106 protein-coding genes and 1 riboswitch (1 of these 107 cut by a window edge) are annotated in these 111,718 nt (G+C 73.0%); of the genes, 41 read left to right on the top strand and 65 right to left on the bottom strand.

Features of this window, described 5'->3' with window-relative positions; genetic code table 11:
• The 7 genes in view from ABD946_RS15120 to ABD946_RS15090 are tightly spaced (at most 55 nt apart) and all read right to left on the bottom strand, a layout consistent with a single transcriptional unit that may run on beyond the window.
• Positions 1-170: the 5' portion of a GMC family oxidoreductase gene (locus tag ABD946_RS15120; protein WP_345283792.1), read on the bottom strand. The gene continues 1,384 nt to the left of window position 1, outside the view; the window shows 170 of its 1,554 coding nt (coding positions 1-170); its start codon is at positions 168-170; its stop codon lies beyond the left edge, outside the window.
• The gene (locus ABD946_RS15115) at positions 167-571 is read right to left on the bottom strand and encodes a nuclear transport factor 2 family protein (RefSeq protein WP_345283790.1); all 405 of its coding nucleotides are present in this window, start codon (positions 569-571) and stop codon (positions 167-169) included. The genes ABD946_RS15120 and ABD946_RS15115 overlap by 4 nt, the downstream gene beginning before the upstream one ends.
• Positions 572-608: 37 nt before the next feature.
• Positions 609-1,061, bottom strand: a complete 453-nt coding sequence (locus ABD946_RS15110; protein ID WP_345283788.1) for a nuclear transport factor 2 family protein — start codon at positions 1,059-1,061, stop codon at positions 609-611.
• 3 nt (positions 1,062-1,064) lie between these two features.
• Entirely contained in the window at positions 1,065-1,487 is a 423-nt protein-coding gene (locus ABD946_RS15105) for a nuclear transport factor 2 family protein (RefSeq protein WP_345283786.1), read from the bottom strand.
• A 55-nt stretch (positions 1,488-1,542) separates the two neighbouring features.
• Positions 1,543-1,974 carry a nuclear transport factor 2 family protein gene (locus ABD946_RS15100; RefSeq protein ID WP_345283784.1) on the bottom strand — a complete coding sequence of 144 codons (432 nt, stop codon included), beginning with the start codon at positions 1,972-1,974 and terminating at the stop codon, positions 1,543-1,545.
• A gap of 42 nt (positions 1,975-2,016) precedes the next feature.
• Complete coding sequence (locus tag ABD946_RS15095; RefSeq protein ID WP_345283782.1) at positions 2,017-3,657, bottom strand: thiamine pyrophosphate-binding protein; 1,641 nt, start codon at positions 3,655-3,657, stop codon at positions 2,017-2,019.
• Positions 3,658-3,667: 10 nt separating this feature from the next.
• The gene (locus ABD946_RS15090; protein ID WP_345283780.1) at positions 3,668-4,495 is read right to left on the bottom strand and encodes a type 1 glutamine amidotransferase domain-containing protein; all 828 of its coding nucleotides are present in this window, start codon (positions 4,493-4,495) and stop codon (positions 3,668-3,670) included.
• Between the two features lie 231 nt (positions 4,496-4,726).
• On the opposite strand from ABD946_RS15090, the gene glgB reads away from it, so the two are divergent.
• Together glgB and ABD946_RS15080 are read left to right on the top strand one after the other, a co-directional pair.
• Complete coding sequence (glgB, locus tag ABD946_RS15085) at positions 4,727-6,619, top strand: 1,4-alpha-glucan branching protein GlgB (RefSeq protein WP_345283778.1); 1,893 nt, start codon at positions 4,727-4,729, stop codon at positions 6,617-6,619.
• A 261-nt stretch (positions 6,620-6,880) separates the two neighbouring features.
• A complete protein-coding gene (locus ABD946_RS15080; RefSeq protein WP_345283777.1) occupies positions 6,881-7,654 on the top strand; it encodes an SDR family NAD(P)-dependent oxidoreductase in 774 nt (257 codons plus the stop codon).
• 58 nt (positions 7,655-7,712) lie between these two features.
• On the opposite strand, the gene ABD946_RS15075 is transcribed toward ABD946_RS15080, so the two are convergent.
• From ABD946_RS15075 to ABD946_RS15045, 7 genes are all read right to left on the bottom strand, one after another.
• Positions 7,713-8,066 carry an STAS domain-containing protein gene (locus ABD946_RS15075; RefSeq protein ID WP_345283776.1) on the bottom strand — a complete coding sequence of 118 codons (354 nt, stop codon included), beginning with the start codon at positions 8,064-8,066 and terminating at the stop codon, positions 7,713-7,715.
• A 24-nt stretch (positions 8,067-8,090) separates the two neighbouring features.
• A complete protein-coding gene (glgX, locus tag ABD946_RS15070) occupies positions 8,091-10,223 on the bottom strand; it encodes a glycogen debranching protein GlgX (protein ID WP_345283775.1) in 2,133 nt (710 codons plus the stop codon).
• Positions 10,224-10,382: 159 nt separating this feature from the next.
• Complete coding sequence (locus ABD946_RS15065; RefSeq protein ID WP_345283774.1) at positions 10,383-12,200, bottom strand: AGE family epimerase/isomerase; 1,818 nt, start codon at positions 12,198-12,200, stop codon at positions 10,383-10,385.
• A 135-nt stretch (positions 12,201-12,335) separates the two neighbouring features.
• Complete coding sequence (locus tag ABD946_RS15060; RefSeq protein WP_345283772.1) at positions 12,336-13,703, bottom strand: peroxidase family protein; 1,368 nt, start codon at positions 13,701-13,703, stop codon at positions 12,336-12,338.
• Entirely contained in the window at positions 13,700-14,020 is a 321-nt protein-coding gene (locus ABD946_RS15055; protein WP_345283770.1) for a UBP-type zinc finger domain-containing protein, read from the bottom strand. Before ABD946_RS15055 ends, ABD946_RS15060 begins: the two co-directional genes overlap by 4 nt.
• 85 nt (positions 14,021-14,105) lie before the next feature.
• On the bottom strand, positions 14,106-15,035 hold the full coding sequence (locus tag ABD946_RS15050) for an NAD(P)/FAD-dependent oxidoreductase (protein WP_345283768.1): 930 nt from the start codon (positions 15,033-15,035) through the stop codon (positions 14,106-14,108).
• 129 nt (positions 15,036-15,164) lie between these two features.
• Positions 15,165-16,403, bottom strand: coding sequence for an IS701 family transposase (locus tag ABD946_RS15045; RefSeq protein WP_345283766.1), 1,239 nt, complete (start codon positions 16,401-16,403; stop codon positions 15,165-15,167).
• A 520-nt stretch (positions 16,404-16,923) separates the two neighbouring features.
• Between ABD946_RS15045 and galU the strand changes: the two genes are divergently transcribed.
• Together galU and ABD946_RS15035 are read left to right on the top strand one after the other, a co-directional pair.
• A complete protein-coding gene (galU, locus tag ABD946_RS15040; protein WP_345283764.1) occupies positions 16,924-17,856 on the top strand; it encodes a UTP--glucose-1-phosphate uridylyltransferase GalU in 933 nt (310 codons plus the stop codon).
• Between the two features lie 246 nt (positions 17,857-18,102).
• On the top strand, positions 18,103-19,041 hold the full coding sequence (locus ABD946_RS15035) for a helix-turn-helix transcriptional regulator (protein WP_345283762.1): 939 nt from the start codon (positions 18,103-18,105) through the stop codon (positions 19,039-19,041).
• A 50-nt stretch (positions 19,042-19,091) separates the two neighbouring features.
• On the opposite strand, the gene ABD946_RS15030 is transcribed toward ABD946_RS15035, so the two are convergent.
• Positions 19,092-20,549 carry an NCS2 family permease gene (locus ABD946_RS15030; RefSeq protein WP_345283760.1) on the bottom strand — a complete coding sequence of 486 codons (1,458 nt, stop codon included), beginning with the start codon at positions 20,547-20,549 and terminating at the stop codon, positions 19,092-19,094.
• Positions 20,550-20,727: 178 nt separating this feature from the next.
• Here ABD946_RS15030 and ABD946_RS15025 point away from each other — a divergent pair, with 178 nt between their 5' ends.
• Both ABD946_RS15025 and ABD946_RS15020 read left to right on the top strand, forming a co-directional pair.
• Complete coding sequence (locus ABD946_RS15025; protein ID WP_345283758.1) at positions 20,728-21,012, top strand: DUF2530 domain-containing protein; 285 nt, start codon at positions 20,728-20,730, stop codon at positions 21,010-21,012.
• Positions 21,013-21,088: 76 nt separating this feature from the next.
• A complete protein-coding gene (locus tag ABD946_RS15020) occupies positions 21,089-23,566 on the top strand; it encodes an HAD-IC family P-type ATPase (RefSeq protein ID WP_345283757.1) in 2,478 nt (825 codons plus the stop codon).
• Here ABD946_RS15020 and ABD946_RS15015 read toward each other — a convergent pair.
• From ABD946_RS15015 to ABD946_RS15005, 3 genes are all read right to left on the bottom strand, one after another.
• A complete protein-coding gene (locus ABD946_RS15015) occupies positions 23,563-24,201 on the bottom strand; it encodes a VOC family protein (RefSeq protein ID WP_345283756.1) in 639 nt (212 codons plus the stop codon). The genes ABD946_RS15020 and ABD946_RS15015 overlap by 4 nt on opposite strands.
• A 62-nt stretch (positions 24,202-24,263) precedes the next feature.
• Positions 24,264-27,554, bottom strand: a complete 3,291-nt coding sequence (locus tag ABD946_RS15010; RefSeq protein WP_345283754.1) for a sacsin N-terminal ATP-binding-like domain-containing protein — start codon at positions 27,552-27,554, stop codon at positions 24,264-24,266.
• A gap of 234 nt (positions 27,555-27,788) precedes the next feature.
• A complete protein-coding gene (locus ABD946_RS15005; protein WP_345283752.1) occupies positions 27,789-28,670 on the bottom strand; it encodes a DUF3027 domain-containing protein in 882 nt (293 codons plus the stop codon).
• Positions 28,671-29,001: 331 nt separating this feature from the next.
• On the opposite strand from ABD946_RS15005, the gene ABD946_RS15000 reads away from it, so the two are divergent.
• The 4 genes from ABD946_RS15000 to ABD946_RS14985 all read left to right on the top strand — a co-directional run bounded on the left by ABD946_RS15000 (position 29,002) and on the right by ABD946_RS14985 (position 32,694).
• Positions 29,002-30,432: an MFS transporter gene (locus ABD946_RS15000; RefSeq protein WP_380149446.1), complete on the top strand. Its 1,431-nt coding sequence runs from the start codon at positions 29,002-29,004 to the stop codon at positions 30,430-30,432.
• Positions 30,433-30,527: 95 nt separating this feature from the next.
• The gene (locus ABD946_RS14995) at positions 30,528-31,103 is read left to right on the top strand and encodes a hypothetical protein (RefSeq protein WP_345283750.1); all 576 of its coding nucleotides are present in this window, start codon (positions 30,528-30,530) and stop codon (positions 31,101-31,103) included.
• Positions 31,100-31,855, top strand: a complete 756-nt coding sequence (locus tag ABD946_RS14990) for a futalosine hydrolase (protein WP_345283748.1) — start codon at positions 31,100-31,102, stop codon at positions 31,853-31,855. Before ABD946_RS14995 ends, ABD946_RS14990 begins: the two co-directional genes overlap by 4 nt.
• Entirely contained in the window at positions 31,852-32,694 is an 843-nt protein-coding gene (locus tag ABD946_RS14985; RefSeq protein WP_345283746.1) for a 1,4-dihydroxy-6-naphtoate synthase, read from the top strand. Before ABD946_RS14990 ends, ABD946_RS14985 begins: the two co-directional genes overlap by 4 nt.
• A 22-nt stretch (positions 32,695-32,716) precedes the next feature.
• Here the strand turns inward: ABD946_RS14985 and ABD946_RS14980 are convergent, their stop codons facing one another.
• Entirely contained in the window at positions 32,717-33,100 is a 384-nt protein-coding gene (locus ABD946_RS14980; protein WP_345283744.1) for a cold-shock protein, read from the bottom strand.
• A gap of 433 nt (positions 33,101-33,533) precedes the next feature.
• Between ABD946_RS14980 and ABD946_RS14975 the strand changes: the two genes are divergently transcribed.
• A complete protein-coding gene (locus tag ABD946_RS14975) occupies positions 33,534-33,761 on the top strand; it encodes a hypothetical protein (RefSeq protein ID WP_345283742.1) in 228 nt (75 codons plus the stop codon).
• A 10-nt stretch (positions 33,762-33,771) separates the two neighbouring features.
• Here the strand turns inward: ABD946_RS14975 and ABD946_RS14970 are convergent, their stop codons facing one another.
• The gene (locus ABD946_RS14970; protein ID WP_345283740.1) at positions 33,772-34,377 is read right to left on the bottom strand and encodes an HAD family hydrolase; all 606 of its coding nucleotides are present in this window, start codon (positions 34,375-34,377) and stop codon (positions 33,772-33,774) included.
• A gap of 143 nt (positions 34,378-34,520) precedes the next feature.
• On the opposite strand from ABD946_RS14970, the gene ABD946_RS14965 reads away from it, so the two are divergent.
• Positions 34,521-35,495 (top strand): ABC transporter substrate-binding protein, encoded by a 975-nt coding sequence (locus ABD946_RS14965; protein ID WP_345283738.1) that lies wholly within the window; start codon positions 34,521-34,523, stop codon positions 35,493-35,495.
• A gap of 258 nt (positions 35,496-35,753) precedes the next feature.
• Here ABD946_RS14965 and ABD946_RS14960 read toward each other — a convergent pair whose 3' ends face one another.
• Entirely contained in the window at positions 35,754-36,353 is a 600-nt protein-coding gene (locus ABD946_RS14960) for a hypothetical protein (protein WP_345283736.1), read from the bottom strand.
• A 387-nt stretch (positions 36,354-36,740) separates the two neighbouring features.
• On the opposite strand from ABD946_RS14960, the gene ABD946_RS14955 reads away from it, so the two are divergent.
• Positions 36,741-39,248 carry a helicase-associated domain-containing protein gene (locus ABD946_RS14955; RefSeq protein ID WP_345283734.1) on the top strand — a complete coding sequence of 836 codons (2,508 nt, stop codon included), beginning with the start codon at positions 36,741-36,743 and terminating at the stop codon, positions 39,246-39,248.
• 28 nt (positions 39,249-39,276) lie between these two features.
• Positions 39,277-39,996 carry a peptidoglycan editing factor PgeF gene (pgeF, locus tag ABD946_RS14950; protein ID WP_345283732.1) on the top strand — a complete coding sequence of 240 codons (720 nt, stop codon included), beginning with the start codon at positions 39,277-39,279 and terminating at the stop codon, positions 39,994-39,996.
• A 1-nt stretch (position 39,997) separates the two neighbouring features.
• On the opposite strand, the gene ABD946_RS14945 is transcribed toward pgeF, so the two are convergent.
• A complete protein-coding gene (locus tag ABD946_RS14945; RefSeq protein WP_345283730.1) occupies positions 39,998-40,258 on the bottom strand; it encodes a hypothetical protein in 261 nt (86 codons plus the stop codon).
• A gap of 96 nt (positions 40,259-40,354) precedes the next feature.
• Between ABD946_RS14945 and ABD946_RS14940 the strand changes: the two genes are divergently transcribed.
• Entirely contained in the window at positions 40,355-41,992 is a 1,638-nt protein-coding gene (locus ABD946_RS14940; RefSeq protein WP_345283728.1) for a DNA repair helicase XPB, read from the top strand.
• A 15-nt stretch (positions 41,993-42,007) separates the two neighbouring features.
• Here the strand turns inward: ABD946_RS14940 and ABD946_RS14935 are convergent, their stop codons facing one another.
• Entirely contained in the window at positions 42,008-42,151 is a 144-nt protein-coding gene (locus tag ABD946_RS14935; RefSeq protein WP_345283726.1) for a hypothetical protein, read from the bottom strand.
• Positions 42,152-42,442: 291 nt separating this feature from the next.
• On the opposite strand from ABD946_RS14935, the gene ABD946_RS14930 reads away from it, so the two are divergent.
• Entirely contained in the window at positions 42,443-44,515 is a 2,073-nt protein-coding gene (locus ABD946_RS14930) for a HelD family protein (RefSeq protein WP_345283724.1), read from the top strand.
• A gap of 58 nt (positions 44,516-44,573) precedes the next feature.
• On the opposite strand, the gene ABD946_RS14925 is transcribed toward ABD946_RS14930, so the two are convergent.
• From ABD946_RS14925 to ABD946_RS14905, 5 genes are all read right to left on the bottom strand, one after another.
• Positions 44,574-45,248: a copper homeostasis protein CutC gene (locus ABD946_RS14925; protein ID WP_380149447.1), complete on the bottom strand. Its 675-nt coding sequence runs from the start codon at positions 45,246-45,248 to the stop codon at positions 44,574-44,576.
• Positions 45,249-45,562: 314 nt separating this feature from the next.
• Complete coding sequence (locus ABD946_RS14920) at positions 45,563-46,510, bottom strand: hypothetical protein (protein WP_345283720.1); 948 nt, start codon at positions 46,508-46,510, stop codon at positions 45,563-45,565.
• Positions 46,507-46,851 carry a PadR family transcriptional regulator gene (locus tag ABD946_RS14915; RefSeq protein WP_345283718.1) on the bottom strand — a complete coding sequence of 115 codons (345 nt, stop codon included), beginning with the start codon at positions 46,849-46,851 and terminating at the stop codon, positions 46,507-46,509. Before ABD946_RS14915 ends, ABD946_RS14920 begins: the two co-directional genes overlap by 4 nt.
• 215 nt (positions 46,852-47,066) lie before the next feature.
• Positions 47,067-49,751, bottom strand: a complete 2,685-nt coding sequence (locus ABD946_RS14910; RefSeq protein WP_345283716.1) for an FtsX-like permease family protein — start codon at positions 49,749-49,751, stop codon at positions 47,067-47,069.
• Positions 49,748-50,479, bottom strand: coding sequence for an ABC transporter ATP-binding protein (locus ABD946_RS14905; protein WP_345283714.1), 732 nt, complete (start codon positions 50,477-50,479; stop codon positions 49,748-49,750). The genes ABD946_RS14910 and ABD946_RS14905 overlap by 4 nt, the downstream gene beginning before the upstream one ends.
• A 132-nt stretch (positions 50,480-50,611) precedes the next feature.
• On the opposite strand from ABD946_RS14905, the gene ABD946_RS14900 reads away from it, so the two are divergent.
• Positions 50,612-51,250, top strand: a complete 639-nt coding sequence (locus tag ABD946_RS14900) for an HD domain-containing protein (protein ID WP_380149448.1) — start codon at positions 50,612-50,614, stop codon at positions 51,248-51,250.
• 180 nt (positions 51,251-51,430) lie between these two features.
• Here the strand turns inward: ABD946_RS14900 and ABD946_RS14895 are convergent, their stop codons facing one another.
• The 6 genes from ABD946_RS14895 to thrC form a co-directional block, all read right to left on the bottom strand.
• Complete coding sequence (locus ABD946_RS14895; RefSeq protein ID WP_345283712.1) at positions 51,431-51,709, bottom strand: DUF4031 domain-containing protein; 279 nt, start codon at positions 51,707-51,709, stop codon at positions 51,431-51,433.
• Positions 51,706-52,062 carry a hypothetical protein gene (locus tag ABD946_RS14890; RefSeq protein ID WP_345283710.1) on the bottom strand — a complete coding sequence of 119 codons (357 nt, stop codon included), beginning with the start codon at positions 52,060-52,062 and terminating at the stop codon, positions 51,706-51,708. Before ABD946_RS14890 ends, ABD946_RS14895 begins: the two co-directional genes overlap by 4 nt.
• A gap of 186 nt (positions 52,063-52,248) precedes the next feature.
• Positions 52,249-53,871, bottom strand: a complete 1,623-nt coding sequence (groL, locus tag ABD946_RS14885; protein ID WP_345283708.1) for a chaperonin GroEL — start codon at positions 53,869-53,871, stop codon at positions 52,249-52,251.
• A gap of 325 nt (positions 53,872-54,196) precedes the next feature.
• Positions 54,197-54,400, bottom strand: a complete 204-nt coding sequence (locus tag ABD946_RS14880) for a cold-shock protein (protein ID WP_030289665.1) — start codon at positions 54,398-54,400, stop codon at positions 54,197-54,199.
• Positions 54,401-54,935: 535 nt separating this feature from the next.
• Positions 54,936-55,214: a ubiquitin-like small modifier protein 1 gene (locus ABD946_RS14875; RefSeq protein ID WP_345283706.1), complete on the bottom strand. Its 279-nt coding sequence runs from the start codon at positions 55,212-55,214 to the stop codon at positions 54,936-54,938.
• A gap of 32 nt (positions 55,215-55,246) precedes the next feature.
• Positions 55,247-56,527: a threonine synthase gene (thrC, locus tag ABD946_RS14870; RefSeq protein WP_345283703.1), complete on the bottom strand. Its 1,281-nt coding sequence runs from the start codon at positions 56,525-56,527 to the stop codon at positions 55,247-55,249.
• 17 nt (positions 56,528-56,544) lie between these two features.
• A riboswitch (SAM riboswitch) is annotated at positions 56,545-56,682 on the bottom strand.
• A 177-nt stretch (positions 56,683-56,859) separates the two neighbouring features.
• Between thrC and ABD946_RS14865 the strand changes: the two genes are divergently transcribed.
• Positions 56,860-57,840 carry a glucosyl-3-phosphoglycerate synthase gene (locus tag ABD946_RS14865; RefSeq protein WP_345283964.1) on the top strand — a complete coding sequence of 327 codons (981 nt, stop codon included), beginning with the start codon at positions 56,860-56,862 and terminating at the stop codon, positions 57,838-57,840.
• Positions 57,841-57,893: 53 nt separating this feature from the next.
• Positions 57,894-59,369 (top strand): alpha,alpha-trehalose-phosphate synthase (UDP-forming), encoded by a 1,476-nt coding sequence (locus ABD946_RS14860; protein WP_345283701.1) that lies wholly within the window; start codon positions 57,894-57,896, stop codon positions 59,367-59,369.
• A gap of 52 nt (positions 59,370-59,421) precedes the next feature.
• Here ABD946_RS14860 and ABD946_RS14855 read toward each other — a convergent pair whose 3' ends face one another.
• Positions 59,422-61,374, bottom strand: coding sequence for a carbohydrate-binding protein (locus ABD946_RS14855; RefSeq protein WP_345283699.1), 1,953 nt, complete (start codon positions 61,372-61,374; stop codon positions 59,422-59,424).
• Between the two features lie 166 nt (positions 61,375-61,540).
• Here ABD946_RS14855 and ABD946_RS14850 point away from each other — a divergent pair, with 166 nt between their 5' ends.
• The 5 genes from ABD946_RS14850 to ABD946_RS14830 are packed head-to-tail and all read left to right on the top strand — an operon-like array spanning position 61,541 to position 67,344.
• On the top strand, positions 61,541-62,893 hold the full coding sequence (locus tag ABD946_RS14850) for an ABC transporter substrate-binding protein (protein WP_345283697.1): 1,353 nt from the start codon (positions 61,541-61,543) through the stop codon (positions 62,891-62,893).
• Positions 62,890-63,741, top strand: coding sequence for a carbohydrate ABC transporter permease (locus ABD946_RS14845; protein ID WP_345283695.1), 852 nt, complete (start codon positions 62,890-62,892; stop codon positions 63,739-63,741). The genes ABD946_RS14850 and ABD946_RS14845 overlap by 4 nt, the downstream gene beginning before the upstream one ends.
• Positions 63,738-64,574 (top strand): carbohydrate ABC transporter permease, encoded by an 837-nt coding sequence (locus ABD946_RS14840; protein ID WP_345283693.1) that lies wholly within the window; start codon positions 63,738-63,740, stop codon positions 64,572-64,574. Before ABD946_RS14845 ends, ABD946_RS14840 begins: the two co-directional genes overlap by 4 nt.
• Positions 64,571-66,352: a glycoside hydrolase family 36 protein gene (locus ABD946_RS14835; RefSeq protein WP_345283691.1), complete on the top strand. Its 1,782-nt coding sequence runs from the start codon at positions 64,571-64,573 to the stop codon at positions 66,350-66,352. Before ABD946_RS14840 ends, ABD946_RS14835 begins: the two co-directional genes overlap by 4 nt.
• Positions 66,349-67,344 carry a LacI family DNA-binding transcriptional regulator gene (locus ABD946_RS14830; RefSeq protein ID WP_345283689.1) on the top strand — a complete coding sequence of 332 codons (996 nt, stop codon included), beginning with the start codon at positions 66,349-66,351 and terminating at the stop codon, positions 67,342-67,344. Before ABD946_RS14835 ends, ABD946_RS14830 begins: the two co-directional genes overlap by 4 nt.
• A gap of 51 nt (positions 67,345-67,395) precedes the next feature.
• On the opposite strand, the gene otsB is transcribed toward ABD946_RS14830, so the two are convergent.
• The gene (otsB, locus tag ABD946_RS14825; RefSeq protein WP_345283687.1) at positions 67,396-68,208 is read right to left on the bottom strand and encodes a trehalose-phosphatase; all 813 of its coding nucleotides are present in this window, start codon (positions 68,206-68,208) and stop codon (positions 67,396-67,398) included.
• A gap of 197 nt (positions 68,209-68,405) precedes the next feature.
• Positions 68,406-68,633 (bottom strand): DUF3263 domain-containing protein, encoded by a 228-nt coding sequence (locus tag ABD946_RS14820; RefSeq protein ID WP_345283685.1) that lies wholly within the window; start codon positions 68,631-68,633, stop codon positions 68,406-68,408.
• A gap of 96 nt (positions 68,634-68,729) precedes the next feature.
• On the opposite strand from ABD946_RS14820, the gene ABD946_RS14815 reads away from it, so the two are divergent.
• Entirely contained in the window at positions 68,730-69,107 is a 378-nt protein-coding gene (locus ABD946_RS14815) for a cupin domain-containing protein (protein ID WP_345283683.1), read from the top strand.
• 7 nt (positions 69,108-69,114) lie between these two features.
• On the opposite strand, the gene ABD946_RS14810 is transcribed toward ABD946_RS14815, so the two are convergent.
• Positions 69,115-70,404 carry an extracellular solute-binding protein gene (locus ABD946_RS14810; RefSeq protein ID WP_345283680.1) on the bottom strand — a complete coding sequence of 430 codons (1,290 nt, stop codon included), beginning with the start codon at positions 70,402-70,404 and terminating at the stop codon, positions 69,115-69,117.
• A 143-nt stretch (positions 70,405-70,547) separates the two neighbouring features.
• Positions 70,548-71,330 carry a DeoR/GlpR family DNA-binding transcription regulator gene (locus ABD946_RS14805; RefSeq protein ID WP_345283678.1) on the bottom strand — a complete coding sequence of 261 codons (783 nt, stop codon included), beginning with the start codon at positions 71,328-71,330 and terminating at the stop codon, positions 70,548-70,550.
• Positions 71,331-71,501: 171 nt separating this feature from the next.
• Here ABD946_RS14805 and ABD946_RS14800 point away from each other — a divergent pair, with 171 nt between their 5' ends.
• The 3 genes from ABD946_RS14800 (at position 71,502) to nagA (ending at position 74,677) form a co-directional block, all read left to right on the top strand.
• Positions 71,502-72,407, top strand: a complete 906-nt coding sequence (locus ABD946_RS14800) for an SIS domain-containing protein (protein WP_345283676.1) — start codon at positions 71,502-71,504, stop codon at positions 72,405-72,407.
• A 168-nt stretch (positions 72,408-72,575) separates the two neighbouring features.
• Positions 72,576-73,508 carry an ROK family protein gene (locus tag ABD946_RS14795; protein WP_345283674.1) on the top strand — a complete coding sequence of 311 codons (933 nt, stop codon included), beginning with the start codon at positions 72,576-72,578 and terminating at the stop codon, positions 73,506-73,508.
• A complete protein-coding gene (gene nagA / locus ABD946_RS14790) occupies positions 73,505-74,677 on the top strand; it encodes an N-acetylglucosamine-6-phosphate deacetylase (protein WP_345283671.1) in 1,173 nt (390 codons plus the stop codon). Before ABD946_RS14795 ends, nagA begins: the two co-directional genes overlap by 4 nt.
• Before the next feature lie 91 nt (positions 74,678-74,768).
• Here nagA and ABD946_RS14785 read toward each other — a convergent pair whose 3' ends face one another.
• Together ABD946_RS14785 and ABD946_RS14780 are read right to left on the bottom strand one after the other, a co-directional pair.
• Positions 74,769-75,692 carry a carbohydrate-binding protein gene (locus tag ABD946_RS14785; protein WP_345283669.1) on the bottom strand — a complete coding sequence of 308 codons (924 nt, stop codon included), beginning with the start codon at positions 75,690-75,692 and terminating at the stop codon, positions 74,769-74,771.
• Positions 75,693-75,908: 216 nt separating this feature from the next.
• Positions 75,909-77,729: a diguanylate cyclase domain-containing protein gene (locus ABD946_RS14780; RefSeq protein WP_345283667.1), complete on the bottom strand. Its 1,821-nt coding sequence runs from the start codon at positions 77,727-77,729 to the stop codon at positions 75,909-75,911.
• A 380-nt stretch (positions 77,730-78,109) separates the two neighbouring features.
• Here ABD946_RS14780 and ABD946_RS14775 point away from each other — a divergent pair, with 380 nt between their 5' ends.
• Positions 78,110-78,637, top strand: coding sequence for a flavin reductase family protein (locus ABD946_RS14775; protein ID WP_345283665.1), 528 nt, complete (start codon positions 78,110-78,112; stop codon positions 78,635-78,637).
• A gap of 7 nt (positions 78,638-78,644) precedes the next feature.
• On the opposite strand, the gene arfB is transcribed toward ABD946_RS14775, so the two are convergent.
• The gene (arfB, locus tag ABD946_RS14770; protein ID WP_345283663.1) at positions 78,645-79,073 is read right to left on the bottom strand and encodes an alternative ribosome rescue aminoacyl-tRNA hydrolase ArfB; all 429 of its coding nucleotides are present in this window, start codon (positions 79,071-79,073) and stop codon (positions 78,645-78,647) included.
• Between the two features lie 238 nt (positions 79,074-79,311).
• Here arfB and ABD946_RS14765 point away from each other — a divergent pair, with 238 nt between their 5' ends.
• Both ABD946_RS14765 and ABD946_RS14760 read left to right on the top strand, forming a co-directional pair.
• Entirely contained in the window at positions 79,312-79,800 is a 489-nt protein-coding gene (locus tag ABD946_RS14765; RefSeq protein WP_345283661.1) for a hypothetical protein, read from the top strand.
• A 103-nt stretch (positions 79,801-79,903) separates the two neighbouring features.
• Positions 79,904-80,479 (top strand): TerD family protein, encoded by a 576-nt coding sequence (locus tag ABD946_RS14760; protein ID WP_345283659.1) that lies wholly within the window; start codon positions 79,904-79,906, stop codon positions 80,477-80,479.
• 77 nt (positions 80,480-80,556) lie between these two features.
• Here the strand turns inward: ABD946_RS14760 and ABD946_RS14755 are convergent, their stop codons facing one another.
• The 7 genes from ABD946_RS14755 to ABD946_RS14725 form a co-directional block, all read right to left on the bottom strand.
• On the bottom strand, positions 80,557-81,663 hold the full coding sequence (locus ABD946_RS14755; RefSeq protein WP_345283657.1) for a hypothetical protein: 1,107 nt from the start codon (positions 81,661-81,663) through the stop codon (positions 80,557-80,559).
• 125 nt (positions 81,664-81,788) lie between these two features.
• Positions 81,789-82,277 carry a DUF3180 domain-containing protein gene (locus ABD946_RS14750; protein ID WP_345283655.1) on the bottom strand — a complete coding sequence of 163 codons (489 nt, stop codon included), beginning with the start codon at positions 82,275-82,277 and terminating at the stop codon, positions 81,789-81,791.
• A gap of 119 nt (positions 82,278-82,396) precedes the next feature.
• On the bottom strand, positions 82,397-82,996 hold the full coding sequence (gene folK, locus ABD946_RS14745; RefSeq protein WP_345283653.1) for a 2-amino-4-hydroxy-6-hydroxymethyldihydropteridine diphosphokinase: 600 nt from the start codon (positions 82,994-82,996) through the stop codon (positions 82,397-82,399).
• A 52-nt stretch (positions 82,997-83,048) separates the two neighbouring features.
• Entirely contained in the window at positions 83,049-83,408 is a 360-nt protein-coding gene (gene folB / locus ABD946_RS14740; protein WP_345283962.1) for a dihydroneopterin aldolase, read from the bottom strand.
• 231 nt (positions 83,409-83,639) lie between these two features.
• Positions 83,640-84,137: a nuclear transport factor 2 family protein gene (locus ABD946_RS14735; protein WP_345283651.1), complete on the bottom strand. Its 498-nt coding sequence runs from the start codon at positions 84,135-84,137 to the stop codon at positions 83,640-83,642.
• A 41-nt stretch (positions 84,138-84,178) separates the two neighbouring features.
• The gene (gene folP, locus ABD946_RS14730; protein ID WP_345283650.1) at positions 84,179-85,039 is read right to left on the bottom strand and encodes a dihydropteroate synthase; all 861 of its coding nucleotides are present in this window, start codon (positions 85,037-85,039) and stop codon (positions 84,179-84,181) included.
• Between the two features lie 188 nt (positions 85,040-85,227).
• Entirely contained in the window at positions 85,228-87,000 is a 1,773-nt protein-coding gene (locus tag ABD946_RS14725) for a phosphatidylglycerol lysyltransferase domain-containing protein (protein ID WP_380149462.1), read from the bottom strand.
• Between the two features lie 441 nt (positions 87,001-87,441).
• Between ABD946_RS14725 and ABD946_RS14720 the strand changes: the two genes are divergently transcribed.
• On the top strand, positions 87,442-88,194 hold the full coding sequence (locus ABD946_RS14720; protein ID WP_345283648.1) for a ferritin-like domain-containing protein: 753 nt from the start codon (positions 87,442-87,444) through the stop codon (positions 88,192-88,194).
• Between the two features lie 67 nt (positions 88,195-88,261).
• On the opposite strand, the gene folE is transcribed toward ABD946_RS14720, so the two are convergent.
• From folE to dacB, 6 genes are all read right to left on the bottom strand, one after another.
• Positions 88,262-88,867: a GTP cyclohydrolase I FolE gene (folE, locus tag ABD946_RS14715; protein WP_345283646.1), complete on the bottom strand. Its 606-nt coding sequence runs from the start codon at positions 88,865-88,867 to the stop codon at positions 88,262-88,264.
• A 121-nt stretch (positions 88,868-88,988) separates the two neighbouring features.
• Complete coding sequence (gene ftsH / locus ABD946_RS14710) at positions 88,989-91,013, bottom strand: ATP-dependent zinc metalloprotease FtsH (protein WP_345283644.1); 2,025 nt, start codon at positions 91,011-91,013, stop codon at positions 88,989-88,991.
• Between the two features lie 240 nt (positions 91,014-91,253).
• Positions 91,254-91,793 (bottom strand): hypoxanthine phosphoribosyltransferase, encoded by a 540-nt coding sequence (hpt, locus tag ABD946_RS14705; RefSeq protein WP_380149463.1) that lies wholly within the window; start codon positions 91,791-91,793, stop codon positions 91,254-91,256.
• Positions 91,794-91,875: 82 nt separating this feature from the next.
• The gene (gene tilS, locus ABD946_RS14700; protein WP_345283640.1) at positions 91,876-93,018 is read right to left on the bottom strand and encodes a tRNA lysidine(34) synthetase TilS; all 1,143 of its coding nucleotides are present in this window, start codon (positions 93,016-93,018) and stop codon (positions 91,876-91,878) included.
• Between the two features lie 474 nt (positions 93,019-93,492).
• On the bottom strand, positions 93,493-94,653 hold the full coding sequence (locus ABD946_RS14695; RefSeq protein ID WP_345283638.1) for a zinc-dependent metalloprotease: 1,161 nt from the start codon (positions 94,651-94,653) through the stop codon (positions 93,493-93,495).
• A gap of 228 nt (positions 94,654-94,881) precedes the next feature.
• Positions 94,882-96,360 (bottom strand): D-alanyl-D-alanine carboxypeptidase/D-alanyl-D-alanine endopeptidase, encoded by a 1,479-nt coding sequence (dacB, locus tag ABD946_RS14690; RefSeq protein WP_345283636.1) that lies wholly within the window; start codon positions 96,358-96,360, stop codon positions 94,882-94,884.
• Positions 96,361-96,435: 75 nt separating this feature from the next.
• Between dacB and ABD946_RS14685 the strand changes: the two genes are divergently transcribed.
• Positions 96,436-96,927, top strand: a complete 492-nt coding sequence (locus ABD946_RS14685; RefSeq protein WP_345283634.1) for an inorganic diphosphatase — start codon at positions 96,436-96,438, stop codon at positions 96,925-96,927.
• A gap of 158 nt (positions 96,928-97,085) precedes the next feature.
• The gene (locus tag ABD946_RS14680) at positions 97,086-97,754 is read left to right on the top strand and encodes a biliverdin-producing heme oxygenase (RefSeq protein WP_345283632.1); all 669 of its coding nucleotides are present in this window, start codon (positions 97,086-97,088) and stop codon (positions 97,752-97,754) included.
• A 63-nt stretch (positions 97,755-97,817) separates the two neighbouring features.
• Here ABD946_RS14680 and ABD946_RS14675 read toward each other — a convergent pair whose 3' ends face one another.
• Together ABD946_RS14675 and ABD946_RS14670 are read right to left on the bottom strand one after the other, a co-directional pair.
• Positions 97,818-99,431, bottom strand: coding sequence for an HtaA domain-containing protein (locus ABD946_RS14675; RefSeq protein WP_345283630.1), 1,614 nt, complete (start codon positions 99,429-99,431; stop codon positions 97,818-97,820).
• A 41-nt stretch (positions 99,432-99,472) separates the two neighbouring features.
• The gene (locus ABD946_RS14670; protein WP_345283628.1) at positions 99,473-100,936 is read right to left on the bottom strand and encodes an HtaA domain-containing protein; all 1,464 of its coding nucleotides are present in this window, start codon (positions 100,934-100,936) and stop codon (positions 99,473-99,475) included.
• Between the two features lie 170 nt (positions 100,937-101,106).
• On the opposite strand from ABD946_RS14670, the gene ABD946_RS14665 reads away from it, so the two are divergent.
• The 3 genes from ABD946_RS14665 to ABD946_RS14655 are packed head-to-tail and all read left to right on the top strand — an operon-like array spanning position 101,107 to position 104,014.
• The gene (locus ABD946_RS14665; RefSeq protein WP_380149449.1) at positions 101,107-102,111 is read left to right on the top strand and encodes a heme/hemin ABC transporter substrate-binding protein; all 1,005 of its coding nucleotides are present in this window, start codon (positions 101,107-101,109) and stop codon (positions 102,109-102,111) included.
• Positions 102,108-103,193 (top strand): FecCD family ABC transporter permease, encoded by a 1,086-nt coding sequence (locus ABD946_RS14660; RefSeq protein ID WP_345283626.1) that lies wholly within the window; start codon positions 102,108-102,110, stop codon positions 103,191-103,193. Before ABD946_RS14665 ends, ABD946_RS14660 begins: the two co-directional genes overlap by 4 nt.
• Positions 103,190-104,014, top strand: a complete 825-nt coding sequence (locus ABD946_RS14655) for a heme ABC transporter ATP-binding protein (RefSeq protein WP_345283624.1) — start codon at positions 103,190-103,192, stop codon at positions 104,012-104,014. The genes ABD946_RS14660 and ABD946_RS14655 overlap by 4 nt, the downstream gene beginning before the upstream one ends.
• 14 nt (positions 104,015-104,028) lie before the next feature.
• Here the strand turns inward: ABD946_RS14655 and ABD946_RS14650 are convergent, their stop codons facing one another.
• Positions 104,029-104,244: a dodecin gene (locus ABD946_RS14650; RefSeq protein WP_345283622.1), complete on the bottom strand. Its 216-nt coding sequence runs from the start codon at positions 104,242-104,244 to the stop codon at positions 104,029-104,031.
• A gap of 144 nt (positions 104,245-104,388) precedes the next feature.
• The gene (locus ABD946_RS14645) at positions 104,389-104,919 is read right to left on the bottom strand and encodes an RsiG family protein (protein ID WP_345283621.1); all 531 of its coding nucleotides are present in this window, start codon (positions 104,917-104,919) and stop codon (positions 104,389-104,391) included.
• Positions 104,920-105,281: 362 nt separating this feature from the next.
• On the opposite strand from ABD946_RS14645, the gene dtd reads away from it, so the two are divergent.
• Positions 105,282-105,716, top strand: coding sequence for a D-aminoacyl-tRNA deacylase (dtd, locus tag ABD946_RS14640; RefSeq protein WP_345283619.1), 435 nt, complete (start codon positions 105,282-105,284; stop codon positions 105,714-105,716).
• Between the two features lie 7 nt (positions 105,717-105,723).
• On the opposite strand, the gene ygfZ is transcribed toward dtd, so the two are convergent.
• From ygfZ to ABD946_RS14625, 3 genes are all read right to left on the bottom strand, one after another.
• The gene (gene ygfZ / locus ABD946_RS14635; protein ID WP_345283617.1) at positions 105,724-106,680 is read right to left on the bottom strand and encodes a CAF17-like 4Fe-4S cluster assembly/insertion protein YgfZ; all 957 of its coding nucleotides are present in this window, start codon (positions 106,678-106,680) and stop codon (positions 105,724-105,726) included.
• Between the two features lie 10 nt (positions 106,681-106,690).
• Positions 106,691-107,140, bottom strand: coding sequence for a Fur family transcriptional regulator (locus tag ABD946_RS14630; RefSeq protein ID WP_345283615.1), 450 nt, complete (start codon positions 107,138-107,140; stop codon positions 106,691-106,693).
• Between the two features lie 95 nt (positions 107,141-107,235).
• Complete coding sequence (locus ABD946_RS14625; RefSeq protein ID WP_345283613.1) at positions 107,236-107,823, bottom strand: heme-binding beta-barrel domain-containing protein; 588 nt, start codon at positions 107,821-107,823, stop codon at positions 107,236-107,238.
• A gap of 278 nt (positions 107,824-108,101) precedes the next feature.
• On the opposite strand from ABD946_RS14625, the gene ABD946_RS14620 reads away from it, so the two are divergent.
• Positions 108,102-108,464: a DsrE family protein gene (locus ABD946_RS14620; protein ID WP_345283611.1), complete on the top strand. Its 363-nt coding sequence runs from the start codon at positions 108,102-108,104 to the stop codon at positions 108,462-108,464.
• 9 nt (positions 108,465-108,473) lie between these two features.
• On the opposite strand, the gene ABD946_RS14615 is transcribed toward ABD946_RS14620, so the two are convergent.
• Complete coding sequence (locus ABD946_RS14615; RefSeq protein ID WP_345283609.1) at positions 108,474-108,746, bottom strand: DUF3099 domain-containing protein; 273 nt, start codon at positions 108,744-108,746, stop codon at positions 108,474-108,476.
• 36 nt (positions 108,747-108,782) lie between these two features.
• Entirely contained in the window at positions 108,783-109,424 is a 642-nt protein-coding gene (locus ABD946_RS14610) for an LppU/SCO3897 family protein (protein WP_345283607.1), read from the bottom strand.
• A gap of 266 nt (positions 109,425-109,690) precedes the next feature.
• Here ABD946_RS14610 and ABD946_RS14605 point away from each other — a divergent pair, with 266 nt between their 5' ends.
• A complete protein-coding gene (locus ABD946_RS14605; RefSeq protein WP_380150121.1) occupies positions 109,691-110,386 on the top strand; it encodes a TetR/AcrR family transcriptional regulator in 696 nt (231 codons plus the stop codon).
• A 149-nt stretch (positions 110,387-110,535) separates the two neighbouring features.
• Complete coding sequence (locus tag ABD946_RS14600; protein ID WP_345283605.1) at positions 110,536-110,919, top strand: hypothetical protein; 384 nt, start codon at positions 110,536-110,538, stop codon at positions 110,917-110,919.
• An 86-nt stretch (positions 110,920-111,005) separates the two neighbouring features.
• Here ABD946_RS14600 and ABD946_RS14595 read toward each other — a convergent pair.
• Positions 111,006-111,718: GDP-mannose 4,6-dehydratase (locus ABD946_RS14595; protein ID WP_345283603.1), on the bottom strand; the 713-nt coding region annotated here is incomplete at its 5' end.

Raw genomic sequence — 111,718 nt, 5'->3', positions numbered from 1 at the left:
AGCAGTGTGTACCACAGTGGTGCGGCGTCCACGTTGGCCGGGACGAACGCGCCGCCGGCCTCCAGCACCAGGACCTTGACGTCCGGGTCCTCGGACAGCCGGTTGGCGACCACCGACCCGGCGGTGCCACCGCCGACGACGATGTAGTCGTACTCCACCGGAGCGCTCATGACGCACCGTCCGGGGAGCCGAGGACGGCGCGGAAGGGCACCGTGTCGTGGAAGTTGGCCATGTAGGTGATCAGGCCGTCCACCACCTGGAAGTAGTTGACGACGTTCGCCTCGACCCGGCCGCCGGCCGGCGTCTCGGCGGTGATCTTCGAGACCACGGCCGCCTGCTCGCCGTCCACCACGAAGTGGGCGGGAACGTTCTGGAACGAGGCGTACATCTCCGGGAAGCCCTTCATCATCTCCCGGAGCGTCTCCCGCCCCTCGACGTGCCCTGCGAGCTGCTCGTCCATCACCTGGTCCACCGCGAACAGGTCGCACCAGGCGTCCCAGTTCCCGGCGTTCGCAAGCTGGTAGTACGAGGTCACTACTTCCCTGGTGTCCACCACGGTGCCCTTCCGCATCTGTGTGAGCCCGAACCGGGCCTGTGCTACCCGGCGCTCAGACGCGCACGGCGTTGGTCGCGAGCTGCGACCAGAACTGGTTGAACTGGGTGGTGCCGTCGCCGAAGATGGCGCCGCGGCCCTCGACGACCTTGCCGTTCTCCCACTTGAGCAGGTGGATGACGTCGATCTCCAGGCGGTCGTACGGGGAGAGGCTCCCCTCCTCCGCGGTGACCCGGGTGCCCAGGTTGTAGGAGACGTCGGCCGACCAGCCGGGAGCGGTGCAGATGGCGCTCCGGGTCATGATGAAGCTGCCGCCGGAGAGCTCCCCGACGCGCGTCATGAAGTCGAAGAAGCCGTCCAGGCCCTCCCACCAGCCGGCCAGCTGGTGGTTGCCGGGGACCAGCCAGCGCATGGACTCGTCCCAGTACTTCTCGATCTGGCCGCGGTCGCCCGTGGCGAGCGCCTCGTAGGCCGCGTTGACCAGCTCGGGGGTGACGTCGTCGGCCATGGCTCAGCCCGCCAGACGGGCGGCGATGCCCTTGAGCTGGAAGCGGCTCCACATGTAGCGGTCCACGCCGTGCTGGTCGGCGGTGTGCACCTGGACCTCGCGGATCTTGCCGTCCTCGATGCCGTAGGTGGTGCAGGTCGGGAAGAGGTACTGGACGCCCTCGGACTCGCCGTGGCCGCTGTGCTTCTCGACGACGGTGCCGTTGTCCAGCTCGCCGAAGTGCACGTTGTCGACCGAGATGCCGGCCTGGAAGAGGTCCGCGAAGAAGGCGATGACCTCGTCGGCGCCCTTCATCGAACCGGACAGCGGGTGGTGGCCCGGCATGTTCCAGACGATCTCCTCGTGGAAGAGCTCGCTCTTGATCTTGTCCATGTCGCCGGTGCCGAAGTACTCGTACATCTTCAGGATGATGTCGGTGTTGGACATGTGACTGCCTCTCGGTTCGGTGGTGCGATAAGGGAGTTGGAGCGAGGAGGGACTCTCAGAGCGAGGCCGAGCCCGGCATCGGGTCGAGGGAGTCCACGATGTAGATCTTGATCTGCGGGGCGCCGTCCGGGCCGGCCGAGACCACCCAGGTCTGGTAGGCGTCGAAGCCCAGCCAGGCGCTCTTGGGGCCCGGGGCGTCCCAGATCTTGGCCTGCCAGTTGACGACCACCTTGACGTCGGCGGAGGTCTCGGTCAGGTTGCTCACCTCGGTCGAGGTGACGGTGTGCACCTCGTCGAAGAAGCGGTTGGTGACGGCCTTGTACCAGTCGGCGAAGCCGGCGTGGCCCCGGGAGGTGGTCTCCGGGAAGCGCATCTCCAGGCCCTCGTCGACCAGGTAGGTCAGCGCGGTCTCCAGCGGAACGTGCTGGTCCAGCGCGCGGTACCAGTCGGCGACCATGGTCTTGATCGCCGTCTCGGTCAGTGCCATTTCTTCTCCTGCTGCGAAGGACTGCCGGTCAGCGGGTGACGGTCAGCGGGTGTCGTCGGTGAGCAGCTCGACCAGCAGCGGCCGACGGGTCGTCAGCATCCGCTCCACCACGTCGTCGATCTGGTCCGGCTTGTCCAGCCGGACGGCGTCGGCGCCCAGCGAGCGGGCCAGGCCGACGAAGTCGATCTCCGGGTGGGAGAGGTCGAAGGAGTGCGGGAACTCGTGCTTCTCGATGTCCCGCTCGACCCAGTACTGGTCGATGTTCTTGTTCAGCAGCTCGTACCGGTGGTTGTTGCAGACCACGAAGACGGCTGGCACCTCGTGCCGGGCGGCGGTCCACAGCGCCTGGTAGGTGTACATCGAGCCGCCGTCGCCGGTGAAGCCGACCACGGTCTTCTCCGGGTGGGCGATCTTCATGCCCACCGCGCCCGGGATGCCGACGCCCAGCGAACCGCCACGGGTGGCGAAGTAGTGCCCGGGCAGGCGCGGGTTGAGGTACCGGGTGATGTACGGCGAGGCGGTCAGCGCCTCGTCGAAGACCATCAGGTCCTCCGGGGCCCGCTCGCCCAGCTTCGCCAGGAAGGCACCGATCAGGGTGTCGTCCGGCGCCGCCGCGCGCTCGGCCTGCTCGGCCCGCCGGCGCTCGATGAACTCACGTGCCGCCGCGTCCTGTTCGGGCGTGCGCAGCCCGTCCAGCGCGGTGGCCAGGGCGTCCAGGGTGAGCTTCGGGTCAGCGACCAGGCCCAGCGTGACGGGGTGGTTCTTGGCGATCTCGTAGTCGTCGAGGTCGACGTGCACGATGGCCGCGCCCTCGGCGAACGGGGTGACCAGGTCCGGGAAGACCTCCGGGAACACGTACGTCCCCACGATCAGCACCGCGTCCGCCTCGCGCACCGCCGCCCGGCTGACCATGCCGAACATGTGGCCGATGGCACCGCGGGCCAGCGGGTGGTCGGCCGGCAGGTGCGCCTCCGAGGAGTCCACGAACCACACGTCGGCGCCCAACTTCTCGGCGACGCGCAGCAGTTCGGGCTCGGCCCCGGAGACGGAGACGCCGTCGCCGACCAGCAGCAGCGGACGCTTCGCCGGCGCCAGCAGCGCCGCCGCCTCGGCCACCAGGGCCGGGGCCGGCAGCGTCCGACGGTCGGGGATGACCGTCGGGACGACCGGCTCGTCGTTCGGGGCGTCCAGGATGTCCATCGGCAGCGAGACGAAGACCGGGCCGCGCGGCTCGGTCATCGCGGTCTTGATCGCGCGACGGAGCACCCGCAGCAGGGACCGCGGATCGACCACCCTGGTCGCCCACTTGGTCACCGGCCTGGCCATCGCGACCAGGTCGGCGGCCATCTGGGCGTCCATCGAGTCGTACTCGATGCCCGACTCGCCGGCGATGACCACCAGCGGCGCGTGACCGCGCTTGGACTGGTACATCATCCCGATGCCGTTGCCGAGGCCGACCCCGCTGTGCAGCTGGAGCAGCGCCGGGCCACCGGTCGCCCGGGCGAACCCGTCGGCGATGCCGGCCGCCACCGTCTCCTGCAGCGTCAGGATGTACTGGAAGTCGGGGTACTCCTCCAGGGCGTCGAGGAAGCCCTGCTCCACCGTGCCCGGGTTGCCGAACATGTGGGTGATGCCGTCGGCGAGCAGCTGCTCGATGATGGCGTTCTTGCCGAGCCTGGTCACAGGAACTCCCTTACCAGCCGTAGCGGGTCAGGCCGTCTTCCAGGACCTCGACCATCTTCTCGCCGGTGCGGTAGGAGTCCGGGGTCGAACGGCCCGTGATGAACGGGTAGTCGACGATCACCGAGATCTCCTTGCCGAAGTTGCCGTGGTAGCGGCCCTCGGGGGCGGTGGCGTCGCGGAGGATGTACTCCAGCGGGTACGGCGGCGGGCCCATCACGAAGTCGGTGCCGAGGAAGCCGGTGCCGTCCTTGTAGTCGTACTCCTTGCAGTGCCCGGTGACGTGCTTGCCGGAGATGATGCTCTTCCGGTCCTCCCAGTCACGGGCGAACGCGAGGCAGGCCACGCCGTAGCACTCGGCGCCGATCGGCTTGTCCGCGCGCAGGAAGTTCAGGATCACGTCGTGCACCCGGCCGTTGTTGGCGAGGTCCACGATCGGGCCGCTGCCGCCGACGATGAGCAGCGCGTCGTACTCGGCCAGACGCTCCGTCAGCTCGTCGCCGACCGCGTTGTTGTAGGCCTCCAGCTTGCGGAGGTAGTCCTCGTCGCTGGTGTACGGGCGGGTCGGGATCCAGGAGGAGAGGTCCTCCGGGCTGTCCAGACGGTCCGAGGCCTCCAGGTCCACGACCACCTTGGCGACCTCGGCGGAGACCACGCTGCGGCCCAGCGGCGGGTCGACGAAACCCGGGTCCATGCTCGGCGGCAGGGCGTGCGCCCGCTTGCCGGTGGGGGTCGCGAAGGTCACCTCGTAACCCTGCTTGTCGAATGCGTACAGCGGGCCGACGAGTTCCTCGCCCCAATAGCCGTACTCCGAGAGGAGTACGAGAACTTTCTTCGTCATGGCTACTCCGTTTTCGAGGCTTGTCACTGCCTGCCCTCAGAGACTGGGGCAGGCCGGGGGCAGGGTCAACGGCCGTGCGGGCCGGTCGGCACTCCCCCCGGAATGGGCCCGCACATTACGTCAAGTCCCGTGCGCCGCATTGTCGGAGTGCACTTTTTCCACTCGGAAAACTCCCCAAGGAATGCCCTGGGCTGCGACAATTCCGAGGTGTCGCCGACCAAAGGAATTGCCGTGCTTCAGTCAATCGCCGCGTCCGCGGAGGCGCCCGCGGAGCTGCCGGCTTCCGGGCCCGGCCCGCTCGACCTGCACCTGCTCGCCGAGGGGAAGCACCAACGCCTCTGGGAGGTGCTCGGCGCCCACCCCGGCGCCGACGCGTCCGGCCGGCCCGGGGTCTCCTTCACCCTCTGGGCCCCGCGCGCGCACGAGGTCGCGGTGGCCGGCCAGGTGACCGGCGGCCGGGCCCCGGTCCCGCTGCGCCGGATCGGCACCACCGACTACTGGACGGTCTTCGTCCCCGGCGCCGAGGCCGGCCAGCGCTACCGCTTCGAGCTCCTCGGCGCCGACGGCGTCCGCCGCGCCAAGGCCGACCCGTGCGCCCGGTCCGCCCCGCTGCCCCCCGGCCCGGACAGCGTGGTGCACGCCTCCGACCACCGCTGGGGCGACCGCGAGTGGATGATCCGCCGGGCCGCGGCCGACCCGCGCCGCCGCCCGCTCAGCGTCTACGAGGTCCACCTCGGCTCCTGGCGACCCGGCCTGAGCTACCGTCAGCTCGCCGTCGAGCTCACCGCCTACGTCCGCGAGCAGGGCTTCACCCACGTCGAGCTGCTCCCCGTCATGGAGCACCCCTACGGCGGCTCCTGGGGCTACCAGGTCACCGGCTTCTACGCCCCCAGCTCCCGCTTCGGCTCCCCCGACGACTTCCGGTACCTGGTCGACTCGCTGCACCGGGCCGGGATCGGCGTCATCCTCGACTGGGTCCCCGCCCACTTCCCCCGCGACGACTTCGCGCTCGGCCGCTTCGACGGCCACCCGCTCTACGAGCACCCCGACCCGCGCCGCGGCGAACACCCCGACTGGGGCACCCTGGTCTTCGACTACGGCCGCCCCGAGGTCGCCAACTTCCTGATCGCCAACGCCCTCTACTGGTGCGAGGAGTTCCACGTCGACGGCCTGCGGGTGGACGCGGTCGCGTCCATGCTCTACCTCGACTACTCCCGCCCGCACGGCCAGTGGGAGCCCAACCAGGAGGGCGGCCGGGAGAACCTGGAGGCCGTCGCCTTCCTGCGCTCCCTCAACGAGGCGGTGCACGGCCGCTTCCCCGGCGTCCTCACCATCGCCGAGGAGTCCACCACCTGGCCCGGCGTCACCGCCCCGCTGCGCGACGGCGGCCTCGGTTTCGACTTCAAGTGGAACCTCGGCTGGATGCACGACACCCTCGACTACTTCCAGCAGGACCCGGTCTACCGCGAGCACCACCACCACGGCATCACCTTCTCCACCACCTACGCCTGGACGGAGAACTTCGTCCTGCCGCTCAGCCACGACGAGGTGGTGCACGGCAAGGGCTCGCTGCGCAGCCGGATGCCCGGCGACGAGGCCGCCCAACTCGCCAACGTGCGGGCCATGTTCGGGCTGATGTGGGCGCTGCCCGGGAAGAACCTGCTCTTCATGGGCGGCGAGAACGGCGACCAGGGCGAGTGGAGCGAGGCCTACGGCCTCCAGTGGCCCGGCCCCGAGGAGGCCGGCCGGCTCGGCGTCCGGCAGCTGGTCTCCTCGCTCAACCGCGCCTACCGCGACACCCCCGCCCTCTGGGCCCAGGACCCGGTGCCCGAGGGCTTCCAGTGGCTCGACGCCGACGACGCCGGCCACAACGTCTACGCCTTCCTCCGCCGCGCCCCCGACGGCACCCCGCTGGTCTGCGTCGCCAACCTCTCCGGCGCCACCTGGGACTCCCTCCGCATCGGCCTCCCCCGCCCCGGCCGCTGGCACGTCCTCCTCGACACCGACCCCACCACCGCCCGCCCCACCTCCCTCCGCGCCACGGCAACCCCTCACCACGGCCAACCCTGGTCCGCAGAGCTGTACTTGCCCGCCTTGAGCACCTGCTGGCTCGTACCCGCATAGCGCCCGGAAGGGCAGCGACCCAGGGGCGCGAGACTCTGCTGATCTGCGGCTCCGCCGCGCGGGCGCGCTGGGGGACGGCGGTACGACCGGGTAGCCGTCGAAGGTGGTCACCCCGGGGGCGCGAGGAACTGCGCGCCGGGGGACGGCAACTCCTGCAACTGGCTCACATGCCCCGATCTAACACTGGTCCGCCTTCCGAACTCGCGCAGTTCCCCGCGCCCCCAGAGGCGTAACCACTATCCACAAAGGAGTGACCGCAAGATGAAGCGCATCCTCGTCACCGGCTCCGCCGACGGCATCGGCCGTCAGACCGCCACCATGCTCGTCGCCCAGGGCCACGAAGTGGTCCTGCACGCCCGGAACGCCCAGCGCGCCGAGGACGCCCGCCGCGCCGTCCCCGGTGCCGCGGACGTGGTGGTCGGCGACCTCGCGTCCCTCTCCCAGACCGTCGAACTCGCCAAGCAGACAACCGCCGTGGGCCCCTTCGACGCCGTGATCCACAACGCCGGGATCTCCCGCACCGGCAGCCCCCGCCAGGCCTCCGAGGACGGCCTGGAGACCACCTTCCAGGTGAACGTCCTCGCCCCGTACGTGCTCACCGCGCTGATCCCGCTGCCGCAACGCCTGGTCTACCTCTCCTCCGGGATGTCCGACGGCGGCACCATCGACCTCTCCGACCTCCAGCGCACCCGCCGCCGCTGGGACGGCACCTCCGCCTACTGCGACTCCAAGCTGGCCGATCTGGCGCTGGCCTTCGCGGTGGCCCGCCGCCACCCCGAGGTGCACAGCAACGCCGTCTGCCCGGGCTGGGTGCGCTCCCGGATGGGCGGCAGCTCCGCCCCCACCGACCTGGCCACCGGCGCGGCCACCCAGGTCTGGCTGGCCGGCTCGGACGACCCGGCGGCCCAGGTCTCCGGCAGCTACCTTCGCCACATGCGCTTCCTCGACGAGGCCAAGCCGGAGACCGAGGACCCGGAGGTCCAGGAGGCCCTGCTCGCCGCCTGCGCCGAGCTGAGCGGCATCCGACTCCCCTGAGAGGCAACGGAGAAGGGCCCCGGTACCGAGGTACCGGGGCCCTTCTCGTGACGCCGCGTCAGGCCGCCGCCTCGCCGTCGTGGTCGGTGAGCTCCAGGCCGCGCTGGAAGCCGGCCAGCCGGAGCGTGCGCCCGACGGGCTCCTGCACGCCCGCGAGCGCGATCGACACCGGCTCCGGGAAGCGCTGGCGCAGGTAGAGCAGCGAGCGCAGCCCCGCCGAGGAGAGGTAGCGGACGGTGCTCAGGTCGAGCACCAGCCGTCCTATCTCGCGGCGTTGGGCCAGGGTGTCGAGCTGGCGGCGGAAGCCCGGCGTGCCGAGCGCGTCCAGTTCACCGCCGACCCGGATCTTCACCGTGCTGCCGCCGTGCCGTCTCGGACCGGCCGCATCACCGTTCATCGTGGTCATGGTCATCCCCCTTCTCCCCCCTCGCCGCGCTCAGCCGTCGTTCCGGCGTCCGACCAGGACCACCGCGGAGCGCGGGCCGATCGGGAAGCGCAGCTGGTCCTCCAGTGCGGGCTCGGCGCCCGGCGCGCTGATGTCCTCGGGCTCCTCGGCCGAGGTGTCGACCGCCCGGTGCCAGCGCATGTCGCCCGGCAGGTCCGGGAGTTCGAGCTCCAGGCCCTCCCAGTGGGCGTTGGCGGCGACGTAGACGAAGTCGGCCGAGCCGTCCTCGTGCTCGCCGCAGCGCATCACGGCCAGCACCCGGTCGCCCTCGGACCAGTCCGGCTGCCAGGCCCGGGTGCCGTGCCAGCTCACGTCCGGGTAGCCCGGGATGGCGTCGGCGCCGGTCGGGTGGGTGGCCCGGCGGAGCACCTCGTGCTCCTGCCGGAGGCGGATCAACTGGGTGGTGAAGCGCCGGAGTTCGTCGGCCTCGTCGGTCTTGGGCCAGGTAAGCCAGGAGATCTCGCTGTCCTGGCAGTAGGCGTTGTTGTTGCCGCCCTGGGTGTTCCCGAACTCGTCGCCGGCCAGGATCATCGGGATGCCCTGGCTGGTGAGCAGCAGCACCATCGCGTTCTTGGCCTGCCGCCGCCGCAGCGCCAGCACCTCCTGGTCGTCGGTCGGGCCCTCGGCCCCCGAGTTCCAGGAGTCGTTGTCGCTGTTGCCGTCCCGGTTGTACTCGCCGTTGGCCTCGTTGTGCCGCTCGTTGTACGAGAACAGGTCGTTGAGGGTGAAGCCGTCGTGGCAGGTGACGAAGTTGACCGAGGCGGTGGTGCCGCGGCTGCCGTAGAGGTCGGGCGAGCCGACCAGGCGGGTGGCCAGCTCGCCGACGGTGCCGGGCTCGCCCTTGAGGAAGCGGCGCAGCACGTCGCGGTACTTGCCGTTCCACTCGGCCCAGCGGCCGTAGTTGGGGAAGGCGCCGACCTGGTAGAGGCCGCCGGCGTCCCAGGCCTCGGCGATCAGCACGCAGTCCTTGAGCAGCGGGTCATAGGAGAGCGCCTCCAGCAGCGGCGGGTTCTCCAGCGGCGCGCCGTCCTCGCCGCGGTCCAGGATGGAGGCCAGGTCGAAGCGGAAGCCGTCGACGTGGTACTCGCTGGCCCAGTACCGCAGGCAGGACAGGATGTAGTCGCGGACCACCGGGTTGTTGCAGTTGAAGGTGTTCCCGGTGCCGCTGAAGTTCTGGTAGTAGCCCTCGGGGGTGAGCTGGTAGTAGGTGCTGTTGTCCAGCCCCCGGAAGTGGATCGTCGGGCCGTGCTCGTTGCCCTCGGCGGTGTGGTTGAAGACCACGTCCAGGATCACCTGGATGCCGTTGGCGTGCAGGTCCCGGACCAGCTCCTTGAACTCCTCGCGCTGGCGGCCGGCGGCGCCGCCGGCCGCGTAGCCGGCCTTGGGGGCGAAGAAGCCCACCGTGGAGTAGCCCCAGTAGTTGAGCAGCAGGTCGCCGGTGGTCGGGCTGGTCCGGCTGTTCTCGAACTCGTCGAACTCGAAGACCGGCATCAACTCGACGCAGTTGATGCCGAGTTCCTTGAGGTAGGGGATCTTCTCGCGCAGGCCGGCGAAGGTGCCGGGCTCGGCCACCCCGGCCGACTCGTGCTTGGTGAAGCCGCGCACGTGCAGCTCGTAGACCACCAGGTCCTTGGCGGGCAGCCGGAGCGGGTGGTCGCCCTGCCAGTCGAAGTGGTCGGCGGTCAGCCGGGCCCGGTACTGGTTGGGGTTGTTCCAGTCCGGCTCCTCGCCCCAGGTGTCCCGGCCGGTGACGGCCTTGGCGTAGGGGTCGAGCAGCACGGCAGCCGGGTCGAAGCGGTCGCCGGGGGCCGGCTGCGGCGGGCCGAAGACCCGGTAGCCGTAGTCCACGTCGCCCTCGCCGATGCCCAGCACCGTGATCGCCCAGACCCCGCCGACCCGGTACTCGTCCGGGATCGGGATCTCGGCGACCGGTACCGGGTCGCCCGGCTTGAAGAGCACCAGCGAGACGTCGTCCGCCCGGCTGGAGTAGACCGAGAAGTTCACCCCGCCCGGCACGTAGGTCGCGCCGAAGGGGTAGGGGGTGCCGGGGCGTACGTCGTACCCCGCGATCCGATCGGTGGCGAACTCCTCCGCCGCCACCGTGCCTCTGTCTTCCGTTGCCACGTCGGTCCCTCCCAGAGCCGTGTGTCGCGTCGCGTCCGCCGTGCGCGCCCGTCGTGCCTGTTGTCGTGTCGTGTCCCCGTCGAAAAGTCCCGGGGAAGCGTCAGGGGCTGTCGTTCCCGGGGCCCGCATGCCCCGGGAGCGACAGCCCCTGACGAGTACTCAGCCGACCGGGGTCAGCTCCACCTTCACCGTGAGCGAGTAGGCCGAGTCGGGCAGGTCGACGGTGAGGTTCTTGGCGTCGAACTTGTCCCACTCCTTGCCCTCGATCTCGACCCGGGTCAGCTCGACCCGGCCGGCCGGCAGCAGGTCCGGCGACACCCGCAGGGTGCGGTCGGCGTCGGGCCGCGGCTTGAACCAGAGGTTCAGCGGCTGACCGGTGTTGAGCAGGTTGGTGTACACCGCGGCGAGGTAGCAGAGCTCCGCCGAGTGGTACATGCTCATCGAGTGGCTGCCCTTGAGGCGCTCGGTGCCGAGCAGGTAGGGCAGGCCGTTGGCCAGCACGTTGAAGTAGACCGCGCCCTCGTCGTGGTCGAGGAAGTTGGTGTTGTAGAAGCCGGTCGCCTGGCGGGCCTCCTCGCGGTAGGCGTCACCGCCGACCGTGCCGCTCAGGATCAGGTAGGCCAGGATGGCCTGCTCCTGCTGCCACCAGGCCTTGCGGTCGTGCCACGCGAAGCGGTGGAACTCCTGGCCGTCGGCCAGCTTGCGCTCGACCACGTCGTACCAGCCGCCGCGCTGCTGGTCGCTGCCGACCGCCGGCATGATCTGGCCGATCTTCTCGGCGAGCTCCTTGTAGGAGTCCTTGTCCTTGTAGGAGTTCATCCGCATCAGGTTCCAGGCGATCTTCAGGTTGTGCCCGACGACCGCGCGGTCCTGCTGCCAGGTGTGGCCGAGGTCCTGGGACCAGTCGGTGTTGAACCGCTCGTTGACGAACGGGCTGGCCTGGTAGTCCGGGAAGTGCTCGACGATGGTGTCGAAGGTGCGCTCCAGCATTTCCGCGTGGCGCTCGTCGCCGGTCGCCAGCAGGAGGTTGATCAGGTACGCCGGGGCGTGGTCGCCGACCGAGTTCCAGTTCTTCCGCGACTTGTTGAACTTCAGCGAGTCGTGGTGGGGGGAGAGCAGGACCGGGTCGATGTGCGAGAAGTAGCCGCCGCCCTCGTAGTCGCGGTAGTACTGCTCGAACAGGCGCATGGTGGAGTCGATGTCCGAGGCGATCCGGCGGTCACCGGTGACGCGGAAGGTCTGGGTGGGGCCGGCCAGCGCGTAGATCTGCTCGTACATCGGGATCGCGTCGTAGTCGTCGTCGAACTCCGAGGTGAGCAGCTTCTTCTCGTAGTCGCCCTCGACCTTGATGCCGTGGTACCAGTACACGACGTTGGAGTCGCGGTCCACGAAGCGCATGTGGTCGCGCAGGTACTTGGTGCCGAGCTCGGCGACCTCGAGGTAGTCCTCGTTGCCGGTCAGCATGTAGGCCGAGGCCATGCCGTAGACCATCCGGGAGATCGTGTCGGTCTCCTGGACGTGGCTGGCGGCCTTGTCGCCGCCGAGGCGGATGTTGGTGCGGTAGTCCTTGTAGTCGATCTTGCCGTCGCCGAACTGCGCACGCCGGTAGAACCGGGCCAGCGAGTCGATCTGGTTGATCCACCAGTTGGACTTCTCGAAGTTGTAGTCCTCCGGGCCGCGGCCGACGAAGGTCAGCTTCTTGGCCTCGTAGTTGTACTCGCCGCCCTCGGGGTAGAAGACGCCGTAGACGAAGACCTGGGCACCGGGCTGGAGCAGGTCGTCGACGTGGCCGCCGGCGTCCGCGTAGGGCTCGTCCAGGTTGCGCAGGAGCTCCGCCGACATCCCGTCACTGAGCTTGACGTCGAAATCACGGCCGTCGATGGTCTTCAGCTTGAAGATCCGGTCCTCGGACCGGAATTCGACGACTCGTCCGGCGATGGCGTCCATGAACGTGAAACGCATGACCTCGGACTTCACGTGCAACCTCCATGTCGATGGCACCGGGATACCGGCGGACAGCTTGACCGAATTCATCATCCCCATCGGAATTCTGTTCGGTCAATCACGTTGCGAGCCCGGGGAATTCACCCCGGACTCGCACGTGAATGTCCGTCAAGTCGCCTTCGCTACTCCATTGGCTGCGGCGAAGTCGAGCAGGTCCACCAGCGTGAAGCCGTCCCCGGAGGAGGGCAGCGTGGGCTGCCAGCCCGGGTCCGCCGAGAGGTAGGACTCGGCGTCGGCGCGCAGCAGGCCGATCAGCACCTCGCCGACGATCCGGCCGCCCACCTCGCCGAGGCGGTCGCCCTCGTGGCGCACCTGCGCCTCCTTGAGGATGTAGAGCCACAGCGGCGTGCCGCCGGCCCACTCCGGCCCGACCTCCTCCGGCGTGAGCACCTGTGCGCCGAACTGCTCGGCCACCGACTCCCCGGAGGGCAGCGCGGTGGCCTGTCCGCGCAGCAGGTCGCGGACGGCCAGCGAGCGCAGCTCGGCCTGGTCCACCTCGCCGGTGATGTCCTCCGGCAGCGAGATCAGACTGGTCGGCAGCCCGCCGTCGATCCGCTTGGCCCGCTGGGCGGGCGGCTGGCCGGGGACGTCGAAGAGCATCGACCAGTCCACCACGTGCTCCGGCGGGATCGGCCCGTGGCCGAACAGGTGCGGGAACAGCGGGTACTGCAGCCCGTCCCTGGTCATCCGGTACCGGTGCCGGATCTGGCCGTGCCCGTAGCGGAACGCGGCGTCCGCGAACTCCAGCGGGATGAAGGCCTCGCCCGGCGCGGGCGCGAAGAACTTCGGCCCGGCGTCCAGGATCTGCGCCGTCAGCTCGGCGCCGATCAGCCGCGGCAGGTAGTCGTGGACGACGATCCACTGGTAGTGCCAGGTGAGCGCGCGGCGGGCCTCGTCGAACAGCTCGGCCTCCGGCGCGCCGTCCTCGCGGAGCCGGTCCACCAGCCCGTTGTGCGCGTTCAGGAACGCCAGGTGGAGCTGGGCGGCGAAGCGGTGCACGTCGTTGCGCGGGTCGCCGATCAGCGCGGTGCCCTGCCAGTTGCGCGGCACGTCGGTGCCGTCCTGGGAGGTGATCAGCTTCGCCGGGTCGGCCGCGTCGTACAGGTACGGGGAGCCCACCGGGCCGTCCGCGTGCACCAGTTCGAGGTTCAGCTTGGGCGAGCGGACGTTGCGCAGCGCCGCCACGTCCGCCTGCGCCGAGATCGGCGAGCGGTCGGCGGTGATGTCGTGCGCGATGAACTGCCCGAAGAACGGCCAGCCGGCCGCGCCGACCGCGTCGTCCACCCCGGCCCGCAGCGGGAAACGGGCGGCGTCGCAGACGCCGCCCGGGGAGCCGGCCCGGAAAAGCTCCTCCGGACGGGAGTTGAGCGCGGGGAGCTCCGGCAGCATCCTGCTGTACCGGGCGCCGCTCGGCGGCGCGTCCACCGGACGGCCCGGCGCGAGGCAGTGGTCCCTGACCACCTGGTGCTTGCTCATGCCAGCTCGGCGGGGAGCAGGAAGAGCGAGTCGGGGTAGCACCAGGCCCAGTCCTCGTCCGGCTGGAACGAACGGACCAGCGGGTGCTTGGTGGCGTGCCAGTGCGCGGTGGCGTGCCGGCGCGGCGACTGGTCGCAGCAGCCGACGTGGCCGCAGACCAGGCACTCCCGCAGGTGCAGCCAGCGGGTGCCCTCGCGCAGGCAGTCCTCACAGCCCTCCAGGGTCGAGGGCTTGACGTCGGCCGCCTCGCCCAGGTGCCCACAGGTGGCGGTGGTGGGGTAGCCGTTGGAGTCCCCCACCACGGTCCAGTCGGTCATCTCGGTTTCCTTCCGCATCACTTGAGCCGGCCACCCGGAATCGGGTGGCCGGTCGTACGTACGTCGTCCGGTGGCTGACGTGCCGTCAGTCCGCCTTGAGCTCCGGCGGGTACAGGAAGTAGTTGGCCGCCGAGGCCGCCTGGGCGCCCTCGTGGACGGCGGCGGTCACCTGGTGGGAGTGCAGCGCGGTGACGTCACCGGCCGCGTACACCCCGGCCACCGAGGTCTTCTGCTCGGTGTCCACGGCGATGTAGCCGCTGGGGGCGAAGTCGATGCCGAGCTGGTGGGCCAGCTTGGTCTCCGGGTTGGCGCCCTGGATGGAGAAGAGCGCGTCCAGCGGGAGGCGGCGGCCGCCCTTGGTGAAGACCGCGGTCATCTGGCCGTCCTCGCCCTCGACCTTGTCGATCCGGTCGTCGATCACCGGGATGCCGGCCGCGGCCAGCCGTGCGGCGAACTTCGGGCTGATGTCGTTGCTGTTGCTGTTCAGCAGCAGCTGGACCTGGTCGGTCAGGCCGTGCAGCTGCATCGCCTCGCCGGCCGCCGCGTCGGTGTGGCCGACCACCAGGATGCGCTTGCCGCGGTTCTCGTAGCCGTCGCAGGTGATGCACCAGAACATCGACCGGCCGACGTACTCCTCCCAGCCCTCGAAGTGCGGGAAGTGGTCGAGCACCCCGGTGGCCAGCACGATCACCTTGCCGTGCCAACTGCCGCCCTGCGCCTTGACGGTGAAGCCGATGTCGCCGTTGCCGGAGACCTCGTTGATGGTGTGGTGGACGATCCGCACCTGCTCGTACGGCTCCAGCTGGCGCCGCGCCAGCTCGCGCAGCTCGACGGTGGCGATGCCCTTCGGGAAGCCGAGGTAGTTGTGGTTGGTCTGGTGGTGGGTCGACCGGCCGTGACCGCTGTCGAAGACCAGCACCGAGCGGTTGTAGCGCGCCAGGTACAGCGCGGCCGAGAGCCCGGCGGGCCCGCCGCCGACCACGATGGCGTCGGCGGTGTGTGCGGGACCTGTCATTGAAAACCTCCCGTGTGGCACGGCTCCGCACGCCGTCCCAGTCGAAATGCGGCTAGTCCAGAGCGCAGGCTAGTCAGCGCTCCGCGCCCCTATACGGGGCCGAACATCCACCTGACGCACTGCGTCAGGTCAACGGACGAGTTCGGTGAGCTCGGGGCCCGGACTCTCCTCGAATTCGTCCCGGCCCAGGTGGGCACCGTTGAGAATGTCGTAATCCAGTGCGGCGCTCACCATCGTGGCGTGGTGGTGCCAGCCGTTGAACGTGCGGCCCTCGTAGTCGAACAGGCCGTAACCGGAAGCGAGTTCCGCCGCTTGCGGGGTCGCGGTGGACACTTGTTTGGCCAACCGGACCAATTCGCGCAGCGAGGCGCCCCGGATGTTGGTGAGCCAGTATCCCCGCGGACTCGGCTTGCCGAGCGGCCATTCCACGATGAGCAGCCGATTGGCCAGCAGGGCCTTGCTCCCGGCCGGGCGGCCGCTGCCGACCAGCACCTGGACCGGAATGACCAGGAATTGGGAGCGCAGCGTGTGACCGCCGGCGTCCCGCCAGTAGAGCGTCTCGGGCGTGACGTTGCCGACGCTCGCCGCGATGTCGGCCACCGTCCGGGCCCGGGCGCGGGCGCCCTGGCTGTTGACGATCCGTCCGCTGCCGCGGGCCCAGCTCGCGTCGGCCGGCTGCACCAGTTCGTTCGGGCTCACCTGGGCCAGGTAGGTCTGGGCGCGCATCTCCAGCGCGGCCAGGTACCACTCCAGCGGGCGGTGCCGGGCGTCCAGCAGGATGGGCGCCTCGGGAACGCCCCAGTCCAGGGCCATGTCGTCGAGGAGTTCGACGTGGTACTGCCAGTAGGGGCGGGGCAGCTCGCTGTCGGGCACCTTCGCCCGGGAGCGCCGCTCGTCGTCCTGCCCCCACTGCTCGGGGATGGTCAGGCTCCAGTTCACCGGGACGGTGACTCCGCCGACCTGCATGCCGACCATGATCGCCAGCTGGCAGTTGCGGACCCGTCCGTGCGAGTGGACGTACTGCCGCTCCACCGCCGCCGAGTACCGGCCGTGCTTCGGGAAGGCCAGCTCGCCGACCACCCAGGCCTCCGGCCGGAAATCGCGGACCATGCGTTCCGCCAGCCATTTCCGGACCGGCCCGTGCTCCCAGGGGCTCTGATTGATGAACTGCTGGAGCGACTGCTCGCTCCGGCCGGGCGATGCCACCGCGAGGCGCGGGATCGTCTTCCGTCCGTCGCAGTTCAGCAGGCCCCGGACGTAGGTCTCCGCCGCGTTCCTCTGGTCCGCCCGGCCGAGTGAGGCGAAGGCCTCCGAGCAGAATTCCGGCAGCCCCGTGCAGTCCACTTGGCCGACTCGTTCCTGTGCCATTCTTCCATCCCCCGTCCGGGTCCGTTTCAGGTCAGCAACAGCCGGGGTCACCCGGGTCCGCGAGATAAACCGGCGCCTTGACCTCGAGTCCGTCATAAGAAGCGGCCCACATGGCGCCAACGGCGATTATCAACATGCAAATGAGCGCACTGAACCGAAGGCCGAAGCGGGCCATTTTTATCCCCCAGGAAAGTGACGAATCTGCGTTCGTTCTCTGTCAGATTCAATGGTGCCTTCCCTGGTCACACGGAGGCAACGAAACCCGGGGACATGATCACGCCCTGTCGCAAAGACGACACGTTGGGCGGCGGGTCCTCGCCGGAGCACGGTCAAAGCCTAATCTGATCTATCGTCAGACGGGAGTCATTCCCAAGAATTCCCCATGGAATAGTAAAATGACCATGCACGGTCAATATCCCCCTGTCTACCTCACCGGGTCCATTCGCACAGGTGGATGAGTACGCGGGCCGGAGCACCGGCCCGTGGGCGGCGGCCCCACCGCCGGGCTACGGTCCCGGCCATGACCACACCCCGCAGAGGAATCAGCAAGGCGGTCATCCCCGCCGCCGGGCTGGGCACCCGCTTCCTGCCCGCCACCAAGGCCACCCCCAAGGAGATGCTGCCGGTCGTGGACCGGCCCGCGATCCAGTACGTGGTGGAGGAGGTGGTGGACGCCGGCATCCAGGACGTCCTGATGATCACGGGCCGGAACAAGCGCCCGCTGGAGGACCACTTCGACCGCAACTGGGAGCTGGAGGAGGCACTCCGGCAGAAGGGCGACCTCGGCCGGCTCGCCCAGGTCCAGCGCGCCACCTCCCCCGCCGCCATCCACTACGTCCGCCAGGGCGACCCGCGGGGCCTCGGCCACGCCGTCCTCTGCGCCCAGCCGCACGTGGGGAACGAGCCCTTCGCCGTCCTGCTCGGCGACGACCTGATCGACCCGAGGGACCCACTGCTCAGCAGGATGATCGACATCCAGGCCGAGCACGGCGGCAGCGTGGTGGCCCTGATGGAGGTGGACGCGAGCCAGATCGGCCTCTACGGCTGCGCCGCCGTCAGCTCCACCGGCCAGGCCGACGTGCTCCGGGTGGAGGGCCTGGTGGAGAAGCCGGCCCCCGGCGAGGCCCCCAGCAACTACGCGGTGATCGGCCGCTACGTGCTCGACCCGGCCGTCTTCGACGTGCTGGCCAGGACCGAGCCCGGCCGCGGCGGCGAGGTGCAGCTCACCGACGCCCTGCAGCAGCTGGCCACCGACCCCACGATCGGCGGCCCGGTGCACGGCGTCGTCTTCCGCGGCCGCCGCTACGACACCGGCGACCGGCTGGAGTACCTCCGGGCCGTCGTCCAACTCGCCTGCGAGCGGGACGACTTGGGCGACCCGTTCCGCCGCTGGCTGCAGGAGTACGTCACCGCCTCGATGCCCTTCTATGCGGACGACGCCGTGCCGGTTTAGCCCCAGAAGAGCGCATTCCGACGCCCTGGCGCTATTTGCGGCAGCTCACCCCGGGATAGGAACCCGTCAGATTTTCTCGTCACCTAGGCATATCCCTCGGACACTCTCCGTCGCGCTATCCTGACCGACGGGAGGACGATAGAGACTGGGGGAACGGTGAATACGGAGTCGATCAGGGAGAAGAGCGGCAGGGCCACGCGGAGCGGCAGAACCGACAAGGAAATCGCCGCGAGCATTTACGGCGCCATGGAGCAGCGCGGCTCCTGGCAGATCCAGCAGGCCGCCGAGGCGGTCGGCCTGGAGCCGGAGGACGCCCGCCGCGGGATCGACTACCTGGCCTCGCTCGGACTGGTGGAATTCCCGTCCGACGAGACCCCCGAGTTCGTGCTGCTCGGCTCGCAGGTCGCCGCGATGCGGCTGATCAACGACGCGGAACGCGAACTGGCCGCCAACCTCGAACAGATGGCAGCCGCCCGGGCCGGTCTGGCCGAGATCCTCAGCAGCTTCATGCCGCTGAACTTCTGGTCACCCGGCCCGGTCGCGGTCGAGATGCTGACCGACCTGCGCAGCGTCGCGGTCTACCTCAACAAGGCCACCGAACTGGCCCGCGAGCAGATCCTCACCATGCACCCCGCCCCGGCCATGGCCCCGGCCCAGTCCGCCGAGGCGGCCGCCCGGACGAAGAGCCTGGTCGACCGAGGGCTGGACCTGCGGACCATCTACCAGCAGAGCCTGGCCAGCGTGCCGAGGATCGCCAAGCACCTGACCGACATCCGGATGGCCGGCTACGAGGTGCGGCTCTCCCCCACCGTGCCGTTCCGGATGATCATCTTCGACCGGCGCCGGGTGATCATCCCGATCGACCCGAACAACGGCAAGGCCGGCGCGATGGCCATCGAGGGCGAGGCCCTGGTCCGCGCCCTGATCTCGGTCTTCGAGTACTGCTGGCAGCACTCCAGCTACGAGGAGTCCAGCACCCTGACCACCGAGCTCAACCTCGGCCCGCAGGAGCAGGCGGTGCTCCGGATGCTGGCCACCGGCGCCACCGACGAGACCATCGCGCGCAACCTCACCGTCTCGCTGCGCACGGTCAACCGGGTGGTCTGCCGGATCATGAAGGCCATCGGGGCCGACAGCCGCTTCCAGGCCGGAATGATCGCAGCCCGGCTCGGCCTCATCCACTGAGGCGGAGCCGGGCTGTGATCCGAGCGGCCCGAAGGGCCCCTGACGGGCCGTCAGCCGAGGCCGAGGGCGGGCATCAGGTAGTAGAAGGCGAAGACGCCGGCCACCGCGTAGAGCGCCACCGGCACCTCGCGGCCGCGGCCGGTCGCCGCGCGCAGCACGCAGAAGGCGATGAAGCCGAAGCCGATCCCGTTGGTGATGCTGTAGGTGAACGGCATCATGATCATGGTCAGGAAGGCCGGGATCGCGAGGGTGAAGTCCGACCAGTCGATGTCCCGGACCGAGTTGGCCAGGATCAGGAAGCCGACCGTGACCAGCGCGGGGGTGGCCGCCTGGGCCGGGACCATGGTGGCCAGCGGGGTCAGGAAGAGCGCCACCAGGAAGAGCGCGCCGGTGACGATCGAGGCGAAGCCGGTCCGGGCCCCCTCGCCGACGCCCGCGGTGGACTCGACGAAGCAGGTGTTGGCCGAGGAGGAGGTCGCACCGCCGGCCGCGGTGGCGATGCCGTCCACCATCAGGACCTTGTTGATGCCGGGCAGGTCGCCCTTCTCGTCCAGCAGGTGGGCCTCGTCGGCCACGCCGAGGATGGTGCCCATCGCGTCGAAGAAGCAGGACATCAGCACGGTGAAGACGAACAGACAGCCCGTCAGGACGCCGACCTTCGAGAAGCCGCCGAACAGGCTGACCTGACCGACCAGCCCGAAGTCGGGCGCCGCCACCGGGTTGCCCGGCCAGCTCGGCACCGTCAGGCCCCAGTTCATCGGGGCGATGGTGGCCGCCTCGTTGATGATCACGGCCAGGCCGGTCATCACCACGATGGAGATCAGGATGGCGCCCGGCACCTTGCGGACCACCAGCACCAGGGTGAGCAGCAGGCCGAGGACGAAGACCAGCACCGGCCAGCCGTTGAGGTGGCCGTTGCTCCCCAGCTGGAGCGGGACGGTGGTGTGCGCGGCGTCCGGGATCCGGCTGACGAAGCCGGCGTCCACCAGGCCGACCAGGCTGATGAAGAGGCCGATGCCGATCGCGATGGCCTTGCGCAGGCCGAGCGGCACCGCGTTCATCACCCGCTCGCGCAGGCCGGTGGCGACCAGGATCATGATCGCGAAGCCCGCCAGCACCACCATGCCCATGGCGTCCGGCCAGGTCATCCGGGGGGCCAGCTGGAGGGCCACGATGGTGTTCACCCCGAGGCCGGCCGCCAGGCCGATCGGCACGTTGCCGATCACGCCCATCAGCAGGGTGGTGAGACCCGCGGTCAGCGCGGTCGCGGTGACCAGCTGGGCGCTGTCGAGGTGCGTCCCGTTCATGTCCACGGCGCTGGCCAGGATGATCGGGTTGAGCACCAGGATGTAGGCCATCGTGAAGAAGGTGGCGACGCCGCCACGGACCTCGCGGGCGAGCGTGGAGCCGCGCTCGGAGATCTTGAAGAAACGGTCCAGCGGTCCGCCGGGCTGCGGCGACGTGGACGGCTCGGGCGACACGGAGGTCGGCTGGGCCTGCGGAGACATCGGGGGGCCTCGTCAGATGTGGGGGAGGTGAGGAGGGCACAAGTATGTGTTTCTCGGTCGTGCACGCGCCATCTCCGCGCGTAGAAAACGACCATTACGAGCAGCCTGCGACGGCTTCCGCTTGGAGCTTCCTCCAGGCGCGGACCCGGAGCGGGGCGCACCCCTTACCCTGGGCCGCATGCCGAAGACCGCTGTCCGCCCCTCTCCCCCGCCCCTGGAAGCCAACGACGTCGCGATCGTCGGCGGCGGCACGGCGCTCTGGTTCCTCGCCTTCCTGGTGCTCGTCCCCTTCCACTCGACGCTGGAGCAGAACGGGCACGGGCGCTGGCCGTGGATCTGCCTGGCCGGCGCCGGTCTCGGGCTGATCGGCCTCTGGTACTGCCGGGCCCGCCGCGACGCGATCCGCCGGGCCCGGGCCGCCGAGGCCGCCGGGGCCGACGGGGCGTCCGCGACCGAGGGCTGACACCCCGCCACTCGGACGGACCGAATAGCACCTCAGGAGGGCGCACCGGACAAATCGCCCACCTAGAGTCGGTCCCATGACCCATCCCGCGGAGAACACGGCGACCGACCCCGACGGGGACGCCCGGCCTGAAGGTGCGTCAGCGATCGGCGGCGGACCGGCCCGCCGGGGCGGGCTGAGCTCCGCCGAGGTCGCCGAACGGGTGGCCCGCGGTCAGGTCAACGACGTGCCGGTGCGCTCCAGCCGGTCCGTCAAGGAGATCGTCCGGGCCAACGTCTTCACCCGGTTCAACGCGATCATCGGGATCATGTTCGGCATCATCCTGGTGGTGGGGCCGATCCAGGACGGTCTGTTCGGCCTGGTCATCGTGGCCAACACGGCGATCGGCATCATCCAGGAGCTGCGCGCCAAGAAGACCCTCGACGGGCTGGCGCTGATCGGCGAGGCCAAGCCGCAGGTCCGCCGGGACGGCACCGCCCAGCAGGTCCCGGTGGCCGGGATCGTGCTGGACGACACCGTGCTGCTCGGCATCGGCGACAAGGTGATCGTCGACGGCGTGGTCACCGAGGCGGACGGCCTGGAGATCGACGAGTCGCTGCTCACCGGCGAGCCCGACCCGGTGCTCAAGCACCCCGGCGCCCAGGTGATGTCCGGCAGCTTCGTGGTCGCCGGGGCCGGCGCCTTCACCGCCACCAAGGTCGGCCGGGAGGCCTACGCGGCCCAGCTGGCCGAGGAGGCCAGCCGGTTCACCCTGGTCAAGTCGGAGCTGCGCAGCGGCATCGACTCCATCCTCAAGTTCATCACCTGGCTGCTGGTGCCGACCGCGATCGGCCTGATCGTCAGTCAGCTCGCGGTGGAGAAGAACGACTGGCGCGAGGCGGTCCGCCGGATGGTGGCCGGCATCGTGCCGATGGTCCCCGAGGGGCTGGTGCTGCTCACCTCGGTGGCCTTCGCCATCGGCGTGATCCGGCTCGGCCGCAAGCAGTGCCTGGTGCAGGAGCTGCCCGCGATCGAGGGGCTGGCCCGGGTGGACACCGTCTGCCTGGACAAGACCGGCACCCTCACCGAGGGCGGCATGGACGTGGTCGAGCTGCGCACCCTGGACGGTGCCGACCCGCACCTGAGCCCCGAGGCCCCGCTCGCCAACCACCTGCTGAACGACCCGGACGTGCTCCGGCAGGCGCTCGGCGCGATGGGCGGCGCGGACGCCCGGCCCAACCCCAGCATGCAGGCGGTCATCGACGCCTACGGCAACGGCGCGGGCGAGCGCTGGCGGGTGCTGGAGGCCGTTCCGTTCTCCTCCGCCCGCAAGTGGAGCGGGGTGCGGATGCTGGAGCCGGCCGGCACCGAGGCCAGCTGGCTGCTCGGCGCCCCGGACGTGCTGCTGCCCGCCGGGCACCCGGCGCTCACCGAGGTGGACGAGCTGGGATCGCGCGGACTGCGGGTGCTGCTGCTCGGCCGCAGCGAGAGCGCGCTGGACGAGGACCCGGCCGCCGCCCTGCAGCCGCTCGGCCTGGTGGTGCTCCAGCAGCGGCTGCGCGGCGACGCCGCCGACACCCTGCGGTACTTCGAGAGCCAGAAGGTCGAGGCCAAGGTCATCTCCGGCGACAGCGCCGTCTCGGTCGGCGCGGTCGCCGCCCACCTCGGACTCCCGGGCGCGGAGCGGCCGTTGGACGCCCGGACGCTGCCGACCGACCCGGAGGAACTGGCCGAGGTCGCCGAGAACACCACCGTCTACGGCCGGGTGACGCCCCAGCAGAAGCGCGAGCTGGTCGGCGCGATGCAGTCCCGCGGCCGCACCGTGGCGATGACCGGCGACGGCGTCAACGACGTCCTGGCGCTCAAGGACGCCGACATCGGCGTGGCGATGGGCTCCGGCAGCGAGGCCACCCGGGCGGTGGCCCAGATCGTGCTGCTGAACGACTCCTTCGCCACCCTGCCCTCGGTGGTGGCCGAGGGCCGCCGGGTGATCGGCAACATCGAGCGGGTGGCCAACCTCTTCCTGGTGAAGACGGTCTACTCGGTGCTGCTCGCCCTGCTGGTGGTCTTCACCCACGTGCCGTACCCGTTCCTGCCGCGGCACTCCACCGTGCTCTCCTCGCTGACCATCGGCATCCCGGCCTTCTTCCTGGCGCTGGCCCCCAACAACGAGCGGGCCAGGACCGGCTTCGTCCGCCGGGTGCTGCGGCTCGCCGTCCCGGGCGGGGCGATCGCCGGGACGGCCACCTTCACCGCCTACATGCTGGCCCGGGCCAACCACGCCACCGACCTCAAGGCCGACACCAGCGTGGCCACCCTGACCCTCTTCCTGGTCGCCATCTGGGTGCTGGCCATCGTGGCCCGCCCCTACACCTGGTGGCGGCTGGCCCTGATCGGCACCATGGGCGGCGCCTTCGCCCTCGTCCTGTGGGTGCCGTGGCTCTCCGACTTCTTCCAGCTCTCGCTGGCCGGCACCCGCGACCCGTGGATCGGCGTCGCCATCGCGGTGGCGGCCGGGCTGCTGCTGGAGGTGGTCTGGCGGGTGATCGTCAAGCGCACCGGCGAGGCGGGCTAGCCGCCGGCCAGTACGGAGGCGAGCTTCTCCTGTTCTCCCAACCGGCCTGCCAGGTCGGTGAGTTCGGCCACCGCGGCGGCCCGCGTCTCCGGCTCGGCCGCCGCCGCGTGCCGCCGGTAGGCCGAGCAGAGCGCCCGGAAGGCCGCCCGGTCGTCGTTCTTGAACTCGACCAGGATCCGGGCGTTGTCCAAGGCCTTTGCCAGGCCGGTGAGTTCGGACGATCCGCCGTACTCCAGCTCCATCGGCTCGTCCCGCTGGATGAAGATCAGCGAGTTGCCGGACGGGTCCACCAGGGTGAACCGGCTGGCGCCCTCCCGGTAGCGGGTGATCCGGGGCCGGCCGGCGGAGGGCACCCGGCCGTAGTGCGCCTTCAGCCCGGCCTTGAACTCCGCGTGGTACGGGGCCACCCGGTCGACGAACACCAGGCAGGCGCCGCCGTCCTCGGCGGCGGGGTCGTGGCCCACCGGCGGCTTGGCGTAGTGCAGGTGGACTCCGCCGCGCTCGAAGGCCAGGTAGAGGTAGGGGCGGGTCTGGCGGTACGTCACCTCGAAGCCGAGGGCTTCCAGGAACTCCACCGTCTCGTCGACGGCGGCACAGGGGAGGACGGGGACGGTCGTCTCGTTCGCGCTCGTCATGCCCGCGAAGCTAGCCGAACCGTCCCCCTCCGCGCACATGAAGGTTCGTGTGCGCACCCCTCTCATTCGTAGTCGCGCGCCGCCAGCAGCTCATACGCGCGCTCCGGCTCGGTGAGCGCGGCCAGCACCTCGAAGCGGCGGTGCCACTGGCCGACCGACCAGGCCAGGCCGGCCGCCAGCCCCTCGGGGGTGGCGGCGTGCAGCAGACCGGGCACCGGCGGGACCTCGAACTCGTCGTCCTCGTCGCCGGCTTCGGCCTCCTCCGGGTCGTAGGGCAGCTCGGGCGCCTGGCCCGCGCCGTCCCAGCGCCAGGCCACCGCCGCCTCGCCGCCGTCCGGGCCGACCACCAAGAGCTCCTCGTGCTCCTCGTAGACGGCCGGGCAGCCGGGCAGCAACTCCCGCACCACCGGCGGGGTCCGGTGCAGGGTGCCCTCGGAGAGCACCCGGCCGCCGGCCACCTCGCTGGCCAGCGAGACGTGCAGCCGCTCGGCCAACTCCGGTGCCAGCGAAGGGTCCACCGGCAGCAGCGGGTGGTCGTGCAGCAGCTCCACCAAGTCCGGGGCGTCCGCCACCACCGCCTCGGTGGCGTCCACCAGCACGGTCTCGTCCGGGCGGCGGCCGGTCTCCGGATCCATCGGCGGCACGGCCCGCACGGTGTCCAGCGGCTCGATCCGCTCGGCCGCCACCGACGCCAACGCCGTGTGGATGCCGTGCAGCTGACGGTGGCTCACGAAGGAGGCCGGATCGGTCAGCCGGTCCAGCAGCTCCTCCGGACCGTGCGGCTCGGCCAGCAGCGCGGCCAGCGTGGTGCGCACCCCGAGCGCGTGCAGGAAGGTCTCGTCCAGCGTGGTGCGGGCCTCGTCGTACAGGCCCCGCAGCAGCGGGTCGGCCCCGGCCGCGCGCAGCCCGGCGGGCTCCCGGCCGTCCAGCACCGGGTGGTCGCGCAGCCACCAGGCAGTGTACGGCGGGAGGTCCACGTACCGGCCGTCCGGCAGCAGGGTCCGTACGGGGGTGACCACCGCGTCCCGGTACGGCGGGCGGGCCAGCAGGGCCAGCGCCTCGGGCCAGGCGGCGTCGTCCACCAGGTCCAGGTCGCGCACCGCGAGCAGCTCGGCGGCCACCGGCGGCACGCCCAACTCCCCGCTGTCGTCGGCATGCAGGGACTCCAGAGCGTCCTCGCACCACTCGGCCAGACCGTCCGGGGCCTCGTCCAGCAGGCCGGTCGGACGGCCACCCGCCGCGCGGTCGGCGGGGGCGGTCGGGTCGAGGCGCTCCAGGTCGTCCGGGTCGAGCACCACGTCCTCGGCCCGCACCAGCACGAAGGCGCTCAACGCGCCCGCCGCGGCCAGGACTTCGGGGCCCCAGCGCTCCAGCAGGTCCTCGTCCACGTACCCGGCGTCCTCCTCCCGGGCCAGCGCGGCGAGCGGGGAGTCGGGCAGGATCAGCTCACCGGCACGGGACAGCTCGCCCTCGTCGTCCGGCAGCGCCAGCCGGGCCAGCCACGGGTGCTCGCCCGCGGTGGCCCCGGCCGCCTTCACCAGGGCCAGCACCGCGTCGGCCAGGTCCACCGCGGCCTCGAAGTCGTCCTCGCCGAGCTCCAGCGAACGGGCCACCGCGGCCCGCACCTCGGGGGTGTCCAGCACCCCGGCCGGGGTGGCCGTGCCCGCGCCGAGCTTGGCCAGCAGCGGGTGCGCGGCCTCCGGGTGGGCCAGTCGCAGGTCCAGCAGCCCGAGCGCCTCGGCCAGGCTCTCGGGGTAGCCCTCGTAGCCCTCCCAGTCGGACGGCTCCGAGGGCAGCAGCACCCGGCGCGGCCCGGTCACCGTCCGGCCGTCCGCCAGCGGCACCGGCAGCGCGCCCAGCGCCTCGGGATCGGCCCCGCCGAGCGCCGCGTAGAGGTTGCGCCACCAGGCCGGCTCGCGCTCCAGGCCGCCGAGCTGGTCGACCACCTCGGCCAGCGGCACCCGGCGCACCTCCAGCACCCGCAGCTCGGTCCGCCGCTCCAGGCCGGCCGGCAGCAGGCCCGGGAAGATCGGCGCCAGCGCCTCCACCACACTGCGGTCGGCACCCTCCAGCACCGTCGCGTCACGCGGGCGCAGCGCCGGGGTGCCCTCCTCCACCGGGGCCGGGTGCGGCAGGAACGGGGTGGCCGGCAGCCGCCGCAGGATCGCGGCGCGCAGCCCGTTGTCCAGCGCGCCCCCGCCCAGCGGGCCCGGCACCAGGCCGAGCGACCCGAGGTCCGCGCCGCGGGCCCGGAGCAGGTCCGCGTAGGCGTCGGCGGCCCGCTCGGTCAGGAAGTCGGTGAGCGGGCCGGGCGCGACGTGCCGGCGGGTGGAGTCCAACGGGTACCCGGCGATCAGCAGCGCCGGCACGCCGAGCGGCTCGTCGCTGGGCGTCGGCGCGTGCACCACCGGCGCGGTGGTCAGCGGCTGCGGGACGCCCGCCGCGTCCACCGGCACCGCCCAGGTCACCGACCAGAACGGGCGGGCCCGCTCCTCGGTCGGACGGTCCGTCAGCAGCTCGGCGGCCGTGGCGCCCGACAGGGTGACGGTCTGCCAGGTGGTGGTCCGGTCGCCGTCGGTCAGGGTGACGGTGCCGATCCCCTCCGGCTGCTGCCCGTCGGCCTCCCTGGTCAGGCTGCGGACGCCCTCCGGCGTCTCCACGGTGACCTCGCCCAGACCGGGCAGGGTGAGCAGCAGCGCGTCGTCGATCCCGGCCAGCAGGCGGCGGGTCAGGTCCTCGGCGGCGGCGTCCCGCAGCGGCAGCACCACCACCGTGTCGTACCCGGACGGCGCAGCCCCCTCGGCCGGGAACGGCAGCCGCAGCAACGGGACGTGGCCCTCCCGGCGGCGCAGCTCCTCCGCCAGCTCGGGCCGGGCCTCGGTGAGCGCCTGCGCCTCCGCGAGGTCCCAGCGGACGCCGCCGTGCGAACCCAGCACCGCCGGCTCGTCGGTGACGGCCAGCACCGCCGAGAACCCGACGCCGAACCGGCCGACGGTCGGCGCCCCGTCCGAGCGCTTGGAGGAGGCCCGCAGGGTGGAGAGCGACTCCACCGCGGCGGCGTCCAGCGGGGCGCCGGTGTTGGCCGCGGCGAGCACGCCGTCCCGCAGCGTCAGCCGCAGCCGGCCGGGGCCGGTGCCGGCCCGGGCCGCCGCGTCGGCGGCGTTCTGCGCCAACTCCACGATCAGCCGGTCCCGGTAGCCGCCGAGCGCCAGCTCCTCCTCGGCGTTGGCGTCCTCCCGGAACCGGGCCGGGGCGTCCGTCCAGGCGTCCAGCACCCGGCGCCGCAGGGTGGCCGTGTCGAAGGGATCGGCCGCCTGACCGTCACTACCGCTGCCGATGATCCGAGGCTCCACTGCACTGCCGCCTTCCCCTGGACTGCTGAGGGAGGCATTCTCCCCCGCCGGGGAGGCGCGGCCGCACACGGAGCTGGCTACGCGCGGGAGAACGTGATGCCGGGGGCACGGGGAACTGCGCGCTTCGGGAGGCGGCTCACCTGCAACTGAACCATCGTCAGCCAGTTGCAGGTGCTGCCGTTCCCCCGCGCGCAGTTCCCCGCGCCCCTGCGGGGCGCAACCCGGTGCGGCCGGTCAGGAGTGGCCGAGCTCCTCGGTGGGGGCGTCGGGTTCGACGGAGCCGCTGGTGCGGTCGGGGTGGAGGTGGAGGGGTTCGACCTGGAGCTCGTCGAGGATGAGCTCGGCCGGGGCGGGCGGGGCCGGGATGACGGCCGCCTCGGAGTGGCCGCCGCAGCCGTAGGCGAGGGAGACGACCTGGCCGTCGGCGGGGCCGAACTCGTTGCCGCAGATGCCGAAGGCCTGCCCGAGCGAGCCGCCGATCGGGATCAGGAAGCCGCAGCTGGTGCAGTTCGCGGGGGCGGCCTGCGCCATCGGGGTCTGCGGGCCGTGGGCGGTCTCCCAGCGGTCGGCCGCCTGGTGCAGGCCGATCCGGGAGAGCACCCGGGAGCGGCCGAGGCCGAGCTCCTCGGCGAGCGCGCCGATGCTGCCGCGGGCGGGGGTGACCGCGCTGTCGGCGGCGGCGACCACCAGGTCCTCGGCGGCGTCGAGGGCGGCCACCGAGTTGGGGGCCGGCTCGTCCTCGCCCGTCCAGCCCGGCTCCAGCCGGAGGTCGTCCGCGTCGGTGGGCAGCAGGTCACCCGGCCCCATGTCGCCGGGCCGCAGCCGCTCGCTCCACGGCACCCACTGCGGGGCGAGCACCGCGTCGGGGCCGGGCAGCAGCACGGTCTCGTCCAGGGTGACGTTCTTGGCGCGCGGGGCGCGGGCCACCGTCACGGCCCAGTGCCAGCCGCGGTAGGCCGCGTCCAGGCACTCGAAGGTGTGGGTGACGACCCGCTCGCCGTCGGCGCGGGCACCCAGGTGGGCCCCGACGCTCTCCTGGCCGACCGTCTCGACGGCGGACTGACGGGCGAGTTCGACGGCCTCGGCACAGAGCCGGTCGGGGGTACGGCTTCGCATCGCAGCACTCACGGCGTCGATTCTCTCCCAAGTTCGGTGGCCTGCGGCCCATTTGCCCACGGTCTGTCGGCGCCGCCCCGTACGGGTCGGCCTGCCGGGAGACCCGGCCGCACGGGCACCGTCACCCCTATTCTGCGCGACCCGCTTCCTTCCGGTGACCGGCCGCGCCGCCCACCGGGCAGTGCACGCGCGTAGTGCAGGCTACCCGCCGGTCGGCCACCCGGGACAGTCCGGCTCCGCGACCGGACCCGACGGAGCTCCGCGTCCGGACCCGACGGAGCCCCGTGGATCTCCGCGCCGTCCCGCGTCACCGGGCCCTTTCTCGGGCAGGATGGGCTGTGTGGCGGACGAGACCCCACCGATACCCGTCCCGCCGACCGGCGACGACGGGTCGCCGTCGGAGGGCGGCAGGACGCCGCCCCGACGCGGTCTGCTGCTGCGCGGCGCCTCCGCCGCCGGGTCCAGGACCGGCAAGGTGGTGCACGGCACCGGGCGGCGGATCCGCCGGGCCACCTCCGCCGAGGGCGCGGGCGAGTCGGGCCTGGCCAAGCTGATCGAGCTGCACGCGCTGAACTCCTTCGGTGACATGCTGATCGCCATCGCGCTGGCCTCCACCGTCTTCTTCTCGGTGCCGACCGGCGAGGCCCGCGGCCGGGTGGCCCTCTACCTGCTGGTCACCATGGCCCCGTTCGCGCTGCTGGCCCCGGTGATCGGGCCGCTGCTGGACCGGATGCCGCACGGCCGGCGGTCCGCGGTGGCGATGTCGATGCTGGCCCGGGCGGTGCTCTCGTGGACCATGGCCGGGCCGGTGATCAGCGGGAGCCTCACCCTCTACCCCGCCGCGCTCGGGGTGCTGGTCGCCTCCAAGGCGTACGGGGTGGTGCGCAGCGTGGTGGTGCCCCGGCTGCAGCCACCGGGCCTGTCCCTGGTGAAGGCCAACTCCCGGGTGACCCTGGCCGGGCTGATGGCCGGGATGCTGGGCGCCGGGGTGGGCGGGCTGCTCCACCTGATCGGACCGGCCTGGCCGCTGCGCGGGGCCTTCCTGGTCTTCGTGGCGGGCACCCTGATGGCCTTTCACCTCCCGCACCAGGTGGACTCGGCCAAGGGCGAGCAGCGGGCCGTGCTGCACACCCCCGAGCACGCCCCGGGCCGGGCCCGGCTGCGCACGGTCGGCCCCTCGGTGATCCTGGCGCTGCGCGCGGTCTCCTCGCTGCGGGCGCTGGTCGGATTCCTGGTGATGTTCCTGGCCTTCCTGCTGCGCAGCGATCCGGTGGCCGGGCTGCGGCCGACGGTGGCGATCGGCGTGGTGGCGGCCTGCGCCGGGCTGGGGAACGCGCTCGGTTCGGCGCTCGGGTCCTGGCTGCGCACCCGGCGCTCGGAGGCGATCGTCACCGTCGCGCTGCTGCTGGCCACCGCGGCGGCCTTCGCGGCGGCCCTCTGGTACGGACTGCTGACGGTGGCCCTGGTCGCGGCCACCGCCGGGGCGGCCGCCTCGCTGGGCAAGCTGGCGCTGGACGCGCTGATCCAGCGGGACGTCCCAGAGGCGGTCCGGACCTCGGCGTTCGCCCGGTCGGAGACGCTGCTCCAGCTCAGCTGGGTGGCGGGCGGCGCACTGGGCATCACCCTTCCGCTGGACGGCTCGCTCGGGCTGGGGGTGGCGGCCGCGCTGCTGACGGTCGCACTGCTCTGGACGCTCTGGTCGCTGCTGCGCCTGAAGGGGTCCTCGCCGCGCCCGTCGGCACGGCCGCGCTCGGTGGGCTGACGGTCCGGCAGACGGCGGCGCGTTCCTGATGTTGTGCTCGCCGTTCGGGCGACCCGGACGTTCGCGCGGAGGGTGTGGCCGGTAGTCTTCGGGCCATGAGCCTCAGCACCCGTGTCATCGCCGCCCTCGGCGCCGTGGTCGTGATCGGCGCCGGCACGGTCGGCGGTTCCATCGCCTACGCCTCCGGGAAGGACGAGCCGTCCGCCCCCAAGGCCACCCTGGTGGTCGGCCGCTCCTCGATCGAGGCCGCGCCGCTCTGCTACAACGACGGCAAGCCGCTGGACGAGGCCGCGCAGACCAAGTGCCAGGCCGCCGCCCTGAAGGCCAAGGCCAAGGGCGAGCTGCCGGTCTCGGACGTCACCGTCGCCGACAAGATCGGCGTCGGCGTCGACCCGGAGGTGGCCGAGAAGGGCTGGTTCGCCTTCACCGACGGCGGCCAGCAGCAGCGCGCCACCCTGTCGGCGACCCGCACCGGCTCCACCTACTCCGGCTCGCTGCCGGCCATCGGCCTGCTCGCCTCCGGCGAGAAGACCCTGGTCACCGTCGTCGAGGCGAACGAGAAGACCGGCGACATCCTGGGCGTCTGGTACTTCCAGCTCAAGAACAAGGACGCCGCGGGCGCCCCGGCCGGCGGCGGCGCCGAGCAGCCGGGCGCCGGCACCGAGCAGTGACGAGTCCTCAGGAAGACGGCGGCCAGCGGCCGGGAACCCCCCGGCTGCTGGTCGCCGTCGCCGTTGCGGCGGAGGCCGAGGCGGTGCTGCGCGGCCTGCGCGACGGCGCCCGGCCGATCCCCCTGGAGGGCCCCGCGGCCGCCGGGGAGCTGCGCCGCAGCGAACACGCGAGCGGCACCGAGGTGGACGTGCTGGTGGCCGGGGTCGGCCCGGTCGCGGCCGCCGTCTCGGTGGCCGCCGTGCTGGCCGCGCACCCGTACGACCTGGTGGTCTCGGCCGGGATCGCCGGCGGCTTCGCGCCCCGGGCCCCGATCGGCTCGACCGTGCTGGCCGAGGAGATCGTGGCCGGCGACCTGGGCGCCGAGACCCCGGAGGGCTTCCGCAGCGTCGCCGAGCTGGGCTTCGGCGCCGTCCGGCACGTGCCCCCGGCGGGCGCCGTCCGGCTGGCCGCCGACGCGCTGGACGCCGCCACCGGCACCGTGCTGACCGTCTCCACCGTGACCGGCACCGCCGAGCGGGCCGCCGCACTGACCGCCCGTCACCCGCACGCGGTGGCCGAGGCGATGGAGGGCCACGGGGTGGCCGAGGCCGCCGCCCGCTACGGGGTGCCGGTGCTGGAGCTGCGCACCGTCTCCAACGCGGTCGGCCCCCGGGACCGCGACGCCTGGCGGATCGGCGAGGCGCTCGGCGCCCTGGAGCGCGCCTTCCTGCACCTGCCGTACCGCGCCCTGATCGAGGAGGCCTCCCGGTGACCCTGCGCGTCGCGTACTCGCCCTGCCCGAACGACACCTTCGTCTTCCACGCCTGGGCCCACGGCCTGGTGCCGGGCGCCGAGGCGCCCGAGGTGACCTTCGCGGACATCGACGTGACCAACGGGATGGCCGAGCGCGGGGAGCTGGACCTGCTGAAGATCAGCTACGGCCAGCTGCCCTGGGTGCTGGACGAGTACGCCCTGCTGCCCTGCGGCGGGGCGCTGGGCCGGGGCTGCGGCCCGCTGGTGCTCACCTCCGGGGAGCTGACGCCGGAGCAGCTGACGGGCCGTACGGTGGCGGTGCCGAGCGAGCGCTCGACCGCCTACCTGCTGTTCCGCCTCTGGGCCGCGCAGGCGGTGCCCGGCGGCTTCGGCGAGATCGTGGTGCTGCCCTTCCACGAGATCATGCCCGCCGTCCGGGACGGCAAGGTGGACGCCGGCCTGGTGATCCACGAGGCCCGCTTCACGTACCGGAACTACGGGCTGCACAAGCTGGCCGACATGGGCGAGGCCTGGGAGCTGGCCACCGGCCTGCCGATCCCGCTGGGCGCCATCGTGGCCCACCGCTCGCTCGGCGCGGAGCGGCTGGCGGAGCTGGCGGAACAGATCCGCACCTCGGTCCGGATGGCCTGGGAGGACCCGGAGGCCTCCCGGGAGTACGTGCTGGCGCACGCGCAGGAGATGGACCCGGCGGTGGCGGACCAGCACATCGGGCTCTACGTCAACGAGTTCACCGCCGACCTGGGCGAGGCCGGCTACGCGGCGGTGCGCGGCCTGCTCACCCGGGCCGCCGCCGAGGGGCTGGTGCCCGCCATCGGCCCGGGTGCGCTGGACTTCTGACCGCTGCTCGCGGGTCGGACGCCTACACGTCGAACTGGTCGGCCACCGCGCGCAGCAGCACGGCCAGCTTCTGGCCGGTCGGCTTGGCCGGGTAGCGGCCGTGCTGGAGGCCGGGCAGCACCGCGTCGAGGGTGGTGATCAGGTCCTGCACGATCGGGGCCATGTCGTCCGCGCTCTTGCGCTGGGCCGCGGCCACCGAGGGCAGCGCCTCCAGCAGCTGGACGGCCATGGCCTGGTCACCCCGGTGACCGGCCACCACACCGAACTCGACCCGCTGCCCCGGCCGGAGCGCGGTCACCCCGGCGGGGAGCGCCTTGGTGTGGACGAACACGTCCCCGCCGTCGTCGCGCGACAGGAAGCCGAAGCCCTTCGTCTCGTTGAACCACTTCACCTGGCCGGTGGGCATCTCGAAAAGTCCTCATGTGGGTACGGGGAGGCCCCGGCGAACGCCGGGGTCCCTGGGTGGATGGCGGGCCGACCGCGCCGAACGCGTCAGGCGTGCCCGGTCAGCATGCTAATGATCCGTCAGCTGCTCAGCGGCGCGCAGCCGGTTTCCGGTACACGGCTCTGACGGTGACCACGCCGGGCCTGGCACGGCCAGGGCGCGACTCGGCGCTCTCCACTGGCGGACACCCCCGGTCGGGACGGCGGGGCGCCGGACCGGCCCCGTGCGAGTCCTGCATACCCGGCCCACCAGCGGCCCGAAACACTCCGTCCCCGAGGAACTCCGCTGGGTGACGGGCCGTCAGGTCGCGGACGACCCTCCCCCGCCCGGGGCCGAGCTCCGGCGGCTGCCACACTGGGGAGGTCCGCCGGCCGCACCCGTCGAGGAGTCCCCCGTGAACAGCAGCACCACCGAGCGCGGAGACGTGCTGGTCAAGACCGGCGCCGTCGTCTTCCTGATCGGCGCGGCGGCCACCCTGGCGACCTTCGTACCGCTCTTCCTCCACCTCACCCCGCTGCCGACGGCCGCCTACTGGATCTCGATGCTGATGCCGCTCGGCCTGGGCCTCGCCCTGACCGGCATGTTCCGCCAGGCCCGGGCGAAGCGGCCCGCGAAGTCCTAGCGGACGGCCCCTAGCCGAGGTGGGCGGCCAGCCACTCCGGGAAGGCCGTCAGGTCCTCCAGGACCACGTCCGCCCCGGCCGCGCCCAGCTCGGCCGCCGTGTACGGGCCGGTGGCGACGGCCACCGCCACCGCGCCGGCCGCCCGGGCGCCCCGGATGTCGCCGTAGTGGTCGCCGACGTAGACGCTCGCTCCGTGCTCGCGCAGCGCGTCGCCCTTGGTCTCGGCCCAGGTGTCGCCGACCAGCACGTCGACGGTCAGGCCGACGTGGTCCAGCTGGAGCCGGGCGTTGGGCTCGTACTTCCCGGTGACCACCGCCACCCGGCCGCCCGCCGCCCGGACCGCCGCCAGCGACTCGTTCGCGCCCGGCAGGACCAGGGTGCCGGGCAGCGCGTGCTCCCGGTACAGGCGGCGGTAGAGCGTGGCCGTCTCGGCGACCGCCTCGGCGGGGAACCAGTTGGCGATCTCCCGCTCCAGCGGCGGGCCGAGCCTGCTGACCACCAGGTCGCTGTCGATCGCCACGCCGGTCATCGCCGACAGGACGTCGTAGGTGGCCTTGATGCCCGGCCGCGTGTCCAGCAGCGTCATGTCGAGGTCGAACCCCACGGTGAGTGCCATGCCTCCACCCTAGGCACTGCCGTCGACCGCCCCGTGAACCGCCCGGCACGCTTGCGGACTGACGGCCTTTCACCGCCATCAATACCGGCAATTCGGACATAATCGGCTGCGACCCCCGCCGCCGCCCCGCCCGAGGTGCCCCGATGCCACGTCAGCTCACCCGCCGCGCCGCCCTCGCCGGGCTCGGCGCGGTCCTGCTGACCGGCTGCACCGACCAGCGGCCGGACACCCGCGCCACCGACCCCGTGATCGAGATCTCCCCCTCCCCCACCCCGCCCGTCACCGTGGACACCCCGAACGGCCCGGTCCAGGTGCCCGGCGGGCCGACCCGGCTGGTGGTCCTGGACACCGCGGAGCTCGACTCCGCCTTCACCCTCGGCATCCCCCCGCTCGCCGCCTCCCGCCCCGCGGCCGACCCCGGCCTTCCCGACTACTTCCCGGCCGCCTGGCTGGCACCCGTCCGCTCCGCCGGGACGGTCGGCAGCCCCGACTACGCGGCGATCCGGGCCGAACGCCCCGAGCTGTTGCTCGGCAACCAGACCCGGGACGCCGCCCACTACGAGGACCTGCGGGCCATCGGCCCCACCGTCCTCACCGCCACCACCGGGTACCCGTGGAAGGACAACTTCCGGGTGCACGCCCGCGCCCTCGGCCGCGAACAGCAGGCCGACGCCGTCACCGCCGAGTACGGGCGGCACATCGGCCGGGCCGCCCAGGCGATCGGCGCGGCGGGGAACGGCGGCGCCCGGATCAGCCTGGTCCGCTTCGTCGAGGGCTCGCCGACCGTCCGGCTCTACGGGCGGCAGAACTTCCCCGGCACCCTGCTCGCCGACCTCCGGCTCGGGCGGCCCCCGGAGCAGGACGTGGACGCCTTCGACGTGGAGGTGACGCCCGACCAGATCGGCCGGGCCGACGGCGACTTCCTGCTCTACGCCACCTACGGCGACCCCGCCCGGGCCGGCACCGACGCCGTCCTGGCCTCCCCCGCCTGGCAGTCCCTCGGCGCCGTCCGGGCCCACCGCGCCTTCCCCGTCGACGACCGCCTCTGGTACCAGGGCATCGGCTACACCGGTGCCAACCTGATCGTCGCCGAACTCCAACGCCTCCTCACCGGCTGACGCCGGATCCGTGTGGCAGGGGGCGCACCGCACCAGGTGGTGATCCCGGGGGCGCGAGGCTCTGCTGATCTGCGGCTCCGCCGCGCGGGCGCGCACGGGCAGCAAGACCCGAGGGCTGGGCACGTGGTCACACCGGGGGCGCGAGGAACTGCGCGCGGGGGAACGGCAGCACCTGCAACTGGCTGACGTGCCCTCAGTTGCAGGTGAGCCGCCTTCCGACTCGCGCAGTTCCTCGCGCCCCCGGGGTGGCCTCCGGCGTCACGCCTCTGCCGCGGGCTTGCGGCGGCGCAGGGTGACCACCAGCAGGAAGACCGCCGTGAGGGCACCGGCCAGGCGCAGGACTCCCGGGGCGCCGTCCCAGACGGCACGGCCCAGCTCCTCGGTCGGCGCCGGTTCGCCCCAGCGGCCCTGGGTGCGGCCCCACTGCCAGACCGAGGAGGCCGTCATGGTGCCCAGCGGGATCACCAGGGCGGCGAACTTGCGGGTGAGCGGGCCCAGGCGCGGGGCGATGTAGGCCAGCCCCCAGCCCGCGAGCAGGGCCAGCAGCTGCCCGGTGACGACTCCGGCGACCAGCACCGCGGCGGCCAGCAGCACCAGCGGCGAGGGCCGACGCCCCGTCAGGAACGAGCGTCGGGGGGCCGGAGAAGCCCCGGCACCGTCCGCATCGGCCGCCGCCGAGGGCTCCGGCTCCGCCGTCCGCTGCTCCGGGACCACCGGGGCGGGCGCGGCGGCCCGCTCGTCCGGGAAGTCGAAGACCACGCTGTCCCAGCCGGGGAAGTCCGCCGCGGACAGCGGCGGGCCACCGCGCTCGGCCCGGGCGATCAGGAAGGCGCTCTGCCCCGGCGGCACGGACGGCACGGACGGCACGGGGGACGCGGACGGCGCGGGCGGTTCCGAGGGACGCGGCGGCACCGCCGGAGGCGTCACCGGCGCGGCCGGCGCCGGCACCTCGGGCGCGTACACCGAATCGGACACCCCGTCAGGACCCGCCGCCCCGGCCGGCTCCCCGGTCGGCTCCCCCGAGCGCTGTCCACCGAGCACCCGCCAGGGCCCGTCCACCCGCCACCACTCACCATCCGCCACACGGCAGACCGTACCCCCGGCACCACCGATCAGTCAGCGGGTCGGCCACCCGGTCGGGATTGTCCCCAGCCTGTGGACGGAGCCCGCCGCCGCACGGCCCCGCACCGGCCGTGCGACCGCCGTTTCTGTCCTCTTAACCCTGCGGCGACTAGTCTGGGTCGGATGACCGGTCAGCAGAGCAAGGCGCCCCGCACCCTCGCCGAAGAGCTGCGCGCCCGCAGCGACGAGGCGCTGGCCACGCTGCTGCACGCCCGCCCCGACCTGCTCAACCCGGTGCCCACCGACCTCACCCAGCTGTCCGCCCGGCTCTCCTCCCGGGCCTCCGCGCTGCGCGCGCTGGAGCGGCTGGACCGCTTCACCCTGCAGACGGCCGAGGCGCTGGCCGCCGCGCCCGACGGCTGCCCGGAGGCGACGCTCCGTCAGCTGCTGGCCGGCCCGGCCCGGGTGAAGCCGCATCCGGGCGCCGCCCCGGCCGACCGCGCCGCGATCACCGCCGCGCTGCCCGCGGCCCTGGAGACGCTGCGCTCCCAGGCCCTGCTCTGGGGCCCGGACTCGGCGCTGCGCCTGGTGATCGCGGTCCGCGAGGCCCTCGCCCCGTCCGCCGCCAACCCCGGCCGCACGGGCCTGGGCCCGACCCTGGCCGACGCCACCGCCGGGATGTCCCCGGCCCGGCTGCAGCAGCTGCTGCACGGCGCCGGGCTGCCGGCCACCCCCGATCCGGTCACCGCCGTGGCCGCGCTCACCGCGCTGCTCCAGGACCGCAAGCGCTGCACCGCCCTGCTGGAGCAGGCACCGGCCGGTGCGCTCGCCCTGCTGGAGAAGCTGGTCTGGGGGCCGCCCTCCGGCACCGTGCCGGACGCGGCCCGGCAGGTCACCGCCGAGGAGGCCCGCAGCCCGGTGGAGTGGCTGCTGGCCCGCGGCCTGCTGCTGCCGAGCAGCCCCGGATCGGTGGTGCTGCCACGGGAGTTGGCGCTGCACCTGCGCGGTGGCCGCAGCCACCGCGAGGTCGAGCCCGCCCCGCCGGTGCTCACCCCCACCGCCGAGCGCGATCCGCTGGCCGTGGACTCCACCGCCGCCGGGCAGGCCTACACCGCCGTGCGCACGGTCGAGGAGCTGCTGGAGGCCTGGGGCCTGCAGCCGCCGCCCACCCTGCGCGCCGGAGGCCTCGGCGTCCGGGACCTCAAGCGGGCCGCGCTGCTACTGGACTGCCCCGAGCCCACCGCCGCCTTCTGGCTCGAACTCGCCTACGCCTCCGGCCTGTTGGCCCCCGACGGGGAGGCGGACGAGCGCTGGGCACCGACCCCCGCCTACGACCTCTGGCTCCAGCAGCCGACGCCCGAGCGCTGGGCCCTGCTGGCCCGCAGCTGGCTGGCCGCCACCCGGGTGGCCGGGCTGACCGGCACCCCCGACGGCAAGGGCAAGGCCCGGGCCGCGCTCGGCCCCGAGCTGGACCGCACCCTGGCCCCCTCGGTGCGCCGGGCCGCCCTCACCGCGCTGGCCTCGCTGCCGCCCGGCTCGGCGGCCGACGCCGGGGCCCTGCTGCCGCTGCTGCGCTGGCAGCGCCCGCTGCGCGGCGGCCCGGCGGGCCCCGACGGCCGGGACTTCCGCGACCACCTGACCGAGTGGGCGCTCCAGGAGGCCGAGTCGCTCGGCGTCACCGGCCGGGGCGCGCTCGCCTCCCCCGCCCGCGCGCTGCTCACCGGGGCCGATCCGGAGCCCGTCCTGGAGCCGCTGCTTCCGCAGCCGCTGGACCACGTCATCCTCCAGCCCGACCTGACCGCGATCGCCCCCGGCCCGCTGCTCACCCCGCTGGCCCAGGCGCTGGCGCTGTGCGCCGAGATCGAGTCCAAGGGCGGCGCCACCGTCTACCGCTTCACCACCGACTCGGTCCGCCGCGCCCTGGACGCCGGGCGGACGGCGGGCGACCTGCACGCCTTCCTGGCGCAGCACTCCCGCACCCCGGTGCCGCAGCCGCTGAGCTACCTGATCGACGACGTGGCCCGGCGGCACGGCGTGCTCCGGGTCGGCGCCGCCTCCTCCTACCTGCGCTGCGACGACCCCGGCCTGCTCGCCGAGGTGCTGGCCGACCGGCGGGCCGGGGAGCTCCGGCTGCGGCTGCTGGCCCCCACCGTGCTGGCCGCCCAGGCCGGGCCGGAGACACTGCTCTCGGTGCTCCGCTCGATGGGCTACGCCCCGACCGCCGAATCGGCCGAGGGCGACGTGCTGCTGACCCACCCCGACAGCCACCGCACCCCGCCGCGCTCCGCGCCCGTACCGGTGCCGGACGGCCCGCCGGTGCCGGACGAGGTGCTGCTCGCCGCCGCCGTCCGGGCCGTCCGGGCGGGGGACCTGGCCGCCACCGCCGTCCGCCGCGAGACCGTCGCGGGGCCGGCCGCGGACCGGCCGCAGACCGGTCCGGCCCGCACCGACCTGCGCCAACTCCCGCGCACCGCCGCGGCGGACACGCTTGCCGCGCTGCAGACCGCGGTGCTGCTGGGCGAGCGGATGTGGATCGGCTACGTCAACGCCGAGGGCCTGGCCTCCCAGCGGGTGGTCGACCCGGTCAAGGTCGAGGGCGGCTTCGTCACCGTGTACGACCACCTCAGCGACGAGGTGCGCACCTTCGCCCTGCACCGGATCACCGGCGTGGCCGAACTCGCCGACCAGTAGACCGCCCTCCAGCCCTAGGAGCCCAGCCATGGAGCAGCTCGCACCCGGTATCCGGTACGCCGTGATGGACCGTCACGGCGGGGTGAGCCGGGCCCCGTTCGACTCCCGCAACCTCGGCGGCCGCACCGCCGACGACCCGGAGAACGTCCGCCGCAACCGCGAGCTGACCGCCCGCGAGCTCGGCCTGGACCCGGCCCGGGTGGTGATGATGCGCCAGGTGCACGGCACCGAGGTCGCCTACGTCACCGAGCCCTACGACCCGCGCACCGCACCGCCGTTGGACGGCATCGTCACCGACCGGCCGGGCCTCGGCCTGGTCGCGCTGGCGGCCGACTGCGCGCCGGTGCTGATCGGCGACCCGGTCCGCCGCCTGGTCGGCGCCGCGCACTCCGGCCGGGCCGGGACGGTGGCGGGCATGGCGCCCGCGCTGGTCGCCGCGATGACGGCCCGCGGCAGCGAGCCCGCCGACCTGGTCGCCCTGGTCGGCCCGCTCGCCTGCGGCCGCTGCTACGAGGTGCCGCAGGCGATGCAGGACGAGGCCTGCGAGGCGCTCCCCGAGCTGCGCTCGACCACCCGCCGGGGCACCCCCGCCCTGGACGTCCGGGCCGGCATCACCGCCCAGCTCACCCGGGCCGGGGTCGGGGAGATCCGGCACGACGACCGCTGCACCATCGAGGACGAGGACTTCTTCTCGCACCGCCGGGAGCAGGAGACCGGCCGGTTCGCCGCCTACGTCTGGCTCGACTGACCTACTTCTGCTGCTGCTTCTTCGCAGCCTCTTCCTGCTGCTGCTTCTTCGCCTGCTCCATCAGCGTCTCCGGGTCCGGCGGGGTCGGGTCGACACCGGTCAGCAGCTCGGCCCCGGTGAACGCCACCAGCCCGAACACCCCGCCGGCCTTGGAGACGTCCGGCATCCCGGCGGGCGCCGCCGCCGAGGCGGGAGCGGCGGCGGCGGCCAGCGCGGCCCCGGAGAGCGCGACGGCGGCGAACAGACGATTCGTCTTCTTCATGCCCTGCCCAACGACGGTTCCGGGCACCCGTCACCCTTTTCCACCCGCATGCGGGACACTGGAAGGTCTGCGCCCGAGAACCGGAGGACTTCCCGCGTGAACGACGGACCGCTCATCGTCCAGAGCGACAAGACGCTGCTGCTGGAGATCGACCACCCGAAGGCCGCCGACTGCCGACGGGCCATCGCGCCGTTCGCGGAGCTCGAGCGGGCGCCGGAGCACGTGCACACCTACCGGGTGACGCCGCTCGGCCTGTGGAACGCGCGGGCCGCCGGGCACGACGCCGAGCAGGTGGTGGACGCCCTGGTGAACTACTCGCGCTACCCGGTGCCGCACGCCCTGCTGGTGGACGTGGCCGACACCATGGCCCGGTACGGGCGGCTGCAGCTGTCCAAGCACCCGGTGCACGGCCTGGTGCTGACCACCACCGACCGGCCGGTGCTGGAGGAGGTGCTGCGGTCGAAGAAGATCGTGCCGCTGGTCGGCCAGCGGATCGACCCGGACACCGTGGTCGTGCACCCCTCGGAGCGCGGCCAGATCAAGCAGGTGCTGCTGAAGCTGGGCTGGCCGGCCGAGGACCACGCCGGGTACGTGGACGGCGAGGCGCACCCGATCGAGCTGGACCAGGACGGCTGGCAGCTGCGGCCGTACCAGCAGCAGGCGGTGGAGGGCTTCTGGCACGGCGGCAGCGGCGTCGTGGTGCTGCCCTGCGGCGCGGGGAAGACGCTGGTGGGCGCGGCGGCGATGGCCGAGGCCAAGTCGACCACGCTGATCCTGGTGACCAACACCGTCTCGGCCCGGCAGTGGAAGCACGAGCTGGTGAAGCGCACCTCGCTGACCGAGGACGAGATCGGCGAGTACAGCGGGACGAAGAAGGAGATCCGCCCGGTCACCATCGCCACGTACCAGGTGATGACGACCAAGCGGAAGGGCGTGTACGCGCACCTGGAGCTGTTCGACGCGCGGAACTGGGGCCTGGTGGTCTACGACGAGGTGCACCTGCTGCCCGCGCCGGTCTTCAAGTTCACCGCCGACCTGCAGGCCCGGCGCCGGCTCGGGCTGACCGCCACCCTGGTCCGCGAGGACGGCCGGGAGGGCGACGTGTTCTCGCTGATCGGGCCGAAGCGCTTCGACGCCCCGTGGAAGGAGATCGAGGCGCAGGGCTACATCGCCCCGGCCGACTGCTGCGAGGTCCGGGTGACGCTCACCGACTCGGAGCGGCTGGCGTACGCGACCGCCGAGCCCGAGGAGCGGTACCGCTTCTGCGCCACCACCGCGACCAAGCGGCGGGTGGTGGAGGCGCTGGTCAAGAAGCACGAGAAGGACCAGACCCTGATCATCGGTCAGTACATCGACCAGCTGGACGAGTTGGGCGAGGTGCTCGGTGCTCCGGTGATCAAGGGCGAGACCAGCAACGCGCAGCGGGAGAAGCTGTTCGACGCGTTCCGGTCCAAGGAGATCAGCGTGCTGGTGGTCTCCAAGGTGGCCAACTTCTCCATCGACCTGCCGGAGGCGACCGTCGCCATCCAGGTCTCCGGGACCTTCGGCTCCCGGCAGGAGGAGGCCCAGCGGCTGGGCCGGGTGCTGCGGCCGAAGGCGGACGGGCACTCCGCGCACTTCTACTCGGTGGTGGCGCGGGACACCGTGGACCAGGACTTCGCGGCGCACCGCCAGCGCTTCCTGGCCGAGCAGGGCTACGCGTACCGGATCGTGGACGCGGACGACGTGCTCTGAGGCTCTGACCGGTCGTCAGTACTTGACGCCGTCGCGGCCGAGGAAGACCACGCGGGCGGCGGTGTCGAGGGCGATCCCGACGTTGCGGACGGCCGCGGCGAACGGGCTGCGGCGGCGGCCGGGGGCGACGGGGCGGTGGGTGTGCCGGGTGCTGTTCATGCCTCCACGGTAGGGACCGCCCGGCGCCCCGGGCGTCAGCCCGCAGGGCGCTCCGCTCTCGTCCTTCCGGCGTACCGGCCCCCGACCTCGGGGGGACCGGGCTCCGGGTGAACCCCGAGCAAATGATTGGCATCGCGGCCGGGGGCGGGTCTAGGATCTCCGGTCTTGCCCCCTCCCGAACCGTGGTGCCGTCGTCGCGGCAGCCGTGGGAGCCCGTCCCGGTCGGAAACCGGGCGGCCCACCGTGAGCCAACGACGATCCGCCACCACGAGGTGGCCGGGAAGGTTTGCCGTGCACACCGCCGCTTCTCCCGGGGCCGCTCCCCTCGGGGCCGATCCGCTCCAGCTCGAACGCGACCACCTGGCCTCCTCCCGCGCGGCCCTGCGCGCGATGCGCGAGGACGCCGAATCGCTGGACCTGCGGGACGTGACGGGGACCTGGGTCTCCGCCGCCGTCCTCCAGCGCCAGGTGGAGCAGCGCATCGCCGCGCTCGCCGACATGGCGCACACCCCGCTGTTCTTCGGCCGCCTGGACTACCTGCACGCGATCAGCGAGGAGCTGGCCGAGGGCGGCAAGGGCGAGCGCTTCTACATCGGGCGCCGGCACGTGCACGACGCCGGGGGCGACCCGATGGTGATCGACTGGCGCGCGCCGGTCTCCCAGCCCTTCTACCGGGCCAGCCGCACCGAGCCGCTGGACGTCGAGAAGCGGCGCCGGTTCGGTTACACCGGCGGGGAGTTGACCGCCTACGAGGACGAGAACCTGTCCGACCCGGCGGAGACCGACACCGCCTCCGCCCTGCTCGCGGCCGAGATCGAGAAGCCCCGCGTCGGCCCGATGCGCGACATCGTGGCCACCATCCAGCCCGAGCAGGACGAGATCGTCCGGGCCGAGATCGGCGGCACCATCTGCGTCCAGGGGGCGCCCGGCACCGGGAAGACCGCCGTCGGCCTGCACCGGGTGGCCTACCTGCTCTACGCGCACCGCGAGCGCCTCGCCAAGTCCGGCACCCTGGTGGTCGGGCCGAACAGCTCCTTCCTGCACTACATCGAGCAGGTCCTGCCCGCCCTGGGCGAGTTGGACGTCGCCCAGGCCACCGTGCAGGAGCTGGTGAAGCACGTCGAGGTGCGCGGCGAGGACTCCGCCGAGGCGGCCTCGGTCAAGGGCGACGCCCGGATGGCCGAGGTGCTGCGGCGGGCCGTGCGCTCCGGCATCACCCTGCCCACCGAGCCGCTGGTGGTGCAGCGCGGCTCCCGGCGCTGGCGGCTGCCGACGTACGAACTGGCGGAGATCGTCGAGGAGTTGACCAGCCGGGAGATCCGCTACGGGGCGGCCGGCGAGGCGCTGCCGCAGCGGATCGCGCACGCGGTGCTGCTCAAGATGGAGCAGGGCGGCGAGGCCCCCGACGACCGGGTGCAGGACGCGGTGGCCCGCAACCCGCAGGTGAAGGCGGCGGTCAAGGCCTGCTGGCCCCCGGTGGACCCGGCCAAGCTGGTGCACCGGCTGCTCTCCGACGCCGCCTTCCTGGCCGCCTGCGCGGAGGGGATCCTCACCGAGGAGGAGCAGGCGGTGGTGCTCTGGCCCAAGCCGGGACGCTCGGTGCGGACCGCCCCGTGGACCGCCGCCGACGCGGTGCTGGTCGACGAGACCACCGACCTGGTGCGGCGCACCCCCTCGCTCGGCCACGTGGTGCTGGACGAGGCGCAGGACCTCTCCCCCATGCAGTACCGGGCGGTCGGGCGCCGCTGCTCCACCGGCTCGGCCACCGTGCTGGGGGACCTCGCGCAGGGCACCACCCCCTGGGCGACCGGGAGTTGGGCCGAGGCCCTGCACCACCTGGGCAAGGAGGGCGCCCACGTGGAGGAGCTCACCAAGGGCTTCCGGGTGCCGGAGGAGGTCATCGCCTACGCCTCCCGGCTGCTGCCCGCCATCGCCCCCGGCCTGGCCCCCGCCACCTCGGTCCGCGACGCCCCCGGCTCGCTGACCATCGCCCGGGTCTCCCCCGAGGCGCTGGACCCCGCCGTGGTCGAGGCCTGCCGGGCCGCCCTGGAACGGGAGGGATCCACCGGCCTGATCGCCGCCGACGCCCGGATCGACGCCCTCGGCGAGCTGCTCACCGAGGCCGGCCTCCCCTTCCTCGACCCCGGCACCGAGACCAGCGCCGAGGCCCGCCTCACCCTCGTCCCGGCCTCGCTGGCCAAGGGCCTGGAGTACGACTACGTGGTCCTGGAGGAGCCCGCCGCCGTGGTGGCCGGCGAGCCCGACCTGCGCACCGGGCTGCGCCGCCTGTACGTCGCGCTCACCCGCGCCGTCTCCGGGCTCGCGGTGGTGCACGCCGAACCGCTGCCGGCCGAACTGGGCTGAGGCGCACGCGAGAGGGCCCGGAGCGCAGCGCTCCGGGCCCTCGTCGATCAGGGGTGGTTCAGCTGTCGATCAGGGCGCGCCACTCGGCGACCTTGGCCGGGTCGACCGGGGTGTCCCAGCCGTTCGCCCGGACCGGGCCGCCGACGTGGAAGGCGTCGAAACCGGCCGCGCGCAGGCCCGGGACGTGCTCGGCCCGCAGGCCGCCGCCGATCAGGATCCGCTGGCGGTAGCCCGGGTCACCGGCCTTGGCGAGCTCGCCGGCCAGCACCTCCTGACCGTCCGTCACACCGGTGGCGGCACCGGAGGTGAGGAAGGTGTCCAGGCCGGGCAGGTCAGCGACGGCGGCGCGCAGGGCGTCCCGGTCGGCGCTGTGGTCGATCGCGCGGTGGAAGGTCCAACGGCACCCGGCCACCGCCTCCGCCACGGCCGTGGTGGCGGCCAGGTCGACCGCGCCCTCGGCGTCCAGGAAGCCGAGCACGAACTCCTCGGCGCCCTCGGCGCGCAGCGCGGCGGCACGCTCGCGCAGCTCGTCCACGCTGCCGGGGGTGAAGCCGTCGCGGATCCGGAGCATCACCCGCAGCGGGATGGAGACGGCGGCGCGGATGGCGGCGAAGTCGGCCAGGGCGGGCGTCAGACCGTCCGCGGCCATGTCGGCGACCAGTTCGAGCCGGTCGGCCCCGCCCGCCTCGGCCGCCTGGGCGTCCTGCACCGTCAGGGCGATCACTTCGAACATTGGTCTAGACATATCGCTAACCCTGCCACATCCGGAGGCCACTGGGCGAGCCCCCTGCACGGTAAACGGAAGGGCCCGCCGGGCGGCGGGACCTGGACCCGGGGCTGTCTCCTTGGTAGGGCCGGACCAGCGGGCGTCGTTGGGGTGCGTGCCTCGGCGGCGCCGAGGAGGGAGTCCATGCGGAGCATCGGCGACTGACGAGAAGCCGGCGAGGTGCGCGCCCCGGCGGCGCCCGCCCGGCCCTACCAAGGAGACAGCCCCGGGCATCCGCACCGCCCGGCGGGCCCGCATCCCGCGTCCGTCCGTCCGCCGGGTCAGAGCACCGGCACCCCGGCTCGTCGCCCGCCCGCGAGCAGCCGGGCCGCCAGGAGCAGGGTGGCCCCGACCAGCAGCGCCGCCGGAGCCAGCCGCCACACGCCGCCGACCTGCTCCCAGAGCGAGAACAGGCTGAACGCGGCGGTCAGCGGCAGCACCGCCAGACCCACGGCCGCGGGCAGCAGCCTGTCCCGGGCGGCGAACAGCAGCAGCACCAACGGGACCAGCAGGAGCGCCACCGGCCACCAACCGTCCATCAGGTTGCGGGTGCTGTAACCCCCCTGGGCCCGGGTCACGGCGAACCCGGCGGCGGCCCCGGCCAGGATCAGCAGCCGGTCGGCCCGGCCCCGTCCGTCCAGCAGCGCGGCCGGGGCCGCGGCCACCATCGCCCCGCCCACCAGATGGGGCACCACCGCGGTGGCGCCGTAGCAGAAGAACCAGGCGTCCCAGCCGTCCGACCCCCACAGCCCGGCCGCGAGATCACCGAGCCGGACCACCGCGAGCAGCGCGACCACCACGCCCAGCGTCCGGGCCGCCCGCCAGGCACCGGTGGCGGCGGCCAGCGCCAGCAGCACCGGGACGACGGCCAGACCCAGCAGCGCGAGGTTCCCGGTCAGCTCGCCCCAGGGGGCGTGCAGACCCGACCGGGCCGCCTGCCCCATCCGGAACGCCCGCTCGTCGCCGATCCCCGGCAGCACGCTCAGACCGACCAGCGCCCCCGCCAGCAGCGGGGCGCCCGCCGCGAGCAGCCGGCCGCCGAGCGCGGTGTCGGTCAGACCCGTCCGCATCCGCAGACCGTAGGCCGCCAGGTCGAACGCCTCCCGGGCCGTGGCCAGCCGGCCGGCCCCCGCCGTGACGTCGGCGAACACCTCGGCCAGCTCGTCCCCCCGGTCCCGGCGGTAGCGGGCGGGGTAGAGCGCGAGGGCGGTGCGCAGCGCGACGCTCATGCCGTCGCCCCCTTCGGCGCGGCGACGCCCCCGAGGCGGCGGCGCGCCTCCGTCGCGACGGTGTGCAGCCGCTCGGCCTCGGCGGCCAGCACGCCGCGCCCGCCGTCGGTGAGGGCGTAGGTGCGGCGGGCCCGGCCGTCGACGACCTCCTCCGCGGAGACCTCGATCAGGCCCTGCTGGAGCAGGCGGTCCAGCGCTCCGTAGAGGGTCCCGGTGCGCATCTTCACCCGGCCCCCGGAGATCGCGTCGATCTCCTGGATCAGCGCGTATCCGTGCCGAGGGGCGTCGGCGAGGGCGGTGAGCAGCAGCAGCGTGGGCTCCTGCATGGCACGTTCGGTCATGCACCTACATATATCGCCGGACTGCCTATCCGCGCCACCCCTGCCGCAGCCGGAGGCCGGTGGCCCCGCAGGGGCCTCAGGGGCGCGGGGAACTGCGCGCAGGGGAACGGCAGCACCTGCAACTGGCTGACGTGCCCTCAGTTGCAGGTGAGCCGCCTTCCGCACTCGCGCAGTTCCTCGCGCCCCCAGGGTGACCACTTTCGGCTGCCGGAGGGTCAGGCGTCGCGGCGCGCTGCTCCAAGGAGTCCCGCCAGCAGCGGGAGCGCCAGGGCCAGGACGGCGATGCTCGTCCACGGGACGTCGGACGGGCTGAGGACCGGCGGTGCGCCCATCACCCCCGCCACCCGGGAGCGCAGCAGGGCGTACGCCGGGACGAAGCCGCTGACCGTACCGAGCAGTGCGCCGAGCAGCACGATCAGTCCGGCCTGGAGGCCGGCGACGGTCCGCCGGGTGCGGGGCCGGGCCCCGACCGCCGAGAGCACCGCGCGCTCGCGCCGCGCGTCCGCCGCGGCCAGCGCGGTGGAGACCAGCGCGGCGCCGAGCACCACGACCGCCGCGAAGCCGGCGATCGCGATCTGCATCACGCCGTCCTTGGCCCGGAAGCCGCGTTCCACCACGAACTCGGAGTGCGGGGCGAGCCGGGCGACGGTGGCGGCGGCCCGCTGCTCGGCGCGCTCGGTGACCGGTCCGGCGGGCCGCCAGATCACCCCGGTGGGCGCGACGGCCAGGCCGAGCTGACGGACCGTCCGTTCGCCGATCACCAGCGGCACGTAGCGCTGTCCGGCGGGGAGGTCGACCAGGACGGCGTCCACCGGGACGGTCTTGTACTCCATGGTGGCGCCCTGCATCTGGAGCTCGGCCTTGCCGTCGTGCAGGTACGCCGGATCGGTCACCACCGCCTTGCCCGCCGCCAGCGCGGCCTCGGCGGCCGGGTCGTGCAGGGCCAGCAGGTTGCGCAGCACGGCGGCGTCGCCGACCACCGCCCGGTCGAGCCCGCCCCGGCCGAAGCGGTCGGGGCCCTTGGCCTGCACGACGGAGCTGCAGGTGTCGCAGAACCTGTACTCGGCCTGGAAGAGGTCCGCCCGCTCCCCCAGCTCGGGGAGGTCCTGGGGCAGGGCGGTGCGCAGCTGCGGCATCGCGTCCTGGTCACCGTAGAGGTTGACCCGGACCGAGTTGGCCGGCTGGAGCATCCGGTAGCCGGCCCGGTCCTGGGCCTCGGCGCCGGAGGTGTGCACACCGACCGCGACGGCGCCGGCCACCGCGGCGAGCACCGCGGCGACGGCCGGGGCGGTCCGCGAGCGGTGCCGGGAGGCGTCCCGCAGGGCCAGCCGGGGGCCGACCGGGAACCAGCGGGCCAGCTTCCCGAGCCCGGCCAGCAGCAGCGGGGTGACGAGCAGCAGCCCGAGCTCGGCCAGCACGCCGCCGCCCAGCACCGTGAGGGTCCGGACCGACAGCCCGGCCAGCACCGGCATCCCGCCGACCGGCGCGAGCACCGCCCCGCCGATCGCCAGTGCGGCCCCGGCCACGCCCAGGGCCAGGCCCGCCAGCGGCACCCAACGGCCGGAGCGGCGCACCGGGTCACGGTCGGCCAGCCCGGCCAGCACCTCGCGGCGTCCGGCCTGGAGGGCGGGTTGCAGGGCGGCGGCCAGGGCGGTGACCACGCCGACCAGCAGGATCAGCAGCAGGTCGGACGGACGGATCGTCAGGGTGCCGAAGCGGCTGCCGCCCCAGGCCTCGATCTGCGGGCGGAGCGCGGAGACCAGCAGGATGCCGAGCACCCCGCCGGCCGCGGCGCCGACCGCGCCGAGCACCAGACCGCCGCCGAGCACCACGGTGCGGACGTGACCGGGGCGACCGCCGGCCGCGCCCAGCAGGGCGAGTTGGCGGCGGGCCCGGCGGGCGCCGACCGCGAAGGCCGGGCCGGCCAGCAGGGCGACCTCCAGCAGCGCCATCGCGGCGGTGACGGCGATGGTCATCACCCGGCGCTCGCGCTCGCCCTGGGCGTCGACCGCCTCCTCCTGGGCCATCGCGGCGGCGGGCGGGTCGGCCGCCACCTGACGGCTCGCCATGGTGTAGCCGTGCCGGTTGAGTTCGGTGACCTGGTCCCAGCCCAGGGTGGCCCCGGCGGGCAGGGTGACCAGCCAGGCGGCCTTCCGGGCGGCGGCCTGCTCGGCGCTCTCGGTCTTCGGGGCGACCCCGGCCGCGGCCAGGGCGGCGTCCAGCGGCTGGTACAACTCGCCCGGGCGGGCGACGAGTTCGGTCTTGTTCAGGTCGCCGGGGTGCTCCACGGTGCCGGTCAGCACGAACGGCGTGGACTCCAGTCCGCGCACCGTCACGGTGTCGCCGATCCGCTTGCCGGTGGCCGCCAGGAAGCCCTCGGTGGCGGCCGCCTCGTGGGCGGCGGCGGGCGCCCGGCCGGAGACCAGGTCCAGCCGGCCCTGCCAGAGCCGCCCGGTCAGATCGGCCTCGAAGGTCTCGACCGAGGCCATCCCGTCCTTGCTCCCGACCACCGCGACCGGGCCGGTCCTGGCCGGGGTCAGCACGCTGCCCTTGGGGAGCAACTCGCCCAGCAGATCGGTCGGTTCGGCGGACACGGCCCGCTTCTGCTCGGGGGTCGACGGCACATCCGGCCGCTGCGGCAGCACCCGCACGCCGTCCGCCGGGAACACCGCCTGCTCGACCACGCGACCGAGGTCGTACGCGCCGATCAGCGCGTCGGCCCGGCCCATCAGCCGGTCGGACCGCTCGGCGGCGGTCAGCTGGGTGGAGCGGTGGACCACGTCCACCCCGGTCGCGCCGAGCACCGGCAGCGCGATCATCGCCGCCACCAGCGCACTGCGACCCTTGGCCCGCAGCGCGTCCCGGCGGGCCATCCTGAGCAGCGGACGCCAGGAGCTCATCGGGCCGCCCCCGCCGACTGCGGGGCGCGCACGGCCTCGTCGACGATCCGGCCGTCGCGCAGCGAGACCACCCGGTCCGCCCAGGCCGCGTGCGAGGGGTCGTGGGTCACCATCACGGCCGCCGCCCCCGCGTCGCAGCGGGCCCGCAGCAGGGCGAGCACGGCGTCCCCGGTCGCGGTGTCCAGCGCACCGGTCGGCTCGTCGGCCAGCACCAGCCGGCGCTCGCCGGCCAGCGCCCGGCCGATCGCCACCCGCTGCTGCTGACCACCCGACATCTCCTCCGGGAAGCGGTCCGCCAGCTCGGCGATGCCCAGCTCCTCCAGCGCGACCAGCGCCTCGGCGCGGGCCGTGCGGGCCGGGATGCCGTCCAACTCCCGTGGCAGCGCGATGTTCTCGGCCGCCGTCAGGGACGGGATCAGGTTGTACGACTGGAACACGTAACCCACCGAACGGCGGCGGACGTCGGCCAGCCCGGCCCGGCTCAGGCCCTCCAAGGGCGTGCCCTCGACCAGCACCCGGCCGGTGGACGGCCGGTCCAGGCCGCCGGCCAGCGCGAGCAGCGTCGACTTGCCGGAGCCGGACGGCCCCATCACGGCCAGGAACTCCCCGGCGCGCACCTCGAGGTCGATCGGGTGCAGCGCGTGCACCTCGGCGGCGCCCTTGCCGTGCACGCGGCCGACGCCCTCCAGCCGCAGCACGGCCCCTGTGTGTGATCCGGATCCGGACATGGCTCCCCCTCGGGACGACGGAACGTCTTGCATACCGAGTATGTATAGCCGCCGCGCGCCGATGACTCAAGTGTGCGACATAAGTCGGTGAACGGCATATAGTCTGGATCACACCGGCCGGAGAGGAGCAGAATGACCGTCATGACCGCCTCGCTCTCCGCCCGCTGGCACGACCTGCTCACCCGCTGCGGCGCCACCGCCGACCCCGGCCCGTACGCCGAGGACCTGCTCGGCCGCTGGGCCGAACCGCAGCGCCGCTACCACACCACCGCCCACCTGGCGGCGGTGCTGGACGTGGTCGACGAGCTGGCCGGGCACGCGGAGGACGCCGACGCCGTCCGGCTGGCCGCCTGGTTCCACGACGCGGTGTACCGGCCGGACCGCTCCGAGAACGAGGAGCGCTCCGCGGCACTGGCCGTCCGCGCCCTGCAGGAGGCGGGCCTGGGCGGGGAGTTGGTCGAGGAGGTGGCCCGCCTGGTCCGCCTGACGGTCGGCCACCACCCGGCAGAGGGCGACCGCAACGGCGAGGTCCTCTGCGACGCCGACCTCGCGGTGCTCGGCGGCACCCCCGAGCAGTACGCCGCCTACGCGGCCGCCGTCCGCGAGGAGTACGCCTTCGTCCCCGAGGACGCCTTCCGGGCCGGCCGGGCGGCGATCCTGCGCCAACTCCTCGACCTGCCCGCGCTCTACCGCACCCCCGAGGCCCGCGAACGCTACGACGCAGCCGCCCGCCGCAACCTCGGGGGCGAACTGCTGCTGCTCGGCGGCTGACGCCGGGCCGGCCGGCCGCCGGCCGCGCGGACCAGGACCCGGCGAGGGCCGGCGAGGGCCGGTGCCCCCGGGAGCGGGCCGTCGCCGGCCGTCGGACGGGGCGGGGCCGCCGGAGAGATCCGGCGAACCTCGGGGCCCGCCGCGCCGACCGAGCCGTCGGCAGGGCGGTCCGACGGGCCGTCAGGCCGGGCGCGGGCCCCGGACGTCCGCCTTGCGGCGGCGCAGGCCCGCCGCGCTGAGGCGGGCGACCAGCTCCTTGCTGCCGACCGGCTCCGCGCCGAGGGCCACCGCCTTCTCGTACCAGTGCGCCGGGATGTCGTAGTGGTCCCGCTCGAAGCCCCTCGCGGGGGCGCCCAGCCGCTCCGCGAAGGCGTGCAGCTCCGCGTACGAGACGTCGCTCACCAGGTGCGACCAGTACTTCCCGTGCCCCGGCCAGGTGGGCGGGTCGACCAGGATCACGTCAGCGCCCCCACCGGGGCCACCGCCACGCCCTCCTTGCCGCACACCCAGTGCGGCTCCGGCCCCAACTCCGGCTCCACGCCCAGCGCGTGCGGATCCCCCTCGGCCGCGCACGACCGGCACACCGGCCACCGTCCGTACCCCTCCAGCAGCGCGTCCTGCACGTCCTGCGCCACCAGCCCCGCCAGGTACTCCACCCCGTCCGGCCACTGCTCCACCCACCACCGCCGCTTGGTGAGCACCTCCTCCACCAGCGACACCACCTGCGGATCGGCCACGTCACGCGCCGTCAGATCGGCCAAGATCAACGCCCGCGCCGCGTGCAGCGCACTCTCGATGCCATCGGAACTCATCCCCCCATTGTCCCCTCCCCCACCCGCCGCAGGAACCGGACCGGACGAGTGACCGGGCGGCTCTCCGTCAGGTCCGTCCGGCCGCCACTGCGGTCCCCCGGGTCGGTGAAACGCCGCAGGGCGGCCTCCCCGGTGAGGGGAGACCGCCCTGACGGACGTTCCGGAGCTTGCCGATCCTCGGGAGGATCAGAAGTCCATGTCACCGCCCGGCATGCCGCCGCCGGCGGCCGCGGCGGCCTTCTCCGGCTTGTCGGCGATGACGGCCTCCGTGGTGAGGAAGAGCGCCGCGATGGAGGCGGCGTTCTGGAGGGCGGAGCGGGTGACCTTGGCCGGGTCGATGATGCCGGCGGCGATCAGGTCGACGTACTCGTTGGTCGCGGCGTTGAGGCCCCAACCGGACTCGAGGTTGCGGACCTTCTCCACGACGACGCCACCCTCGAGGCCGGCGTTGGTGGCGATCTGCTTGATCGGGGCCTCGAGCGCGACGCGCACGATGTTGGCACCGGTGGCCTCGTCGCCGGTCAGCTCCAGCTTGTCGAAGGCGACACCGGCCTGCAGCAGCGCGACGCCACCACCGGCGACGATGCCCTCCTCGACGGCGGCCTTCGCGTTGCGGACGGCGTCCTCGATGCGGTGCTTGCGCTCCTTGAGCTCGACCTCGGTCGCGGCACCGGCCTTGATGACGGCGACGCCACCGGCGAGCTTGGCCAGGCGCTCCTGGAGCTTCTCGCGGTCGTAGTCCGAGTCGGAGTTCTCGATCTCGGCGCGGATCTGGTTCACGCGGCCGGCGACCTGGTCGCTGTCGCCGCCACCGTCGACGATGGTGGTCTCGTCCTTGGTGATGACCACCTTGCGGGCGGTGCCCAGCAGGTCGAGACCGGCGTTCTCCAGCTTGAGGCCGACCTCCTCGGAGATGACGGTGCCACCGGTGAGGATGGCGATGTCGCCGAGCATGGCCTTGCGGCGGTCACCGAAGCCCGGGGCCTTGACGGCGACGGACTTGAAGGTGCCACGGATCTTGTTCACGACCAGGGTCGACAGGGCCTCGCCCTCGACGTCCTCGGCGATGATGACGAGCGGCTTGCCGCTCTGCATGACCTTCTCCAGCAGCGGGAGCAGGTCCTTGACCGAGCCGATCTTGGAGTTGGCGATCAGGATGTACGGGTCCTCGAAGGAGGACTCCATCCGCTCCAGGTCGGTGGCGAAGTAGGCGGAGATGTAGCCCTTGTCGAAGCGCATGCCCTCGGTGAGCTCGAGCTCCAGACCGAAGGTGTTGCTCTCCTCGACGGTGATGACGCCTTCCTTGCCGACCTTGTCCATCGCCTCGGCGATGAGCTCGCCGATCTGGGTGTCGGCGGCGGAGATGGAGGCGGTGGAGGCGATCTGCTCCTTGGTCTCCACGTCCTTGGCCTGGGCCAGCAGCTGGTCGGAGACGGCCTGGACGGCCTTCTCGATGCCGCGCTTCAGGGCCATCGGGTTGGCGCCGGCGGCGACGTTGCGCAGACCCTCGCGGACGAGCGCCTGGGCGAGCACGGTGGCGGTGGTGGTGCCGTCACCCGCGACGTCGTCGGTCTTCTTGGCGACCTCCTTGACGAGCTCCGCGCCGATCTTCTCGTACGGGTCCTCGAGCTCGATCTCCTTGGCGATGGAGACGCCGTCGTTGGTGATCGTGGGGGCGCCCCACTTCTTCTCAAGGACGACGTTGCGGCCCTTGGGGCCCAGCGTCACCTTGACGGCGTCGGCAAGCTGGTTCATGCCGCGCTCGAGTCCGCGGCGAGCTTCCTCGTCAAAAGCGATGATCTTGGCCATCGGAAGTGGTCCTCCAGGACACGTCGACTGCGCCGGACCGGAGGGCGCCCGCGACGGACGGCCCTGGTGTGCGGGGGTCTTGTCCCCTACCGCTCCCGGGGGCCTCACCGACCCGGTCCGTTGTCACTCTCATGCTGTGAGTGCTAACGCCAATGATTAGCACTCTCGGGTATCGAGTGCAAGCCCAATCGTGATACGGGCACCCGCGCCGCCGCCCCGCGCGCACACGACGACAGGCCCGTACGACGTGGTGTCGTACGGGCCTGCCGGCGAAGCGTGGAGACTGCCAGCCCGAAGCCGAGCCGAGGTCCGCAGGTGCGGAAGGTCAGACCGCCGCGCGGACCATGTCCGCCTGCGGGCCCTTCTGCCCCTGGGAGATCTCGAACTCGACCCGCTGGCCCTCCTCGAGGGTGCGGTAGCCGTCCATCTGGATCGCGCTGTAGTGGACGAACACGTCCGCACCACCGTCGACCGCGATGAAGCCGTAGCCCTTCTCCGCGTTGAACCACTTGACGGTGCCCTGAGCCATTCCGAACTCCCCTTGTGCTGTGCTGGCCCTTCGCGGGTCCACAGGATGCGGACCCAGGTCTGTACCGGCACACGCCCGAGGGAACCCCCCCTGGGCGTAGCCGCGGTCATTGCTTGAACGCGCCGACCGCCGCTGAATGTATCCGGACAGACGCCCTCTGCAACAGGGTCAACTTCGCCGAATTCACCGTGTGACGAAAGGGATGTGACGGGAGGAAAGCCTCAGGGAGCGGCAATTCGCTCCGGGCATAGCGGACCAATCGGGAGGAGACGCTGTCAGATTCCTGACGCTGGCCTGACACTTCCCGTCCCACCGCGGGCGCCCGACGTCTCAACCGACGGACGGGCCCTGCGTGCACGACTCAGCCGTACCGCCGGACGGGATTCGAAACCTCCGATCCGACTCCGCACTCTACCCCCTGGCACCTGACGGAAATTCACCGCGACATGCGGCGGGCCGCCACCGAATAACCGGAATCATTCGTTCCGGTCGCGGTGACGGCCCGTCGATTGCGCCGTACTGCGGAGCAGCCGGTTCAGCAGCCCCCGGCCACGGCCGGAATGATCGAGATGCTGGTGCCGTCCTTGATCTCGGTCTCCAGGCCCTCGGCGAAGCGCACGTCGTCGTCGTTCACGTAGACGTTCACGAAGCGGCGCAGCTTGCCGGCGTCGTCCAGCACCCGGGCGGCGATGCCGGGGTGGTTGGCGTCCAGGTCGGCGATCACGGCGGCCAGGGTGGCGCCCTCGGCGGCCACCTCGGCGGCGCCGCCGGTGTAGGTGCGCAGGATGGTCGGGATGCGGACGGTGGCGCTCATGGGGGTACTCCTAAACCGGTGCTGAGGGGGGATCAGGCGGAGGCCAGGCCGGCCGCGCGGAAGGACTCCAGGGTCGGGCGGATGGTGGCGGTCAGACCGGCGTCGGAGACGGCGTCCAGGGTCTTCAGGCCGTCACCGGTGTTGATCGCCACGGTCTCCTTGGCCGGGTCGAGCTGCCCGGTCTCCACCAGCTTCTTCAGCACGCCGATGGTCACGCCGCCCGCGGTCTCGGCGAAGATGCCCTCGGTGCGGGCCAGCAGCTTGATGGCCTCGACCACCTCGGCGTCGGTGACGTCCTCCACCGCACCGCCGGTGCGGCGGGCGATGTCCAGCACGTACGGGCCGTCGGCCGGGTTGCCGATCGCCAGCGACTTGGCGATGGTGTCGGGCTTGACCGGCTTGATCACGTCGCGGCCGGCCTTGAAGGCGGCGGAGACCGGGGAGCAGCCCTCGGCCTGGGCGCCGAAGATCTTGTAGGGCCGGTCCTCGACCAGGCCGAGCTTGATCAGCTCCTGCAGACCCTTGTCGATCTTGGTGAGCTGGGAGCCCGAGGCGATCGGGATGACGATCTGCTCCGGCAGGCGCCAGCCGAGCTGCTCGCAGATCTCGTACGCCAGGGTCTTGGAGCCCTCGCCGTAGTACGGGCGGAGGTTGACGTTGACGAAGCCCCAGCCCTCGCCGGCCGGGTCGCCGATCAGCTCGGAGCAGAAGCGGTTCACGTCGTCGTAGTTGCCCTCGATGCCGACCAGCTCGCCGCCGTAGACACCGGCCATCACGACCTTGCCCTGCTCCAGGTCGTGCGGGATGAACACGCAGGACTTGAAGCCGGCCCGGGCCGCCGCCGCGCCCACCGCACCGGCCAGGTTGCCGGTGGAGGAGCAGGACAGGGTGGTGAAGTTGAACGCGCGCGCCGCCTCGATGGCGCAGGCCACCACGCGGTCCTTGAAGGAGTGGGTCGGGTTGCCCGAGTCGTCCTTGACGTGCAGCTGGGCGGTGAAGCCGAGCTCGCGGCCGAGGTTGTCGGCCTTCACCAGCGGGGTCCAGCCCGGGTTGAGGTTGGGCTTGGAGGCCACGTCGGCCGGGACGGGCAGCAGCGGGGCGTAGCGCCAGATGGAGGCCGGGCCGGCCTCGATCCGCTTGCGCAGCGCCTCGGCGTCCGCGGAGCCGAAGTCGTAGGCGATCTCCAGCGGGCCGAAGCACTCGAGGCAGGCGAAGCTGGGGCCGAGCGGGAACTTGGTGCCGCACTCGCGACAGGACAGCTGGTCGGCGGGCCCGAGGTCGACGGTGGGTGCGGCGGAAACAGCGGTAGCCATGGTGGCGGAGGCCTCTCTCCTCATCTTCCCCGTGACGCGGTCGCGCCACAGGCCGGAATTGGCACCTGTCCCGCCGTGGCCGCAGATGGGCCTGATCGCGCGAGAAGGTTGCCGGGACGTCAACGGGCCGTTCCCTCAGTCCCTCTGGATGAGCTCTGTGAAGTTGTGGTCCTGCTCTCCGGCCGACCCCGACGTGCGAAGGTCTGACCGCAGTACGAAGACTGTATCCGAAGGCGCCGGAGCGGGAACCGGCCGTCCGAGGTACGAGATGCGAAGCGCGAGGAGACGAGACAGTGCCCGACCAGCCTCAGCCGTCCGACCCTGCCGAGGAGTTGCTGCCGGAGGTGTCCGACTGGCTGTGCCGGCGCTCCTGGAGCGCCGGCGACCGGCCGTTGGAGGCACTGCTTGCGGCCAAGCGGGCGGCGGGGCCGGCCGGGACGATCAGCGTGGTGCTGCCGGCCCTGGACGAGGAGTCGACCGTCGGCGGGATCGTCCGGGTGATCCGCCGCGAGCTGATGGAGCGTCTGCCGCTGGTGGACGAGCTGGTGGTGGTGGACTCCGGCTCGGCCGACGGCACGGCCCGGATCGCGGCGGAGGCCGGCGCCCGGGTGGTGCACCGGGACGAGGTGCTGCCCCGGCTGCCGGCGGTGGCGGGCAAGGGCGAGGTGCTCTGGCGCTCGCTGCTGGCCACCTCCGGGGAGATCGTCTGCTTCGTGGACGCGGACCTGCGCGAGTTCGACCCGGCCTTCGTCTCCGGGATCGTCGGGCCGCTGCTGACCGACCCGTCGATCCACCTGGTGAAGGCGATGTACGACCGGCCACTGGAGACCGACGGGGCCGTCGTCCCGGCCGGCGGCGGGCGGGTCACCGAGCTGGTGGCGCGCCCCCTGCTGAACCTCCACTGGCCCCAACTGGCCGGATTCGTCCAGCCCTTGGGCGGCGAGTACGCGGCCCGCCGGTCCCTGCTGGAGCGGCTGCCCTTCCCCACCGGCTACGGGGTGGAGCTCGGCCTGCTGGTGGACGCGCTGGAGCTGGCCGGGCTGGACGCGCTGGCCCAGGTGGACGTCGGGGTGCGGCACCACCGGCACCAGGACGGCCAGGCCCTCGGGCGGATGGCGGCGACGATCTACCGCACCGCGCTGGAGCGGCTGGACCGGACCGACCGGCTGAAGAGCACGCAGGACCTGGTCCGTCCGCTGCTCACCCAGTTCACCCGGGACCCGGCCAGCCGGGAGTTCACCGCCCACACCCATCCGGTCGGCGCACTGGAGCGGCCGCCGATGGTGACCGTGCCGGAGTACCACCGACGGTGAGCCCCCGTGTGCCGACTGGTTTGCCCCCGGGGGTGCGAGGCAAGGTTGGTGACATGGCCGATCTCGCGACCGAACGTTCGAATCAGACCGGGGCCGCCCCCATCCTGGTGGCCTCCAACCGGGGGCCGGTGTCCTTCACCGCCGAGGACGACGGGTCGCTGACGCTGCGCAGAGGCGGCGGCGGGCTGGTCTCCGGGCTCTCCGCGATCGACGACCCGTCCGCCGTCTGGGTGTGCGCCGCCCTCTCCGAGGCGGACCGCACCGCCGCCCGGCAGGCCCCCGACGGCCGGCTCGACCTGGCCGGGCACCAGGTCGGCGGTCAGGCCGTCCGGATGCTCGACATCGACCCCGGCACCTTCGCCCGGGCGTACAACGGGGTGGCCAACTCCACCCTCTGGTTCGTCCACCACCTGCTGTACGAGACCCCGGTGGCACCGGTCTTCGACGACCGCTTCCGCCGCGAGTGGGACTCCTACCGGGCCTACAACACCGCCTTCGCCGAGGCCCTGGCCGCCGAGGCCGCTCCGGACGCCGCGGTCCTGGTGCAGGACTACCACCTCTCGCTCGCCCCTGCCCTGCTCCGCGAGCTGCGGCCGGACCTGAGGATCGGTCACTTCTCGCACACCCCGTGGGCCCCGCCCGAGTACTACCGGCTGCTGCCGGACGACGTGGCGGCCGACGTGCTCACCGGCATCCTCGGCGCCGACCGGGCCGGCTTCCTCACCCGGCGCTGGGCGCTGGCCTTCGCGGACTGCTGCGAGGCGGTGCTGGGCGCCGTCGTGGACCGCGCGGCACTCACCGTCACCCACGCCGGGCGGACCACCGCACTGGGGGTGCACGGGCTGGGCGCGGACGCCGACTTCCTCCGCGAGCGGGCCCACCAGCCGGACGTGGACGCCAGGTTGGCCACCCTCCGGGAGGCCGTCGGCGACCGTCGGACCATCGTCCGGGTGGACCGCACCGAGCTCAGCAAGAACATCGTCCGCGGTCTGCTGGCCTACCGGCACCTGCTGCGCACCCGCCCCGAGTGGCAGGACCGGGTGGTGCACGTCGCCTTCGCCTACCCCTCCCGGCACGACCTGCCGGAGTACCGCGAGTACACCGCCGCCGTGCAGCGGACCGCCCAGGAGATCAACGACGAGTTCGGGACGGCGGGTTGGCAGCCGCTGATCCTGCACGTGAACGACGACTTCCCGCGCTCGCTGGCCGCCTACCGGCTGGCCGACGTGGCCCTGGTCAACCCGATCCGGGACGGGATGAACCTGGTCGCCAAGGAGGTCCCGGTGGTCTCCGACGCGGGCTGCGCCCTGGTGCTCTCCCGGGAGGCCGGCGCCCACGCCGAGCTGGGCGAGGACTCGGTGGTGGTGAACCCCTACGACGTGATCGCCACCGCCGAGGCGCTGCACCGCGCCCTCACCATGCCGGAGGCCGAACGGGCCGACCGCACCAAGCGGTTGGCCGCCGCGGCCACCGCGCTGCCGCCGCAGCAGTGGTTCCTGGACCAGCTGCACGCGCTGCGCGGCGAGTGAGCGGGCCGTCCGGGCCGGTGGGGGGCTGATCCCCACCGGCCCGGACGGGTCGTCAGACCGCGACCGAGACCGTCTGCCCCGCCGCCACCTTGACGGTGAGGTAGGTGTAGGTGACCCCGTGCTCGACCTTGGTCCGCGCCTTGCGCGCCACCCCGTCCACGCTCAGCGTCGGGTGGCTGCCGGCGAACCGGGCCTCCCAGGTGTAGGTGCGGCTCGCCGAGTGGTTGGTCAGGGTGGAGCGGTTGACCCCGTCCTGACGCAGGCCGATCCGGTCCTTGCCGACCGGGATGTCGTCCACCTGCAGCCAGTCCATCCCGGCGGGCAGCCGGGACTGCGTGGTGAGCCTGCAGTTCGGGGCGTCCGGCTCCAGGCCGAGCAGGCCGGAGACGGTCTGGCCGACCAGGGTGAAGGAGACCTCGGGGTAGTCGCCGTTCGGGCCCTGCGAGGCGTTCACGTGCTGCACGTCGCGCTGGTCGTAGACGTACTTCATCCACTTCCAGGCGGCGTCGTTGCGGTTGTTGGCGAAGAAGGTGTCCGGCAGGTAGGTGAAGGCCTCGATGTTGGACGGGCCGTCGGGGCCGGCCGCCTGGGTGTCCACGTAGTCCAGGTAGGCCTCGTTGCGCGGGCCGGCCTCGATGATCCGCTTCATCGGCATGAACCAGCTGTTCTCCAGCCCCCAGCCCTTGAACGCGGTGCCGTCCAGTGAGTACGCCCGGACCATGTCCGCGCCCGAACCGGCGCCGCTCCACTCGGAGTTGAAGTACTGCTTGAGGGCGGCGGCCTGCTGCTCGGCCCTGGCGGCCAGCGCCGTGTCGCCCTTGCCCCGGGCCAGCGCGGCCAGGCCGAGGTAGGCCTGGTACTGGGCGGCTATGCCGTCACCGGCCTCGGCCAGCTTCTCGTTGCCCTGCTCGTTGTAGCTGGCGGTGCCGGAGAAGATGCCCTTGCCGGTGCCCTCCGCGACGGCCACCCCGCCGTTCGGCTTCGCCTGGTCGTGCAGGGCGACGAACTCCTCCGTGGTGTGCCGGTAGAAGTCCCAGAACACCTCGTCCTCGACGTAGGCCTTGTCCCCGCTCCAGCGGTACGCCTGGGCCGCCTTCTCCACCAGCTCGAACGGGGCCGGCACCTCGCGGACGAAGAGGTCGGGGCGGCGGTAGTCGATGCTCAGGTAGGTGCCGGTGTCGAAGTTGTGCGCCCAGACCGGGTAGTACTTGTGCGCCTCGGTGGCCGAGGCCGCGAACGAGCGCAGCATGGTGCGGTTCTCGGCGGTCAGCCCGAGCACCTGGGCGCCGACCACCTGGTGGGCCATGTCGCGGGAGTAGTAGCCGCTGCGGTTGGCGTAGCCCGCCCAGTACGAGGGGCCGTAGACGGCGGCGCCGGTGCCGAAGCGGTTGTTCTCGTCGACGTTCACCGGGCCGGTCGAACCGGCGAGCAGCACCCAGGAGTTGGCCTTGCGCTTGGCCCAGTCGAACATCTCCACCACCCGCGGGTCGGAGGAGGTGGCGACCGGGTCGGCCGGGGCCGCCGGGGAGATCATCACGTCGTCGATGTTGAGCCAGGCGTCGCCGGACTCGAAGGCGATCTCCAGCTTGTCGCCCTTGTGCACCCCGACCCGGCTGACGGTGTGCCGGGCGTACTCGAAGCGGGCCGGAACGGTGACCGATCCGGCCTCCGCGCCGTTGACCTTCACCGCGAAGCGGCCACCCTGGCCGCCGGCCGCGATCCAGGCCGAGATGTCGTACCGGCCGTCCACCGGGGCGGTCAGCGTCTGGCTGATCCGGAACCCGGGGCCGCCGTCGAGGTAGGCGAGCTTGGCGCCGCCGTGCGGGTAGTTGGTGGCCACTCCGGAGCCGGAGGTGAAGTTCCAGCCCCGGGTGCCGAGTTCGAAACCGGGGTTGACCACGGTCGGCACCTTGGCGGTGGCGGCTTCGGCCACCGCGAAGGTCTGTGGGGCGAGCGGTGCGAGCAGTGCGAGAGCAGTGAGCAGCGTCGTTGAGGCGCGTCGCATCAGGGTCTCCTGGGTCGCCTGTAGAGGGTGCAGCGAAGCTAACAGCCCGCGCTAAGGCTTTCAATCCTCTTGCACACCGGCGAAGAAAGTTTTCATCACGCCATTGCAAGTCTGCTGGCAGCGTTGCTAACGTCCAGCCGTCACCCACCCTCGAAAGGCAGACACCATGGACCTCGACAGACGCGGACTGCTCAGACTCGGCGGCGCCATCACCGTGGGCGCCGGGCTGACCGGCCTCACCACCGCGTGCTCCGGCACCGGCGCCGGCACCGACGCCAAGGGCGGCGGCGCGGGCGACGCCAAGAAGGGCGAGATCTCGGTCTGGAGCTGGCAGGGCCCCGCCGCCCAGCTCAAGGCGCTCCTGCCGGAGTTCAACAAGGCGTACCCGGACATCAAGGTCACCGTCCAGGACATCGGCAACCCCGCCATCTGGGACAAGATCACCACCGGCATGGCGGCCGGCGGCGCCGGCCTGGCCGACGTCCTGCACATCGGCGTCGACTACCTGCCGAGCTACGTCGAGAAGTTCCCGAACGGCCTGGCCGACCTCGGCCCGCTCGGCGCCACCAAGTACCAGAACGCCTTCGCCGCCGGCCTGTGGGAGACCGTGGCGCCCAAGGGCCGGGTCAACGCCCTGCCGTGGGAGGCCAACTCGGGCGGCTTCTGGTACCGCGCCGACCTGTTCGAGCAGGCCGGGGTGGACGTCGAGGGGCTGCAGACCTGGGACGAGGTCATCGAGGCGGGCAAGAAGCTCAAGGAGAAGACCGGCAAGTACCTGCTGGGCATCGACAAGCCCGCCTCGCAGGCCGACGCCGCCAACTTCTTCCAGCTGCTGCTCCAGCTCCAGGGCGCCTTCTACTTCAACATGGACGGCGCGATCACCCTGGACTCGCCGCAGGCGGTCACCGCGATGACCATCATCAAGAAGCTGAACGACGCGGGCCTGGTCGCCGACCTGTCCGGCGGCTGGAGCGCGCTGGAGAACTCCATCAAGGACACCACCTCCGCGGTGCTGCCCTGGCCGACCTGGTTCGGCGGGATCATCGAGGGCCTGGTACCGCAGGAGGCCGGCAAGTGGAAGGTCCGGCTCCCCCCGGCCGTCCGCCAGGGCGGCACCAACGCGGCCACCGTGAACTCGACCCACCTGGCCGTCTCCGGTTCCAGCAAGCAGCAGGCCGCCGCCTGGAGCTTCATCGAGTTCGTGCTGACCCGCCCGGCCTCCCAGGTCGCCATCTACAAGGGCAAGGGCATCGCGCCGGCCCTGATGTCCGCCTACGAGGACTCGGCCTTCCACACCCCGTCGCCGTTCTTCAGCGGCCAGAAGCAGGGCGAGATCTTCCTCAAGGCCCTGCAGACGCCGTCGCCGGCCACCAACTACTCGGCCGACTACGCCCGTGCCCTCAAGGTGGTGACGGACGCTCAGACCAAGGTCCTGCTCAAGGGTGCCGACCCGGCCGAGGTCCTGAAGCAGGCCGCCGACCAGCTCGCCCAGCAGACCGGGCGCAAGGTCGTTCGATGACCCCGGCGAGGCGGCGTGCGCTGCCGTACCTGTTCGTCCTCCCGGCGCTGCTGTTGTTCGCGGCTTTCAAGGTCTACCCGATCGCCGCCTCGTTCCGGCTCAGCCTGTACCGCTCCACCGGAGGCACCGAGACCTTCGCCGGCCTGGACAACTACGCCAGGCTGCTCGACGACCCGCTGTTCTGGACCTCCCTCGGGAACAGCGCGGTCATCCTGGCGATCCAGGTGCCGCTCATGCTGACCCTCGCGACCGGCCTCGCAGTGGCGCTCAACTCCTCGCTGCTGCGGGCCCGGTCCGTGTTCCGGCTGGGCTTCTTCCTGCCGATGATCACCGGCCTGGTGGCCTACGGGATCATCTTCTCCGTCCTGCTCAACCAGCAGTACGGCCTGGTCAACTGGCTGCTCGGGGCGGACGTCCCCTGGCTGACCGACCCGCTCTGGGCGAAGATCTCGCTCGGGCTGGCACTGACCTGGCACTACACCGGTTACAACGCGGTCATCCTGCTCGCCCGCCTGCAGTCCGTCCCCGCCGAGCTGTACGACGCGGCCGCGGTGGACGGGGCGGGCGCCTGGAAGGCGTTCCGGCACGTGACCCTGCCCGGCATCAAGCCGGCCCTGCTGCTCACCACGGTGCTCTCCACCATCGGCACCCTGCAGATCTTCGACGAGCCCTACGTCCTCACCGGCGGCGGGCCCGACAACGCGACCCTGACCATCGGCATGTACCTGTACCAGAACGCCTTCAAGTACTTCGACTTCGGCTACGCCTCGGCGATCGCCTACGCGCTGGCGCTGATCATCGGTGCCCTCGGCCTCGTCCAGTTCAAGCTGCTGGGGGAGAAGTCATGAGCGCCCGCACCGAGCACCGCACCGCCAAGTCGATCGGCCTGACCTGGTCGCTGGCCATCACCCTGGCCGCCGTCCTGGTCCCGTTCTACTGGCTGATCATCGCCGCCACCCACAGCTCCAAGGAGATCTTCACCTCCCCGCCGCCGCTGCTGCCCGGCGGGCACCTGCTGGACAACCTCAACTCGCTGCAGGAGAAGGCCGACTTCGGCCGGGTGGTGGTCAACTCCCTGGGCATCGCGGTGGTCTACACGCTGACCGCCGGGGTGATCTGCACCCTGGCCGGCTACGGCTTCGCCAAGTTCGAGTTCAAGGGCAAGGAGGCGCTGTTCGGCCTCCTGATGCTGGGTCTGGTGATCCCGTCCCAGGTCACCCTGGTGCCGCTGTTCCGCCTGATGGCCGAGCTGACCTGGCTGGACACCTACCAGGCCGTCATCCTGCCCAACCTGGCGCTGCCGTTCGGCATCTTCCTGATGCGGCAGTCGATGTCCACCCTCCCGAACGAGCTGCTCGACTCCGGCCGGGTGGACGGCTGCGGCGAACTGCGGCTCTTCCTGCGGGTGGCGCTGCCCCCGATGCGGCCCGCGCTGGCCGCGCTGGCCATCTTCCTCTTCCTCTTCCAGTGGAACGAGTTCATCTGGCCGCTCACGGTGCTGCGCAGCGAGAGCGCGCTCACCATCCCGGTCGCGCTGGCCTCGCTGCAGGGCGTGGACGACACCGACTACGGCGCCATCCTGGCCGGCACGGCGATCGCCGCCCTGCCGATGGCGGCCCTCTTCCTGGCACTTCAGAAGCACTTCGTCTCCGGACTCCTCGCAGGGGCGGTGAAGGAATGACCATCAACCACAACGACCACATCGGCCAAGAGGCCGTCACCACCGCCGAGTTGGCCCCGGCCACCTTCGAGCCGCTGCTCGACCTGGTCTCGGTCGCGGTGCCCGGCGGGCACTGGTCCAGCACCGAACTCCCCTCCGGCATCCGGATGGTGGCGGTCGACTCGGCCGACGGCGGGCCCGTCGAGGTCCGGCTCTCGGTGCCGCTCGGCGACGCCGCCGGCTACTGGCACCCGCAGGGCGGCTGGCGCCGGACCCTGACCGCGGACTGGGAGGGGAAGGCCGCGGTCTCGCTGGTGGACGCACTCGCCACCGGCTGCCTCTACGACCACGCCGGCACCACCCTGCTCACCTTCGCGGCCGCCGACCCGGTGCCCGAGGCGCGGCTGCGGTTCGGGGTCTCCGAGGAGACCGACAGCTTCGTGGTGCAGCTGCTGCTGCCCCCCGCCCCCGGCGGGCACCGGCTGCTCTTCGTCCCGCGCTCGGCCTCGGTGGCCACCGCGATGCGCACCCTGCGCGCGTGGTACGCCGCCGGGATCACCCCGATGCCGGTGCCGGACGGCGCCCGCACCCCGGTGTACTCGACCTGGTACGCCTTCAACCAGCAGGTGGACGCGGACTCCGTGACCGCCGAGGCCGCGCTGGCCACCACCCTGGGCTTCGGCGCGCTGATCCTGGACGACGGCTGGCAGCTCGGCGGCCACGGCCGCGGCTACGCCGGCTGCGGCGACTGGCGGCCCGACCCGGCCAAGTTCCCCGACCTGACCGCGCACGTCGCCGAGGTGCGCGACCTGGGCCTGCACTACCTGCTCTGGGTCGCCCCGCTGCTGGTCGGCCCGGACTCCGAGGCGTACGACAGGTGGCGGCCCACCGTGCGGGCCGGCGTCCCCGGCGCCTACGTGCTGGACCCCCGGCTGCCCGAGGTCCGGGCGCACGTGGTCGCGCTCTGCGTCCGGCTGGTCCGCGACCACGGGCTGGACGGCCTCAAGCTGGACTTCCTGGACGAGGCGATGGTGCACGCCGGCGACGGCGGCCCCGACGTCGGCCGGGCCATGACCGAGCTGCTGGCCGAGGTCCGCCGCGAGCTGGAACTCGTCCGCCCCGGCCTGCTGCTGGAGCTGCGCCAGCCGTACACCGGCCCCGGCATGGCCCCGTACGGGAACCTGCTGCGCTCCTTCGACTGCCCGGCGGACTCCACCGCCAACCGGGTCCGCACCATCGACACCGCCTTCCTGGCGATCGGCGGCGCGGTCCACTCGGACATGCTGCTCTGGCACCGCGAGGCGCCCGCACACAGCGTGGCCCGGCAGTTGATCGGCGCCCTGCACTCCGTCCCGCAGGTCTCGGTGCGGCTCACCGAGGTGCCCGAGGACCACCGGGCCGCGATCGCCTTCTGGCTCGGCCAGTGGACCAGGCTGCGCGGCGTGCTGCTGGACGGCGTGGTGGAGCCCGGCCGCCCGGACGAGCTCTACCCCGTGGTCCGCGCCGACCTGGACGGCACCGGTCTGGTCAGCGTGCACTCCGAGCAGGTCGTCCCGGTCGACCTGACCTGGCGTCAGGAACTGGTGCTGGTGAACGGTTCGGCCTCCGACCGGATCGTCCTGGAGGTCGCCGAGCCCGGGGGCGAGACCGAGCTGACCGCCTACGGACCGTCCGGCCGTATCATCGAGCGCAGGCCGCTGGGCCTCGCGCCCGGCCTGCACGCGCTGCCGGTGCCGAGGTCCGGACTCGCCGTGCTCAGTGGTCCGGTGGGGGCCACCGAGGTGGAAGGGGCGGAATGAAGGTCGGCATCACCGAACTCGCGGCTCGCGCCGGTGTCAGCGAGGCGACCGTCAGCCGGGTGATCAACCGGCGGCAGGGCGTCGCCAAGAAGACCCGCGACGCGGTCGAGCGGGCGATGTCCGAGCTCGGCTACGAGCGTTCCACGCCCGGCCAGTTGGTCGCCGTGGTGACGGAGCGGGTGTCCAACCCGTTCTTCGCCGACGTGGCCGAGCGGATCGAGTCCGCGCTCGCCCCGCACGGGCTGAAGATGGTGCTCTGCCCCGCCTTCCCCGGCGGGGTACAGGAGCGCGAGTTCGTCTCCGCCCTGGTCGACCGCGGCATCGCCGCCGTGGTCTTCCTCTCCGCCAGCAACACGGTGGACGGCGCGGACGTCGAGACCTACGAGCTGCTGCGCGACCGCCGGGTGCCCTACCTGGGCATCAACGGCGAGTTCGCGGACGGGCATCCGGCGCCGGTGTTCTCCACCGACGACGCGCTCGCCGCCGAACTCGCGGTGGACCACCTCCACCGCCTCGGCCACCGCCGGATCGGCATGGCCTCCGGCCCGGCCGGCAACCACCCGGCCGACCGCCGGGTGGAGGGCTTCCTCGCCGCCATGGAGCGGCGCGGCCTGGCCGACGCCGAGAGCTGGGTCTTCCGCCAGTCCTACACCGTGGAGGGCGGCCAGGCGGCCGCCGCCGGCCTGCTCAAGCAGGGCGCCACCGCGATCGTCGCGGCCAGCGACTTCATGGCCCTCGGAGCGATCCGCGGCCTGCGCCGGCACGGCCTCTCCGTCCCGGACGACGTCTCGGTGGTCGGCTACGACGGCACCATCATCACGGAGTTCACCGACCCGCCGCTCACCACCGTCCGGCAGCCCGCCGACCGGCTGGCGCTCGAAGTGGGCCGCAGCGTCCTCGCCCTGGTGGCCGGACGGCCCGTCCCCACGGGCGAGTTGCTCTTCGACCCCGAGCTGGTGATCCGCTCCACCACGGCCCCGCCGCGGGCCTGAGACCGCCGCCGCGCGCCCGTACCCCCACTTCGGGCACGGGCGCGCGGCGCTTCAGCGCAGCGCGCCCGCCAGGGCCTGCAGCAGCTCGGCGACACCGGTCGGTCCGGGGACCAACAGGTCGGCCCGGTCGGCGAGTTCGGCGACCTGGCGCTCGCCCGTGACGGCCGAACTGCAGACCAGCACGGCCGGGCCACCGCCCTTGCGGCGCAGCTCCAGCGCCTCGTACGCGGGCAGGTCACCCAGGTCGTCACCGGCGTACAGCACCGCCGCCCCCGGACGTCCCGCCAGGTACTCCGTCAGCGCCCCGCCCTTGTCCACACCCGGTGGACGCAGCTCCAGCACGTACCGGCCCGGCTCCACCATCAGCCCGTGACGGTCCGCCAACCCGGCGAGCGGAGCCCGGAGTTCCTCCAACAGCGCCTGCGGGTCGGCCGTCCGGCGGGTGTGCACCGCCAGCGCCCGCCCCTTGTCCTCCACCCAGGCGCCCGACTCCCCCACCACCGACGGCAGTTCCGCCCGCGCCGCGGCCACCCCGGGCGGCGGCTCCGGCGCCGTCAGCACCCCCGCCTCCCAGCGCTCCGCCCCGTACTGCCCCAGCACGGTCAGCCCGAGGCCCTCGAACCCCCCGTACTCCACCGCCACCGCCGCCGGACGGCCGGTCACCACCACGACCCCGCCCACCAACGGCAGCAGCGCCCGCAGCGCCGCCACCGCGGCCGGCTCGGCCCGCGCGGCGGCCGGATCGGCCACGATCGGCGCCAACGTCCCGTCGAAGTCCAGGGCGACCACCGCACTCCGCGGCTCCTCGACCAGGGCACGCAGCCCCACCCGCCCGGCTTCCGTCCTCGGCTCAGGGATACCCATGTCTTCGACCCTAACCGGGCGACGGACGGCTCACACCGGAACGCGAGGTCCAGTTGCAGCGACCCAGGGGCGCGAGGAACTGCGCGAGTACGGAAGGCGGCCCAGTGCTGGATCGGGGCAGGCGAGCCAGTTGCACGTGGTGCCGTTCCCCTGCGCGCAGTTCCCCGCGCCCCTGCGGGGCGCAACCTCGTCCGCCATCAACGTTCGGCGCGTTTTCGCTCTCTGACCCGCCGTAGGCGGTTGACCAGGACGGGTTCGGCCGCGAGGGCCTCGGGGCGGTCCAGGAGGGCGTTGAGGAGCTGGTGGTAGCGGGTGGCGGAGAGGTCGAGCTCCTCCCGGACGGCGCGTTCCTTGGCGCCGGCCGTACGCCAGCCGCGGGCCTCCAGGGCGAGCACCGCGCGTTCGCGGTCGGTCAGGTCGGGCATGTCGGCCACCTCCACTTACGGGGTGTCATTCTGCCCGGCCAGGGCGACACAGTCTGCTCCCCCACCCGTCGCGCCGCCCGGGTTAGCGTCGACCCCATGGACCACAGCTTCGCTCTCAGCATCCCCGACGCCGACCTCGAGCCCGACCCGCTCGACCCCTCGCAGATCGTCTCCGGCGCCCCCGAGGTGTCCGGCAAGCTGCTCTGGGAGTCGCCCGACGGCCGCCGGCTGCGCGGCATCTGGCAGATCACCCCGGGCGTGGCGACCGACACCGAGGCGGACGAGATGTTCGTGGTGGTGAGCGGCCGGGCCACCGTCGCGGTGGAGGGCGGCGAGACCCTGGAGCTGGCCCCCGGCACCGTCGGGATCCTGCGCGAGGGCGACCGCACCACCTGGACGGTGCACGAGACCCTCCGCAAGGCCTACGCGATCGACCTCGGCCCCGAGGCCCCCGAGGCCCCCGAAGGGGCCTGAGCGGCCGTCAGCCCCCCGAGGTGCGCCGGCTCTGCTCGGCGGCCTCCGCGGCGGCGCCCTGGAGACCGGACAGGACCCCCTGTCCGTCGTTCTTCACGGCGCCGCCGAGCTGCTTCTTGAGCAGGCCGCTGACCCGGTCCCAGGAGGTCTCGCCGTAGGGGTAGAAGCGCGCGTTGGTGAGCGCGTCCAGGAAGGGCTTGATGTTGTGGCCGGAGGCCGCCATCTCCTCGCGCGCGTCCTGCGTCACCGGCAGGAGGTTGTACATCGACGCGAACTTGATGACGTTCTCCTTCTGGTAGACGTGGCTGAGGAACTTCTTGATCTCGGCCCGGTGCCCGTTGGCCTTGAAGGCCATCATCCAGTCGGCCACGCCCATCGAGGAGGCCTTGCCCTGGGCGTCCCTGCGGGGCAGCGGGGCGGTGCCGTACTGGACGCCCGACTTGTCGGAGTTGAGGGCCAGCTGCGGGTGGCCGTTGAGCATCGCCACCTTCCCGGCCGCGAAGTCCTCGAAGGCGGTGGCCCGGTTGACCGCGCCGGGGTCCTTGTAGGTCAGGCCCGGGTTGACCAGCGAGGTGCGCAGCCAGTCGAAGGTCTTCTGGTTGGCGTCGCTGTCGATGCTGTAGTTGCCCGCGTCGTCGGCGAAGCCGCCACCCCCGGAGGTGGCCCACATCAGGCCCTCGGCCTGGGCCTCCTCGGGGCCGAGCGGCAGCGCGTACGGGGTGACCCCCGGCACCTTCTCCTTGATCTTCTTGGCCGCCTTGACCAGCTCGTCCCAGGTGGCGGGCGGGGCGGTGACGCCCGCCTTCTCGAAGATCGCCTTGTTGTAGAAGAACAGCCGGGAGGAGGTGGTGAAGGGGATGCCGTACTGGCTGCCGAGCACCTGCCCGGCCTGGGAGATCGAGGCCAGCATGTTGGCCTGGGTCTCGATGGTCAGCACGTCACCGGCGGGGTAGAGCCGCCCGGCCGCGACCTGGTCGGCGTAGCCGCCGGTCTGCACCAGGTCGGGGGACTTGCCGCTCTTGATCAGCTCGGCGACCCGGGTGTCGATGTCGGTCCAGGAGACCACCTCGACCTCGACCTTGATGCCGGGGTTGGCCGCCTCGAAGCTCTTCGCCAGCTCCTGCCAGTACGGCTCGGTGCTGGTGGCCCGGTTGGTGCCGTAGTCCGGCGCGACCAGCTTGAGCGTCACGTCGCCCTCCTCCCCCAGGCCGAGCGCGCCGCAACCGCTGAGCAGCAGCGCGGCGGTGACGGCGAGGGCCGTCGAGGAGAGGAAGGACCTGCGGGCGGCGCTGGACAACGGTGGACCAACCTTCGGGCGGAGACGGAGCGTCGGCCACCTTTCCAGCGCGGACCATCAGTGGTCCAGACCTGTACACACGGTAGTTACCGAATCTCGGCTGACGTTGCATCAGGCGCAACGCGCTAATGGGTGAAGGCCGTTCAGGCCGTGATCACCTGCACGCCGGCCTCCGTGAAGGCCGCCGTCAGCTCCGCGGAGATGCCGTCGTCGGTCACCAGGACCGAGATCCGCTCCGCCCCGCAGATCCGGGCGAAGGCCCGGTGGCCGAGCTTGGAGGAGTCGGCCGCCACCACCACCCGGCGGGCCCGCTCGGCGAGCAGCCGGTTGACGCTCGCCTCGCCCTCGTTGTGGGCGGTGGCGCCGTGCTCGGCGTCCAGCGCGTCCACGCCCAGGACCGTGACGTCCAGGGCGAGTTCGTTGAGCACCAGGGTGGCCAGCGGGCCGATCAGCTCGTAGGACTGCGGCCGGGCCACCCCGCCGGTGAGCACGATCTTCACCTGCGGACGGACCGTCAGCTCGTTGGCGATGTTGACCGCGTTGGTGACGATGGTCAGCGCCTGGCCCGACCCGCCGTCCGGCTCCGGGCGCACGGCCAGCGCGCGGGCCACCTCGGTGGTGGTGGTGCCGCCGTTCAGGCCGACCACCTCGCCCGGGGCGATCAACTCGGCCACCGCGGCGCCGATCCGCTGCTTGGCGTCGGCATTGCGGGCGGTCTTGTAGCGCAGCGGCAGGTCGTAGCTGACGTTGTGCGCCACCGCGCCGCCCCTGGTCCGGGTGACCATCTGCTGGCGCGCCAGCTGGTCCAGGTCACGGCGGATGGTGGCGGCGGAGACGTCGAGCGCCTCGGCGGCCTCCTCGACCTCCAACTTGCCGTGCTCGTTGAGCAGTTCCAGCAGTGCGTTCCACCGCTCGTACCTGGACACGCTTGGTGCCGCCCCTCTCCCGCAGCGCCCGCGCCGGAGGTCTCCGGCGCGGCTGGATCAGCTTCCCACAGTTCATCTCGCGCGAGTGCTCTTGCGCAATCCTGCGCGAAACATCTATAAATCAATCAGCTTCAAGCATCCACGCCTGGATTCCCCGGAGGGGCCGTACCCATGTCTTCCCTGACTGCCCAGGAACTGGCCACCCAGCCCGCCAACTGGCGGCAGGCCGCCGCCCTGGCCGCCACCGTCTCCCCCGCCCTGCCGCGGCGCGGCGAGCGGGTCGCGGTCGTCGGCTGCGGCACCTCCTGGTTCATGGCGCAGGCCTACGCGGTGCTGCGCGAGAGCGGCGGGCACGGCGAGACCGACGCCCTGGCCGCCTCCGAGTTCCCGCTCGGGCGCCGCTACGACCGGATCGTGGCGATCACCCGCTCCGGCACCACCACCGAGGTGATCGAGCTGCTCGACCGGCTCAAGACCCCCTCCACCGTGCTCACCGGCACCCCCGGCAGCCCGGTGCTGGAGGTGGCCGACCAGCACGTGATGCTGGAGTTCGCCGACGAGCACTCGGTGGTGCAGACCCGCTTCGCCACCACCGCCCTCGCCCTGCTCCGGGCCCACCTGGAGCTGGAGGACGCCCTGCCGGCCGGCGTGGCCACGGTGGCGCAGGCCGCCGCCGACGCCGAGCGGGCGCTGGCCTGGCAGCTGCCGGCCACCCTGGTCACCGCCGAGCAGGTGAGCTTCCTCGGCCGCGGCTGGACGTACGGGCTGGCCCAGGAGGCCGGCCTGAAGATGCGCGAGGCGGCCGGCGCCTGGACCGAGTCCTACCCGGCGATGGAGTACCGGCACGGGCCGATCGCCATCGCCGCGCCGGGCCGCGCGGTCTGGGCCTTCGGCGGCCTGCCGGAGGGCCTGCCCGAGCAGATCGGGGCCACCGGCGCCGAGCTGCTGGACGAGCCCGGTCTGGACCCGATGGCGGACCTGGTGCGGGCCCAGCGGCTCGCGGTGGCGACCGCCGAGGCGCGCGGTCTGAACCCGGACGAGCCGCGCGCGCTGACCCGCTCCATCATCCTGGTCTGATCCCTTTTCCTTCCCAACTCCCTTGCCGACAATAGGAAAGAAGGTTGACAAAGCCCGAACAAAGGGCCTTAAGACACCCTTAAAGGCGACAAACCTCACCACCATGGACCAGACCAATCACGCAACTGGACTAGACCTCTCCGACAAGTCCAAGGGAAACTGTCCCCCGTGAAGCACGTCATCGCACTCGATGTAGGCGGCACCGGCATGAAGGCCGCGCTGCTCGCCCAGGACGGCTCCGTGCTGTTCGAAGCACGCCGACCGACCGGGCGGGAGCACGGCACGGACGCCGTCGTCGCCACCATCCTCGACTTCGCCGCCGAGCTGGCGCAGGAGGGCCGCAGCCGCTTCGGCACCGGCCCCCTCGCCGCCGGCGTGGCGGTGCCGGGGACGATCGACGAGAAGAACGGGATCGCGGTCTTCTCCGCCAACCTCGGTTGGCGGGACCTGCCGATGCGCAAGCTGCTCGGCGAGCGCCTCGGCGGCCTTCCGGTCGCCCTCGGCCACGACGTCCGCTCCGGCGGGCTGGCCGAGGGCCGGATCGGCGCCGGGCAGGGCGTGGACCGCTTCCTCTTCATCGCGCTGGGCACCGGCATCGCCGGGGCGATCGGCATCCACGGGGCGATCGAGGCGGGCGCGCACGGCTACGGCGGCGAGATCGGCCACGTGGTGGTCCGCCCCGGCGGCCCGCAGTGCGGCTGCGGCGCCAAGGGCTGCCTGGAGACGCTGGCCTCGGCCGGCGCCGTCTCCCGGGCCTGGGCCGAAGCGAGCGGCGACCCGGAGGCGGACGCGGCGGCCTGCGCCGCGGCGGTCGACGCCGGGGACCCGCGCGCCCTGGAGGTGTGGCGGACCGCGGTCGACGCGCTGGCCGACGGGATCGTGCTGGCCCAGAGCCTGCTCGACCCCTCGACGGTGATCGTCGGCGGCGGGCTGGCCGAAGCCGGTGACACGCTCTTCACACCCTTGCGCGCAGCGGTGTCCGAGCGGCTGACCTTCCAGATGCCCCCGAAGGTCGTTCCCGCCATGCTCAAAGACACCGCCGCATCCCTGGGCGCTGGCCTGCTCGCCTGGGATCTGCTCTCCATGGAGGTGACCGCGTGAGCGCGGACCGAACTGCACTTGCCGGAGCCCGACTGGTCCTGCCGGGCGGTGTGATCGAGCACGGGCGGCTGTCCGTCGAGGGTTCGCGGATCGCGGGCCTCGGCGGGGAGACCGAGCCGGGCGACGTGGACCTCACGGGCTACACCGTCGTCCCCGGCTTCGTGGACCTGCACGTGCACGGCGGTGGCGGCGGCTCCTACGCCTCGGGGATCGCCGAGGAGGCGCTCACCGTGGCCCGCACCCATCTGGCCCACGGCACCACCACCACCATGGCCTCCACCGTCACCGGGGAGATCGACGAGCTCTGCCACCAGGCCGCCGTGCTCTCCGAGCTGGTCGAGGACGGCGTGCTGGCGGGCGTGCACTTCGAGGGCCCGTTCATCTCGCACAACCGCTGCGGCGCGCACCGCCCCGACCTGCTGCGCGACCCCGACCCGGCCGTGGTGCGCAAGCTGGTGGACGCCGCCCGCGGCACCGCGAGGATGTTCACCCTGGCGCCGGAGCTGACGGGTGGTCTGGAGTCCGTCCGGATGCTCGCCGACCTCGGCGTGATCGCGGCCGTCGGCCACACCGACTCGGACTACGACAAGACCCTGGAGGCCGTCGAGGCCGGGGCCACCGTCGCCACCCACCTGTTCAACGCGATGCCGGGCATCCAGCACCGCGCCCCGGGCCCGATCGTGGCCCTGCTCGAGGACGAGCGGGTCACCGTCGAGCTGATCAACGACGGCGTGCACCTGCACCCCTCGGTGCTCGACCTCGCCTACGGCACCGCCGGTGCCGAGCGGGTCGCCCTGATCACCGACGCGATGGGCGCGGCCGGCATGGGCGACGGCCTCTACCCGCTGGGCCCGCTCCAGGTCCGGGTGGAGAACGGGGTCGCCCGCCTGGTCGAGGGCGGCTCCATCGCCGGCTCCACCCTCACCCTGGACGTCGCCTTCAAGCGCTCGGTCACCGTCAACGGTCTGACGCTCAACCAGGCCGTCACCTCGCTGTCGACCGTCCCGGCCCGCCTGCTCGGCCTGGACGACTCGATCGGCACCCTGGAGGCCGGCAAGAACGCCGACCTGGTCGTGCTCGACTCCGAGACCTACGACCTCGTCGCGGTGATGCGCCGCGGCGAGTGGATCGTCGGCGCGGACCGCTTCAGCCGGGCCCACGCGGCCTGACCGGGGCCTCCTGACCCTCCGGGAGAGGTGAGCAGCGGATCTGCGTCCCGCTGCTCGCCTTCGGCCCGGACGGTCACGGACTCCCTCGCGGTCACAGACCGGGGTCGACGCCGTTCGGGGTGACCGCGATCTGGTCGAAGAGCACCGCTCCGGCCGGGCTCGCGGGGAGCGACTCGATCGTTATCGTGTGCTCGCCCGCGCTCGGGACCTCGGCGCTTATCCAGGAGCCGAACCAGGCCTGCTCCGGCTGGAGGCCGGCCTTGTAGTTCCTCAGGTTGATCGGGGTGTAGGTGGGCTTGCCGTCCACCTTCACCACCGCCTGGGCGTCCGCGCCGGTGTTGTTGAAGCGGATCGACACCCGGTAGGTGGCCGCCTGCGGGACGGTGACCTTCCAGCTCACCACCGCGCCGCCGGCCAGGCCGGTGACGTAGCCGCCCTTGCCCTTGGCCCCGGCCACCGAGTTGGCCACCGCCGCACCGCCGGAGAGCTGCAGACCGCTGAAGTCGGCCACGCCCGCGCCGTTGACCAGCGGCGAGGCGCTCGGGTTCGGCGAGGCGGACGGCGACGGGCCGGAGCTCGGCGTGCTCGCCGCGGCGCTGCCGGTGGAGCCGGAGGCGTTCTTGTCGCCCTTGCCGGCGTCACCCATGGAGAGCGCCACGCCGGCCCCGATGGCGATCGCGGCCACCACCGCGATGGCGCCGATGACCACGCCCTTGCTCCGCCCGGCCGGAGCCTGCTCGCCCGGCTGCGGGCGGGAGTGCTCGGCGTACCGGGCGTGCTGCTGCGCCCCCTGCTGGTGCGGGAGCTGCTGCTGCGCCGTCGGCTGGTAGGCGGCCTGCGGCTGCGGCGGCGGGTACTGGGCGCGGCCCACCTCGACCGGGCGCGAGTACCCCGCGGACCTCGGCTGCTCGGCGGCGGACTCGCCGTCGGCGGGCCGGTAGAGGTACGCGAAAGGGTCCTCCTCCGTCCGGTCCTCGGACGCTCCGTCACTTCCGGCCGTCGTCACGGTGGTCAACTCCCCATCGCAGCACACGTGCGGCGGCCCGTCGCCGCACGGGCGAATGAACGCTCGTACCGGGGAACCCTACCTGCCCGGCCCGATGCCGGGGAAAGCCGTCCACCGCCGCGCACACGGTCGGGGGAACGGGTGGAGAAACGGTGCGCCTGACGCTCCGTCAGGGCGTACCCCGGGCGGCCGCCCGCCGTTCGGACCCCGTCCGACCTGCCGCTTTCACCCCGCGCGCCGGTGCGAACGCTCGCCCCGCGCGCCCCGCGGACTGCCGCCGCGCGCCCGCTTCTCGTCGTACATCCGCTCGTCGGCGACGTGCAGCACCTCTTCGATCGACATGCCGCAGCCGGCCCAGCCGATGCCGAGGCTGACGCCGACCCGGGTGGTCCGGTTGTCGATCCGCATCGGCGGGATGATCGCGTTGCGCAGCCGCCCGGCCAGGTCCTTGGCCTCCTCGCGGCCGATCCCGTCGGCCAGCACCACGAACTCGTCGCCGCCGAGCCGGGCCACCGTGTCGCCCTCCCGGACCACCTGCTGGAGCCGCCGGGCCACCTCGATCAGCACCCCGTCGCCCGCCTTGTGGCCGAACCGGTCGTTGATCGACTTGAAGCCGTCCAGGTCGCAGAAGAGCACCGCCAGGCCCTTCTCCGCGGCCGGGCCGCGCGGCCCGGAGCCCCAGAGGTCGCCGCCGGCCGGCAGCTCGGAGGGGATCACCGTGTGCACGTGGTCGGCCGGCACCTCGACGTGCTCGCGGACCCGCCCGAAGGCCTCCCGGTCCAGGCCGAACGCCTCCCGCTCCAACCCCCTGGCGGGCCCGTCAGCGGCCCCGTGGCCGTGCGGCAGGGCGACCGGGCCGCCCCCCACCTCGAAGCCGCCGTACGAGGCCACCTGCCCGGCGTACGCGGGCTCGCCGTCCAGGCGCTCGGGGCCGGCCTCGTGCGCCGCCGCGCCCGCCGGGTCCAGCGGACAGATCCGGCGGCCCAGCCTGGCCCGCAGCTCGGCGCTGTTCGGCAGCCCGGTCAGCGCGTCGTGGCTGGCGCGGTGCGCCAGCTGGAACTCGTGGCGCTTGCGCTCCTCGATGTCCTCGACGTGGGTCAGCAGGAAGCTCGGCCCCTCGGCCGCGTCCGCCACCACCGAGTTGCGCAGGCAGACCCACTGGTAGCCGCCGTCCCGCCGGGACAGCCGCAGCTCGGCCCGCCCGCCCTCGGCGCTGGTGCGCTGGAGCAGCTCCAGGTCGTCCGGGTGCACCAGGTCCGCGAAGCGCTGCTGGCGCAGCGTCGCCCGGGGCCGCCCGAGCAGCCGGCAGAGCGCGTCGTTCACCCTGGTCAGCTGGCCCATCGCGGCGCCGTGCAGCTCGGTGATGGCCATCCCGCTGGGCGCGTACTCGAAGGCCTGCCGGAAGCTCTCCTCGCTGGCCCGCAGGGCCTGCTGCTCCTTCTCCAGCCGGGCCAGCGCGCGCTGCATCTCGGCCCGCAGCCGGGCGTTCCCGATCGCGATCGAGGCCTGCAGGGAGAACATCTCCAGCGCCTCCCGGGTCCACGCCCCGGGCCGCTTCCCGCTGCGCGGGCGGTCCACCGAGAGCACGCCGAGCAGGTCTCCCCCGGCGCTGTACATCGGGGCCAGCAGCACGTCCTGCGGGTGCCAGTCGTTCACGTACACCGGCAGCGGGCCGTCCCCGGTCCAGCTCGGGATGTCGGTGCCGATCGCCCATCCCCGGTCGTACGGCAGGAAGCGCAGGGTGCCCCAGTGGTCGCTGACGCTCAGCATCCGCTCCCAGGACTCCCGCGAGCCGACCTGGCCGAGCAGCACCGCGGGCCCGCCGAAGGCGCTCTCCTCCAGCTCCCAGACCGCCGCCACCACCAGATCGCCGTCGGGCCGCACCAGGCTGACCGCCGCCGCGTCGAAGCCGAGCCCGTGCACCGCGCCCTCGACCACCGCCTGGAGCGTCCCCGCCAGGCTGCGGGCAGCGTTGAGGTCCGCCACGACCCGGTGCAAGGTGCGGAGGGTCGCGAGGCGGACGTAGGGCTCCGACTCGGCTTCCATGCGGGGGCTCCCCGGCTGCTTCGGATAGGTCTTGATGGTTATCGTCCGATTGCCAGAAGAACTGAATCACAGGGAGCACAACGTTCGGCACGCTCGGTCAACAATAGGTCACCACTTGTGACCCAAATCACACCATGCGCATGACCGTAAGCGCAGCTCACAGGCCCTGTGCGGAACATCACTGGACAATCCGGACCATTGGGTGGTCGGCTCTTCGCCACCACCGCTGAAGCCCGCTGCCCGCCGTAGGGCCCCGCGTCCTCACCCCCAGGGGTGAGGACCTGCGCCGCCCGGGGAGCACCGCTTCAGTCCTCCGGCCCATCGGTCCTAAGACCACTGCCCGATGCCGCCCACCCGGTCGGCCGACTACCGTGCGGTACGTGCAGACGTCCCCGCAGTCCACCGTCACCCAGGCCGCCACCCCCGACGAGTTCCGGGCCGCGCTCGGCCACCTCGCCTCCGGCGTCACCCTGGTCACCGCCCACGACCCCGAGGACGGCGAGGACGCCGGCATGACCGCGACCTCGTTCCTCTCGGTCTCGCTGGAGCCCCCGCTGGTGCTCGTCTCGGTCCGCACCGACTCCCGGATGGACGAACTGCTCGCCCGCACCGACCACTGGGCGGTCTCCCTGCTCGGCGAGGCGCACCGCACCGTCGCCTCCCGGTTCGCCATGAAGGGCCGGCTCGGCGACCGCCTGCTGTTCGCCGACACCCCGCACCACCGCGGCCCGCACTCCGGCGCCCCGCTGATCGACGGCGCCCTGGCCACCGTCGAGTGCCGCACCGTCCAGCGCGTCGCCGCCGGCGACCACACCCTGCTGATCGGCCACGTCCTCGCCGCGGCCGTGCCCGCCCCCGGCGCCGCACCGCTGCTCTACCACCGCGGCGGCTACCGGCACCTGGCCTGAGGCCCCGTCAGTAGTCGGGACGGCTCCGGCCCTGCTTGAGCTGCGAGCGGTGGCGCTTGTTCTCCAGCCGGCGCTCGATCATCCCCCGGGTGGGCTTGGTCCGGCGGCGGGTCTTCGGCGGCGGCGCGGTGGCCTCGCCGAGCAGCGCGGCCAGCCGGGCCACCGCCATCTCGCGGTTGCGCAGCTGCGACCGGTGCTCGGACGCCTTCACCACCACGAACCGGCCGTCCACCAGCCGGCCCGCGAGGCGCTCCAGGGCGCGCTCCTTCCACACCGGCGGGAGCGCGGCCGACCCCGCGAGGTCGTAGCGGAGCTCCACCTGGGTGTCCGAGGTGTTGACGTGCTGGCCACCGGGGCCGGAAGAACGGGAGAAGCGCCACAGCAGCTCGGCGTCGGGCACGACCACCGATCCCCGGACGCGCAGAGGCTCAGGCATGCCGCCATCATCCCGCCCGGGTCACCCGGTCGAAAGTGGTTATCCCGGGGGCGCGGCGAACACCGGTCCGGGACGGCCGACGGAAGTGGTGATGCCGGGGGCGCGAGGAACTGCGCGAGTGCGGAAGGCGGACCAGCGCGAGATCGGGGCAGGTGAGCCAGCTGTACGTGCTGCCGTTCCCCAGCGCGCAGTTCCCCGCGCCCCCGGGGTGACCGCCTCCGTGGGGGAGAATGTCGGCGTGATCGAGCTCGGGTACTCCCTTTCCAACCGCTTCCCCGACCCGCCCCAGACGGACTACCGGACCGCCCCCGTGCGGGCGCTGCGCCACGACCTGTTCTGCGGCGACGTCTACCTGGACGCGGACGGGGCCGAGTTCTCCACCAACTGGAGCTGGGTGCCGGTGCTGGACTTCGCCTGGGCGCTCTGCGACACGGTCGAGGAGCTCGACCGCGACCCGCGCGGCAGCCGGTCCGCACTCGTCCAGACCTACGACCTGGACTTCACCCAGAACACCGAGCTGCTCCGCTTCGCCCGCCGCTTCGGCCTGGTCGAGGTCAGCGCCACCTGGCTGCCCGAGGAGCCGCCGGCCGTCGTCCGCCACGAGGACCTGCGCCGGGAGGCCCGGGACTTCCTCCAGGACGTGCTGGCCGACCTGTTCGACCTGCACGAGGGCCTGGCCGACAACCCGAACATCTGGACCGTGCAGGGCCGCTTCCCCCGGATCTGACCCCTCGTCGGCCCCCGCCGTGAGAGATTTGCCGCGCGGCCGGAACCACCACCCCCGCCGCCCGCGTTCTCACGGGCAGAAGCGACGAAGGGACACCGAAACCATGCCAGTCAGCCTCTCCAAGGGCGGCAACGTCTCGCTGACCAAGGAGGCCCCGGGCCTGACCGCGGTCAACGTCGGCCTCGGGTGGGACGTCCGGACCACCACGGGCGCCGAGTTCGACCTGGACGCCAGCGCCATCGTGCTGAACGCGGAGGGCCGGGTGCTCTCCAACGGGCACTTCGTCTTCTTCAACAACACCAGCTCCCCGGACGGCACCGTGGTGCACACCGGTGACAACCGCAGCGGCGAGGGCGCCGGCGACGACGAGGCGATCAGCGTCAACCTCGCCAACCTCCCCGCCGAGGCGGCCCGGATCACCTTCCCGGTCTCGATCTACGACGCCGACAACCGCAAGCAGAGCTTCGGCCAGGTCCGCAACGCGTACATCCGGGTGCTCAACTCGGCCGGCGGCGCCGAGATCGCCCGCTACGACCTCTCCGAGGACGCGGCCACCGAGACCGCGATGGTCTTCGGCGAGCTCTACCGCAACGGCGCCGAGTGGAAGTTCCGCGCCGTCGGCCAGGGCTACGCCTCCGGCCTGGCCGGCATCGCCCAGGACTTCGGCGTCCAGATCTGAGACGCGGTCCAGCACGAAGGGGCGCCCCCGAGGGGGCGCCCCTTCCGCGTGTGCGCGCGGCCCAGCGGTCCAGCGGTCTAGCGGAACTCGGCCCGGAGCTCCGCGACCGAGATCACCTCGGTGTCGTCGTGCGGCGTCAGGTCGACCACCTCGGGCCGTCCGTGGGCGGCCGCGACCTCCTCCGCCGGGGCGGCCGTCACCGGCTGCTCCACGGAGGGCTGCGGGGCCGCGTAGCGGGCGCTCTCGGCCACCGCCTCGTCGCCCACCACGTCCGCCAGGTCGGCCAGGTCCTCCACCCCGGACGGGGCGGCCGGGGCCTTGGCGGCCAGCTCGGTCACGCTGCCGACCGAGGGCGCCGGAGCGGCGGCCCGGACGGCGGCGCCGGCCGCACCGGCGCGGCCGAAGAAGCTGAAGTTCTGCCCCCGCGCGGCCGGCCGCGGCCGCTGCCGCACCACCGGAGCCGCGGCCACCGCAGTGCCCTCCGCCGCGCCCGCCGCGGCGAGCACCGGACGCTCCGGCACCGCGCCCAGCTGACGGACCGTCGCCTGCACCGGCGCGGCCGCGGGTGCCGGGGCGGCACCGGCCGGCAGCGCGGGCGGACGCGCCGCCCCGGCGGCCCGCTCGGCGGCGGCCCGGCGCTCCTCGGCCCGGACGGCCTCCCGCTCCAGCTGCCGCAGCACCGAGGCCGCGCGGACGTACGCGGCCGGCGAGGCGGGGTACTTGGGGCGCGCGGCGGCCAGCGCGCGCTGGTGCGCCTCGGCCTCCTTGAGGGCCTGCTCGGCCACCAGCACGGCGCGCTCGCGGAGCAACCGGGCGATCTCGGTCTCGGCCTTGGCCAGCCGGGACTTCTCGGCGGTCAGCCGGCGGCCGAAGCGGGTGGCCCGCTCCTCGGCCACCTCGGCGGCGTACTCGGCCTCGGCGAGCTGCTCCTCGAAGCGCTCCTCGGCCCGCAGCCGCCGGGTGGCGGCCAGCTCGGCGGCCAGCCGGGCGGCGCGGTCGCGCTGGCGCAGCAGCAGGGCGATCCCGACCGCGGCGAGCACGGCGGCGACGCCCAACGAGCGCACCACGAGGGTGTCCGGACTGGCCACCAGGGAGGCCAGGGCGGCGACGACGAGCACGCCGGCCGCGACCGGCGGCCCGGTGCGGCCGAGGAGGGACGAGTGACGGTGGCGTCCGCGAGACATGCCAAAGAAACTAGCGTGCGAATCGGGGCGCTGTCAGCCTGGCCCCCCATTCCGCCCTTGACACGCCGTCACCGACACTCCCGGTGACGGCGGCCTGACGTGCCGTCAGTACCGGAACGGTGCGGTCAGCGCGCCGACGGTGCGGGCCCGGCCGGCCCGTCGTGGTCCTCCGGCAGCCGGCAGACGTGCTGGAGCCAGAGCGCGGCCGCCACCACGGCGGCCGCCGCGAGCACGGCCAGTCCGGCGGTGATCGCCTGGGAGGCCCGGGCCGGATCGTCCAGCTGGCTCAGCAGGTGGATGCCGGTGCCCGCGTAGACCCCGGCCATCACCGCCGAGACCAGGGCGCTGGCCTGGCCGAGCACCACCGCCCGGGCCGCCCCGATCGGGTCGACCCCGCGGGCCCCGTGCTGCCGCTCACGGGCCGCCTTCAACCGGGACCGCAGCGAGAGCGCGGTGGCCAGCAGCACCACCGCGACCGCCGCCAGCACGATCGGCGCGGCGGCGGGCACCCCGGGCAGGTGCCCGAGCGAGTCCCACAGCCGGGCACCCGCCCAGGCCAGCGCGGTGGCCACGGCGGCGATCAGCAGCAGCAGACGGAGGCGGAGCGGCTTCACACGGGTCCTTCCAGCGGAGATGACGCCCAGTCAAGCAGAGACCGGCCGGGCGCGGACCGGACAGCAGGGCCAACGTGCGCCCCCGCCGCCCGGTTCCGGGGAGGCGGCCCCGACCCCGGCTACTCCGGCAACCGGAGCTGGATGTCGTCGCGCCGCAGGACCTCCTGGCCGGGCTCCTCGGCGACCGTCTTCAGCAGGTCGGCCACCCGGCCGAGACCGGGCAGCTCGGCGTCCGGGTCGGCGTCCTGCCAGGGGGCGAGCACGAAGGCCCGCTCGTGGGCCCGCGGGTGCGGCAGCAGCAGCACCGGGTCGTCACTGGTGACGCCCTCGTAGGCCAGCACGTCCACGTCCAGGGTGCGCGGGCCCCAGCGGACGGTGCGGACCCGGCCGAAGGCGTCCTCGACCGCGTTGGCCCGCTCCAGCAGGGAGCTCGGCGGCAGGGTGGTCTTCAGCAGCACCACGGCGTTGAAGTACGAGGGCTGCTCGTCCGGGCCGCCGACCGCGGCGGTCTCGTACACCGCCGAGACGGCGCAGACCTTGAGCCCGGGGGTGTCGGCCAGCGCGTCGACGGCGCCCTGGAGGGTCTCCAGCCGGTTGCCCAGGTTGCTGCCGAGGGCCAGGGCCGCGCGGCGCGGGTCGTGCAGGGTGGATTCGGCGGTGTCGACCCGGCGCTCCAGGTCGAACGTGGTCGGCGAGGCGGTCGGGTCGCTGGTGCTCATCGGTATCCCTCTGCAGGTTCGGTCTGGACGGCGGCGGGCCGCACCGCGAAGGTCATCCGCGGCGCCGGTGGATGGTGATCGTGACGTCGTCGAACGGCACCGTGATCGGGGCGTCCGGCTTGTGCACGGTGACCTCGACCTCCTCCACCGCCTCGTGCTTCAGGCACTGGTCGGCGATCCGCTGGGCCAGCGTCTCGATCAGGTCGACCGGCTCGCCGGCGATGATCGCGGTGACCTCCTCGGCCACCACCCCGTAGTGCGCGGTGCGGGTCAGGTCGTCGCCGGAGGCCGCCGGGCGGGTGTCCAGGTACATCACCAGGTCGACCACGAAGGTCTGGCCCTCGACCCGCTCGCGCTCGAAGACACCGTGGTGGCCACGGGCACGCAGGCCCCGCAGAGTGACGCGGTCCAGCAACTCACTTCTCCCATGTGGACAGGCTCCGCACACGGCGGAGCACCGGGCCGCCCGGCCCGCAGCTCTCGAATCTACCCGCGGACGACGACGAACCCCGACCGTCCTACCCGGCACCGCGCGCCGCCACGCACGCCGGAACGGCCATTGACGTGAACAGTCGGTGCACGTTCCGCAACAACACCGCGGCCCGGCGGATTCCCGCCGGGCTGACGGAGCCTCAGCCCCGTCTCACTCCTCGTCCTCGTCGTCCCCGCTGGTCAGCACGGGCGAACCGTGGTGCGACCAGAGCTTCCAGCCGTCCGGGCTACGCCGGAACAGGTTGGTGGAGACCACCTTGCCGCCGACCAGCGGACCCAGCTCGCCCTCCTCCTCGGCCTCGCCGCCGGAGAGGATGTTCTCGGTGCAGGTGAGCAGGGCCGTGTCGCCCTGCACCTCGCACTCCACGTCGGTCAGGAAGAACTGGATGTACTCCGTGTTCGCCATGATCAACATGTAGGAGCGGGTCACCTGCGCCCGGCCGCGCAGCACCGGCCAGCCGGGGTGCACGCAGACCGCGCCGTGCTTGTCGTCGGCGTCGTCCGGGCCGAGCCAGGCGTTCTCCACGGCCTCCAGGTCGCCGTTCTCCAGGGCCTCGTACAGCGCCTGGTTGGCCGCCAGCACCGCCAGCCTGTCCAGCTCCGCCTCCGCCGAGGCCCGGTCCCCGACCGACCTGCCGTCACCCGCCATGGTCACTCCCGCCCTTCGCCAAACCGCTACCCCCGGATAGGTCACCGCGCGGCCGCCCGCTGCCAGGCCGCCACCACCCTCACCGCGTCGGCCGTCCCGGCCACGTCGTGCACCCGGACCGCCCACGCCCCGGCCCGGGCCGACAGCACCGAGACGGCCGCCGTGGCGTCGTCCCGCTCCCTGGCCGGGCGCAGCTCGCCCGTTTCCGGGTTGGCCAGCAGCGTACCCAGGAACCGCTTGCGCGAAGCCGCCACCAGCACCGGGCGGCCGAGACCGGTCAGCGCGTCCAGCCGGCCGAGCAGTGCCCAGTTGTGCTCCGGGGTCTTGGCGAAGCCCAGACCCGGGTCGAGCACCAGCTGCTCCTCCTTGACCCCGGCGGCGGTCAGCACCGCCACCCGGGCCGTCAGCTCGGCCACCACGTCCTCGACCACGTCCCCGTAGACCGCCAGGGCGTCCATGTCCGCGGACTGCCCGCGCCAGTGCATCACCACGAACGGGGCACCCGTCTCGGCCACCACGGCCGCCATCTCCGGGTCCGCCAGCCCGCCCGAGACGTCGTTCACCAGCCGGGCCCCGGCCTCCACCGCCCGGGCCGCCACCGCCGCCCGCATGGTGTCCACCGACACCACCACCCCGGCCGCCGCCAGCTCCTCCACCACCGGGATCACCCGGCGCAGCTCCTCCGCCTCCGTCACCCGCTGCGCCCCCGGCCGCGTCGACTCCCCGCCGACGTCCACCAGGTCCGCCCCCCGGGCGGTCAGCGCCAGCCCGTGCGCGACGGCCTTCGCCGGGTCCAGCCACAGCCCCCCGTCCGAGAACGAGTCCGGCGTGACGTTGACCACCCCCATCACGGCGCAGCGGTCGAGATCAGGAAGGCCGGGCAGCTTGTTCATGGGCCCCATTATCGACGCGACGCCCGAGCCGGGACGCCCGGCAGGGCAGCGACCCAGGGGCGCGAGGAACTGCGCGCGGGGGAACGGCAGCACCTGCAACTGGCTGACGGAGCCTCAGTTGCAGGTGAGCCGCCTTCCGACTCGCGCAGTTCCCCGCGCCCCTGGGTCGCTGCCCTGCCGATGCGCCGCTTTCGGCCTCAGGCGGCCTTGGTGAGCCGCGGAGCGTCCGGCATCAGGCCCTGCCGCTGCTTGCGGCGCCACGGCGTCGGCAGCCCCAGGGTGATGAAGGCCTCCGCCTGCATCGCGGCGAAGCCGATCCGCGGGAGGTCCCGGGTCTGCGGGTAGACCAGGAACCGCGGCTCCCACTCCGGCTGGAACTTGGCGTTGAACTTGTACAGCGACTCGATCTGGAACCACCGCGAGAGGAAGACCAGCAGCCCGCGCCAGGCCCGCAGCACCGGCCCCGCCCCGATCCGCTCCCCGCGCGCCAGCGCCGAGCGGAACATCGCGAAGTTCAGCGACACCCGCCGCACGCCGAGCGCCGGCACGGCCTGCAGCGCGGCCACGATCAGCAGCTCGTTCAGCCCCGGGTCGGCCGCCCGGTCACGCCGCATCAGCTCCAGCGAGATCCCGTCCGGCCCCCACGGCACGAAGTGCAGCACCGCCTTGAGGTCGTCCGCGTCGGCGGGCTCGCCCTCCTCGGGGGCCTTGTGCGCGGTGACCACCACGCAGGCGTCGTCGCCCTGGTCGCCGAACCGGCCGAGCGCCATGGAGAAGCCGCGCTCGGTGTCGGTGCCGCGCCAGCGGGCGGCGGCGTCGGCGATCCGGCGCTTCTCCTCCAGGGTCAGGTCACCGACCCGGCGGACCTGGCAGGAGTACCCGTTGCGCTCGATCCGCTTCACCATCTGCCGGACGTTGCGCATGGCGCGCCCGGAGAGCGAGAAGGCCTCGGTGTCGACGATGGCCTCGTCGCCTAGCTCGATCGCGTCGAGGCCGGCCTCCCGGGTCCAGATCTCGCCGCCCTGCTCGGAGCAGCCCATCACGGCGGGGACCCAGGCGTGGGCGCGGGCCTCGGCCATGAAGACCTTGATGGCGCCGGGCCAGGCCTCGGGGTCGCCGACCGGGTCGCCGGAGGCGAGCATCACGCCGGAGACCACCCGGTAGGAGATGGCGGCCTTGCCGGTGGGCGAGAAGAGCACGCTCTTGTCGCGGCGCAGGGCGAAGTAGCCGAGCGAGTCCCGCTCGCCGTGGCGCTCCAGCAGCTGACGGACCTTCACCTCGTCCTCGGCGGTGAGCTCGGGCTCGGGCTTCTCGGGGCGCAGCGCCAGGTAGGCGGTGGTGCCGGCGGTGATCAGGCCGAGCGCGCCGAGGGAGTAGCCGACGTACCAGGCGACCCGCTCGGAGCGGTAGTCGACCGGGCCCTCGAAGCCGACCAGGCCGTAGAGGACGTGCTGGAGCCGCTCGGCGAGGCCGGGGGTGTTGACCTCGGCGCCGTGGCGGACGCCGACGATCAGCAGGCCGAGGCCGACCGAGACGGCGGCCAGCAGGACGAAGGCGGCACCGGCGCGCCAGCGGGTGCGCGGGTCGGCCTTGGCGTAGAACTCGCGGTGGTGGACCAGCATGACCACGAACAGCACCAGCGAGATCACCGCCGGGCCGATCTGGTGCCAGCGCAGCAGGTGCAGCCCGGCGCCGATCGGCAGCAGCACGCAGACGGCTCGCCAGGCGCGGCGCTTGCGGCGGCGCAGCGCGTGCGCCAGCATCACCAGCAGCAGGCCGACCATCAGGGTGCCGGCGGCGGCCAGGGTGGTGGTGCCGCCGGGGAGCTGGCCGGCCAGCCACTGCATCTTGGTGCCGCGCAGCTTCGGGAAGACGGCGCAGGCGATGTCCACCAGGCCGATCAGCAGACAGGTGTACCCCACGGCGCCGGGCAGCCAGGCCCGGGGCACGGCCGCCGCCTGGGTGCGCAGCGTCTGGAGCCGCCGGCGGGGCTGCTCCTGGGTCGGTTCAACGGACACGGGCGTACTCACGGGGTGTCAGCGTAGGGGCTGCCGCGGGCAGTTCCGCCCCTCCGGTGGGGGCGTCGTGCGGAACCTTCATGACAAATCCTTGTTCTGGCAATCGGACCGTCAGATGAGCTCCCGGACAGGCTCGTTCCGGGTGCGCGGCGGACGGTGGTGCCCTGGGGACGGGTGGGCGTTGCGACCTGACGGATGCTCGGCCGACGCGTGCGCGGATCGGCACCCGCAGGCGTGCCGCACACCGTGGACGCAGCATTCTAGGCCCCCGGTTGCACCCCTCCTCCCCACCGGTCGGCCACACCCCCGGGCACCCGCCCGGCGCAGCACCGGTGGCCCGCCCGGAGCGCCCCGGCACAGGATGGATCCCCCGACCGGAGGAGAGGCTCCGCCATGCTCAGCACCCGATCGCTGTTCCAGCAGATCTACGCCGACGACCGCGCCTACCAGCTGTTCTGCTCGGTGGCGGCCGGCGGTGAGGACCAGGGCGGCTGGGAGAACGAGCGGATCACCGAGCTCACCGCCGATCCGGTGCTGGCCCCCAAGGTGGCCCGGCACGGCGCGGACGAGCGCAAGCACGGCCGGATCTTCACCCAGCTGCTGCGCAAGCGCGGCCTGGAGAAGGTGGAGGTCCCGCCGGAGACCGACTACTGCATGCTGCTGGAGCGTCAGGGCATCGGCCTCTCGCACGACCGGCTGACCTCGGGCGCCCCGCTCTCCGACCGCGAGATCATCACCTACCTGGCGCACAGCCGGGTCACCGAGCAGCGCGCGTCCGAGCAGATGCGCCAGCTGGCCAAGGCCTACGCCGGCAACCCCGACCTGGACCGGGCGATGCGGATGATCTCCGCCGACGAGGACGACCACCTCGCCTACTGCCACGAGGAGCTGCTCCGGCTGGCCGCCCGGGGCCACGGCCCGTACATCCGGCACACCCTGGAGTCGATCGCCCGGGGCGAGATCCGCACCCACCGGGACGTCGGGCTGGCCGTGATGACCGCGCTGGGCCGGATCCTGGGCTGGCCCCGGCACCAGCGGCTGCTGCTGACCGCCGGCGTGTACGGCCTCTACCTGTACGACCGGCTCTGGGGCTGGCGCCGGATGGTCACCCTGCGGATGCCGGCCAAGCGCAACGCCCTGGGCTGACGTCTCGTCAACCCAGGGCGTTGCGGGGGGATCAGCGGCCGGTTCGGCGACCGGTTCGGCGACCGGCTCAGCGACCGATGATGAGGCTCATCGCCTCGGCCCGGGTGGCCGGGTCGCGGAGCTGGCCGCGGACGGCCGAGGTGATGGTCTTGGCGCCGGCCTTGCGGATGCCGCGCATCGACATGCACATGTGCTCGCACTCGATCACCACGATGGCGCCGCGCGGCTCCAGGATGCGCATCAGCGAGTCGGCCACCTGGCTGGTGAGGCGCTCCTGGACCTGGGGGCGGCGGGCGTAGACGTCCACCAGCCGGGCCAGCTTGGAGAGGCCGGTGATCTTGCCGCTGGTGGACGGGATGTAGCCGACGTGGGCGACGCCCCGGAACGGCACCAGGTGGTGCTCGCAGGTGGAGTACACCTCGATGTCCTTGACCAGCACCATCTCGTCGTGGCCCAGGTCGAAGGTGGTGGAGAGGACGTCCTCCGGCTTCTGCCACAGGCCCGCGAATATCTCCTGGTAGGCCCGGGCCACCCGGGCCGGGGTCTCCAGCAGGCCCTCGCGGTCCGGGTCCTCGCCGATCGCCAGCAGCAGCTCACGCACGGCGGCCTCCGCGCGCTTCTGGTCGAACTCCCCGATCGCGGGGTCCTGGTCCAGAGTCACCGGGTCGATCATGCGGGCCTCGCAAGCTGGTCAGTGGAGTCAGTGGGAATGGGTCCGAGCAGCACGGATGCCGCGCCTCCAGGGTACAAACCCGGGTGGCGCGGCATCCATTCCGATCGGCCGTCAGGCGGTGTCAGGCCTCCGGGGAGGTCTCCGGCAGCTTGACGATGTCGACCTGCGGGGCGGCCTCCGCCTGAGCGGCGTTGTTCATCGCCAGCTCCTTCGGGGACTGCACCGGCGGGCGGGTGGACGGCGTCCGGCGGGCGGAGCCCGTCCAGGCCGGCCGGGCCGGGCGCTTGACGATGGAGCTGAAGATCTCGGCGATCTGCTCCTTGTTCAGGGTCTCCTTCTCGAGGAGCTCCAGAACGAGGTTGTCGAGCACGTCGCGGTTCTCGACCAGGATCTCCCAGGCCTCGTTGTGCGCGGTCTCGATGAGCTTCTTGACCTCCTCGTCCACCAGCCCGGCGACCTCCTCGGAGTAGTCGCGCTGGTGGCCCATCTCGCGGCCCAGGAACGGCTCCGAGTCGCTGGAGCCGAACTTGATCGCACCCAGGCGCTCGGTCATGCCGTACTGGGTGACCATGGCCCGCGCGGTGGCGGTGGCCTTCTCGATGTCGTTCGAGGCGCCGGTGGTCGGGTCGTGGAAGACCAGCTCCTCCGCCGCGCGCCCGCCCAGCATGTAGGCCAGCTGGTCGAGCATCTCGTTCCGGGTGGTCGAGTACTTGTCCTCGTCCGGGAGGACCATCGTGTAGCCCAGGGCGCGGCCGCGGGACAGGATGGTGATCTTGTGGACCGGGTCCGCGTTCGGGGAGGCCGCCGCGACCAGGGCGTGGCCGCCCTCGTGGTACGCGGTGATCTTCTTCTCCTTGTCGGACATGATCCGGGTCCGCTTCTGCGGGCCGGCCACGACGCGGTCGATCGCCTCGTCCAGGATGGAGTTGTCGATCAGCTTCTTGTCCGAACGGGCCGTCAGCAGGGCGGCCTCGTTGAGCACGTTGGACAGGTCGGCACCGGTGAAGCCGGGGGTGCGCTTGGCGACGGCCGAGAGGTCGACGTCCGGGGCGACCGGCTTGCCCTTCTGGTGGACCTTCAGGATCTCCAGACGGCCCATCAGGTCGGGGCGGTCCACCGCGATCTGGCGGTCGAAGCGGCCCGGGCGCAGCAGCGCCGGGTCCAGGATGTCCGGCCGGTTGGTGGCGGCGATCAGGATCACGCCGCCCTTCACGTCGAAGCCGTCCATCTCGACCAGCAGCTGGTTGAGGGTCTGCTCGCGCTCGTCGTGACCGCCGCCGAGGCCGGCGCCGCGGTGGCGGCCGACCGCGTCGATCTCGTCGACGAAGACGATCGCCGGGGCGTTCGCCTTGGCCTGCTCGAACAGGTCGCGGACCCGGGAGGCACCGACACCGACGAACATCTCGACGAAGTCCGAGCCGGAGATCGAGTAGAACGGGACGCCCGCCTCGCCGGCCACGGCACGGGCCAGCAGGGTCTTGCCCGTCCCGGGCGGGCCGTACAGCAGCACGCCCTTGGGGATCTTGGCGCCGACCGCCTGGAACTTGGCCGGCTCCTGCAGGAACTCCTTGATCTCGTGGAGCTCCTCGACCGCCTCGTCCGCGCCCGCGACGTCGGCGAAGGTGGTCTTCGGGGTGTCCTTGGTGAGCAGCTTGGCCTTGGACTTGCCGAACTGCATGACCCGGGAGCCGCCGCCCTGCATCTGGTTCATCAGGAACAGGAAGACCAGCACGATGATGACGATCGGCAGCATCGACAGCAGCAGGCTGACGAAGGTCGACTGCTTCTCGGGCACGACGGTGTAGCCGTTCGGCACGCTGGTCGGGTTGGCGGTGAGCCACTCGGCCAGGGTCGCGCCCTGGTCGCCGACGTACGAGGCCTGGAACTTGGAGCCCGAGGGCACCTTGCCGTTGCTGCCCGCGGGCAGCTTCTGACCGTCCCTCAGCTCGACCTTGATCAGATTCGAGTCGCCGGTGGTGATCTGCACCGACTGCGCCTGGTTGTTCCTGATCGCGGAGACGACCTGGCTGGTGTCCGCCGTCTTGGAGCCGCTGGAGTCGGAGACGACCTGCATCAGCACAATGACGGCGAGGACGGCCAGCACGATCCACATGATCGGCGCACGGAAGTATCGCTTGACGTCCATCCATGCGGGGCGTTGCCGCCCCGTCCCTCCTGCCACTCAACAGCGCTGATCGGCTGTGGCCGTCGGCGCATCCGGTATGTGCTCATGAGAAGAGCGGTTTATGGGACCGTACCGCAGCCTTCACCGCCGACGGCGGGAGCACGACGACTACGACGTATTTTCCTACCCCGGCACAACGGGCGGGAACATCGCACTGTTCCCGCCCGTCGCCCGATCGGGGCACTCTCTTCCGACGGCCCGTCAGCCGCCGTACACGTGCGGGGCCAGGGTGCCGATGAACGGCAGGTTCCGCAGCTTCTCCGCGTAGTCCAGGCCGTAGCCGACCACGAACTCGTTCGGGATGTCGAAGCCGACGTACTTGACGTCGATCTCGACCTTGGCGGCGTCCGGCTTGCGCAGCAGGGTGCAGACCTCCAGGGAGGCCGGGCCGCGCGAGCGCAGGTTGTTGAGCAGCCAGGACAGGGTCAGGCCGGAGTCGATGATGTCCTCGACGATCAGGACGTCCCGGCCCGAGATGTCGGTGTCCAGGTCCTTGAGGATCCGGACCACGCCCGAGGACTTGGTGCCCATGCCGTAGGAGGAGACCGCCATCCAGTCCATGGTGACCTTGGAGTGCAGCACCCGGGACAGGTCGGCCATCACCATGACGGCGCCCTTGAGGACGCCGACGATGAGCAGGTCGCGGCCGGCGTAGTCCTGGTCGATCCGCTCGCCGAGCTCCAGGAGCTTGGCGTCGATCTCGTCCTTGCTGATGAGCACCTTCGCCAGGTCGGCGCCCATGTCGTTGTGATCCACCGGGGATACGTCCTCAAACGTTCGGGGTCCTGTGTCTGCGGCAGCCCTGCGACCTGGTGTTCACCCGTCAGTCGCCCTGGCGCCGGAACACCAGCGTGCCACACGTGCGGGTGACCTCCACCCCTCCGGGTAGGTGCAACGGCCCCTGACCACGCCATCCGGTGACCAGCAGGTCCACCGTTTCGAGGTGACGGGCGAACAGGTCACCGGCCGGACAGCCCGCCCGCAGCGCGGCCCGGCGCAGCAGCCGGCGGCGGACGGCGGACGGCAGTTCGGCCAACCTCGTGACGTCCAGGGCCCCTTCGGCCGTCCGGAGGTCGCGCTCGGCCAGCGCGGCCCACTGGTCCAGCGCGTCGGCGTCGTCCCGGAACAGCCGAGCGGTCCGCGCCAGCGCCTCGACCACCCCGGTGCCCAGGTGCTTCTCCAGCACCGGCAGCACCTCGTGCCGCACCCGGGCCCGGGTGTAGGCCGGGTCGGAGTTGTGCGGGTCGTCCCAGACCGGGATCGACTGCTCCTTGCACGCCTGCCGGGTCGCCGCCCGGTCCAGCTCCAGCAACGGCCGCCGGTAGCGGCCCTTCTGGGCCGGCATCCCGGCCAGCGACCGGGCGCCCGACCCGCGGGCCAGGCCCATCAGCACCGTCTCGGCCTGGTCGTCCCGGGTGTGCCCGAGCAGCACCGCCACCGCGCCGAAGCGCTCGGCTGCCTCGTCCAGCGCGGCGTACCTGGCCTCCCGGGCGGCGTTCTCCGGGCCGCCCTGACGGCCCACCAGCACCTGGACCGCCTCCACCGGGTCCAGCCCCAGCTCGGCGAGCCGGTCCGCCACCTGGCGGGCCCGCTCCTCGGAGCCGTCCTGCAGTCCGTGGTCCACCGTCACCGCGCCCACCCGCAGGCCGAGCTTGGGCGCCTCGAAGGCGGTGGCGATGGCCAGCGCCATCGAGTCGGCACCGCCGCTCACCGCGACCAGCACCAGCGGCGAACCGGGGGCGGCGGGGGTACGGGGCAGCCCGGAGGGGTGGCGGCGGGCGTTGCCGATCAGCGCGGTGGCGGTGCCGGCCGGCTCGGGGGCCGGGGCCCCGCTCAGCGCGAGGGCGGCGGGGCGGCCGCGCGGCGAGCGGGCGGCGGGGGTGATGTCGCCCAGGTCTGCGGCGAGTTCGGCGAGGGTGCGGCGGACGGCGAGGCGTATCGCCGCGACGGCGGGGTGTGGTCCCACGGGGAGGCACTCCTTGGCACGGGGGCGGAGCGGGAACGGTGACGCGGCGTCAGCCCACGGTCACCGGATGCTCACAGATGGTCGCAGAATCCGGGCACCGGCCACGCCACCCTCGCCACCGGTACGACCACGGTCCCACGTACGAGTGAATGAAGAAACGTTCCCTCACCGCCATCGGGTCAACCTGACGGCACCGGTGTACGACCCCCGCGTGGGTGCGCCCCGCAGGGGAACGGCAGCCCGGCGAAAGCGGCTACCCCGGGAGCGCGAGGAACTGCGCGAGTCGGGAGGCGGGGCACCGGCAACTGAACCTCCGTCAGCCAGTTGCAGGTGCTGCCGTTCCCGAGCGCGCAGTTCCTCGCGCCCCTGTGGGGCGCCTACGGCGTGACGCGGGCGACGCCCCTCCCCCATCCGGCAAGCCCGCCGCAGGCGAACTCCGTCCCCTTCGCACGAGCCCGCCGCAGGCGACCCCCGCTACGGCGCGACCCGGGTCACCCAGGCGGCGGGGTTGTGGATCTCCTCCTTGGTGGGGAGGGTGTTCGGGGAGGTCCAGACACGGTTGAAGCCGTCCATGCCGACGCGGTCCACCACGCCCCGGACGAAGACCGCGCCGTCCTGGTACTGGCGGAGCTTGGCGTCCATCCCGAGCAGCCGACGGATCACCAGGTCCAGCCGCCCCGCCCCGAGCTGACGGCGCTGCTGGAACTTCTCCCGGATCTCCCCCACGCTCGGCACCACGACCGGCCCGACCCCGTCCATCACCACGTCCGCGTGCCCCTCCAGGAGGGACATCACGGCCGTCAACCGGTTCAGGGTCTCGCGCTGGCCCGGCGACTGCACGACCTCCATCAACGAGCCCCGCTCGCGCTCCCCCTCGCCGCGCCCGCCGAGCAGCCCGCGCGCCCGCTCCAGCAGCGCCACCGGGTCGACCTCGGTCTGCGCCAGGAAGGACTGCACCTCGGACTGGATGTGGTCGCGCAGCCACGGCACCGCCGTGAACTGGGTGCGGTGGGTCTCCTCGTGCAGGCAGACCCAGAGCCGGAAGTCGTGCGGGTCGACGTCGAGTTCGCGCTCCACCTGGACGATGTTCGGCGCGACCAGCAGCAGCCGTCCGGGGGACGGCGGACGGAGCCCGACGCGGGGCGAGTCCATGATCCCCTCGGGGCTGTCCGGGGCGCTCGGCAGCGGGCCCGGGTACTCGGCCGGAGCGAAGGTCTCGTACTGGCCGAGCACCTTCCCGGAGAGGAAGGCCAGCACCGCGCCGATCTCGACGCCGGTGGCCTTCTCGCCGATCGAGCCGAACACGGCGGCGCCCGGGGTGTCGGTGCGGCGGGCCTGGAGCTTCTCGACCAGCGGGCGCACGACGGTGCGGAAGCCCGCCACGTTGGCCCGCACCCAGCCGGGCCGGTCGACCACCAGCACGGGGGTGGAGTCGGCGGCGAGCAGGCTGGAGGACGCCATCCGGGTGTAGGCGCGGACGTGCTCCTCCGCTTCCAGCGCGTGGCGCCGGAGTTCGGAGACCACCTCGCGGGCCTCGGCGCGGGTCACCTCCGGGCCGGGCCGCACCAGCCGGGTCGCCGTAGCGACCGCGAGATCCCAGTCGACCATCCCAGCCCCACCGCTCGCGCTCGTCATGCCCTCACCGTACGGGAACCCCCGCCCGGGGCACACGCCTGCGGCCCTCGGGACCCGGAGGGCCACCCAGGGGCGCGAGGAACTGCGCGAATCGGAAGGCGGCTCACCTGCAACTGAGGGCACGTCAGCCAGTTGCAGGTCCTGCCGTTCCCCCGCGCGCAGTTCCTCGCGCCCCCGGGCTCACGTCCTACCGCGCCCCGGTGTGCCCTTCCGCCCGGTCCGACGGAGTCAGCGGCAGCCGCAGGCGGCGAGGCGGGCGATGACGCGGTCGATGGCGGCGCGGGCGGCGTCGCCCGAAGCGGTGGTGCGGGTCATCAGGGCGAAGGTGAGCGGACGGCCGTCGGCGTTCATGACGGTGCCGGCCAGGGTGTAGATGCCGCTGCCGGCCAGGGTGCCGGTCTTGGCCCGGACGATGCCGATGCCCTCGGGGGACTTCGCGAAGCGGCCGGCCATGGTGCCGGTGAAGCCGGCGATCGGGAGGCCGGTCAACACCGGGCGCAGCCGGGGGTGTTCGGGCGAGGAGGCGAGGGCGAGGACCTTGGCGAGGACCAGCGGGGAGAGCTGGTCGCCGGTGTGCAGGCCGCTGCCGTCGTTGAGGACGACGCCGGCCATCGGGACGCCGAGCGACTCCAGGGTCTGCCGGGTGGCGAGCGAGGCGCCCTCGAAGCTCGCGGGCTGCTTGGCGGCGAGGGCGACCTGACGGGCGATCGTCTCGGTGAGGAGGTTGTCGGAGGTGGTGAGGAAGCGCTCGACCAACCGGTCGATCGTCGGCGACTTCACGGCGGCGAGTTCGGCCGCGCCGGCCGTGGCGGTCCTGGCGACGGGCTTGCCCTGGACGGTGATCCCGAGCCCGCCGAGGAGGGCGGCGAAGGCCTCGGTGGCCTTGGTCGCGGGTTCGGCGACCCGGACGGGGGCCTCCTCCTGGGAGCGCGGGTCGTTCTTGGCCTCGTCCACCATCAGCGGGGTGACGTCGGCGATGTTGGTGGCGTCGTGCTGGGCGTGCCGGATCGGACCGGTGAAGAGCGAGGCGTCGAAGCCGAGCTTGACGGAGGTGACCCCGGCGGACTTGAGGGCGGCGGCGGTCCGCTGGGCGAGGTCGGCGAGCGAGGCGGGGGCGGTGTCCTCGTCCACCGGCATGCCGCCGACCCGGACGTCGGCCACCGGCAGGGTGGAGAGCGTCGGGTCACCGCCGCCGACCAGCACGATCTCGTCGGGGGTGGCGCCCTGCACGACCCGGGTGGAGAGCCGGGTGTCGCCGGGGACGAGGTGCAGCGCGGCGACCGCGGTGAGCAGCTTGGTGGTGGAGGCGGGGGTGGCCGCGGTGTTCTCGTTGCCGCCGTAGAGCAGGGCACCGGTGACGCCGTCGGTGACGGCGAAGCTGAGGGTGCCGAGCGCCTTGTCCTGCACCAGGGCGCCCAGGTCGCGCTGGAGTCCGGCGGTGGTGGGCAGCCCGGTGTCGCCGGTGACGCTCGCGGCGAGCACGGCGCCGCCGGTGGCGGCCAGCTTCGGCCCGGCGGGGGCCGGCGGCTTGGGCGCACCGGTGGCCGACGCCCCGGAGGCCGGGGCGGACGGACGTCCGCTGCTCTGGCCCGCCTTGGGGCTCGGCGCGGCGGAGGCCGCCGTCAGACCGCCCGCGGTGAGCGCGACCCCGAGCACTCCGGCCACCGCCGCCGTGCGGCCACGCCGCACCCCCGTCCCTCGCTGCACCACCGGGCCCCTTTCCTGAGCACACCCTGCCGTAGGAGACACTAGATCCTGTCAGTCCCTACCTTGGAGGAACCGTTGGAGTTCGACGTCCTGATCGAGATCCCGAAGGGCTCCCGCAACAAGTACGAGGTCGACCACGAGTCGGGTCGCCTCCGTCTTGACCGGATGCTCTTCACCTCGACCCGCTACCCGGCCGACTACGGCTACGTCGAGGGCACCCTCGCGGACGACGGCGACCCGCTGGACGCGCTGGTCATCCTGGAGGAGCCGACCTTCCCCGGTTGCCTGATCAAGTGCCGCGCCATCGGCATGTTCAAGATGACCGACGAGGCCGGCGGCGACGACAAGCTGCTCTGCGTCCCGGCGACCGACCCCCGCTGGTCGCACCTGCAGGACATCCAGCACGTGTCGGAGTTCGACCGCCTGGAGATCCAGCACTTCTTCGAGGTCTACAAGGACCTGGAGCCCGGCAAGTCGGTCCAGGGTGCCGACTGGGTCGGTCGCACCGAGGCCGAGGCCGAGATCAACGCCTCGATCAAGCGCTTCGAGGAGAACGGCGGCCACTGAGGCCCCGTCACTCCCGGGACCGGGGCGAGCAGCTGACTGCTCGCCCCGGTCCCTTTTTTCATCCACCCTCTTACCGACAAGCTGTCGGCATCGCGTTGACTTAGGTAAGGCTAACCATAGAGAATCGGGATCGTCTTCCCCCCACCACGGAGGTCCTCATGACCAACCCCGAGCCCACGCCGTTCTCCACCGTGCTGCGCACCGCCAGCGCCGCCGAGCACGAGGCCGCAGAAGGCTCGGCCTTCATGGGGCACCTGCTGAACGGACGGCTCGGGGTGGACGCCTACGCCGAGCTGTCGGGCCAACTCTGGTTCGTCTACCGGGCCCTGGAGGGCCGGGCGGCCGAGCTGGCCGAGCACCCGGTGGTCGGCCGGTTCATCGACCCGGCGCTGTTCCGCACCGCCGCCCTGGAGGCCGACCTGCTCCACCTGCGCGGCGCCGGCTGGCGGGACGGGCTGGTCGCGCTGCCCGCCACCGCCGCGTACGCGGCCCGGCTGGAGGAGCTCGTGGAGCAGTGGCCGGCCGGGTACCTGGCCCACCACTACACCCGCTACCTGGGCGACCTGTCGGGCGGTCAGATCATCCGCGGCATCGCCGAGAAGACCTGGGGCTTCGAGAAGAAGGGCGCGGGGGTGCACTTTTACGTCTTCGACGAGGTCGGCAACCCGGCCGCGTTCAAGCGCGACTACCGGGCCAAGCTGGACGCGGCCGGCCTGGAGCTGGACGAGGTCGAGCGCCGCCGGGTGGTCGAGGAGACCAAGCGGGCCTTCGGCCTGAACAGCGCGCTCTTCGCCGACCTCGACCTGCGCTACCCGCTCAGCGCCTGAGCGGGACCGTACGACGGTGCCCCCGCCGGGAGTTCGACTCCCGGCGGGGGCACCGTCATGTCGTCAGCGGGTGCGGCGCCGGACCAGCACCGTGGTGCCGGTGCCGAGCAGCAGCAGCCCGGCCGCGGTGGCGACCAGCGGGACCACCGGGGTGTCCATGCCGGTCGAGGCCAGCTGGCCGTTCGAGCCGAGCGAGCCGCCGCCGTCACTGGTCAGCACCGCACCGCCGCCGGTCGAACCACCGGTGGTGGTGCCGCCGTTGACGGCGCCCGTACCGGCCGAGGGGGCCGGGGTGGAGGGCTTCGCCGAGGAGGTCGGCGGGGTGGCGTCCTTGTCGAAGGAGAGCACGGCGTTGACCGGGTCCAGCGCGTCGCCCTCGTTGTAGAAGCCGGCGAAGGCGGTGGCGCCCTCCTTGGTCAGGGTGGCGGGCAGCTGATTGAGCGTCACCAGACCGTTGACCGGGGCGAAGCTCGCCTTGGAGACGTCCAGTGCGGCCAGCTTCATCCCCTTCCACTGCGCGGTCGTGCCGTCGGTCGCCTTGGAGGTGAGGTCGGCGGTCAGGAAGGCGCCGGCCCGCTCGATCGACACACCCGGGTTGGCGATGGTCAGGTCCAGCTCGTACGCGTCGCCCTTGGGGTGGGCCAGGAAGCGGACCGAGCCCTGGAAGCCGGCGGTGACGCCGTGGGTCTTGGTGTTGTACGAGCCGCTGCCCTTGCCGAACCGGTAGTCGGCCGCGCCGCCGCCGAACTCCACCTTGCCGCCGCTGGCCGGCATGGCCAGGTACTTGCGGAAGGACTCCTTGACGCCCCACTCCAACCGGCCGTCCACGATCGGGAGTTCCGTCGGAGCGGTGCTCGGCGAAGCGGAGGCCGACGCCGAGGCCGAGGGGCTGGGCGAGGAGGACGGGGATGCGGACGCGGAGGGCGAGGCCGACGCCGACGGGGACGCCGAGGCGGAGGGCGACGCGGAGGCGGACGGCGAGGAGGCGGACGGCGAGGAGGACGGGCTGGTGGAGGGCGAGGGCGAGGTGGTGGGCGTGGACTTGGCGAGCACGATCTTCACCGGGTCCATCGCGGCGCCCGCCTGGTAGAAGCCGCCGAAGACCGCCGAACCGTCCGCCGTCAGGGTGGCCGCCGCCGGCACGCCGGCCGTGGTGTCCCGGCCGACCGCGAAGATGACCAGCGGGGCGTCCTCGCGCTTGACCACCTTGGGCGACTTCGCCTTGGTGGCCGGGTCCTCGACCAGCTCCACCGTGGAGGCGTCGGCGGTGATCGAGCCGGTGGTGCCGCTGGTGGTGAGCTTGAAGTCGGTCAGGGTGATGTCCATCTGGCCGCCGTGGGCGGTGAACCGGACCCCGCCGGTGAACGTGCCGGAGAGCGCGTGGGTGGTGGGGTCGTACTCGCCCGCCCCGTCGAAGTGCAGCGTGCCGTCCGCGTTCCGGCCCGCGCCGCCGGTCAGCTCGACCTTGCCGCCCTGGGAGGCCGGGCCCTCCAGGTACTTGAGGAAGCTGCTCTTCACTCCCCAGTCGAACGAGCCCTGGTCGTAGACCACCTTGGCCGGAGCCCCGAAGGCCAGGCTGGGCACACCGACGGCCGTCAGGCCGAGGCCTATCGCGGCGGCGGCCAGGGCCGGGAGCGGGGTGCGGTTGCGACGGGTGGCGGTGGGAGTGACGGGCATGACGGTGATGCTCCTTCAAGCGGGGGGAGAGGAAGGGGAGTTCAGGCGGCCCGGCGGCGGCGGACCAGCAGGGTGGTGCCCACGGCGGCTCCGGCCACCAGCACGCCGCCGATCACGGCGGACGGCACCCAGCCGGAGGAGGAGTCCGAGGCAGCGGCCACGGGGGTGGCCGGGGCGCCCGTGGAGGGGCTCGCCGGGGCGGTGGGCGGGACGGAGCCGAGGTCCGGCAGCGGCGGCAGGGCGGCGGCCGGGTCGAGGGCCACGGCGAAGCCCAGCGGGTCCATGGCGGTGCCGGCCGGGTAGAGCCCGCCGAAGGCCTTGCTGCCCTCCTCGGTGAGGGCGAGCGGGAGTTCGGCGGCCTTGAGCAGACCGCCCTCGGGCTTGAGGCCGGCGGCGTCGAAGGTGGCCAGCACCACGCCGGACAGCTGCTGGGCCTCGCCGTTGGCGGTCCTGCCGGAGACGTCGGCGGCCAGCGTGCCCTTCCCGCCCGCGACCTTCACGGTCGGGGCGGTCAGCGCCAGGTCGAGGCCGTACGCGCCGCCGCTCTCCATGCCCCGGAAGCGGACCGTGCCGGTGAAGGCGGCGGCCAGTTCTCCGGTGGCCGGGTCGTACGAGCCCTTAGCCGGGGTCCAGCGGAAGTAGGCGCCGCCGTCGGCCGCACCGCCGTCCAGCTGCCAGCCGCCCTTGGCGATGGTGCCGGTGACGTAGTCCCGGAAGGTGCGCCGCACGCCCCAGTCCAGCGCGCCGTTGGCGAACTCGGTGCGGGTCGAGGCAGGTGCCGCGGTGGCGCTCTCGGACGGGGCGGTGGTGGCCGCCGGGGTGTCGGCGGGCTTGGCCGTGGCGCTCGGCGTCGGGGTCGCGCTCGGGGTGGGCGCGGCGGCCGCCTTGACGTTGACCGAGAGGGTCAGCGGGTCGAGCTCCGTCCCGGCCGGGTAGAAGTTGCCGAAGGCGGTGGCCCCGGAGCCGGTGAGCGTGGCGGGCACCTTGGACAGGGTGATCGTGCCGCCCTGGCCGCGCAGGTCGATCCCGCCGAGCCCGAGCTCGGCCAGCTTCACCTGGCTCGCGCTGCTCACCGTGCCGGTGTCCTTGGCCTTGCTGACCACGTCCGCGTAGAGCCCGCCGCTGCCGGAGCCGGCCTTCACGGTGAACCGGCTCAGCTTCATGTCGAGGGCGAAGGTGCCGTTGGTCTCGTGGCCCTTGAAGGTGACCCCGCCGGAGAGCGCGGCGGTGAGTGCACCGCTCTCCGGGTCGTACGTCCCGGTGGCCGAGTGGAACCGGAAGGTGTCCCCGCCGACCGTGGCGGCGCCGCCGGTCAGGCTCCAACTGCCCTTGGCGATCGGGCCGGTGACGTAGCTGAGGAAGGAGTGCTTGATGCCCCAGTCGAGCCGTCCGCCGGAGACCGTGCCGGGGGCGGCGGAGGCCGTCGGCACCGCCAGGGTCAGCAGGGCGGCGAGCGCCGCGACCAGGGTCGCGGCGAGGCGGCGCAGGCGGGACGAGAAGGGCATGGCGGAGCGCTCCAGGTCGGCGGGGTGCGGCAAGGCACGGCGGGTTCCGAGGGAACCCCCCCTTGCGTATCTGAGGTAAGGCTAACCTAATATATGCGTCAAGAGTCACCCCGGGTCCACCCCGCGTTCAAGCGCCCGGAGGTGCCCAGCACCCCTACGAGGAGCAGCAGTTGACGGCGAACCACCGAATCCGCGCCCGCGCGCTGGGCCTCGCCCTGCTGCTCGCGGCCGCCGTCGGCTGCGGCACCGCCGGCGCCGGGACGCCCGCCCCCACGACCGCCGCGGCCGCCGCCCCGGACCGGGTCGAGCCGCTGGCCGCCACCCCCGCTCCGACCCTGCCGGTCACCGTCGACTCGGCCGACGGCCGCCAGGTCACCGTCACCAGCGCCGAGCGGATCGTGCCGCTCAACGGCAGCCTGGCCGAACTGGTCTTCTCCCTCGGCCTGGGCTCCAAGGTGGTGGCCCGGGACGTCTCCACCACCTTCGAGCAGGCCGCCGCCCTGCCCGTGATCACCCAGGCCCACGACGTCTCGGCCGAGGGCGTGCTCTCGCTGCGCCCCACCCTGGTGCTGGCCGACCGCTCCACCGGCCCCGCCGAGGCGGTGGCCCAGATCCGGGCCGCCGGGGTGCCGCTGGTGGTGCTGGACGACGCCAAGCGGCTCTCCGACGTGGACCTGCGGATCGCCAAGGTGGCCGCCGCCCTCGGGGTCCCGGACGCCGGACGGCAGTTGACGGAGCGCACGGCCGCCCGCACCGCCGAGGTCCGGGCCGGGATCAAGGCCGACGGCAGGCACCCCAAGGTGGCCTTCCTCTACCTGCGCGGCAGCGCCTCGGTCTTCCTGCTCGGCGGCCCGGACTCCGGCGCCGTCTCGCTGATCGAGGCCGTCGGCGGCAGCGACGCGGGCACCGCCGCCGGGCTGACCGGCGACTTCACGCCGCTCACCGGCGAGGCCCTGGTCAAGGCCGCCCCGGACGCCGTCCTGGTGATGGGCAAGGGCCTGGAGTCGGTCGGCGGCGTGGACGGGCTGCTCAAGCTCCCCGGTGTGGCCCAGACCCCGGCCGGGCTGGACCGCCGGGTGGTCTCGATCCCGGACGGCGAACTGCTCAGCTACGGCCCCCGCACCCCGCAGGTGCTGACCTCGATCGCCTCCCAGCTCTACGGGGCCGGGAAGTGACCGCCCTTCAGGACCGCCCGCTCGCGGCCGCCACCGCCCCCTCGAAGGCCCGGCGCCCGGACCGCTCCACCCTGCTCACCGTCGGCCTGGCCCTCGCCCTGCTGCTCGCCGCCCTGCTGGCCGCCGGGACCGGCGCCTACCAGGTGCCGCTGGGCGACGTGCTGGCCTCCGTCGCGCACCGCCTGGGCCTCGGCGGCCACGCCCTGGAACGGGTCCCCGAGTCGGTGCTGTGGAACGTGCGTTTCCCCCGGGTGGTGCTGGCCCTGCTGGTCGGTGCCTCCCTTGGCTGCGCCGGCGCGCTGATGCAGGGCGTCTTCGGCAATCCGCTGGCCGAGCCCGGCGTGATCGGGGTCTCCTCCGGCGGCGCGGTCGGCGCGGTGGCCTGCATCGTGCTCGGCCTGGACGCACTGGGCGGCTGGACCGTCACCGTCTTCGCCTTCGGATCCGGCCTGGCCACCGTCTTCGCGGTCTACGCCCTCTCCCGCTCCGGCGGCCGGACCGAGGTGGTCACCCTGGTGCTCACCGGCGTCGCGGTGAACGCCTTCTGCGGTGCGCTGATCGGCCTCTTCCTGTTCACCGCCGACTCCGCCGCGATCAGCCAGGTGACCTTCTGGCAGCTCGGCTCACTGGCCCAGGCGACCTGGGGCAAGGTGCTCGCCGTGCTCCCCTTCGCCCTGCTCGGGCTGGCCGTCGCGCCGCTGTACGCACGGAAGTTGGACCTGCTGGCGCTCGGCGAGCGCCCGGCCCGGCACCTCGGCGTGGACGTGGAGCGGATGCGCCTGGTGCTGATCACCGTGGTCGCGCTGCTCACCGCCGCCGCCGTCTCGGTCAGCGGCGTGATCGGCTTCGTCGGCCTGGTCGTCCCGCACCTGCTGCGGATGCTGGCCGGCCCCGGCCACCGCTTCCTGCTGCCCGGCAGCGCCCTGGCCGGCGCCCTGGTGCTGCTGCTCGGCGACCTGGCCGCGCGCACCCTGGCCCAGCCCGCCGAGCTGCCGCTCGGGGTGCTCACCGCGCTGATCGGGAGCCCGTTCTTCTTCTGGCTGCTCCGCAGGACCCGTACCAAGCAGGGAGGTTGGGCATGAGGCGGCCACGGCGGCAGGTGCCGGAGCGCCCCGCACCGGGCACCGAGGTGCTCGTCACCGAGGGGCTGCGACTGAGCCTCGGCGGACGCGAACTCCTGGGCGGGGTGGACCTGGTGGTGCGCGCCGGGGAGGTGCTGGCGCTGCTCGGCCCGAACGGGGCGGGCAAGTCCACCCTGCTCTCGGTGCTGGCCGGGGACAACGCCCCGACGGCCGGCGAGGTGCGGCTGCTGGGCCGCCCGCTCGGCTCCTACCGGCCGGCCGAACTCGCCCTGCACCGTGCGCTGCTGCCGCAGTCCTCGGCCCTCACCTTCCCGTTCACGGCCGGGGAGGTGGTCCGGATGGGCCGCGCGCCGTGGGCCGGGACGGCGGCCGCGGCGCAGGACGAGGCGGCGGTGGCCGAGGCGCTGGCCGCCACCGAGTCCACCGCCTTCGCCGAGCGGCCGTTCACCGCGCTCTCCGGCGGCGAGCGGGCCCGGGTGGCGCTGGCCCGGGTGCTGGCCCAGCGGGCCGCCGTGCTGCTGCTGGACGAGCCGACGGCGGCGCTCGACCTGCGCCACCAGGAGCTGGTGCTCCGGGTGGCCAGGGAGCGGGCCGCCGCCGGGGACGCGGTGGTGGTCGTGCTGCACGACCTCTCGCTGGCCGCCGCCTACGCGGACCGGATCACCCTGCTCGCCCGGGGCCTTCCGGCGGCCGACGGGCCGGTGGCCGAGGTGCTCTCCGCGGGGCTGCTCAGCGAGGTCTACGGCCACCCCGTGGAGGTCCTCCCCCACCCCGGGACCGGCGCGCCGCTGGTGCTGCCGGCCCGGGAGCCGAGGAGCTGACCTCCCGTCAGCCCTCAGTCCTCGTCGTCGAGGCGGAAGCCGACCTTCAGGCCGACCTGGAAGTGCGCCACCTCCCCGTCGGCGAGGTGGCCCCGGATCTGCGTCACCTCGAACCAGTCGAGGTTGCGCAGGGTGCGGGCGGCGCGGCCGACGCCGTTGCGGATGGCGGCGTCCACGCTCTCGGTGGAGGATCCGACGATCTCGGTGACCCGGTAGACGTGGTCGGTCATGGCTGGCTCCCTGCTCTGCGGACGGCGAGTCCGTGGACGGTCCCCCGACCAACCCACCGTGCCCCAGCCGGGTGCCCGCCGCACGTGCACGCGGCCGCACGTGCACGCGGCCGCCCGGGTCGGGTCGCCCCGGTCGGCCTCCGGTCAGCCCCCGGCCAGCAGGTCGTCCACCCGGGCCTCGCCCTCCCGGTACCGGCGGGTGATCTCCGCGCTGCAGTCGTCGGCCCGCCGCTGGAGCGCCTGGCGGCGTCCGGAGACCTCCCGCTCGTGCACGGTCAGCCGCTCCACCGCGGCCAGCAGCTCCTCGGTGCCGTGCGCCCCGAGGTCGGCCAGCTGGACGTCGCCCATCAGGGCGTCCGCCTCCCGCTGGTAGCGCTCGCCGCGCGGCGGGCCCATCCGCAGGTGCCGGGCGGGCCGGCGCACCCCTGACGGGACGTCGGCCAGGATCGACGGCAGCCGGCCGAGCAGGTCGTCCGCCTCCGGGCGGTCGGTGGCCAGCCGGCGGCGCTCCAGCTCGGCCCGCAGGATGTCCAGGCGCCCGTGCAGCAGCCGGCGCAGGTAGGAAAGGTCGGCCTCCTGGTCCTGGGCGTCCCGGCGGATCAGCCGCAGCCGCTCCAGCCCCAGGCCGGTGAGCCCGTACGCCTGCTCGTCGTGGGCCGTGCTGCTCGCGTCCATCAACCAACCACCTGCCGCTGTTCCGGTCACCGTACCTCCCCCTGACGCCCCGTCACCCCGTGCACGACCGCCCGGTGCCGAGGGTTCCCGGCGGAGGAGGAGACCACCCGTGCGAGGGATGCGTGCGTTCGAAACCTCCGAACAGGGGCCGCCCGCGCGCCGTCCACAGCGTGCCATCCGCAGCCGTCCCTCGCACCGCCCGTACCCCCGAACGGCCCCCTGGCGAAGGGGGGTGGCTGATACGACGAGGACAATCCGCAGGCCGCGCGGGGGCTCGTCCGCCGGGCTCCGCGCGCCCCCGGCGTGCGGGGCCTGTCCACGCGCCGGGGGCGCGCTGTGACGCCTGGGGCAGAATGTGCCGCATGCGAGCAGTGGTGCAGCGGGCCGCCGAGGCGGCCGTGACGGTGGACGGCGAGACGGTCGGCGCGATCGAGGGCCCGGGGCTCTGCGTCCTGGTCGGCGTGACGCACGAGGACACCCCGGAGAAGGCGGCCCAACTGGCCCGCAAGCTCTGGACGCTGCGGCTGTTCTCCCACGGGGACACCGAGGAGAGTTGCTCGGACATCGACGCGCCGCTGCTGGTCATCAGCCAGTTCACGCTCTACGGCGACGCCCGCAAGGGCCGCCGCCCCACCTGGAACGCCGCCGCGCCCGGCCCGAAGGCCGAGCCGCTGGTGGACGCCGTGGTGGCCGAGCTCCGGGCGCTGGGGGCCACCGTGGCCACCGGGCGGTTCGGCGCGGACATGAAGGTCAGCCTGGTGAACGACGGGCCGTTCACCGTGCTGCTGGAGATCTGAGGGACGGTCAGGCGGGGACGATCACGTCCTGGCTGCCCGGGACGCCGTCCGCGAGCAGCACCTCCTCCACCGGCACGTTCCGCTTCACCAGGGCCAGCGCGATCGGGCCCAGCTCGTGGTGGCGGGCCGAGGAGGTGACGAAGCCGACCGGGCGGTCCTGGCCGGGCCGCAGCACCTCGGCGCCGTGCGCGGGGAGCTTCTCCTCGGTGCCGTCCAGGTGCAGGAAGACCAGCCGGCGCGGCGGGCGGCCGAGGTTGTGCACCCGGGCGACCGTCTCCTGGCCCCGGTAGCAGCCCTTCTGCAGGTGCACGGCGCTGGTCAGCCAGTCCACCTCGTGCGGGATGGTCCGGTGGTCGGTCTCGAAGCCCAGCCGGGGCCGGTGCCCCTCGATCCGCAGCGCCTCGTACGCCCAGACCCCGGCCGCCGGGCCGTAGCCCGCCGCCAGCGACTCCAGCTCGGCGCGCGGCACGAACAGGTCCCGCCCGTAGGGGAGTTCGCGCACCGCGAGGGCGCCCTCGGCGGAGACGGCCGAACCGGCCGGCAGGTGCACCACGGCGAGCTCGCCGGTGCGGTCGGCGACCTCGACCCGGTAGAAGAACTTCATGCTCTCCAGGTAGGCGATCAGCGCCTCCTGGGTGCCCGGCTCCACGTGCGCCCAGGTGGTCTCGCCGTCGTCCACCAGGTAGAGCGCGTGCTCGACGTGCCCGTTCGGGGAGAGGATCAGCGCCTCGGTGGCCTGCTGGGCCGGGAGCGCCGAGACGTGCTGGGTGAGCAGCAGGTGCAGCCAGGAGAGCCGGTCGGCACCGGTGACGGTGACCACGCCCCGGTGCGAGAGGTCCACGAAGCCGCGCCCGGCGGCCAGTTCGCGCTGCTCGCGGAAGAGGTCGCCGTAGTGCGCGGCCACCCCCTCGTCGGCTCCTTCGGCGGGGACGGCACCGGGCAGGGCAAGCAGCGGACTCTTCATGCCCGCAAGCTTACGACTGCTCCCGTTCGAGTTTGGCGGTGCAGTCGGCGCAGCGGCCGAAGATGGCGAAGTGCTTGAGGTCGGTGTCGAAGCCGTGCGCCGCCTTCAGGCTCTCCACCAGCGGCGCGGCGATCGCGGTGTCGGTCTCGGTGACCGAGTCGCAGTCCCGGCAGACCAGGTGGAGGTGGTGGTGACGGCCCGCCAGGTGGTAACTCGGGGCGCCGTGGCCGAGGTGCGCGTGCGAGACCAGGCGCAGCTCCTCCAGCAGCTCCAGGGTCCGGTAGACGGTGGAGATGTTGATGCCGCTGGCGGTCTTGCGGACCTCGTGCAGGATGTCGTCCGGGGTCGCGTGGTCCAGCCGGTCGACCGCCTCCAGCACCAGCTGGCGCTGCGGAGTGAGCCGGTACCCGCGCTCGCGCAGGTCGGCCTTCCAGTCGGAGGGGGTCTCGGTGTCCGCCACGGTGCCTGCCCTGGGTCTCGTCGAGGTCGTGGCGACAAGTGTAGGGACCGGCCGACGGGCCGGTCCCTACCTCGTCGGGCTTGCAGCCGGACGGCTCAGCGGAAGAACGCGATGCCGTCGTCCGGCAGGTCCGCGATGTCCTGGATCAGCTTCGCCGGGTTGAGCACCTTCTTGAGCTGCGCCGACATGTACGGGCGCAGCGGCACCTCGGGCGCGGACTTCTCGCCGACCCAGGCCAGGTCCTCGCCGTTGACCAGCCCGTACAGGCGCTTGCCGCCGGAGTAGCGGACCTCGTCGCTGATCCGGGCGACCGCGTCGGTGGCCAGGTCGATCTGCGGCTTGCCGTCGTGCAGCTTGCCGTACCAGATCTCCACGGTGCCGTCGTCGCGGACCGAGGACACCTCGATCTCGCGCTCGCCGCTGGTGCCGTGCTGGTTGGTGGTGACCCGCCAGAAGGCGTGCTCGGTCTCGAGCGGGCGGATCTTCTCGCCTTCGGCGTCCAGCTCCCAGCTGCGGGAGCGGAACTCGAGGAAGGCCCGGCCGTCGTGCCGGAACACGATCTCCTGGCCGAAGTTGCACTTCTCCGTGCCGGGGAAGTCGTAGACGCCCGCGCCCTCCCAGGTACCGAGGAGGAAGGCCAGCGAAACGACGTCCGGGTGGAGGTCAGAAGGGATCTCGATCATGTTCCTGGTCGCTGTCGTCGGTGTGGTGCCTCAACCGTACGGCAGTGGTCAGCGCTGGCCCTGGTAGAGCTTCATGACGGAGAAGATGGCGAACCAGGTGATCAGGACGGCCATCAGGACGAGCAGGCCGTCGAAGAAGTATTCCAGACCGGACACGAGGCGCTCCCAGTTGCGGCGTTGCGGAGACTGAACAGGACGGCCACGAGTCTATCGGCCCGTTGTGCGGGGATCTCGGTGAGCCCCGCCACCTGGCCCGAACCGACTTATAGGGTGTCAGCATGCCGAAGAAGCTGGTCATCAAGGTCACCGCCGGTCCCGAGGCTCCGGAGCGCTGCTCGCAGGCCTTCACGGTGGCGGCGGTCGCCGTCGCCAGCGGCGTCGAGGTCTCGCTCTGGCTGACCGGCGAGGCCTCCTGGTTCGTGCTGCCGGGGAGGGCTGCCGAGTTCGAGCTCCCGCACGCCGCACCGCTGCCGGACTTGCTGGAGTCGGTGCTGGCGGGCGGTCAGGTCACCCTCTGCACCCAGTGCGCGGCGCGTCGGGGCATCGAGGAGAAGGACCTGATCGAGGGCGCCCGGATCGCCGGGGCGCAGGTCTTCGTGCAGGAGGTCATGGCCGAGGACGTCCAGGCGCTGGTCTACTGACCGTCCTCCCTACTGACCGTCCTCGTGGTCGGGGTGGTCCCGGTCGTGGCCGGGATCGTCCCACTTGGGGTCGTCCCAGCGCGGGTCGTTCCACCAGTCGTCCTCGGGGTCGCGCTTGTTGGCGAAGACCGCGGCCACCGGCGGGATCACCGCGGCGAAGACGCACATGCCGATCGCGGCCGGCACGGACCACAGGCGCACCACGCCCCAGGCCAGGACGAACGTCCCCAGGCAGACGCCCATCATGACGAAGTACCAGAAGTGCCTCCGGCGTTGCCTCACCCCTCCACCGTACGGCCGTCGGCAAGGCCGCCGGGGTCAGACCCGGGTGGTGCACAGGACGGTGCCGCCGTTCACCTCCAACTGGCGGTAGACGGCCTGGTCGTCCGTGCCGCGGCGGCAGCCGCCGTCCGGCACCGGGCCCGGGTGCACGGCGGTGATCCGCAGCGCGCCGTCGTAGCCCTGGGCCCCGGCGGGCGCCCCGTCGCACGGCCAACTGCCGAGCAGGTCCTCCGCCCGCAGCTGCGGATCCCCGTCCGTGCCCTTCACCGGGAAGCACTCGCCCTCCCGGTACTGGCGCTCCAGGCAGAGCGTGGTCTCGGCCATCGGCGCCGCGTGCACCCAGGAGCCCCGGCCCACGCCGTCCGGACAGCCCTTGGCGCTGGTGCCCGGGAGGGCCGCGAGGACCTTGAGGCGCGCCTCGGCCGAACCGCACGGCACCTCCTCCGGGAACGGGGTGGACCAGGTGCCGCCCGGCAGCCGGTGGGTGCTCAGGCACTCGCCGGCCGCGACGCCCTGGAAGGCCAGGTTGGCGATCAGGCCCGGGTCGTCGGTGGGCGGGGTGGCCGGCGCGGAGACGGGCGGCGTGGTGCCGTGGGCCCCGGGGGTGTCGCCCGCCCCGCCGCCCTCGCCCCACTGCCACGGACGCAGCAGGACGGCACCGGCGGCGATCACGAACACCCAGCACCCCGGCCAGCAGGACGGGCCACCAGCGGGCGCGCGGCCGCTCGGGCCGCTCGGGCCGCTGCGGCGGGCGGCTGTCCTGCCCGGGTGCCGCCGGCACCGGTGCAGGTGCGGGTGCGGGTGCGGGTGCCGGCCAGGACGGCGACGGGAACCGGGACGGGACGGGAGACTGCGGCGGGACGGACGGCCGTCGGAGCGGGAGGGTCAGTCTGTCGCTACCGTGTGCAGGCCAAGTTACTTGCAGGTAAACCGTAGGAGGCTCGGTGGCCCCCACCACCCGGCAGCCCGCCCCGGAACCGGACGCGGCCCTCACCGCGGACAACGCTCCGGCCCTCGCCCCCGCTCCCGCGCACCCGCGCGGCAAGGGGCGGCCGCGCAGCGCCGCCGCCGACACCGCCATCCTCGACGCGACCAGGGCCGCCCTCGCCGAGCTCGGCTGGGGCGGGCTCACCATGGGCCACGTGGCGGCCCGGGCCGGCGTCGCCAAGACCACCCTCTACCGGCGCTGGCCCTCCAAGAACGAACTGGTGGTCGACGCCGTCGCCAGCCTCTTCGACGACCTGGAGGTCGCCGACCTCGGCAGCCTGCGGGCCGACATCGAGGCGGTGGTCTTCCGCTTCGCCGAGCTCCTCGCCCGCCCCGAGACCCAGGCCGCCCTGCTCGCCCTGTTCGCCGAGGGCACCCGCGACCCGCTGCTGCGGCGGCGCATCCGCGAGCGGATCGTCGACCCGCAGAAGCACCTGGTCCAGCAGGGCCGGCTCAACGCCCAGCGCCGCGGCGAACTCGGACCGGACCTGGACGAGGCCACCGCCTGCGAGGAGATCGCCATCATCTTCGACACCATCGCCGGCACCGTCGAACACCGCATGCTGGTCAGCGGCGAACCCGTCACCCCGGACTGGGTGCACCGCTTCACCACCCTGCTCCTCAACCCCCTCCCGGGCCTGCTGGGCGGCTGAGGCGGCGGCGCCGAGGACGCCCGGGGCACCCGGGCCGCCGGTCATACCGTGGTACGACCCCGCGGTCGGCTCCCCGGTATGACGACGGGTCAGGTGGTCGCCGGGCAGGGTGGGGCCCGTCAGCCGGACCGACCGAGAAGGTGCCCACGATGCCGTCCACGACCCTCGCCCACCCCCGCCACCTCGCCACCGACGCCCTCCGGGCCGGCCTCGCGCTGCCCACCGGGCTGCTCCGGACCGCCCGGGCCGGGCGGGGAGCCGGCCGGCCCCTGGCGCGGAGCGTGCTCGGGCTGCCGCTGGACCTGACGGCCCTGGTCCTGGTCGCCTACGCGGTCTTCAACACCGTGCGGAACTTCGGGTACCCGCTCTGGTACGGGGACACCGACTACCACCAGGCCTGGGGCGGGCCGACGATGGCCGGCGTCTGGGCGGTGCACGCCCTCGGCTGGGCCGCCTGCCTCTACGTGCTTGCGCGCTGGCCGCTGCGGTGGATCCGGCGCGGGCAGCGCGCGCTGGACTCCCGGCTGGGCTGAGCGACCGCGCCCCGGCGGCCGCCCTGCTGACGGCGGCTCGGACGTGACGGCGGCTCGGCCCGGAAACGGCTCGGCCCGGCGGCGGGTCAGACCTGGTAGCGGCCCGGGGCGAAGGCGTCGAGGTGGGCGGCGACCCAGGCGGAGGTCTCCCGCAGACCTTGGTCGAGGGTCACCCGGGGCTGCCAGCCGGTGAGTTCGCGGGCCAGGCGGTTGTCGGAGAGCAGCCGCTCGACCTCGCTGCCGCCCGGCCGCAGCCGGCCCGGATCGGTGACCACCTCGGCCTCGCGGCCCGAGGCGGCGATCAGCCGGTGGGCGAGGTCGCCGATGGAGATCTCCCGACCGGTGCCGAGGTTGAGCACCCGGCCCAGCGCCGCCTCGGACCGCGCCGCCGCCAGGAAGCCCTCCGCGGTGTCGGTGGCGAAGGTGAAGTCCCGGGTCGGGGTGGTCGAGCCGAGCCTGATCTGCCGCGCGCCGGAGTGGAGCTGGGCCAGGATGGTGGGGATCACCGCCCGGGCGGACTGCCGCGGACCGTAGGTGTTGAACGGCCGGACCACCACCACCGGCAGCTCGAAGGAGTGCCAGTGCGCGAGCGCCGCCATGTCGGCGCCGATCTTCGAGGCGGAGTACGGCGACTGCGGCTGCAGCGGGTGCTCCTCGGTGATCGGCACCGTCCGCGCCGTGCCGTACACCTCGCTGGTGGAGGTGTGCACCAGCCGGGCCCCGTGCCGCAGGCAGGCCGCCGCGACGTTCTGGGTGCCGACCACGTTGGTCTGCACGTACGCCTCGGGCGCCTGGTAGC

Source organism: Kitasatospora albolonga (assembly GCF_039535905.1).
Taxonomy (GTDB): domain Bacteria; phylum Actinomycetota; class Actinomycetes; order Streptomycetales; family Streptomycetaceae; genus Kitasatospora; species Kitasatospora albolonga.
The sequence above is the reverse complement of the archived record's forward strand: the minus strand, read 5'-3'. Positions and strand labels throughout refer to the sequence as shown.

Excerpts from the sequence above, each read along its gene's own strand:
- ABD946_RS14800 (WP_345283676.1), top strand. The coding sequence starts at position 71,502 with ATGTCTTCCCTGACTGCCCAGGAACTGGCCACCCAGCCCGCCAACTGG.
- folP (WP_345283650.1), bottom strand. The coding sequence starts at position 85,039 with ATGGGGCCCATGAACAAGCTGCCCGGCCTTCCTGATCTCGACCGCTGC.
- ABD946_RS15025 (WP_345283758.1), top strand. The coding sequence starts at position 20,728 with ATGCCGAAGACCGCTGTCCGCCCCTCTCCCCCGCCCCTGGAAGCCAAC.
- folK (WP_345283653.1), bottom strand. The coding sequence starts at position 82,996 with ATGAGCACCAGCGACCCGACCGCCTCGCCGACCACGTTCGACCTGGAG.
- ABD946_RS15080 (WP_345283777.1), top strand. The coding sequence starts at position 6,881 with ATGAAGCGCATCCTCGTCACCGGCTCCGCCGACGGCATCGGCCGTCAG.
- ABD946_RS15060 (WP_345283772.1), bottom strand. The coding sequence starts at position 13,703 with ATGAGCAAGCACCAGGTGGTCAGGGACCACTGCCTCGCGCCGGGCCGT.
- ABD946_RS14900 (WP_380149448.1), top strand. The coding sequence starts at position 50,612 with ATGACCGTCATGACCGCCTCGCTCTCCGCCCGCTGGCACGACCTGCTC.
- folE (WP_345283646.1), bottom strand. The coding sequence starts at position 88,867 with ATGATCGACCCGGTGACTCTGGACCAGGACCCCGCGATCGGGGAGTTC.
- ftsH (WP_345283644.1), bottom strand. The coding sequence starts at position 91,013 with ATGGACGTCAAGCGATACTTCCGTGCGCCGATCATGTGGATCGTGCTG.
- galU (WP_345283764.1), top strand. The coding sequence starts at position 16,924 with ATGACCACACCCCGCAGAGGAATCAGCAAGGCGGTCATCCCCGCCGCC.
- ABD946_RS14915 (WP_345283718.1), bottom strand. The coding sequence starts at position 46,851 with ATGACCGAACGTGCCATGCAGGAGCCCACGCTGCTGCTGCTCACCGCC.
- pgeF (WP_345283732.1), top strand. The coding sequence starts at position 39,277 with ATGGAGCAGCTCGCACCCGGTATCCGGTACGCCGTGATGGACCGTCAC.
- arfB (WP_345283663.1), bottom strand. The coding sequence starts at position 79,073 with ATGCCTGAGCCTCTGCGCGTCCGGGGATCGGTGGTCGTGCCCGACGCC.
- ABD946_RS14735 (WP_345283651.1), bottom strand. The coding sequence starts at position 84,137 with ATGGCGGGTGACGGCAGGTCGGTCGGGGACCGGGCCTCGGCGGAGGCG.
- ABD946_RS14850 (WP_345283697.1), top strand. The coding sequence starts at position 61,541 with ATGGACCTCGACAGACGCGGACTGCTCAGACTCGGCGGCGCCATCACC.
- ABD946_RS14970 (WP_345283740.1), bottom strand. The coding sequence starts at position 34,377 with ATGGCACTCACCGTGGGGTTCGACCTCGACATGACGCTGCTGGACACG.
- ABD946_RS14755 (WP_345283657.1), bottom strand. The coding sequence starts at position 81,663 with ATGTCTCGCGGACGCCACCGTCACTCGTCCCTCCTCGGCCGCACCGGG.
- ABD946_RS14925 (WP_380149447.1), bottom strand. The coding sequence starts at position 45,248 with ATGTTCGAAGTGATCGCCCTGACGGTGCAGGACGCCCAGGCGGCCGAG.
- ABD946_RS14600 (WP_345283605.1), top strand. The coding sequence starts at position 110,536 with ATGCCGTCCACGACCCTCGCCCACCCCCGCCACCTCGCCACCGACGCC.
- ABD946_RS14965 (WP_345283738.1), top strand. The coding sequence starts at position 34,521 with ATGCCACGTCAGCTCACCCGCCGCGCCGCCCTCGCCGGGCTCGGCGCG.
- groL (WP_345283708.1), bottom strand. The coding sequence starts at position 53,871 with ATGGCCAAGATCATCGCTTTTGACGAGGAAGCTCGCCGCGGACTCGAG.
- ABD946_RS14780 (WP_345283667.1), bottom strand. The coding sequence starts at position 77,729 with ATGGAAGCCGAGTCGGAGCCCTACGTCCGCCTCGCGACCCTCCGCACC.
- ABD946_RS14935 (WP_345283726.1), bottom strand. The coding sequence starts at position 42,151 with ATGAACAGCACCCGGCACACCCACCGCCCCGTCGCCCCCGGCCGCCGC.
- ABD946_RS14620 (WP_345283611.1), top strand. The coding sequence starts at position 108,102 with ATGCCGAAGAAGCTGGTCATCAAGGTCACCGCCGGTCCCGAGGCTCCG.
- ABD946_RS14840 (WP_345283693.1), top strand. The coding sequence starts at position 63,738 with ATGAGCGCCCGCACCGAGCACCGCACCGCCAAGTCGATCGGCCTGACC.
- ABD946_RS15050 (WP_345283768.1), bottom strand. The coding sequence starts at position 15,035 with ATGACAGGTCCCGCACACACCGCCGACGCCATCGTGGTCGGCGGCGGG.
- ABD946_RS14820 (WP_345283685.1), bottom strand. The coding sequence starts at position 68,633 with ATGCCCGACCTGACCGACCGCGAACGCGCGGTGCTCGCCCTGGAGGCC.
- ABD946_RS15090 (WP_345283780.1), bottom strand. The coding sequence starts at position 4,495 with ATGACGAAGAAAGTTCTCGTACTCCTCTCGGAGTACGGCTATTGGGGC.
- ABD946_RS14670 (WP_345283628.1), bottom strand. The coding sequence starts at position 100,936 with ATGCCCTTCTCGTCCCGCCTGCGCCGCCTCGCCGCGACCCTGGTCGCG.
- ABD946_RS15005 (WP_345283752.1), bottom strand. The coding sequence starts at position 28,670 with ATGCGAAGCCGTACCCCCGACCGGCTCTGTGCCGAGGCCGTCGAACTC.
- ABD946_RS14675 (WP_345283630.1), bottom strand. The coding sequence starts at position 99,431 with ATGCCCGTCACTCCCACCGCCACCCGTCGCAACCGCACCCCGCTCCCG.
- ABD946_RS14945 (WP_345283730.1), bottom strand. The coding sequence starts at position 40,258 with ATGAAGAAGACGAATCGTCTGTTCGCCGCCGTCGCGCTCTCCGGGGCC.
- hpt (WP_380149463.1), bottom strand. The coding sequence starts at position 91,793 with ATGGGCGCCGACCTGGCGAAGGTGCTCATCAGCAAGGACGAGATCGAC.
- ABD946_RS14845 (WP_345283695.1), top strand. The coding sequence starts at position 62,890 with ATGACCCCGGCGAGGCGGCGTGCGCTGCCGTACCTGTTCGTCCTCCCG.
- ABD946_RS14910 (WP_345283716.1), bottom strand. The coding sequence starts at position 49,751 with ATGAGCTCCTGGCGTCCGCTGCTCAGGATGGCCCGCCGGGACGCGCTG.
- ABD946_RS14860 (WP_345283701.1), top strand. The coding sequence starts at position 57,894 with ATGGCCGATCTCGCGACCGAACGTTCGAATCAGACCGGGGCCGCCCCC.
- ABD946_RS14655 (WP_345283624.1), top strand. The coding sequence starts at position 103,190 with ATGAGGCGGCCACGGCGGCAGGTGCCGGAGCGCCCCGCACCGGGCACC.
- ABD946_RS14980 (WP_345283744.1), bottom strand. The coding sequence starts at position 33,100 with ATGCCCACCGGCCAGGTGAAGTGGTTCAACGAGACGAAGGGCTTCGGC.
- ABD946_RS15110 (WP_345283788.1), bottom strand. The coding sequence starts at position 1,061 with ATGGCCGACGACGTCACCCCCGAGCTGGTCAACGCGGCCTACGAGGCG.
- thrC (WP_345283703.1), bottom strand. The coding sequence starts at position 56,527 with ATGGCTACCGCTGTTTCCGCCGCACCCACCGTCGACCTCGGGCCCGCC.
- ABD946_RS15105 (WP_345283786.1), bottom strand. The coding sequence starts at position 1,487 with ATGTCCAACACCGACATCATCCTGAAGATGTACGAGTACTTCGGCACC.
- ABD946_RS14890 (WP_345283710.1), bottom strand. The coding sequence starts at position 52,062 with ATGAGTTCCGATGGCATCGAGAGTGCGCTGCACGCGGCGCGGGCGTTG.
- ABD946_RS14720 (WP_345283648.1), top strand. The coding sequence starts at position 87,442 with ATGCTCAGCACCCGATCGCTGTTCCAGCAGATCTACGCCGACGACCGC.
- ABD946_RS14645 (WP_345283621.1), bottom strand. The coding sequence starts at position 104,919 with ATGGACGCGAGCAGCACGGCCCACGACGAGCAGGCGTACGGGCTCACC.
- ABD946_RS14905 (WP_345283714.1), bottom strand. The coding sequence starts at position 50,479 with ATGTCCGGATCCGGATCACACACAGGGGCCGTGCTGCGGCTGGAGGGC.
- ABD946_RS15045 (WP_345283766.1), bottom strand. The coding sequence starts at position 16,403 with ATGGCACAGGAACGAGTCGGCCAAGTGGACTGCACGGGGCTGCCGGAA.
- ABD946_RS15055 (WP_345283770.1), bottom strand. The coding sequence starts at position 14,020 with ATGACCGACTGGACCGTGGTGGGGGACTCCAACGGCTACCCCACCACC.
- ABD946_RS15030 (WP_345283760.1), bottom strand. The coding sequence starts at position 20,549 with ATGTCTCCGCAGGCCCAGCCGACCTCCGTGTCGCCCGAGCCGTCCACG.
- ABD946_RS14995 (WP_345283750.1), top strand. The coding sequence starts at position 30,528 with ATGAGCCTCAGCACCCGTGTCATCGCCGCCCTCGGCGCCGTGGTCGTG.
- dtd (WP_345283619.1), top strand. The coding sequence starts at position 105,282 with ATGCGAGCAGTGGTGCAGCGGGCCGCCGAGGCGGCCGTGACGGTGGAC.
- ABD946_RS14815 (WP_345283683.1), top strand. The coding sequence starts at position 68,730 with ATGGACCACAGCTTCGCTCTCAGCATCCCCGACGCCGACCTCGAGCCC.
- ABD946_RS14680 (WP_345283632.1), top strand. The coding sequence starts at position 97,086 with ATGACCAACCCCGAGCCCACGCCGTTCTCCACCGTGCTGCGCACCGCC.
- ABD946_RS14695 (WP_345283638.1), bottom strand. The coding sequence starts at position 94,653 with ATGACGAGCGCGAGCGGTGGGGCTGGGATGGTCGACTGGGATCTCGCG.
- ABD946_RS14625 (WP_345283613.1), bottom strand. The coding sequence starts at position 107,823 with ATGATCGAGATCCCTTCTGACCTCCACCCGGACGTCGTTTCGCTGGCC.
- ABD946_RS15000 (WP_380149446.1), top strand. The coding sequence starts at position 29,002 with ATGGGCTGTGTGGCGGACGAGACCCCACCGATACCCGTCCCGCCGACC.
- otsB (WP_345283687.1), bottom strand. The coding sequence starts at position 68,208 with ATGGGTATCCCTGAGCCGAGGACGGAAGCCGGGCGGGTGGGGCTGCGT.
- ygfZ (WP_345283617.1), bottom strand. The coding sequence starts at position 106,680 with ATGAAGAGTCCGCTGCTTGCCCTGCCCGGTGCCGTCCCCGCCGAAGGA.
- ABD946_RS14835 (WP_345283691.1), top strand. The coding sequence starts at position 64,571 with ATGACCATCAACCACAACGACCACATCGGCCAAGAGGCCGTCACCACC.
- ABD946_RS15075 (WP_345283776.1), bottom strand. The coding sequence starts at position 8,066 with ATGACCATGACCACGATGAACGGTGATGCGGCCGGTCCGAGACGGCAC.
- ABD946_RS14830 (WP_345283689.1), top strand. The coding sequence starts at position 66,349 with ATGAAGGTCGGCATCACCGAACTCGCGGCTCGCGCCGGTGTCAGCGAG.
- ABD946_RS15035 (WP_345283762.1), top strand. The coding sequence starts at position 18,103 with ATGGAGCAGCGCGGCTCCTGGCAGATCCAGCAGGCCGCCGAGGCGGTC.
- ABD946_RS15115 (WP_345283790.1), bottom strand. The coding sequence starts at position 571 with ATGCGGAAGGGCACCGTGGTGGACACCAGGGAAGTAGTGACCTCGTAC.
- ABD946_RS14880 (WP_030289665.1), bottom strand. The coding sequence starts at position 54,400 with ATGGCTCAGGGCACCGTCAAGTGGTTCAACGCGGAGAAGGGCTACGGC.
- ABD946_RS15020 (WP_345283757.1), top strand. The coding sequence starts at position 21,089 with ATGACCCATCCCGCGGAGAACACGGCGACCGACCCCGACGGGGACGCC.
- ABD946_RS15100 (WP_345283784.1), bottom strand. The coding sequence starts at position 1,974 with ATGGCACTGACCGAGACGGCGATCAAGACCATGGTCGCCGACTGGTAC.
- ABD946_RS14955 (WP_345283734.1), top strand. The coding sequence starts at position 36,741 with ATGACCGGTCAGCAGAGCAAGGCGCCCCGCACCCTCGCCGAAGAGCTG.
- ABD946_RS14920 (WP_345283720.1), bottom strand. The coding sequence starts at position 46,510 with ATGAGCGTCGCGCTGCGCACCGCCCTCGCGCTCTACCCCGCCCGCTAC.
- ABD946_RS14855 (WP_345283699.1), bottom strand. The coding sequence starts at position 61,374 with ATGCGACGCGCCTCAACGACGCTGCTCACTGCTCTCGCACTGCTCGCA.
- ABD946_RS14875 (WP_345283706.1), bottom strand. The coding sequence starts at position 55,214 with ATGAGCGCCACCGTCCGCATCCCGACCATCCTGCGCACCTACACCGGC.
- ABD946_RS14760 (WP_345283659.1), top strand. The coding sequence starts at position 79,904 with ATGCCAGTCAGCCTCTCCAAGGGCGGCAACGTCTCGCTGACCAAGGAG.
- ABD946_RS15015 (WP_345283756.1), bottom strand. The coding sequence starts at position 24,201 with ATGACGAGCGCGAACGAGACGACCGTCCCCGTCCTCCCCTGTGCCGCC.
- ABD946_RS14650 (WP_345283622.1), bottom strand. The coding sequence starts at position 104,244 with ATGACCGACCACGTCTACCGGGTCACCGAGATCGTCGGATCCTCCACC.